The 115,343-nt window shown below is 39.8% G+C and carries 110 protein-coding genes, 21 tRNA genes and 1 pseudogene (2 of these 132 only partly in view); 38 read left to right on the top strand and 94 right to left on the bottom strand.

The annotated features are described in order from the left end of the window. Nucleotides 1-958, top strand: partial view of an adenosine deaminase gene (add, locus tag HWV03_RS07135; protein ID WP_211679091.1) — the 3' portion only. It extends 38 nt beyond the left edge of the window; only the last 958 of its 996 coding nucleotides appear in the window; its start codon lies beyond the left edge, outside the window; it ends in the stop codon at nucleotides 956-958. Between the two features lie 97 nt (nucleotides 959-1,055). Here add and HWV03_RS07130 read toward each other — a convergent pair whose 3' ends face one another. Together HWV03_RS07130 and HWV03_RS07125 are read right to left on the bottom strand one after the other, a co-directional pair. Then, nucleotides 1,056-2,000, bottom strand: coding sequence for an ornithine cyclodeaminase family protein (locus HWV03_RS07130; RefSeq protein ID WP_211679090.1), 945 nt, complete (start codon nucleotides 1,998-2,000; stop codon nucleotides 1,056-1,058). A 32-nt stretch (nucleotides 2,001-2,032) separates the two neighbouring features. Then, nucleotides 2,033-3,199 carry a DSD1 family PLP-dependent enzyme gene (locus HWV03_RS07125; RefSeq protein ID WP_211680068.1) on the bottom strand — a complete coding sequence of 389 codons (1,167 nt, stop codon included), beginning with the start codon at nucleotides 3,197-3,199 and terminating at the stop codon, nucleotides 2,033-2,035. 137 nt (nucleotides 3,200-3,336) lie between these two features. Here HWV03_RS07125 and HWV03_RS07120 point away from each other — a divergent pair, with 137 nt between their 5' ends. Together HWV03_RS07120 and HWV03_RS07115 are read left to right on the top strand one after the other, a co-directional pair. Beyond that, complete coding sequence (locus HWV03_RS07120; RefSeq protein ID WP_211679089.1) at nucleotides 3,337-4,251, top strand: LysR family transcriptional regulator; 915 nt, start codon at nucleotides 3,337-3,339, stop codon at nucleotides 4,249-4,251. Between the two features lie 39 nt (nucleotides 4,252-4,290). Beyond that, complete coding sequence (locus HWV03_RS07115; protein WP_211679088.1) at nucleotides 4,291-5,265, top strand: ribonuclease Z; 975 nt, start codon at nucleotides 4,291-4,293, stop codon at nucleotides 5,263-5,265. On the opposite strand, the gene HWV03_RS07110 is transcribed toward HWV03_RS07115, so the two are convergent. Beyond that, complete coding sequence (locus HWV03_RS07110) at nucleotides 5,262-6,662, bottom strand: MATE family efflux transporter (RefSeq protein WP_446724901.1); 1,401 nt, start codon at nucleotides 6,660-6,662, stop codon at nucleotides 5,262-5,264. The genes HWV03_RS07115 and HWV03_RS07110 overlap by 4 nt on opposite strands. A 149-nt stretch (nucleotides 6,663-6,811) precedes the next feature. On the opposite strand from HWV03_RS07110, the gene HWV03_RS07105 reads away from it, so the two are divergent. From HWV03_RS07105 to HWV03_RS07085, 5 genes are all read left to right on the top strand, one after another. Continuing rightward, a complete protein-coding gene (locus tag HWV03_RS07105; protein ID WP_211679086.1) occupies nucleotides 6,812-7,690 on the top strand; it encodes a LysR family transcriptional regulator in 879 nt (292 codons plus the stop codon). Between the two features lie 266 nt (nucleotides 7,691-7,956). After that, nucleotides 7,957-9,669, top strand: coding sequence for a dipeptide ABC transporter ATP-binding protein (locus tag HWV03_RS07100; protein WP_211679085.1), 1,713 nt, complete (start codon nucleotides 7,957-7,959; stop codon nucleotides 9,667-9,669). Nucleotides 9,670-9,764: 95 nt separating this feature from the next. Continuing rightward, on the top strand, nucleotides 9,765-11,318 hold the full coding sequence (locus tag HWV03_RS07095; protein WP_211679084.1) for an ABC transporter substrate-binding protein: 1,554 nt from the start codon (nucleotides 9,765-9,767) through the stop codon (nucleotides 11,316-11,318). Between the two features lie 119 nt (nucleotides 11,319-11,437). Then, nucleotides 11,438-12,412, top strand: coding sequence for an ABC transporter permease (locus HWV03_RS07090; protein WP_211679083.1), 975 nt, complete (start codon nucleotides 11,438-11,440; stop codon nucleotides 12,410-12,412). A gap of 5 nt (nucleotides 12,413-12,417) precedes the next feature. Continuing rightward, a complete protein-coding gene (locus HWV03_RS07085; RefSeq protein WP_211679082.1) occupies nucleotides 12,418-13,362 on the top strand; it encodes an ABC transporter permease in 945 nt (314 codons plus the stop codon). 312 nt (nucleotides 13,363-13,674) lie between these two features. Here the strand turns inward: HWV03_RS07085 and HWV03_RS07080 are convergent, their stop codons facing one another. Continuing rightward, nucleotides 13,675-14,148, bottom strand: a complete 474-nt coding sequence (locus tag HWV03_RS07080) for an Hsp20 family protein (protein WP_211679081.1) — start codon at nucleotides 14,146-14,148, stop codon at nucleotides 13,675-13,677. 671 nt (nucleotides 14,149-14,819) lie between these two features. Here HWV03_RS07080 and HWV03_RS07075 point away from each other — a divergent pair. The 3 genes and pseudogenes from HWV03_RS07075 to HWV03_RS07065 all read left to right on the top strand — a co-directional run bounded on the left by HWV03_RS07075 (nucleotide 14,820) and on the right by HWV03_RS07065 (nucleotide 16,950). Beyond that, the gene (locus HWV03_RS07075; RefSeq protein ID WP_211679080.1) at nucleotides 14,820-15,377 is read left to right on the top strand and encodes a hypothetical protein; all 558 of its coding nucleotides are present in this window, start codon (nucleotides 14,820-14,822) and stop codon (nucleotides 15,375-15,377) included. Between the two features lie 410 nt (nucleotides 15,378-15,787). After that, nucleotides 15,788-15,928: pseudogene (locus HWV03_RS07070) on the top strand (IS6 family transposase); the annotation flags it as partial. A 509-nt stretch (nucleotides 15,929-16,437) separates the two neighbouring features. Continuing rightward, the gene (locus tag HWV03_RS07065) at nucleotides 16,438-16,950 is read left to right on the top strand and encodes a hypothetical protein (protein ID WP_211679079.1); all 513 of its coding nucleotides are present in this window, start codon (nucleotides 16,438-16,440) and stop codon (nucleotides 16,948-16,950) included. Nucleotides 16,951-17,492: 542 nt separating this feature from the next. On the opposite strand, the gene HWV03_RS07060 is transcribed toward HWV03_RS07065, so the two are convergent. Together HWV03_RS07060 and HWV03_RS07055 are read right to left on the bottom strand one after the other, a co-directional pair. Then, nucleotides 17,493-17,975: a GNAT family N-acetyltransferase gene (locus tag HWV03_RS07060; RefSeq protein WP_211679078.1), complete on the bottom strand. Its 483-nt coding sequence runs from the start codon at nucleotides 17,973-17,975 to the stop codon at nucleotides 17,493-17,495. Further along, nucleotides 17,975-18,829, bottom strand: a complete 855-nt coding sequence (locus HWV03_RS07055) for an alpha/beta hydrolase family protein (RefSeq protein WP_211679077.1) — start codon at nucleotides 18,827-18,829, stop codon at nucleotides 17,975-17,977. Before HWV03_RS07055 ends, HWV03_RS07060 begins: the two co-directional genes overlap by 1 nt. Before the next feature lie 196 nt (nucleotides 18,830-19,025). Between HWV03_RS07055 and HWV03_RS07050 the strand changes: the two genes are divergently transcribed. Then, nucleotides 19,026-21,473: a helicase-related protein gene (locus HWV03_RS07050; RefSeq protein WP_211679076.1), complete on the top strand. Its 2,448-nt coding sequence runs from the start codon at nucleotides 19,026-19,028 to the stop codon at nucleotides 21,471-21,473. A gap of 413 nt (nucleotides 21,474-21,886) precedes the next feature. Here the strand turns inward: HWV03_RS07050 and HWV03_RS07045 are convergent, their stop codons facing one another. Then, nucleotides 21,887-22,381 carry a YcxB family protein gene (locus HWV03_RS07045; protein WP_211679075.1) on the bottom strand — a complete coding sequence of 165 codons (495 nt, stop codon included), beginning with the start codon at nucleotides 22,379-22,381 and terminating at the stop codon, nucleotides 21,887-21,889. A gap of 372 nt (nucleotides 22,382-22,753) precedes the next feature. After that, nucleotides 22,754-24,238, bottom strand: coding sequence for a peptide MFS transporter (locus tag HWV03_RS07040; protein ID WP_211679074.1), 1,485 nt, complete (start codon nucleotides 24,236-24,238; stop codon nucleotides 22,754-22,756). A gap of 310 nt (nucleotides 24,239-24,548) precedes the next feature. On the opposite strand from HWV03_RS07040, the gene HWV03_RS07035 reads away from it, so the two are divergent. Continuing rightward, the gene (locus HWV03_RS07035) at nucleotides 24,549-25,130 is read left to right on the top strand and encodes a pilus assembly FimT family protein (protein ID WP_211679073.1); all 582 of its coding nucleotides are present in this window, start codon (nucleotides 24,549-24,551) and stop codon (nucleotides 25,128-25,130) included. 263 nt (nucleotides 25,131-25,393) lie between these two features. On the opposite strand, the gene HWV03_RS22530 is transcribed toward HWV03_RS07035, so the two are convergent. Further along, nucleotides 25,394-25,528 (bottom strand): hypothetical protein, encoded by a 135-nt coding sequence (locus tag HWV03_RS22530; RefSeq protein WP_255547105.1) that lies wholly within the window; start codon nucleotides 25,526-25,528, stop codon nucleotides 25,394-25,396. Between the two features lie 130 nt (nucleotides 25,529-25,658). On the opposite strand from HWV03_RS22530, the gene HWV03_RS07030 reads away from it, so the two are divergent. After that, nucleotides 25,659-25,925, top strand: coding sequence for a hypothetical protein (locus HWV03_RS07030; protein WP_045111063.1), 267 nt, complete (start codon nucleotides 25,659-25,661; stop codon nucleotides 25,923-25,925). A gap of 367 nt (nucleotides 25,926-26,292) precedes the next feature. After that, nucleotides 26,293-26,949 (top strand): hypothetical protein, encoded by a 657-nt coding sequence (locus HWV03_RS07025; protein ID WP_211679072.1) that lies wholly within the window; start codon nucleotides 26,293-26,295, stop codon nucleotides 26,947-26,949. Nucleotides 26,950-27,044: 95 nt separating this feature from the next. Here the strand turns inward: HWV03_RS07025 and HWV03_RS07020 are convergent, their stop codons facing one another. The 19 genes from HWV03_RS07020 to HWV03_RS06930 form a co-directional block, all read right to left on the bottom strand. Then, nucleotides 27,045-28,280, bottom strand: a complete 1,236-nt coding sequence (locus tag HWV03_RS07020) for a quaternary amine ABC transporter ATP-binding protein (RefSeq protein ID WP_211679071.1) — start codon at nucleotides 28,278-28,280, stop codon at nucleotides 27,045-27,047. 1 nt (nucleotide 28,281) lies between these two features. Beyond that, nucleotides 28,282-29,172: an ABC transporter permease gene (locus HWV03_RS07015; protein WP_211679070.1), complete on the bottom strand. Its 891-nt coding sequence runs from the start codon at nucleotides 29,170-29,172 to the stop codon at nucleotides 28,282-28,284. Nucleotides 29,173-29,281: 109 nt separating this feature from the next. Beyond that, entirely contained in the window at nucleotides 29,282-30,286 is a 1,005-nt protein-coding gene (locus tag HWV03_RS07010) for an ABC transporter substrate-binding protein (protein WP_211679069.1), read from the bottom strand. Between the two features lie 164 nt (nucleotides 30,287-30,450). Then, nucleotides 30,451-30,927 carry a MarR family winged helix-turn-helix transcriptional regulator gene (locus HWV03_RS07005; RefSeq protein WP_211674672.1) on the bottom strand — a complete coding sequence of 159 codons (477 nt, stop codon included), beginning with the start codon at nucleotides 30,925-30,927 and terminating at the stop codon, nucleotides 30,451-30,453. Between the two features lie 171 nt (nucleotides 30,928-31,098). Beyond that, entirely contained in the window at nucleotides 31,099-32,316 is a 1,218-nt protein-coding gene (locus HWV03_RS07000; RefSeq protein WP_211680065.1) for a BCCT family transporter, read from the bottom strand. A 313-nt stretch (nucleotides 32,317-32,629) separates the two neighbouring features. Next, nucleotides 32,630-34,321: a choline dehydrogenase gene (gene betA / locus HWV03_RS06995; RefSeq protein WP_211679068.1), complete on the bottom strand. Its 1,692-nt coding sequence runs from the start codon at nucleotides 34,319-34,321 to the stop codon at nucleotides 32,630-32,632. A gap of 9 nt (nucleotides 34,322-34,330) precedes the next feature. Next, a complete protein-coding gene (gene betB / locus HWV03_RS06990; RefSeq protein ID WP_211679067.1) occupies nucleotides 34,331-35,794 on the bottom strand; it encodes a betaine-aldehyde dehydrogenase in 1,464 nt (487 codons plus the stop codon). Then, on the bottom strand, nucleotides 35,785-36,390 hold the full coding sequence (gene betI / locus HWV03_RS06985; protein ID WP_211679066.1) for a transcriptional regulator BetI: 606 nt from the start codon (nucleotides 36,388-36,390) through the stop codon (nucleotides 35,785-35,787). Before betI ends, betB begins: the two co-directional genes overlap by 10 nt. A 484-nt stretch (nucleotides 36,391-36,874) precedes the next feature. After that, nucleotides 36,875-38,350 (bottom strand): PepSY-associated TM helix domain-containing protein, encoded by a 1,476-nt coding sequence (locus HWV03_RS06980; RefSeq protein ID WP_211679065.1) that lies wholly within the window; start codon nucleotides 38,348-38,350, stop codon nucleotides 36,875-36,877. Nucleotides 38,351-38,678: 328 nt separating this feature from the next. Beyond that, nucleotides 38,679-39,029, bottom strand: coding sequence for a hypothetical protein (locus HWV03_RS06975; RefSeq protein WP_211679064.1), 351 nt, complete (start codon nucleotides 39,027-39,029; stop codon nucleotides 38,679-38,681). A gap of 156 nt (nucleotides 39,030-39,185) precedes the next feature. Next, nucleotides 39,186-41,501, bottom strand: a complete 2,316-nt coding sequence (locus HWV03_RS06970; protein ID WP_211679063.1) for an FdhF/YdeP family oxidoreductase — start codon at nucleotides 41,499-41,501, stop codon at nucleotides 39,186-39,188. After that, a complete protein-coding gene (fdhD, locus tag HWV03_RS06965; RefSeq protein ID WP_211679062.1) occupies nucleotides 41,491-42,495 on the bottom strand; it encodes a formate dehydrogenase accessory sulfurtransferase FdhD in 1,005 nt (334 codons plus the stop codon). The genes HWV03_RS06970 and fdhD overlap by 11 nt, the downstream gene beginning before the upstream one ends. Before the next feature lie 266 nt (nucleotides 42,496-42,761). After that, nucleotides 42,762-43,523, bottom strand: a complete 762-nt coding sequence (locus HWV03_RS06960) for a carbohydrate deacetylase (protein WP_211679061.1) — start codon at nucleotides 43,521-43,523, stop codon at nucleotides 42,762-42,764. Between the two features lie 11 nt (nucleotides 43,524-43,534). Then, entirely contained in the window at nucleotides 43,535-44,836 is a 1,302-nt protein-coding gene (locus HWV03_RS06955) for a 6-phospho-beta-glucosidase (protein WP_211679060.1), read from the bottom strand. 3 nt (nucleotides 44,837-44,839) lie between these two features. Further along, nucleotides 44,840-45,160 carry a PTS lactose/cellobiose transporter subunit IIA gene (locus HWV03_RS06950; protein ID WP_255547104.1) on the bottom strand — a complete coding sequence of 107 codons (321 nt, stop codon included), beginning with the start codon at nucleotides 45,158-45,160 and terminating at the stop codon, nucleotides 44,840-44,842. A gap of 166 nt (nucleotides 45,161-45,326) precedes the next feature. Then, a complete protein-coding gene (locus tag HWV03_RS06945) occupies nucleotides 45,327-46,667 on the bottom strand; it encodes a PTS sugar transporter subunit IIC (RefSeq protein ID WP_211679059.1) in 1,341 nt (446 codons plus the stop codon). 134 nt (nucleotides 46,668-46,801) lie between these two features. Next, complete coding sequence (locus HWV03_RS06940) at nucleotides 46,802-47,107, bottom strand: PTS sugar transporter subunit IIB (RefSeq protein ID WP_211674661.1); 306 nt, start codon at nucleotides 47,105-47,107, stop codon at nucleotides 46,802-46,804. Between the two features lie 606 nt (nucleotides 47,108-47,713). After that, the gene (locus HWV03_RS06935; protein WP_211679058.1) at nucleotides 47,714-47,923 is read right to left on the bottom strand and encodes a hypothetical protein; all 210 of its coding nucleotides are present in this window, start codon (nucleotides 47,921-47,923) and stop codon (nucleotides 47,714-47,716) included. A gap of 9 nt (nucleotides 47,924-47,932) precedes the next feature. After that, nucleotides 47,933-49,045, bottom strand: a complete 1,113-nt coding sequence (locus HWV03_RS06930; protein ID WP_211679057.1) for a hypothetical protein — start codon at nucleotides 49,043-49,045, stop codon at nucleotides 47,933-47,935. Between the two features lie 422 nt (nucleotides 49,046-49,467). Between HWV03_RS06930 and HWV03_RS06925 the strand changes: the two genes are divergently transcribed. Then, nucleotides 49,468-50,301 (top strand): LysR family transcriptional regulator, encoded by an 834-nt coding sequence (locus HWV03_RS06925; protein WP_211679056.1) that lies wholly within the window; start codon nucleotides 49,468-49,470, stop codon nucleotides 50,299-50,301. Between the two features lie 226 nt (nucleotides 50,302-50,527). Here the strand turns inward: HWV03_RS06925 and HWV03_RS06920 are convergent, their stop codons facing one another. From HWV03_RS06920 to HWV03_RS06890, 7 genes are all read right to left on the bottom strand, one after another. Beyond that, entirely contained in the window at nucleotides 50,528-50,863 is a 336-nt protein-coding gene (locus tag HWV03_RS06920) for a hypothetical protein (protein ID WP_211679055.1), read from the bottom strand. Between the two features lie 160 nt (nucleotides 50,864-51,023). Continuing rightward, nucleotides 51,024-51,100 (bottom strand) — tRNA-Pro (locus HWV03_RS06915). A 4-nt stretch (nucleotides 51,101-51,104) separates the two neighbouring features. After that, nucleotides 51,105-51,189 (bottom strand) — tRNA-Leu (locus HWV03_RS06910). Nucleotides 51,190-51,260: 71 nt separating this feature from the next. Continuing rightward, nucleotides 51,261-51,336, bottom strand: a tRNA-His gene (locus HWV03_RS06905). Between the two features lie 63 nt (nucleotides 51,337-51,399). Next, a tRNA-Arg gene (locus tag HWV03_RS06900) sits at nucleotides 51,400-51,476 on the bottom strand. Between the two features lies 1 nt (nucleotide 51,477). Next, nucleotides 51,478-51,554 (bottom strand) — tRNA-Pro (locus HWV03_RS06895). Between the two features lie 232 nt (nucleotides 51,555-51,786). Further along, nucleotides 51,787-52,380 (bottom strand): NUDIX domain-containing protein, encoded by a 594-nt coding sequence (locus HWV03_RS06890; protein WP_211679054.1) that lies wholly within the window; start codon nucleotides 52,378-52,380, stop codon nucleotides 51,787-51,789. Nucleotides 52,381-52,535: 155 nt separating this feature from the next. On the opposite strand from HWV03_RS06890, the gene folD reads away from it, so the two are divergent. Beyond that, on the top strand, nucleotides 52,536-53,393 hold the full coding sequence (folD, locus tag HWV03_RS06885) for a bifunctional methylenetetrahydrofolate dehydrogenase/methenyltetrahydrofolate cyclohydrolase FolD (RefSeq protein ID WP_211679053.1): 858 nt from the start codon (nucleotides 52,536-52,538) through the stop codon (nucleotides 53,391-53,393). Between the two features lie 130 nt (nucleotides 53,394-53,523). Here the strand turns inward: folD and HWV03_RS06880 are convergent, their stop codons facing one another. After that, on the bottom strand, nucleotides 53,524-53,946 hold the full coding sequence (locus HWV03_RS06880; protein WP_370629429.1) for an FKBP-type peptidyl-prolyl cis-trans isomerase: 423 nt from the start codon (nucleotides 53,944-53,946) through the stop codon (nucleotides 53,524-53,526). Nucleotides 53,947-54,099: 153 nt separating this feature from the next. Beyond that, nucleotides 54,100-55,491, bottom strand: a complete 1,392-nt coding sequence (cysS, locus tag HWV03_RS06875) for a cysteine--tRNA ligase (protein ID WP_211679052.1) — start codon at nucleotides 55,489-55,491, stop codon at nucleotides 54,100-54,102. Between the two features lie 247 nt (nucleotides 55,492-55,738). On the opposite strand from cysS, the gene HWV03_RS06870 reads away from it, so the two are divergent. Together HWV03_RS06870 and lpxH are read left to right on the top strand one after the other, a co-directional pair. Continuing rightward, a complete protein-coding gene (locus tag HWV03_RS06870; RefSeq protein ID WP_211679051.1) occupies nucleotides 55,739-56,236 on the top strand; it encodes a peptidylprolyl isomerase in 498 nt (165 codons plus the stop codon). Nucleotides 56,237-56,315: 79 nt separating this feature from the next. Further along, nucleotides 56,316-57,053: a UDP-2,3-diacylglucosamine diphosphatase gene (lpxH, locus tag HWV03_RS06865; protein WP_211679050.1), complete on the top strand. Its 738-nt coding sequence runs from the start codon at nucleotides 56,316-56,318 to the stop codon at nucleotides 57,051-57,053. A gap of 93 nt (nucleotides 57,054-57,146) precedes the next feature. On the opposite strand, the gene purF is transcribed toward lpxH, so the two are convergent. The 10 genes from purF to fabB all read right to left on the bottom strand — a co-directional run bounded on the left by purF (nucleotide 57,147) and on the right by fabB (nucleotide 69,536). Beyond that, nucleotides 57,147-58,664 carry an amidophosphoribosyltransferase gene (purF, locus tag HWV03_RS06860; RefSeq protein ID WP_211679049.1) on the bottom strand — a complete coding sequence of 506 codons (1,518 nt, stop codon included), beginning with the start codon at nucleotides 58,662-58,664 and terminating at the stop codon, nucleotides 57,147-57,149. A 59-nt stretch (nucleotides 58,665-58,723) separates the two neighbouring features. After that, entirely contained in the window at nucleotides 58,724-59,233 is a 510-nt protein-coding gene (locus tag HWV03_RS06855; protein WP_211674651.1) for a CvpA family protein, read from the bottom strand. A 103-nt stretch (nucleotides 59,234-59,336) separates the two neighbouring features. Beyond that, on the bottom strand, nucleotides 59,337-59,927 hold the full coding sequence (locus HWV03_RS06850; protein ID WP_211679048.1) for an SPOR domain-containing protein: 591 nt from the start codon (nucleotides 59,925-59,927) through the stop codon (nucleotides 59,337-59,339). A 6-nt stretch (nucleotides 59,928-59,933) separates the two neighbouring features. Next, a complete protein-coding gene (folC, locus tag HWV03_RS06845; RefSeq protein WP_211679047.1) occupies nucleotides 59,934-61,259 on the bottom strand; it encodes a bifunctional tetrahydrofolate synthase/dihydrofolate synthase in 1,326 nt (441 codons plus the stop codon). A 23-nt stretch (nucleotides 61,260-61,282) separates the two neighbouring features. Further along, nucleotides 61,283-62,239, bottom strand: coding sequence for an acetyl-CoA carboxylase, carboxyltransferase subunit beta (accD, locus tag HWV03_RS06840; RefSeq protein ID WP_211679046.1), 957 nt, complete (start codon nucleotides 62,237-62,239; stop codon nucleotides 61,283-61,285). Nucleotides 62,240-62,586: 347 nt separating this feature from the next. Then, nucleotides 62,587-63,378 (bottom strand): tRNA pseudouridine(38-40) synthase TruA, encoded by a 792-nt coding sequence (gene truA, locus HWV03_RS06835; RefSeq protein WP_211679045.1) that lies wholly within the window; start codon nucleotides 63,376-63,378, stop codon nucleotides 62,587-62,589. 183 nt (nucleotides 63,379-63,561) lie between these two features. Continuing rightward, on the bottom strand, nucleotides 63,562-65,751 hold the full coding sequence (locus HWV03_RS06830) for a FimV/HubP family polar landmark protein (protein ID WP_211679044.1): 2,190 nt from the start codon (nucleotides 65,749-65,751) through the stop codon (nucleotides 63,562-63,564). A 253-nt stretch (nucleotides 65,752-66,004) separates the two neighbouring features. Beyond that, complete coding sequence (locus HWV03_RS06825) at nucleotides 66,005-67,021, bottom strand: aspartate-semialdehyde dehydrogenase (protein ID WP_211674645.1); 1,017 nt, start codon at nucleotides 67,019-67,021, stop codon at nucleotides 66,005-66,007. A gap of 17 nt (nucleotides 67,022-67,038) precedes the next feature. Further along, entirely contained in the window at nucleotides 67,039-68,157 is a 1,119-nt protein-coding gene (locus tag HWV03_RS06820; RefSeq protein ID WP_211679043.1) for a 4-phosphoerythronate dehydrogenase, read from the bottom strand. Nucleotides 68,158-68,318: 161 nt separating this feature from the next. Then, on the bottom strand, nucleotides 68,319-69,536 hold the full coding sequence (gene fabB / locus HWV03_RS06815; protein WP_211674643.1) for a beta-ketoacyl-ACP synthase I: 1,218 nt from the start codon (nucleotides 69,534-69,536) through the stop codon (nucleotides 68,319-68,321). A 454-nt stretch (nucleotides 69,537-69,990) separates the two neighbouring features. Between fabB and HWV03_RS06810 the strand changes: the two genes are divergently transcribed. Both HWV03_RS06810 and HWV03_RS06805 read left to right on the top strand, forming a co-directional pair. Further along, nucleotides 69,991-70,890, top strand: a complete 900-nt coding sequence (locus HWV03_RS06810; RefSeq protein WP_255547103.1) for a PhnD/SsuA/transferrin family substrate-binding protein — start codon at nucleotides 69,991-69,993, stop codon at nucleotides 70,888-70,890. Beyond that, the gene (locus tag HWV03_RS06805; protein WP_211679042.1) at nucleotides 70,887-72,719 is read left to right on the top strand and encodes a response regulator; all 1,833 of its coding nucleotides are present in this window, start codon (nucleotides 70,887-70,889) and stop codon (nucleotides 72,717-72,719) included. The genes HWV03_RS06810 and HWV03_RS06805 overlap by 4 nt, the downstream gene beginning before the upstream one ends. Before the next feature lie 31 nt (nucleotides 72,720-72,750). On the opposite strand, the gene nagZ is transcribed toward HWV03_RS06805, so the two are convergent. The 10 genes from nagZ to seqA form a co-directional block, all read right to left on the bottom strand. After that, a complete protein-coding gene (gene nagZ, locus HWV03_RS06800; RefSeq protein ID WP_211679041.1) occupies nucleotides 72,751-73,764 on the bottom strand; it encodes a beta-N-acetylhexosaminidase in 1,014 nt (337 codons plus the stop codon). Beyond that, a complete protein-coding gene (locus HWV03_RS06795) occupies nucleotides 73,752-74,636 on the bottom strand; it encodes a phosphotransferase (protein WP_211679040.1) in 885 nt (294 codons plus the stop codon). The genes nagZ and HWV03_RS06795 overlap by 13 nt, the downstream gene beginning before the upstream one ends. Continuing rightward, entirely contained in the window at nucleotides 74,633-75,124 is a 492-nt protein-coding gene (locus HWV03_RS06790) for a penicillin-binding protein activator LpoB (protein ID WP_211679039.1), read from the bottom strand. Before HWV03_RS06790 ends, HWV03_RS06795 begins: the two co-directional genes overlap by 4 nt. A gap of 48 nt (nucleotides 75,125-75,172) precedes the next feature. Then, a complete protein-coding gene (locus tag HWV03_RS06785) occupies nucleotides 75,173-75,526 on the bottom strand; it encodes an HIT domain-containing protein (protein ID WP_211679038.1) in 354 nt (117 codons plus the stop codon). A 226-nt stretch (nucleotides 75,527-75,752) separates the two neighbouring features. Then, a complete protein-coding gene (locus HWV03_RS06780; RefSeq protein WP_211679037.1) occupies nucleotides 75,753-76,625 on the bottom strand; it encodes a 6-carboxytetrahydropterin synthase in 873 nt (290 codons plus the stop codon). Nucleotides 76,626-76,677: 52 nt separating this feature from the next. Beyond that, nucleotides 76,678-77,070: a DUF2750 domain-containing protein gene (locus tag HWV03_RS06775; protein ID WP_211679036.1), complete on the bottom strand. Its 393-nt coding sequence runs from the start codon at nucleotides 77,068-77,070 to the stop codon at nucleotides 76,678-76,680. A 132-nt stretch (nucleotides 77,071-77,202) separates the two neighbouring features. Next, nucleotides 77,203-78,147, bottom strand: a complete 945-nt coding sequence (locus HWV03_RS06770) for a 1-aminocyclopropane-1-carboxylate deaminase/D-cysteine desulfhydrase (protein WP_211679035.1) — start codon at nucleotides 78,145-78,147, stop codon at nucleotides 77,203-77,205. 41 nt (nucleotides 78,148-78,188) lie between these two features. Next, nucleotides 78,189-79,004, bottom strand: coding sequence for an ABC transporter ATP-binding protein (locus tag HWV03_RS06765; RefSeq protein WP_255547102.1), 816 nt, complete (start codon nucleotides 79,002-79,004; stop codon nucleotides 78,189-78,191). Between the two features lie 12 nt (nucleotides 79,005-79,016). After that, the gene (btuC, locus tag HWV03_RS06760; protein ID WP_211679034.1) at nucleotides 79,017-80,036 is read right to left on the bottom strand and encodes a vitamin B12 ABC transporter permease BtuC; all 1,020 of its coding nucleotides are present in this window, start codon (nucleotides 80,034-80,036) and stop codon (nucleotides 79,017-79,019) included. A 102-nt stretch (nucleotides 80,037-80,138) separates the two neighbouring features. Next, on the bottom strand, nucleotides 80,139-80,753 hold the full coding sequence (gene seqA / locus HWV03_RS06755; protein ID WP_211679033.1) for a replication initiation negative regulator SeqA: 615 nt from the start codon (nucleotides 80,751-80,753) through the stop codon (nucleotides 80,139-80,141). A 170-nt stretch (nucleotides 80,754-80,923) separates the two neighbouring features. Here seqA and HWV03_RS06750 point away from each other — a divergent pair, with 170 nt between their 5' ends. The 5 genes from HWV03_RS06750 (at nucleotide 80,924) to fur (ending at nucleotide 83,635) form a co-directional block, all read left to right on the top strand. Beyond that, nucleotides 80,924-81,691, top strand: coding sequence for an alpha/beta fold hydrolase (locus HWV03_RS06750; protein ID WP_211679032.1), 768 nt, complete (start codon nucleotides 80,924-80,926; stop codon nucleotides 81,689-81,691). A 70-nt stretch (nucleotides 81,692-81,761) separates the two neighbouring features. After that, on the top strand, nucleotides 81,762-81,977 hold the full coding sequence (locus tag HWV03_RS06745) for a DUF2788 domain-containing protein (protein ID WP_211674631.1): 216 nt from the start codon (nucleotides 81,762-81,764) through the stop codon (nucleotides 81,975-81,977). Nucleotides 81,978-82,013: 36 nt separating this feature from the next. Next, the gene (gene ybfE / locus HWV03_RS06740) at nucleotides 82,014-82,286 is read left to right on the top strand and encodes a LexA regulated protein (protein WP_211674630.1); all 273 of its coding nucleotides are present in this window, start codon (nucleotides 82,014-82,016) and stop codon (nucleotides 82,284-82,286) included. Nucleotides 82,287-82,318: 32 nt separating this feature from the next. Continuing rightward, the gene (gene fldA / locus HWV03_RS06735; protein WP_211679031.1) at nucleotides 82,319-82,846 is read left to right on the top strand and encodes a flavodoxin FldA; all 528 of its coding nucleotides are present in this window, start codon (nucleotides 82,319-82,321) and stop codon (nucleotides 82,844-82,846) included. Between the two features lie 363 nt (nucleotides 82,847-83,209). Continuing rightward, nucleotides 83,210-83,635 carry a ferric iron uptake transcriptional regulator gene (gene fur / locus HWV03_RS06730; protein WP_211679030.1) on the top strand — a complete coding sequence of 142 codons (426 nt, stop codon included), beginning with the start codon at nucleotides 83,210-83,212 and terminating at the stop codon, nucleotides 83,633-83,635. A gap of 128 nt (nucleotides 83,636-83,763) precedes the next feature. Here the strand turns inward: fur and glnS are convergent, their stop codons facing one another. After that, nucleotides 83,764-85,410, bottom strand: coding sequence for a glutamine--tRNA ligase (glnS, locus tag HWV03_RS06725; protein ID WP_211679029.1), 1,647 nt, complete (start codon nucleotides 85,408-85,410; stop codon nucleotides 83,764-83,766). A gap of 221 nt (nucleotides 85,411-85,631) precedes the next feature. On the opposite strand from glnS, the gene HWV03_RS06720 reads away from it, so the two are divergent. Then, entirely contained in the window at nucleotides 85,632-86,012 is a 381-nt protein-coding gene (locus HWV03_RS06720; RefSeq protein WP_211679028.1) for a type IV pilin protein, read from the top strand. A gap of 87 nt (nucleotides 86,013-86,099) precedes the next feature. On the opposite strand, the gene rfaH is transcribed toward HWV03_RS06720, so the two are convergent. Then, complete coding sequence (gene rfaH, locus HWV03_RS06715; RefSeq protein ID WP_211679027.1) at nucleotides 86,100-86,609, bottom strand: transcription/translation regulatory transformer protein RfaH; 510 nt, start codon at nucleotides 86,607-86,609, stop codon at nucleotides 86,100-86,102. Between the two features lie 329 nt (nucleotides 86,610-86,938). Here rfaH and HWV03_RS06710 point away from each other — a divergent pair, with 329 nt between their 5' ends. From HWV03_RS06710 to HWV03_RS06700, 3 genes are all read left to right on the top strand, one after another. Further along, nucleotides 86,939-88,387, top strand: a complete 1,449-nt coding sequence (locus HWV03_RS06710; RefSeq protein ID WP_211679026.1) for a peptide MFS transporter — start codon at nucleotides 86,939-86,941, stop codon at nucleotides 88,385-88,387. Nucleotides 88,388-88,503: 116 nt separating this feature from the next. Further along, nucleotides 88,504-89,049: a septation protein A gene (locus HWV03_RS06705; RefSeq protein ID WP_211679025.1), complete on the top strand. Its 546-nt coding sequence runs from the start codon at nucleotides 88,504-88,506 to the stop codon at nucleotides 89,047-89,049. 269 nt (nucleotides 89,050-89,318) lie between these two features. Continuing rightward, entirely contained in the window at nucleotides 89,319-89,705 is a 387-nt protein-coding gene (locus HWV03_RS06700) for a ComEA family DNA-binding protein (RefSeq protein WP_211679024.1), read from the top strand. Between the two features lie 84 nt (nucleotides 89,706-89,789). Here HWV03_RS06700 and nadA read toward each other — a convergent pair whose 3' ends face one another. From nadA to ruvC, 27 genes are all read right to left on the bottom strand, one after another. After that, the gene (gene nadA / locus HWV03_RS06695) at nucleotides 89,790-90,797 is read right to left on the bottom strand and encodes a quinolinate synthase NadA (protein WP_211680054.1); all 1,008 of its coding nucleotides are present in this window, start codon (nucleotides 90,795-90,797) and stop codon (nucleotides 89,790-89,792) included. 192 nt (nucleotides 90,798-90,989) lie between these two features. Then, nucleotides 90,990-91,065 (bottom strand) — tRNA-Lys (locus tag HWV03_RS06690). An 81-nt stretch (nucleotides 91,066-91,146) separates the two neighbouring features. Beyond that, nucleotides 91,147-91,222 (bottom strand) — tRNA-Val (locus HWV03_RS06685). Nucleotides 91,223-91,262: 40 nt separating this feature from the next. Then, nucleotides 91,263-91,338: transfer RNA gene (locus HWV03_RS06680), tRNA-Lys, on the bottom strand. Nucleotides 91,339-91,360: 22 nt separating this feature from the next. After that, nucleotides 91,361-91,436: transfer RNA gene (locus tag HWV03_RS06675), tRNA-Val, on the bottom strand. A 40-nt stretch (nucleotides 91,437-91,476) separates the two neighbouring features. Beyond that, a tRNA-Met gene (locus HWV03_RS06670) sits at nucleotides 91,477-91,553 on the bottom strand. Nucleotides 91,554-91,590: 37 nt separating this feature from the next. Further along, nucleotides 91,591-91,666: transfer RNA gene (locus tag HWV03_RS06665), tRNA-Lys, on the bottom strand. Nucleotides 91,667-91,688: 22 nt separating this feature from the next. Beyond that, nucleotides 91,689-91,764, bottom strand: a tRNA-Val gene (locus tag HWV03_RS06660). 40 nt (nucleotides 91,765-91,804) lie between these two features. After that, nucleotides 91,805-91,881: transfer RNA gene (locus tag HWV03_RS06655), tRNA-Met, on the bottom strand. 37 nt (nucleotides 91,882-91,918) lie between these two features. Continuing rightward, nucleotides 91,919-91,994 (bottom strand) — tRNA-Lys (locus HWV03_RS06650). Between the two features lie 22 nt (nucleotides 91,995-92,016). Continuing rightward, nucleotides 92,017-92,092, bottom strand: a tRNA-Val gene (locus tag HWV03_RS06645). Nucleotides 92,093-92,132: 40 nt separating this feature from the next. Continuing rightward, nucleotides 92,133-92,209: transfer RNA gene (locus HWV03_RS06640), tRNA-Met, on the bottom strand. A 36-nt stretch (nucleotides 92,210-92,245) separates the two neighbouring features. Next, nucleotides 92,246-92,321: transfer RNA gene (locus HWV03_RS06635), tRNA-Lys, on the bottom strand. A gap of 66 nt (nucleotides 92,322-92,387) precedes the next feature. After that, nucleotides 92,388-92,463, bottom strand: a tRNA-Val gene (locus HWV03_RS06630). Nucleotides 92,464-92,494: 31 nt separating this feature from the next. Next, a tRNA-Met gene (locus HWV03_RS06625) sits at nucleotides 92,495-92,571 on the bottom strand. Between the two features lie 44 nt (nucleotides 92,572-92,615). Then, nucleotides 92,616-92,691: transfer RNA gene (locus HWV03_RS06620), tRNA-Val, on the bottom strand. Between the two features lie 29 nt (nucleotides 92,692-92,720). Then, nucleotides 92,721-92,797: transfer RNA gene (locus tag HWV03_RS06615), tRNA-Met, on the bottom strand. A 223-nt stretch (nucleotides 92,798-93,020) separates the two neighbouring features. Continuing rightward, nucleotides 93,021-93,806: a tol-pal system protein YbgF gene (gene ybgF / locus HWV03_RS06610; RefSeq protein ID WP_255547101.1), complete on the bottom strand. Its 786-nt coding sequence runs from the start codon at nucleotides 93,804-93,806 to the stop codon at nucleotides 93,021-93,023. 12 nt (nucleotides 93,807-93,818) lie between these two features. Next, nucleotides 93,819-94,397: a peptidoglycan-associated lipoprotein Pal gene (gene pal, locus HWV03_RS06605; RefSeq protein WP_211679023.1), complete on the bottom strand. Its 579-nt coding sequence runs from the start codon at nucleotides 94,395-94,397 to the stop codon at nucleotides 93,819-93,821. 20 nt (nucleotides 94,398-94,417) lie between these two features. Continuing rightward, entirely contained in the window at nucleotides 94,418-95,788 is a 1,371-nt protein-coding gene (gene tolB, locus HWV03_RS06600) for a Tol-Pal system beta propeller repeat protein TolB (RefSeq protein WP_211679022.1), read from the bottom strand. 1 nt (nucleotide 95,789) lies between these two features. Beyond that, entirely contained in the window at nucleotides 95,790-96,887 is a 1,098-nt protein-coding gene (tolA, locus tag HWV03_RS06595; protein ID WP_211679021.1) for a cell envelope integrity protein TolA, read from the bottom strand. A gap of 59 nt (nucleotides 96,888-96,946) precedes the next feature. Next, the gene (gene tolR, locus HWV03_RS06590; protein WP_211679020.1) at nucleotides 96,947-97,372 is read right to left on the bottom strand and encodes a protein TolR; all 426 of its coding nucleotides are present in this window, start codon (nucleotides 97,370-97,372) and stop codon (nucleotides 96,947-96,949) included. Between the two features lie 3 nt (nucleotides 97,373-97,375). Continuing rightward, entirely contained in the window at nucleotides 97,376-98,068 is a 693-nt protein-coding gene (tolQ, locus tag HWV03_RS06585) for a protein TolQ (protein WP_211679019.1), read from the bottom strand. After that, nucleotides 98,055-98,333, bottom strand: a complete 279-nt coding sequence (locus HWV03_RS06580; RefSeq protein WP_255547100.1) for a hotdog domain-containing protein — start codon at nucleotides 98,331-98,333, stop codon at nucleotides 98,055-98,057. Before HWV03_RS06580 ends, tolQ begins: the two co-directional genes overlap by 14 nt. 177 nt (nucleotides 98,334-98,510) lie before the next feature. Next, a complete protein-coding gene (ruvB, locus tag HWV03_RS06575) occupies nucleotides 98,511-99,518 on the bottom strand; it encodes a Holliday junction branch migration DNA helicase RuvB (RefSeq protein ID WP_211679018.1) in 1,008 nt (335 codons plus the stop codon). A gap of 17 nt (nucleotides 99,519-99,535) precedes the next feature. Continuing rightward, a complete protein-coding gene (gene ruvA, locus HWV03_RS06570; protein WP_211679017.1) occupies nucleotides 99,536-100,156 on the bottom strand; it encodes a Holliday junction branch migration protein RuvA in 621 nt (206 codons plus the stop codon). A 100-nt stretch (nucleotides 100,157-100,256) separates the two neighbouring features. Next, on the bottom strand, nucleotides 100,257-100,778 hold the full coding sequence (ruvC, locus tag HWV03_RS06565) for a crossover junction endodeoxyribonuclease RuvC (protein WP_211674615.1): 522 nt from the start codon (nucleotides 100,776-100,778) through the stop codon (nucleotides 100,257-100,259). Nucleotides 100,779-101,035: 257 nt separating this feature from the next. Here ruvC and HWV03_RS06560 point away from each other — a divergent pair, with 257 nt between their 5' ends. The 6 genes from HWV03_RS06560 (at nucleotide 101,036) to HWV03_RS06535 (ending at nucleotide 105,405) form a co-directional block, all read left to right on the top strand. Next, nucleotides 101,036-101,263 (top strand): glutaredoxin family protein, encoded by a 228-nt coding sequence (locus HWV03_RS06560; RefSeq protein ID WP_006032893.1) that lies wholly within the window; start codon nucleotides 101,036-101,038, stop codon nucleotides 101,261-101,263. 92 nt (nucleotides 101,264-101,355) lie between these two features. Then, on the top strand, nucleotides 101,356-101,763 hold the full coding sequence (locus HWV03_RS06555; protein WP_211679016.1) for a cytochrome b562: 408 nt from the start codon (nucleotides 101,356-101,358) through the stop codon (nucleotides 101,761-101,763). 63 nt (nucleotides 101,764-101,826) lie between these two features. Continuing rightward, nucleotides 101,827-102,219, top strand: coding sequence for a DUF2750 domain-containing protein (locus HWV03_RS06550; RefSeq protein WP_211679015.1), 393 nt, complete (start codon nucleotides 101,827-101,829; stop codon nucleotides 102,217-102,219). A gap of 339 nt (nucleotides 102,220-102,558) precedes the next feature. Then, nucleotides 102,559-103,365: an alpha/beta fold hydrolase gene (locus HWV03_RS06545; protein WP_255547099.1), complete on the top strand. Its 807-nt coding sequence runs from the start codon at nucleotides 102,559-102,561 to the stop codon at nucleotides 103,363-103,365. A gap of 112 nt (nucleotides 103,366-103,477) precedes the next feature. Next, nucleotides 103,478-104,272 carry a ribonuclease H family protein gene (locus HWV03_RS06540; RefSeq protein ID WP_211679013.1) on the top strand — a complete coding sequence of 265 codons (795 nt, stop codon included), beginning with the start codon at nucleotides 103,478-103,480 and terminating at the stop codon, nucleotides 104,270-104,272. 215 nt (nucleotides 104,273-104,487) lie between these two features. Beyond that, nucleotides 104,488-105,405, top strand: coding sequence for a M15 family metallopeptidase (locus HWV03_RS06535; protein ID WP_211679012.1), 918 nt, complete (start codon nucleotides 104,488-104,490; stop codon nucleotides 105,403-105,405). A gap of 37 nt (nucleotides 105,406-105,442) precedes the next feature. Here the strand turns inward: HWV03_RS06535 and HWV03_RS06530 are convergent, their stop codons facing one another. From HWV03_RS06530 to fruB, 4 genes are all read right to left on the bottom strand, one after another. Beyond that, nucleotides 105,443-105,856, bottom strand: a complete 414-nt coding sequence (locus HWV03_RS06530; RefSeq protein WP_211679011.1) for a phosphate-starvation-inducible protein PsiE — start codon at nucleotides 105,854-105,856, stop codon at nucleotides 105,443-105,445. A gap of 143 nt (nucleotides 105,857-105,999) precedes the next feature. After that, a complete protein-coding gene (gene fruA / locus HWV03_RS06525; protein WP_211679010.1) occupies nucleotides 106,000-107,733 on the bottom strand; it encodes a PTS fructose transporter subunit IIBC in 1,734 nt (577 codons plus the stop codon). A 16-nt stretch (nucleotides 107,734-107,749) separates the two neighbouring features. Beyond that, nucleotides 107,750-108,694: a 1-phosphofructokinase gene (pfkB, locus tag HWV03_RS06520; RefSeq protein ID WP_211679009.1), complete on the bottom strand. Its 945-nt coding sequence runs from the start codon at nucleotides 108,692-108,694 to the stop codon at nucleotides 107,750-107,752. Then, entirely contained in the window at nucleotides 108,694-109,806 is a 1,113-nt protein-coding gene (gene fruB, locus HWV03_RS06515; RefSeq protein WP_211679008.1) for a fused PTS fructose transporter subunit IIA/HPr protein, read from the bottom strand. The genes pfkB and fruB overlap by 1 nt, the downstream gene beginning before the upstream one ends. A 259-nt stretch (nucleotides 109,807-110,065) precedes the next feature. Between fruB and cra the strand changes: the two genes are divergently transcribed. Then, complete coding sequence (gene cra, locus HWV03_RS06510; RefSeq protein WP_211679007.1) at nucleotides 110,066-111,049, top strand: catabolite repressor/activator; 984 nt, start codon at nucleotides 110,066-110,068, stop codon at nucleotides 111,047-111,049. 26 nt (nucleotides 111,050-111,075) lie between these two features. On the opposite strand, the gene HWV03_RS06505 is transcribed toward cra, so the two are convergent. After that, nucleotides 111,076-111,960: a LysR substrate-binding domain-containing protein gene (locus tag HWV03_RS06505; protein WP_211679006.1), complete on the bottom strand. Its 885-nt coding sequence runs from the start codon at nucleotides 111,958-111,960 to the stop codon at nucleotides 111,076-111,078. A 164-nt stretch (nucleotides 111,961-112,124) separates the two neighbouring features. Here HWV03_RS06505 and HWV03_RS06500 point away from each other — a divergent pair, with 164 nt between their 5' ends. Further along, nucleotides 112,125-112,880: a TSUP family transporter gene (locus HWV03_RS06500; RefSeq protein ID WP_211679005.1), complete on the top strand. Its 756-nt coding sequence runs from the start codon at nucleotides 112,125-112,127 to the stop codon at nucleotides 112,878-112,880. 18 nt (nucleotides 112,881-112,898) lie between these two features. On the opposite strand, the gene HWV03_RS06495 is transcribed toward HWV03_RS06500, so the two are convergent. The 3 genes from HWV03_RS06495 to HWV03_RS06485 all read right to left on the bottom strand — a co-directional run. Further along, complete coding sequence (locus HWV03_RS06495; RefSeq protein ID WP_211679004.1) at nucleotides 112,899-113,210, bottom strand: S-adenosylmethionine decarboxylase family protein; 312 nt, start codon at nucleotides 113,208-113,210, stop codon at nucleotides 112,899-112,901. Nucleotides 113,211-113,278: 68 nt separating this feature from the next. Continuing rightward, a complete protein-coding gene (locus tag HWV03_RS06490; protein WP_211679003.1) occupies nucleotides 113,279-115,027 on the bottom strand; it encodes a polyamine aminopropyltransferase in 1,749 nt (582 codons plus the stop codon). A 168-nt stretch (nucleotides 115,028-115,195) separates the two neighbouring features. Beyond that, a protein-coding gene (locus HWV03_RS06485) for a DUF350 domain-containing protein (protein WP_211674600.1) crosses the window boundary here: on the bottom strand, nucleotides 115,196-115,343 show its end. It continues 743 nt past the right edge of the window; the window shows 148 of its 891 coding nt (coding positions 744-891); its start codon lies beyond the right edge, outside the window; its stop codon occupies nucleotides 115,196-115,198.

Below are 115,343 nucleotides of genomic sequence, written 5' to 3'. Positions count from 1 at the left end.
CCACCTAGACGGCAGTGTTCGCCCAGAAACAATCATTGCGCTTGCAGCTGAACAAAACATTACCTTACCAAGTAACGACATTGAAGAAATCAGAACTTTAATGATCGCACCTGAAACATGTACAGATCTTGGTGAATATCTACAGCGTTTTGACCTGCCATTATCAGTAATGCAAACAGCGGAAGGTATTGAGCGCATCTCTTTTGAAGTCTTTGAAGATGCTGCAAAAGAAAATGTGAAATACCTAGAAGTACGTTTCGGCCCAATGCTACACCTTGAACAAGGTCTAACCCTTGAACAAGTATTTGATAATGTTGTTGCAGGAATGAAGCGTGCAGAGGCAATGTACGACATCAAAGGTAACTACATTTTATCTATCTTACGTCACATGCCAAAAGACAGAATCAAAGAAGTACTGGATACGGCAGCTAAATACTTAAACGACGGTATTGTTGCATTCGATTTAGCAGGTGGTGAAGCACCAGGCTTCTGTGCTGAGTTTGTTCCTTATGCAGAATATGCAATTAAGAAAGGTTACCGTGTAACCATCCATGCTGGTGAGCAAGGTGTGGGTCAAAACGTATTTGATGCAGTGTCATTATTAGGCGCAGAACGTGTTGGTCATGGTATTCATATTACCGGCCATGAAGATGCATACGACCTTGTTAAAACACAAAAAATTGCATTAGAAACCTGCCCAAGCAGTAATGTACAAACGAAAGCGGTTGACAACTTAGCAAGCCACCCAGTTAAAGCTTTCTATCAAGACGGTATTCAAATCACTATCAATACCGATAACCGTACTGTGTCAAATACAACAATGACAGATGAAGTACGTAAAGTAATGGAAGAGTTTAACTTAAGCCGTGAAGACTACTTCAAGATTTACAAGATCAGCATTGAACATGCGTTCGCATCTGATTCTGTAAAACAGCATTTATCGACATTTGTTGAATAAGGTAGCTTTCATACCATTAAACTATTATTAGTTACTAACAAGGCGGGGATCAACCCCGCCTTTTTAATATCGACTATTCACAACCCATATATGAAAACTAACACTCAATAGCATGCCCTGCATCTAGTGCTGCATTCAGTAAATGTTTTCCGACAAATAAATCCTGCACTGCAATACCTGAACTATCAAAAATAGTAATATCCGTATTATTTACACGCCCTTGTGCATATCCAGATAATACCTCACCAATCATGGTTAATTTGTTTGTAACCACCTCTTTATTACCGTGCTGAAATTCACCAATCACTACCGACTGTGACGTAAAATCACAATATAAATCAGCTTCATCAAACAAGCTTGGTGGTAACTCTTGCTTACCCTTCGTATCGACCCCCATTGCCGAGATATGCGTGCCCGCTTTCACCCATTCAGCAGAAAATAGTGCTTCACGCGCAGTCGTCGCAGTAATGATAATATCCGCTGCACGACATGCTTCTTCAGCCACTGAAACTTGAGCATCGATGCCGACACCCGCTAGTTTCTCAACCATAGCCTGTGCTTTATTATGATTACGGCCAACCACCAGTACACTGTGGATATCACGTACTCGACAAACGGAAACGCATTCATAAAATGCCTGATGACCAGTGCCAAAAATAGCGACACAACTCGCGTCTTCACGCGCTAATACCGAGACGGCGACCGCATCTGCTGCCGCCGTGCGGTAAGCATTAACTGCACTGCCTTCAATCACGGCATCCAAACGCCCAGTGTCTTGATCTAATAAAAAGATAGTCGATGCATGACAAGGAATATTCTTGGTGGTATTACCCGGCCAATAACTCCCAGCCTTCCAACCCACGAGTTCTGCTGTATTTGCTGATTTAAGCGAAAAAATAGTATTTTCAGGGTGACCCTCTGCAATCACAACAGGAAATAATTTGGCTTGATCACTCGCAGCAATGAACGCAGCGGATACCGCATTAAACGCTAGGTCATGACTAATTAATTGACTCGACAATACTTCACTTATGTATTTCATATTCTTTTATCTTCCTTATATGATTAGTATTACTACCAACCCTGAATTCGAGCCCAGTAATCAAGTTCAACCTGCTCTGGGTCTGCTACGTAATAACCCGCATGCATGGCTGCGGTGGCGCAAGCATGATTGGGCAAAATGCGTAACTGCGTGCCAACCACTATATCGGATAGCTTTTCGCCATCAATATCGCTACCAGCCGCAGCAATAATGCCATGTTCTTGATTGGCGCCGATGACTTGTAAACCGGGTATAATATTGCCATCGCTATCGCAAACTAATCCATAACCACAATCCTGTCGTTGCGACTGCGTACCTCGGTCTTGTGACAATGACATCCAACCCGCATCAATAAATAACCAGTCTTTCTCTTCGTTATGACCTATCACAGTGGTGACAACAGATAACGCGATATCACTTGGCTTACAAACACCAATGCCAGCCATGACTAAATCAAAAAAGGTATACACGCCTGCTCTTACTTCTGTCACACCATCCAAGTTCTCGGCAAAATGTGCAGTCGGTGTCGAACCAACACTCACCACAGAGCAAGGCAATCCACTTTCAATTAGCTGAGTGGCAGCAATAACGGCTGCATGACGCTCACCTTCAGCCGCTGCGACCAACGCCTCTTTATTAATACAGTCATAGGACTCTCCCGCATGTGTTAGTACACCTAGTAGCTCTGCGCCACCTTGATGAAGGATCCTTGCGATCTCGACCAAGCGTGTATCATCAGGCTGAATACCACCTCGATGACCATCGCAATCAATTTCCAATAGCGTCGGGATCTTGATATTTTGCGTCTGACAAAATTCAGCGACCGCTTTGGCTTGCACTGCGCTATCAAGCAAAATGCTAATATTGATTCCTTTATTAAGTAGCGCTTGAATACGCGGTAATTTTTGCGGAGCGATACCAACGGCATAGAGTAGATTGGTATAACCCGCATCTGCAAATGCTTCCGCTTCTTTAACAGTCGAGACAGTGGCTGGCGAATCAAAACCCTCTAGTACATGTTTGGCACCTGCAATGGATTTAACGGTTTTTAAATGCGGTCTTAATACCACATGATGCGGGGCTAACTTTGCTCTTAAGAAAGCCACGTTGGTATCAAATTTGACTTTATCGACCAACAAAAAAGGCGTGTCTATCTTTGCTAAGCTTGCTGTTATTAACGTAGACTTTCCAATTGACATCGTTTTTATAATTGACACAGTAATCGCTCCTTATACTCACTTTATTCAGTTACCTGCTTGGTAATACACATATTGTGATATATCGAGAATTAGAATAATATTAACGATTACTAACTATCATATTAGGCTTTAACTTAATGCTTACCAGCGAAGACTTGCGTTTTTTTTATGCTATCTCAACTCAACCCTCTTTAACTGCGGCGGCACGTAAGCTTAATGTGACGCCACCGACAGTGACTCAACGCCTGCAAGCAATTGAAGCTAAAGTGAGCGTAAAACTAGTACAACGCCAAGCGCGTGGCATAAGCCTGACCGAAGAAGGTTATTTACTGCAAAATAAAGCCCGATTCATTCTCGCAGAAATGGACCAACTACAAACATTAATGGCCAGTAAAAAGAATCTAATCAATGGCACACTCAAAATATTAGCCCCTTTAGGATTTGGTAATGATTACATTGCCCCCTTGGTTGGTGAGTTTCAGCAACAACATACAAACCTCACCGTCGAATTAGAACTCTCGGACAAGCCAAGTTGGGCAGAAAGCCATAAATGGGACATTATCATCTATATTGGTGAATTAAGGGATTCAACATTAAAGCTCGCGACACTTGCCCATAACCAACGCTTTCTGTGTGCCTCTCCGGATTATTTAAAGCGCCATGGTTCACCAGAGTCACCGCGAGAATTAAAAAACCATACCTGTATTGCGTTACGAGAAAACAGTGAAGATGTGACGTTATGGCGTTTCACCCATATTAATAGCGAAGAACAGGAATCGATACGTATTACACCAACCTTTACCAGTAATGAAGGCCGTGTTGTAAAAAATTGGGCGATAGCAGGTCATGGGATCATCATACGATCCGAATGGGATATACAACCTGAATTAAATAATGGTGCATTAGTACGGTTACTACCAGACTACAGCTTACCGAGTGCTGATATTGTGGCCTTGTTAGGGACTGACGCGCGCGCCCGTTCAGCCAGAACATCACATTTCTTACAGCTATTAAAAGCACGTTTTGCACAACAGCCTTGGCTAAAAAAATAGTCATTTGAAACCAAAAGAACAACACAAAAGTAGAGCAGCATGGAAATCGTATTTTTAGGTACATCGGCAGGTACACCAACCAAAACCCGTAATGTATCGGGCTTGGCTATTCATAGGGTTAATTCAAAACAATGGTGCTTAGTTGATTGTGGCGAAGGAACTCAACATCAATTACTGCATAGCAAATTGTCTTTAACACAATTACAGGCAATCTTTATAACTCACATCCATGGTGATCATTGTTATGGTCTACCTGGACTATTAGCCAGTGCCGCAATGCAAGGCAGGACAGACCCACTTTGGATTGTAGGGCCATCAGAAATTAAAACCTTCATCGAGTTGATGCAAACTGCTGTGCACCTCAATTTAAACTATGAATTAAAGTATAAGTGTATTGATGAGCCAAATAATACACTCGACGACCTAGCCATTGAATTTGATGTTGAGACGACTGAACTCTCTCACCGCTTGCCTTCTTGTGCCTATAGCTTCAGTGAAAATAGACTAAGTAATAAGCTCGATGTTAAGAAGTTAGAACAAGACAAAGTCACGCGCGGCAAGCTTTGGGGCGATTTGCAACAAGGGTTAGATGTGCAACTCGATGATGGTCGCATTATATGCGCACAAGACTATTTATTACCGATTCAAGAGCCTCGAAAAATTATCATCTCAGGTGATAATGATGACCCATCACTGCTCACTCAAGCAGCCAAGACCGCAAACGTATTAGTGCACGAAGCAACATATACTCAAGACATTGCCATCAAAGTAGGTAAAGGACCACAGCACAGTTACGCAAAACTCGTCGCGCAGTTTGCCAGTGATATGGAACTGGACAATTTAGTGTTAACCCACTTTAGTCCGCGCTATCAAGACGCAATAAACAGCAGCCCTTCTATCTTCGATATAGAGAACGAAGCACGTACTGTTTATAACAAAAATCTATTCTTAGCCAAAGACCTTGATCGTTATACCCTAAACAACCAAGGCGTCCTAACAAAAAGCACTAGCTAAGATTGCTGGCAAAGAGTAACTTCAGGCTCTTGCTCTCTTTGTTTTATGTCGTGCCATACCAACGGCGCGACAATAACAAACAGCACAATATTAGATAAAGGCAAAGCTAACCAGATCCCATCAACCCCTAACCATTGCGGCAAGAAATACAGAAATGGTAATTGAATTAGCATATTACCTACCGATATCGCCAAAGCTTTACCGCCCTTACCGATCGCCATAAAATACACCGATGCCAACACAATAATGCCATCTAAAAACATCGCGAATAAATGTAAATGAATACCATTTTTTGCTTCTGCAATCAGTTCTGCGCTCTCACTGGTGAATAAACTTATCATTAAGTTCGGCATAACATTTAAAATCACGATAAAGCCAATGCCTGCAATAACCGTTACTTTTATCGACATTAGTAGCATTTTCTTGATATTTTCAAACTGCTGAGCACCAAAGTAATAACTCACTGGTGGTTGCATGCCTTCCGCAATGCCCTCTGCCACCAAGTAATAAAGTGTCATGATGTAACCGACAATAGCAAACGCTCCCACAGTCACAGGCGTACCATATTGCATGAATAAACGGTTATGTAGTGCAAACACAAAACTGGTATACAAATACATCACTAATGATGAAGCACCTAAGCTAATAATCATACTCATCATACGTGGGTTAACTTTAATCAAGCTGCTATCTAATTTTAAACTTGAGTGCTTGGAAATAAAGTAAATAATGCCAATGATAGCCACTAGGAACTGAGCAATGATGGTCGCTAGTGCAGCGCCTTCAAGTTGCCATTGCCACAAGCCAATAAACACATAATCGAGCACTATGTTTAACAGCGCGCCAAAGATCATTAATGCAGTCGCCACATTTGGACTTTCATCGTTACGCACTAACATAGGGATAGCCGCAGCCATGATAGTGGCTATAGTCCCGTAGGCAAAGATATTCACATAACCAAAACCTAGGGTAAAAATAACGCCTTCACCACCTTGCGCTCGCAGTAAATCAGCACCCCATAAGAACAAACCAGCCGCGGAAATAATCGCTAATACAACCATCAAGAAAAAGCTGGCATTCAACGCTTTCTGAGCTGACGTTTGATCTTGTTCACCACGATTCATCGAAATTAAAGTGCCACCGCCCATACCAATCATGATGCCCAGTCCAGACACCACGAAGGTGATCGGCCACGCCATATTAATCGCAGCAAGTCCTTCTACACCCACATAGTGGCCGACAAAAATACCATCGATAATTTGATAAAGTCCACTCACCAACATCGCGGCAATAGATGGGATCGCATAACGCCAAAAAGAACGTTTAATCTCCGCATCCGATGCTAGCTCAGTCTTGTTTTGATCTAATGATCTTGATTGTAACGGCGATGCACTCACAAAAACCTCTATTTTATATTGAATACGTTTATTTTTATGCATTATGCTTGTTTTTGATATTGATGAAAGTTAGCATCCATCCGATTTTCGGATAGTTAGATCCATTTATGCCAAGCCCCCCAGTCACTCAAATAAAGTGAGAAAACAAGATGAATTGGACAGTTGATCAATTAGAAGCATTTGTAACCGCTGTAAAACTCGGTTCATTTTCAGCCGCAGCTCGCCATTTAGGTAAAGCACAATCGAGAATCAGTACTGCGATAGCCAATTTAGAAACCGATCTTGATATAACCTTATTTGATCGCAGTGCTCGATTACCGATACTGACACTGGCAGGTGAAGATATGTATGCAGAAGCAGAAGCGGTTCTACAACAATGCCAACGCCTACAGTCTCGTGCATTAACCGTTTCGGGTGGTGAAGAAATTTGTTTAACGATAGCCATGGATGAAGCGGCTCCGATTATGATTTTTCAGCATTTATTTGAAGACATCGCCAAGCAATTCCCCCTATTAAAAATCAACATAATCAGTGGTTCTCAAGCTGACATTCCTAAATGGGTCGATGAGAAAAAAGCCGACCTTGGCATCTTATTCCACTTAAAGACACTATTAGACTCACTCGAGTTCATGTCTATCGGTAAATTTACCCAAACTTTGATTGTGGCTCCCGAACACCCTTTAGCTAAAATCCCTGAGCCAAAAATAGAACAATTGAATCAATTTAGGGAATTAGTCATCCGTGACCGCATGGGGATTACGCAAGCCAAAGCCACCTCACCGAATCATTGGCATATCGACAGTTATTACTACATAACGGAATTAGTAATTCGTGGCATAGGTTGGGCATTAGTACCTGAACATGTCGCCAATATACACTGGTATAAAGACGCATTAATTGAATTATCCACTAAGCATATTACCGATCCATTGCTCATTGAAATGGGCATTGTAAAACGTCGAGATCAAGCATGTGGTCCCGTTATAAACTGGATATATCAAGCGCTAGATAAAGGTGTTACAAAATAGTTAAAGTATTACTTTTTGGTTATTTTTACGTAAAAAGTCTATAATTATTCAATTAAAATTTTTTTAAAAATCTAAAAAAACTATAGAATACCTGCGTTTTAGTGCAAAAAAATAACATAATCTAGATTTTTATATCATTTTTATTGATTTATCGCAGTTTATTTGTCAGATTAATAAGCACGTAACATATCAGTGACATTTACTGATAGTGAATGGAATCAATTTTTCAGACTGGGTGGGAATCATCGAGTTATAAGGGTCTGGTAATGTCTTTATTAGAAGTAAAAAATCTTCGCATCGAATATCCATCTCGACATGGTGTGCACGCAGCAGTGAAATCATTGTCTTTTTCAATCGAACGCGGTGAAATTGTTGGTGTAGTTGGCGAATCTGGTGCAGGTAAATCAACTGTGGGTAATGCCATTATTGATCTATTAAGCCCTCCAGGTGTGATCGCTAGCGGTGAAGTTTATCTTGAAGGTGAAAAAATATCGGGTTTAACGCCTGAAGAAATGCGGTCAGTACGTGGCTCAAAAATTGGTTTCATCTTCCAAGATCCAATGACATCGCTAAATCCACTTTTTACTATCGAACGTCAAATTACAGAAACGATTCTAGCCAATCTGGACGTAAGCAAAGAAGAAGCTTTCTCTCGCGCTCTAACCTTAATGGAACAAGTCGGTATTCCAGAGCCTGAATTACGTATTAAACAATATCCGCATCAATTTTCTGGTGGTATGAGACAACGCGTAGTTATCGCTATCGCATTATCATGTGAACCAGATTTAATCATTGCTGATGAACCTACAACCGCGCTTGATGTATCTATTCAAGATCAAATACTGACGTTGATCCGTGAATTGTGTATCAAGAAAAACGTAGGCTGTATGCTCGTTACGCATGACATGGGTGTGGTATCAAATGTAACAGATAAAATTGCCGTGATGTACCGTGGTGATCTTGTTGAATTCGGTCCAACCAAGCAAGTACTTAGCGATCCTTCGCATGAGTATACTCGTAGCCTTATTTCAGCGGTACCTCGCTCTGATATCAAGTTAGATCGTTTTCCGCTGGTAAGCTATATCGAAGAAGCCGAAGAAATGAAGCAAATCGATATTAAAAATCACTGGTTAGGTCAAAGTGAAGATCAACGTGAATACACGGGTCCACTACTGACAGTGAATGATGTAAGTCTTCGCTTTGTGACTAAAGATTCATTTTTTGAAAGTAAACGTGAATATGTACAAGCCTCAAACAAAGTAAGCTTCAACATCAATGAAGGTGAAACCTTTGGTCTTGTGGGTGAGTCAGGTTCGGGTAAATCAACGATTGCACGTGTAATTGCGGGTCTTTATGCACCTAATGAAGGTAACATCACGTTTGAAGGCATTGATTTAACCGCGTTAAAATCTGAAAAAGAACGTCGCCCTATTCGTCGTCAAATGCAAATGGTATTCCAAAACCCATATACATCGATGAATCCTAGAATGAAAATTTTTGATATCATTTCAGAACCAATTCGTTTCCACAAATTGGCATCATCTGAAACTGAAGTTCGTCAAATCGTACATGATCTACTGGATCACGTAGGACTAGGTAGAATGGCAGGGGTTAAATACCCACACGAATTCTCTGGCGGTCAGCGCCAACGTATTTCAATTGCTCGTGCACTGGCGACACGTCCACGTTTATTAATTTGTGATGAACCAACATCAGCACTTGATGTATCAGTACAAGCACAAATTCTAAACCTATTAAAAGATTTACAAGACGAACTTAATCTAACTATGTTGTTCATTAGCCATGATTTACCGGTTATTCGTCAAGTAAGTGACCGTGTTGGCGTAATGCAAAAAGGAAAGCTACTTGAAGTAGCGCCTACAGAAGAACTATTTACCAATCCACAGCATGAATACAGTCAGCATCTGGTTTCGTTAATGCCTGAATTTAAAGGCTTACGTGACAAACTGGCAAGCTAAATTCTATTAATTAAACGAAAAAACAACCGTTACATAATAAAAAAAACAAACACAACACATCGGGAGTCACGTCCCAGCATGAAGGAGTTATGCAAATGAAAACCTTAAAGACCAAACTAGCCATTGCCCTAATGGCCGCTGGCCTAAGCGTTAGTGCAGCAGCAGCAGATATTACTGTTGCGTATGATGCAGATCCTGTATCGCTTGACCCGCATGAGCAACTATCTGGTGGTACACTACAGATGTCGCACATGCTGTTTGATCCTCTGGTTCGTTTTACCAAAGATTTCGATTTTGAAGGCCGTATAGCTGAAAAATGGGAACGTGTAAATGATACGACTTTCCGTTTTCACCTACGTAAAGGCGTTAAATTCCACTCAGGTAACCAACTAACTGCTGATGACGTTGTATGGACATTTAATCGTTTAAAGCAGCAATCAGTTGACTTTAAAGCTATTTTTTCTCCATACGAAAAAATGACGAAGATTGATGACTACACGGTAGAAATCGTATCTTCAGAACCGTATCCACTTGTACTACAGACAGCAACTTATATCTTCCCAATGGATAAAAAGTTCTATTCTGGTAAAGAAAACGGTAAAGAAAAATCTGAAATCGTTAAACACGGTAGCTCTTATGCGTCAACACACGTATCTGGCACAGGTCCTTTCACTGTCACTTCTCGTGAGCAAGGTGTAAAAGTTGTATTCGAGCGTTTTGACGGTTACTGGGATAAGAAATCTCCAGGTAACGTTGACAAGTTAACGCTTGTGCCAATTAAAGAAGACGCGACACGTGTTGCAGCACTTCTTTCTGGCGACGTTGATATGATTTACCCTGTGTCACCAAATGATCAACGACGAGTGAAAAGCGCGAAGGATATCGATCTAGTAACCGTATCAGGTACGCGTATCATCACATTCCAAATGAACCAAAACAGCAACCCAGCGCTTAAAGATGTGCGCGTACGTCAAGCTATCGTACATGCAATCAATAACGACGCGATTGTGAAGAAGATCATGAAAGGCTTCGGCACTACAGCTGGCCAACAAGGTCCAGCCGGTTATTCTGGCTATGACGCTGACCTAGTGCCACGTTATGACTTGAAAAAAGCTAAACAGTTAATGAAAGATGCGGGTTATGAAAATGGCTTCAAACTTTCAATGATGGCGCCAAATAACCGTTATGTTAACGATGCTAAGATCGCACAAGCAACTGCGTCAATGCTATCTAAAATCGGTATTAAAGTTGATCTAAAAACAATGCCAAAAGCACAATACTGGCCTGAATTTGATCTTTGCTCAGCTGACATGATGATGGTTGGTTGGCATTCAGATACTGAAGATTCTGCGAACTTCTCTGAATTTTTAACAATGACACGTAATAAAGAAACTGGTCGTGGTGCTTATAACTGTGGCTACTACTCAAACGCTGAAGTTGATAAGTTAGTAAACAGTGCAAACGCTGAAACAGATACAGCAAAACGTGGCGTTATGCTACAACGTGTTGAAAATATCTTGTATGACGAAGCGGCTTTTGTGCCACTACATTGGCAAGATCTAGCTTGGGGTGCAAAATCAACTCTACAAGTTGCTCCGATTGTAAACGCACTAAACTTCCCGTACTTCGGTGACCTAGTCGTTAAATAACTAAGTACACCTTTACTATGCGGTGTTTTTATCAAGTAATAGCGATAAAAACACCGATTATTTTTACAAAAATATAGCTATAGCAGTTATAAATTCAATATTACTTTGGGGGACAAGGAATGTTTACATTTCTGATCAAACGCCTGTTTCAGGCCTTGGTAGTAATGTTCGTGATCAGTTTGGTAGCATTTTCCATTCAAGATAATCTAGGCGATCCATTACGCGAATTAGTTGGTCAATCTGTTTCAGATGATGAACGACAAGCACTACGTGATGAACTAGGTCTTAACGATCCGTACATAACTAAATATAGTCGCTTTCTTGTTAACGCATTACAAGGTGATTTAGGTACCTCGTATTTCTTTAAAAGACCTGCAGCAGAAGTTATCTTCGACAAACTTCAAGCAACACTAGAGCTTGTATTTGGCGCAGCCGTTATTATCGTATTCGTGTCAATTCCTTTAGGTGTCTACTCTGCGATTCATCCCAAAAGTGCACTGACAAAAATAATCATGGCAGTCAGTAGTATCGGCATTTCAGTACCGGTATTCTTAACTGCAATCATGCTGATGTATATCTTTTCAATCGAACTAGGTTGGTTACCGTCTTATGGACGTGGTGAGACTGTCAACGTCATGGGTTGGGAAACAGGTTTCCTTACTATGGATGGTTTCTTACACCTTATTTTACCAAGCATCTCACTGGCTTCTATCATGCTGCCACTTTTCATCCGCTTGGTTCGTTCAGAAATGCTCGAAGCGTTAAGCTCTGAATACATCAAATTTGCAAAAGCAAAAGGCTTAGCATTAAACAAGATTTACTACGTACACGCCCTTAAAAATACTATGTTACCTGTTATCACTGTTGGTGGTGTACAGATCGGTACTATGATTGCCTACACAATTTTGACCGAAACAGTATTCCAGTGGCCAGGTACAGGTTTCCTATTCCTAGAAGCGATTAACCGTGTTGATACACCATTAATTACTGCTTATGTGATCTTTGTAGGTTTAATCTTTGTGGTAACAAATACCCTTGTTGACCTGTTATACGGGTTCGTTAACCCAACAGTGAACATTACAGGTAAAGGATAATTAGTATGAACACAGTGACTTCTTCTCATGTTCCTACTCGTTGGGAACGCTTTAAAAACTCAGACCTTATCTATTATTTCTTAAGAGATAAGGTGGCAATGTTCAGCTTTGCGATCTTCTTAACATTCTTGATCACAGCGTTAGCTGCGCCATTAATTTCACCAACAGACCCGTATGATATTACCAGTATCGATATCATGGATTCTGAGCTACCACCTTCTTGGTTAGAAGACGGTGACGAACGCTTCCTGTTAGGTACCGATGACCAAGGTCGTGATATTTTATCAACCATGCTTTATGGTTCACGTTTATCACTAACTATTGGTTTCTTAGCCGTTGCGGTCCAGTTAGTCTTGGGTATTGTGATTGGTCTGTCTGCAGGTTACTTCGGTGGCCGTGTTGATAGCTTCCTGATGCGCTTTGCTGACGTACAATTGTCATTCTCAACGATGATGGTGGCGATCATTGTTTCGGCTATCTTTAAAGCCAGCTTTGGTGCTGAGTTCTTTAGCCAATATGCCGTCGTCATGCTCGTGGTGATCATTGGTGTGGCTGAATGGCCTCAGTATGCACGTACTATTCGAGCATCGGTATTGGCCGAGAAGCAAAAAGAATACGTTGAAGCAGCGCAAGTGATGGGCTTAAAATCAATGCGCATTATGTTTAGACACATTCTGCCAAACTGCTTGTCCCCTATCCTAGTGATTTCAACAGTTCAGATTGCCAATGCCATTATGTCAGAAGCAGCACTGTCATTCCTAGGCTTAGGTTTACCGGTTGACCAACCTTCATTAGGTGCGTTAATCAGTACAGGCTTTAAGTATATCTTCTCTGGCGCTTGGTGGATAACAGCCTTCCCAGGTGTATTACTGGTAACACTTGTACTTGTAATCAACCTACTTGGTGACTGGTTACGTGATGCATTTAACCCGAAGATTTATAAAGGTTAAGCAAATAAGCGTCATTGTTTATATGTAAGTAATAGTAATAAAAAGCACTGTTCGTGAATACGTTCAGTGCTTTTTTATATAATGAAAACAACATTCCACAGTATTGCGAACGGTTATTCTTATCTTTCTGTCAGGACAAAGTCGCGTTAGATAACTTCCTAAAGAAAAAATTTGGCTAGTAGCGTGACGGCGTCACGCTACTAGCCAATACATGTTTTTGATGGGTATATGTTCGCTAGATTTCACGTAGCGAACATATGCTTTACGAAACATCTTAGATAAACAGGGCTGCTTAGCTGCCCTTATACTAAATCAAACGGCCTTTTTAGTTTTATCATTAATAAGTTCGACCTCCTGATTGATGGCTATTTTCTTAGGCTTAATCGCTTCTGGTATCTCTTTAACCAGATTTATCGTTAATAACCCATGATTAAGAGTCGCACTGGTTACTTCTACATTTTCGGTAAGATTAAACTTACGTTTAAACATCCGATTAGCAATACCTTGATAAAGGAATTTGTGTTTATCTTTATCATTATCGTCTGTGTATCCTTTATCTCCAGAAACAGTAAGGACACCTTTTGCTACATTAATATCTAGTTCATGCTCAGAAAATCCTGCGACAGCTATAGTAATTGAATATTTATCTTCACCGTGAATTTCAATGTTATAAGGTGGATAATTTGGTACTTTGTTATCGTCACCTAATAGACTACTAAATAAAGGAGCAAATCTGTCAAAGCCAATAGTGCTGCGATAAATCGGAGTTAAATCGATAGTATTCATAATATATCCTCCAAAGAAGCAATATAAAATAAACCAGGGTGTTGAAAGAGAGACTTTCAGTGAAACATTATTCCTTTCAATGAAACGCTCTTCTTAGGAATTATTTTATATAATAAACCGATCTTTTTTCAAATATTTATTTATAGAATTTTTTTATAAGTAAATAATCATATGGAATATCTCATTAGGATGTTTGATGGTCGGCAACTACGCGCCTGAAATAATGATTGGAGGGAGGTTAGCTCGCTAGATTTCACGTAGCGAACCATTTTTTCTGTGCTTAATCTTAAACGAGCGTCATGCGCAGTGGAACGGAAGTAGAGAATGAAGTGCTCTAAACCATATTTGGACAGAATTGGCTTAGGCTCATTGCACTAACCGATAGTAATATCATTATATTTTGTAAGGATGAAGAAATCTAACTGATGCTCTCACCGCCATTAACCATGTGATGTTCTTGTTCATCCGCTCAAAAATTTGTTAGCAGCTTCCTTAAGACCAACCTTTGCGGATAAGCCCTTGCCATTCGTTAGTAGTTAGCGTTTAATAACAACATGTTATTGAACGGTTAACGTCCTACAGTGGACTTTCAGCTCATGCTGGGCGTACACAAAATATTACATGTGACGGCTACTTCGCATCTGAATATGCGTTATATTTTTGGAGTAATAATGAGGTTTTTTGTAATAATTATTTCAGCCATAATTCTAAATGGATGTGTATCAACGTTACCAATGGAAAATAATGATTTTTCTGTTGTTTTGAAAAGCGAAGATTTCCATAAATTTGGTTGTGATTCAGGCTCCGATATATTGTATGGAAGTGCAGAAAAAGAAAAGTGGGATTTGGATGGTGGTATTGAGATAAGTTACGTATTTGACTCTAGAGGTGAAAATGTCCCTTGCCCACTTTTTCTATATTCTTTTGTATATGTGGAAAAATATCTGGATGACTCATCCTCGATACTCACGGGAATGAATCTAGGGTTATATTATGGTAGATCAGAAGATTATAATTATATACCAATTGAAATTGATATTAAGAATATTTACCAGGAGGAATCTTATTCCACAGTAAGGAGAGGTACTGTAATTGGCTATTCATACTCCGGAATACTTAATGGTAAAGCCGTGGTTTATTTGATAAACGGATATACATTTGAAACAAATAAAGAATTCAAAGAATTTATCATGCGCAAATTAGACATTGTTGATGAATATCAAATCTAACAAGGCCATTAAGATTACTCGCAAAAAATTGACCACTACACATGTCGCTATGCTCCGCCTTTTATGGAGGCGTGATCAAGCAAAAAAGTATCACAAGTCCTTTAGTTGTAGAACCATTACTTTAATCCGCAATGAGGGCTGAAGCGCCTTAGCATCTAGTTAAAATACGGTAAAGCATTTAGCTCATAATTGGTTCAGTGAGCGGTTACGATATGAAAAACTACTTCGATTCCTCACATGAGTAAATCTATGGCGAATCAACATAATCATATTATGAGTGAATAACGACTCCAAGCCGGAAAGGGGCAAAATTAAGTTGGCTAAAATAAGCGACGAATGAGCAAAAGTAAACTGCATTTTATCCTTAGTTAACAAATTTTTTATGTTTAATACAACAAAGCCTGAAATAGAAAAACATTCATTTTGACCACTCAACATTAAACCGTTGGGTGATAAAATATGTACAAGAACTTGAAGGCAACTTTAGTAAAATAAAACGTAAAGTAGCCGACTCATGGCGAATGGATGAGACCTATATTAAGATATCTGGTCTGCACTCTTTTCAGGTCGAGGCTGAAGTCTGAATTAGCAATGTCAACTGGCTACAATTATAATTATATCAACGACTTACACCCATGCACTTTGTTGATTTGCAATATTTAACTACCCCTTTAGGGATTCATGGCGATATAAATCAACGAAACCACTATTCTTTACGGTACTTTACACTTTTGAATTACGGTTTATTTGACAATTTACTTTTAAAACAATTGGATATTTAGCTTGAATCACTTTATTCTTGCGCTTTTTGAAATCTAAAACGCCCCCTAGACAGTTCGATAGCATTGTTGATGAAACGAAAGTATCCAGTTTTATTAGCTGTTTACCCTGTTGCGTGTTGGGATTAATGTCTGGCAGTGGTATTCACCGGCAACACAAACAACAGCAGAGCGAAGGGATGCACAGGCAGGAAGATACCTACTTATGCCTATTATGAGTAGTTAAATTTACAGAATGTTAGTTTGAAGTGGCATAGTTAATTAAAGAGGCTCGTGAAGCAATGGATTTAATATTTACACCATCTACTTATGATGATTATACGTTTTATATAACTTTGTCGCTGACAATAATGTTATCTCTTTATGTTTACAAAAGAATGAAGAAAAAAAACGTTTCTGATAGCGCCGAAAGTGAAAGCAAGTATGACCTTTTTAAAAAGAGAACGGCAATTATAATCCTAATTCTTATCGTTTTTATTTTTCAAATAGATAGAAAAATTAAGGTGGATGATGTAGCTGAAGTTATTGAGTCAAACTGTTCAATTCGAGGTTGTATTGTAGTTACTGGAAATGTTGAGCGATTCAAAAGCTATAAAGATAAGAGAGTGAGGAATTTCCAGACAAACGAATTTTATCTGGGTAATCATCACTTTAAATTCAGTGAGAGTAACAATGGGCGCGGTTTATCGTACAGTAGAATTGTAGAATTGGGCGGGGTGTTAATTCCTAACTCTTGCACTTATAAAGCATTTATATATAAAGGGAAAATAATAAAACTATGGCGAAGCAGATAATGAACTATGTTTTTATCATCATCACAATGATAAGTTTTAATGCATTGGCATTTACAATAGATGGTAACAGGGGAGATTGGAATATCCGCAACTCAATACTTATTAAATCTTATTTTGCAATGCCAAATCTAGATTACAGAGTAGCTAAGGATAATATTTATATTCTAATAAAAAAACCGAAACTAATCCCCATTATTAATGGCGACATCACTTTTTTTGTGCCCCGTCATAATAAATAAGGTCAATTCAGTTGATAAATTTTGCATAAGAAAATCTATGGCAAATCGATATGAGCATATCTTGAGTGAGTAGCAACTCTAAATTGTTTTGGGGCAAATTCGTCTTAGGGTTATCATTCTAATCGATAATCAAACTAAGATATAAATATCCGCAAGAACAGAATAACGACACTTGTCTCAATGATACATATCAGTTTAAATCATAAGGGGGGTGATTTGTTAATTCGACTGATGAATGGCATCATTCTTTCGCCCATGAATGTACTGCTCACCGTAGAGCAACAGGTGCTCAAACCTGCGGTCTTAAAGTGCTTTTAACATCCAAACGTCACAACCATTGTGAATAGTGCCTGCTAATGACTTATCGAGATGTTTAAATCCGAGCTTTTCATAGAGTGAAATGGCCGATTGCATGCTTTTTAATGTATCCAAATAGCATTTTGTATAGCCTTTATGTTGAGCATATTTGAAGCAATCTTCGGTCAGTTTTTTATCCAGTCCTAGCCCGCGACTTTCTGGTAAAAGAAATAATTTACGTAATTCACAGACGTCATTACTGCCATTAAACGCCGCGATACCACAGCCTCCAACGATATTTCCCTTTATAGTCGCAATAAAATAACGGCTCGCATTTTCATCGGCATAGTGCTGACTCATGGCGTTGACTTCAGCATCAGAAGGACCAAAACCATCACCAATGGCGCCGTACTCTTCACCCACTTTTTTAATGATGTTGCCAATTGCTGTGTCGTCTAATGGTTTGATTTCTTGAATTTTATAACACACTAGTTATTCTCCTGTTTTAACCACAGTAGAATATCTTCCCACAAATTATGTTTAAATTTGTCGTTGAAAAAACCCACATGGCCAATTTTTGATGCGTTGACTTCTTTTGGATCAATTAATTTCACATCTGAATTCGAGTTTGGAAAAAAACTGAGTAGCTCTCGTATATTGTTTTCTGGGGCAAGGTTGTCATCAGTAAAACCAATAGAGAGTACATCTTGCGTAATTTCTTGGTAGCCAGAAAGATTGAGGTTGAATTTTTCACTGAAAAGGTAATCTGACGCTGACATCCACTTTGCCCATTGGCGTATCAATGTTGATGGAATATTTTGGTTTCCGAGTCCCAGTGATTTGGTCGGGAAATCGGATCTTATATACGATATGAAGGGAAACACAACATTTGCAGTAAGCAGTATTTTGATATTGTCAGGAAAAGCCCAACGACGCCAGTAAGGTGCTGATGACGCAATAAAAATGATTTTCTTAAGATTGACTGCAGACTTAGATAACCCTAATATTTGCCCACCGATACTGTGACCGATAAAGTATACAGGTAAACCTCTACCTTCTGAAAATTCAATGACGGCTTCTATATCCTTTTCTCCCCAATCGGATAATTGCGAACATAAAGCAACGCCATTTTTTTCACTTTGGCTTTCACCCGTTGCGCGATAATCAAAAGTGATAACATTAAAATTATTTTCGGATAAGAACACCGCCAAACGGGCGTAATAGTCTTGTTTTACCCCAATAGCGCTAGCGATAATTATGGTGCCTTTTGGGGTGGCTGAATCATATAAAGTCGTCACAATAGGTGTCTTGTCTGAACATATTACACTGTGTTTTGTAATCATAACTATTAACATCCTGTCCGATTAGCCTATGCCTAACGTAACACCCTTTTTATTACGATGAACATACATAAATAAAACTCTTTTTGACTCCTGATGGAGTGAACTGTGAAAAAAGAGCAGTGAAGTTAAAGTTATCTATTTATTGTCATTAATATTATAATTCGCAGCATATTCTTATGTGCTAAATAAAATACCTATGACCACATCTTCAGATATGCAGCGACAACTTCCGATAAATGCGATAAAAACTCAGGTCATCGACACATTACAACACAGTGACATCATCATCAGCGCGGATACCGGTAGTGGTAAATCAACGCACCTGCCACTTTGGGCACAGTCATTAGGGCGTGTATTGGTCATCGAACCAAGACGTATTGCTTGCCTTGCCCTTGCACAATACCTTGCATCACAATCAGCTAGCCCCGTGGGTAAAAAAATAGGGTATGCCATTCGGTTTGATAACCAATACACGCCACAAACTAACGTGGTATTCGCTACGCCGGGTGTAGCGCTGCGCTGGTTATTTGAAGATCAGTTGGCGCACTTTGATGTGGTGATGCTCGATGAGTTTCACGAGCGTCGCTGGGATACCGATTTATTGCTAGCGATACTCAATAAGCGAAAAAGCCATCGCCTTATATTAACATCGGCAACCTTAAACAGTGCAAGTTTAGCCAGTTATACTGGCGCACAAGAAATCACGGCTCAGGGGCGCTGTTTTCCAATTGAATCTCGCTATGTGGCCACGGATATGCGATTAATGCCGCACAGCGACAAATTAGATCTACGCGTTAAACAAGCGCTGCATTTAGCCTTGAGCTTAGCGCAATACAATCAGGGTGATATTCTGGTTTTTTTACCCGGCAAAAAAGAAATCCAACAAATAGCCCAAAGCTTAGCGCGAGATGAAGCCTGCAACAGCACGCTCATATTGCCTTTACACGCTGGTAGCGATCAAACGGTGCAACGACAAGCGTTAAACCGTCAACCGCAACGGCGCATCATTCTCGCGACTAACGTGGCAGAAACGAGTCTCACCATTCCCAATATTAGTTGTGTCATCGACTCAGGATTAGAAAGGCGTACTCACCTGCGCGGTGGTAGAACGGTATTAAGCCTTGAACCCATAGCCAGATCGAGTGCGATACAACGCCAGGGGCGTGCTGGTCGTGTCATGGATGGCCTGTGTATTCAACTCTTTGGTGAGTTTGCCCCACTCAAAGCAGAAACACCGGCCCAGATACTACGTGAAGATTTAACCGAAATGGTGCTATCGAGTGCCTGCGCGCAGGAAGATATTACCCAATTGGATTTTATCAATCCCTTGCCTAATTCCTCATTACAACTGGCATTGACCAATCTGCAGCGCATTAATGCTATAGACCCACAAAACCTAGCCACAGCACATGGCAAGCGTATCTATCCGCTGCCTTTGGATAGTCACCTTGCGCACCTGATCTTATCGATGCCAACACCAGCATTACAGCTGGCGATGATCGACTTAGCTGCGGCATTATGTGTTAATCAATCACTCTATCAACTCAGTAACAACGCCCAGCAAATTGAAGAATTAAATACCTTGTTACCGAGTTTATGCGATGCGGAGTTATTGATTGCCTGTGTTAGACCCAAGTCTTGTGAACAGCTAATCGAACGGGAACTCGTCATACTTAACAACAGCGCCATTGCCGAAGCCAGACAAAACGCAGCGCAAATCAAACAGGCATTTGACTTGAAGACTGTTGTTGGTTTGAAAACAGCGAACTCAGGACTGGTTGCTTATAATCGGCTGGAGTTGTGCGCTGCAATCGCCAACGCACAGCATGATCTGTGTTTTGTAAAGCGAGAAAAGAAACGGGGTGTGTTAGCCAACGGTTATATCGAGGTCATCCCTGCCAAAAATTCTCGACTGGGCGATGCACCAGACAATAATAGTAACCAAGCGGCGCTGATTTTAAATACCCACGCCATTCCTGGGCGCGGTACTAAAGAAACCAAGACGCTAGCTACTTGCATCATGCCGATGCCACTTGCGACACTCACCAAACTGGGATTCGGCAACATTGAGTGCACGCAACCACGTATTAAAAACAACAAGATCCTCGTCGAGAACAAGCGTATCTACGCCGGACGAACCATAGAGTCACAGCTTGCAAGTCCACCTACAGATCAAATCATCCCGATTTTAACCACGTTGATTGGAGATAATCGTTTATTAAAAGGCCTGCATGACCGACTTGAAATGGATATAAAGGCCTATCAGCTCTATCTCATGTTGAATAGCTCACCACAGAACAAAAAAGTTATTGATGCGCTCCCTACGCCTGCCGATTTTATCCATGATTCTCTGGTTGATTTAGGGGTTGAAACGCTGGCTGATTTGACGTTAATTGAAGCTCAAGACATCAGCTTTGAAGGTATACCAGAATGGGAAAGAGCCGATTTTGATCAACGTCATCCACAAGCCATTAAATTGGCGGATATAGAATTACAGGTCGAATACCTTGTTAACAGCAAACAAATAAAATTACACTACCTCAGAGGACAACGAAAAACAGAACCCAAACGCTGGGAGCTGCCGAAGTTCAATGGCTGGAAAATACGTTATCAACGAGCAAGTAAAGTTGTCGATGTGAGATAGCATTGCTGCTGAGGCCATTAGCACCTCAATATGAAGTATTAAAATACGGCTAAATTAGCTATCCCTTTAATATTTGACTCACTTCTTTATATTCCTGCTTTACTTAGATAATTAGGTCAATAAGCAGGGATGTTTAATGATAGGTCTGAATACGGTTAATCCGCGTTTACAAATAATACTAAGTTTCATGCTGACTCTTGTGGTTGGTTTTTTGACTTCCTTTTGACAAATTGAGACTGCGTTCACCGAAATACCAATAACACTGTATAAAATCATTCAGCTAGCCTATATGTGGCTAGCCAACTCCTCTCATCCACTACACCCTAAGCTAGAAACTAAACGACTTTTATCAAAAGCAAAATGAAAAGCCTGACCGTATTCGCTGTATTACCTCTATTTTGCACGCATTGACGTTAGTTCATTTTTGATACTGCGTGCTGCTCTACCATGAACGCAATCACTTCATCACTTAAGCAAGATTTACTGACGTATTGGCGCTGTTTTCCCATATGAAGGATAAACCCTAAATCGGTTTGTTGAAGTTGGTCGATTTCAGTCCATGCGATATTGCGGGTGTTTTTACCGTTTTTATAACTCACACCGTTAGCGTCCCCCTGAAATACTACTTTGCTGCCTGAGTTCAAGCTGAACTTTTGTCGCCATAACCACCAGCTTCTCTTAAAATAAATACTGAACACCTCAATGATACTCAAAACAATAAAGAAACAACCAACGTAACCGCTGGGTAATAGCTCAAACTTCACTAAAACCACACCAAAAATAAGAAAAAGTATTCCTTTAAAATAGGCTTTTGGAAATTTAGCAGGACGGTTAGTTTGATCATAACACTCAGCAAAAAAGGGCTTGTCGAGGGTGTATTCTGTGATGAAATCAAAATCTTTAGACATATGTGACTACTTTGAAGTTTTCTGTGAATGAATATCCCATGCTGCGATCTCGCAACTCGAGTATTGTATAGCTTTTCCGTGCTTTTCTTTAGCTGTTTTGATCCTCTTTTGTAAATCAATAATACCGGCAAGGTCTACTCTCGCCATAGCCGATTATATCGAATACGACAGGATCACATGTGAGAGAGTGACTACTCTAAGCTATTTAGGGGCAAATTCGGCTTAGCATTATTGCACTAGCCAGATCTGGACAATGCGAAGTTAGCGGTGAAATAATAAATAAGGCTTCTAATATCAATTAGAAGCCTTATTTTCGTAAGTAAATTCGTAGGTCTATAACTTATATCTTAGGTCATAGCCTACTCGTATAATTTAAAACAATGTGTAATTACGCTTGAGCTGGTTCATACCTTCAGCTTGTTTACTCTTCTCAAGCATCTTACGAATAACAAATGATGCCAGGAATGCGACAAATACCATCACAACTGCTAAACCTGTTAATAGGCTAAAGTAGCCACCGTAAACTGTTTGCACCACTTCTTGCGTGATCTCTTGACCCTTCTCCATCGCAATTGAAGTAGAGAATACAGCGCCAACAATTCCACTCATGGCAATTGCCACAGAAAAAAGGCTTACCGAGAAGTTTTCAATGTGTTTCGGTGCGACAGACAAAATAAATGCTACAACCATACTACCTACAATGACTTCAGCAAATGCCTGGAAGAAGTGAATAGCCATGAATACTTCAGGACGAATAATCACATCTTCTCCAACATTCAGTACAGCCATGGTAAGGATACCAAACGCAATCGCAGTTAGAATGAATGAGAAACCAACCTTCGTTGCGGTCGTGAAGTTAATATTACGTTTCTCAAGCGCCGAGAATACGTACGCAATCACTGGACCGCCAACAATACACCAGAGTGGATTCATCGCCATTGCCGCTTCAGGTGCAATTGGAATGAAACCAAACAGATCACCACGCATGGTATTAATTGTTACCATCGTCATTGATGTCATCATTTGGCCGTAATAAACAAAGAACGCCGTTGTTAATGCAGTCATGATAAGAATAGTACCCATTTTCAAAGCATCAGCACGTTCAGCTTTAAGCATCAATGAGATGAAATAAAGGATCGCAGCGGCACCAATTGCATAAACAACGTTTTGGCCGATATCCATGTTCGAGAACATGAAAAATACTAAACCAATCATACCTAACGAAATCGCAATAAATGCAATCCAATTTTTTGTGCTTACCGGCGTTTGGTCAATCTCTGCGCCAACGGTTAATAATGGTTTGCGTGAAACAATTAAGATAACAAAAGCAACTGCGGCCATCGTTGCTGACAACATGAAACTGCCATTAAAACCAACCATAAGAACTAGCATTGGGAATAAATATTGTCCTAAAAATGCACCGATATTATTCACAGAGTAATTAACAGGGTAACCGTTTTCAAAGTCTTCTTGGCTTGAAAATGTACGTTTGTACAAACTTGGGTATGAAGGTGACATCAAGCCACGCGCATAACTTGCCAGCGCAATACCAACTAGGCTCAGCGGTACATTACCTGACGATGCACCTAAAACCAGTAAGGTATAACCAACAGCAAAGCCAAGATAAGCAATCGTTAATGAACGATAAGCACCCAAGAACTTATCCGCAATAAAGCCACCAGCAATCGCAAATAGCGGTCCGATAGAAGAAAAAGCACCAACAACCATCATGGTGTCAGCTTCGCTATACCCAAGGTCTTCTAAAAAGAAGCGGGTTAAAATAACCATTACGCCGTAAAAAGATAAGCCAAAGAGCATTTGGCAACACATCATAGATTTATTCAGTCGATTCCACATAACTTAATCTCTTTTATTATGGATAAGTAAAGAAAGGTAAACTCGACGAGATGTTAACACTTAAGGAGTATCTGGTTAGAGGTTAAGATCGCAAAAATAAACACAGGAATATTACTTTTGACTACTAGAAAGCAGATGCACAGGTCGCATATAATGGAATGACATAATAATGCAGTTTAATATATCCACACAAATCGAATCAATACCATACAATAATATTGACTAACTAAGCGTAGAACTGAAGATCAATAAATGAACAAAAAACCACTAATCCGTTATAATTAAGACTTGCGGTATAAATAGGCAAACTATGACATCTCGATTAAAACCAGCACAGGGTTTTACCCTTATTGAACTTGCTATCACGATTATTATCGTGGCGACACTGGCTGTAATTGCGGTCCCAAAATTCTTGAATTTCCGTGAAGATTCAGAAATAAGCCGTGTTAAAGCCGTGGCAGCCGCTTACCAAGAAGCGGTTAGTTTTGTACAAATTCGCTACCAAATTTTAGGTTTAAGCTCGGATATGACAAATATACCAGGCTATGCCGATGGATCGATTGACGTAAACCCAAGCGGTTTTCCATTAGGGGTTGATAAGGGTAATCGCCAAGGCTTTATAAAAAATACTAAAAATATTGGGAAAGGTAATCAAGGTTGTGTTTCATTATGGAATACCTTGCTAGTAAATCCACCTTCAGTATCCCTAAATAAAAATGATGATACTGATTTTACCGCCTATCGCCATCGTGCTGATAACGGTAGTGGAAAAAGCCAGTGCAGCTATATTTTGAGAACGCTCGGAGATACGACGAATAATCCTGCGGATGCTAAAATCTTGATTAATTATGACTCAGAAACCGGACGCGTGGTTTCTGTTTTTAGGGATTAATTATATTAATCACGGGTGATGGTGTACTACCTCTTATATGTATTTAGTGTTATTCGTCAATTGTAATACAAATGTTGCCAATACTTTGCTCAACACATTAAAATAGGAATCTATTCGCACGAGACAGTTCCAATCTTAAAGTTTCTATCTTCTCTTGATCCTGAATACCAAATGAAACCACTTTGTTTTTTCATCAATATTCGGTTAAGGCGTGACGATATTAAACACATCTTCTGGTTGGTCAAACAATGAGAAGAAGCTAATTAAGCCAAGCTTATACCTTCAATACTTAAATCGTCTGATAGTAATACATCTGATACTCCTGCCACACCGATAATCAAGGTGATAAACAGACCATTGATATTGCTTAGACCACCAGCGTTTATTACCAATTGCATTAAATAAATGGTCAATTGAACAAGTCGGCTCGTTGCTAGGCCCAAGTAATTATGTTTAACACTCGAAAAGCTGTCATACTAGCGCCATAAAATTTAGTATTTTGATGACTAAGATTAAAGTGAGAACAAAATGATCAATATTTACCGTGTATCTTTTCCTGATGGTAGCGTTTATATCGCATCGAAAAAAACACCACCAGCAAACGCAGTAAAAAGCTATGAATGGGCTAAGAATCACGCAGACCCAACACGTCCGTTAGTTGCAGCTTACCTAAAAAGCAAAGGCCAAAGCACGTTAGAGCTACTTCATTCAGATCTAACACCTGATATGGCTAAAAAATTAAAAAGAAGATATATCGTCGAAGCAAGACAAGCAAAGCAATTCGTTATTACCTAATTGATGCTTAAAACCTGCTTGCTCAAGCAGGTTTTTATCTACCTTTCTTTTGCTTCCTCCCCTAAAATAGCCCATTGTAAGTATTAGAAATAATCTAATCTAATTAAAAATAAACCTCGCCATAGCATTTTGATTATGTAATCCCCCCCTGAGCATAATAATCAAGCCAGGCAAGAACACTACTTCAGTTTATTCAACCATAAATAATTTCACATACTTTTTTCAGCATTGAGTTCTATAAAATCATGGGCTAAAGTAGCTCACCAGTTTCAAGGTAATAGCTTGTTATTAAAGTGAAATTGCAATTAATTAATAGTACTTTTGTATGCTATTAACGAGATAACTCATAAAACAAGGATGTAATAAAATGAAAGCAAAATCTATCTACTCACTATTATTGTCAGGCGTTATCGCCCTCTCTGTTGCAGGCTGCAGCTCTTCATCAGTAAAACGTAATGCAGACCAAGAATTTCCCCTTGAAGTGACAGCGAGTGCACCTGCATTTATTTTCCCAATTAGCCTGCATGGCGTTCCAGGGGATAGTGCTGAAGTTGGTTTAGCTATCTCTTCAGGTGCAGTATCTGAATACGGTGCATCGGTAATCTCTGGTCAACAGCTTTATAGTGTTGTTGGTAATTTATCATGGACACTTGGCGAAAACATGCGTCGCCAAGCAAACCTAGATAAACTAGAAATGACAGGTTCCGCAGAGAAATATGCGATTGAACTTGATAAGAAAATGAAAACACTGACCAATAAGTTAAAAGCGTCTGGCGTATTGACGAACAAAGACTACAACTTCAAATATGTTGTTGTGCTACATGTGGATTCATCAGGCGGTATGAACATCCCGATGATGACTAACGTGACCGCTTTCGGTGGCGTCATGGATATGGAAACACGTAAAATCGTATCTTATATCGAAAAAGATCTGACATTATCTCAAGATGCGATTCTGGCGCAAATGCCGATCGAAATGAACAAAATTATTGCCGAACTATTAGATAAACCCGAAGACGCTTAATCACGTTCCTTAACATAATTCGTAATTAATGCCTATTACCTCCGACCTGCTGTAATAGGCATTCATCATTGCATAAGCTCACTTAAATACGATAATTAAGCGTGAGTGACTTTATCTTTATCCTTTTCCACACTCGGCTGATCACTTAATACTTCGGCAAGTGTAGAACGACACAAATGCCCCTCAACATCACCATCCACATTTAACACCGGCAGTGGCAATTGATTATCCAACATTTCAGGAATTACAGTTTCCAACAACGCATCACTTTGCACGGCTGGCACAGCTTCCAATAAAGACGCATCAAGAACATTGCTGTAATCGCTTTTTTCAACATTATCCAAGGTACCTTGTGTAATCACGCCTTGATAGCCATCCTCGTTAACAACATAACCATAATCTTGTTTTGACTTACGCATTTGCAATACAGCTTCACCGATTGTCTCGGCCGAAATACGGAAAATTTGCGGTTGCATTACCGTTTCCACCGTCAATGCGCGCGCGCGATTTACATCTTTGACAAAGGCTTCAACATAATCATCAACCGGGTTAAGTAAAATATCAACAGGTGTTCCTTGTTGTACTAATACCCCATCACGCAAAATAGCAATGCGATCACCCAGTCGTAATGCTTCATCAAGATCATGGGTAATAAAGACAATGGTTTTATGTAACTTTTCCTGCAGCTCAATCAACTGGTCTTGCATTTCGCTACGGATCAAAGGATCCAATGCTGAAAATGCTTCATCCATTAACAGAATATCGGCATCGGTACACAAAGCACGTGCTAAACCGACGCGTTGCTGTTGACCTCCAGACAGCTGTCTTGGGTATTGATTGGCATAACCATCCAAGCCCACAGTTTCCAACCACTGCGTTGCACTTTTCTTTCGTTCAGCTTTCTTGACGCCCTGCACTTGCAAGCCATAACCAATATTGTCTAACACGGTACGGTGCGGCATTAATCCAAAACGTTGAAATACCATCGACATTTTATTACGACGAAAATCTTGCAGGTCTTTGCTCTTCAATTGCATGACATCACTACCCGCGATTTCTATTTCCCCGGCAGTAGGTTCAATTAAGCGGTTAAAATGGCGGATCAAGGTTGATTTACCCGAACCAGACAACCCCATGATAACGAATATTTCTCCCGGATAAATATCTAGGTTAATATCCGACAAACCAACGGTATGACCCGTTTCAGCTAAAATAGCATCTTTTGATTTACCCGCTTTGACTAGCTCGAGCACCTTTTTCTCATTTTTACCAAAAATTTTGTATAAATTCTTAATACGAATTAACGGGCTTTTCTTATCATTCGAACTCATCTTACTGCCCTCCAAAATTTTGTAACGTACGTTTTGCGTAACCTTGCGAAATCCGATCAAAAATAATGGCGAGAACAACAATGGCTAAGCCATTCAATAAACCAAGTGTGAAATATTGGTTGGTGATAGCCTTTAATACAGGTTGACCTAAACCTTTTACGCCAATCATAGAAGCAATCACAACCATAGCGAGCGCCATCATAATAGTCTGATTAATACCGGCCATGATATTAGGCATTGCCAGTGGTAACTGCACACCAAATAAACGCTGCATAGGACTAGCACCATAAGCAGTTGCCGCCTCTAGCACTTCTTTGTCTACAAGACGGATACCTAAGTTCGTTAAGCGAATGACAGGCGGCACAGCGTAAATAATAACAGCGATAACACCTGGGATTTTACCGATACCTAATAACATCACCACAGGGATCAAATACACAAAGGCTGGCATTGTTTGCATAATATCTAAGATAGGTGTGACGACGGACTGAACACGATCAGAGCGAGCCATCGAGATCCCGATAGGAATACCAATAAGCACCGCGAGTGAGGTAGAGACCAGAATAATACTCATGGTTCGCATGGTATTGTCCCACATTCCAAAGAATCCGATGAGGAAGAAGGCTAAGACGACACCTAAGGTTAATTTCCAAGAACGACTTGCCATATAAGCAAAAACAGCTAATACAGCAATAACGAGCCACCAAGGGCTGCCAAGTAATAATTTTTCGAACCAAATAAGAAAACTAAGTAAGGGATCAAAAAACGCTTCGATACTATCACCGTATTCACGCGAAAAGCTGCGATAAGCGCCGTCCAATGTCTTTCTAATATCAAGTAATTGGCGACGATCTAGCTGCGGTATTTCCGAAAGCCATGAACTGTCTGACATATTATTTATTTCCTAAAATGAAAAAGCCCGAATAAGTCGGGCTATATATACCCAAGCTACTTCAAGGAGCACAATCAGCTAACTGAAGTGCTTTGGGTATAGTGAAAGGCTATAGTTCTGAGACTGCTTTCTTAATTTTCTTCGCGGTAGCTGAATCAACCCACTGTGACCAAGTATCTTCATAGTTTGTTAAGAAGTGCTCAACACTGTATTCGCCATCAGCTTGCTCATCTTCCATCCAAGCAAGTAGCTCATTCATCTGAGCATTCTTGAATGAGCGGGCTGTAAGGTAAGCCAGTGCTTCAGGTGCTCTTGCCGCAAATGTTTCAGTCACGACAGTATCCACAGCTGAAGGTGGGAACATAGTTACTTTAGGTTCTAAACAATCGTCTTGAGTAATGCACTCTTTAAAATGTTTTTCATCTATGCCTGAACCAAAATCAACCTTAACCATATCGTATTTACCCAATACAGCTGTCGGCGCCCAATAATAGCCAAACCAAGCTTCTTTACGCTCATAGGCTTTAGCAATAGAGCCAGATAAGCCTGCACCAGAACCTGGATCAATTAAATCGAACCCGTCATCGGCAAGATCCAGTGCCTCGTATAGATTCGTTGTTGTAATTTGACAATTCCAACCTGATGGACAAATCATAAATGCAGATTTATCCGGGTCTTCAGGGTGCTTGAATAGTTTTGCGTTGGCTTTAATGCCTGCAATCGTTGCTAAACTCGGGTCTTTTTCGACCATATAAGCAGGAACCCAAAAACCTTCTTCACCACCATCTGTCAGTGTGGCTCCAGCATAACGAATTCGCCCTTCTTCAACACCTTTATCAAGGGCTGATTTCATGGAATTACTCCAAAATTCAGGTGCAATATCAGGCTGACCTTTTTCGATCATAGCTGTTCCGGTTGCCATTGTATCGCCAGGTACGAGTTCGGCATCACACCCAAAACCATGCTCTAAAATAAAGCGATCAATATTAGCGATGATTGTTGCTGAATTCCAGCTCATGTCAGCAATGGTAACACTGCCACATTCACTTGCATTAGCGAAGGTAGAAAGAGATGAACAAGCAAGAAGTAGTGAGGTAGCGAAAGTCTTCCGCATATGAATAATATCCTTATTATTGTAATGAAGTACTACTAACACTACAGGAAATCGCGACTAAAAGCTTAAATAAGTACTAAAAACCGTTAACATGGTTAAAAAATCTCACGGTGATTAATACTAGAAACAGGTAAAAACGTCATAAAATCAGTTAAGTAAAAGAGTTACTCTTCCGCCTGAATTTGACCAACAAATAATACTGGCGCAGCATCTAATTTTTCTGCATCCATCATTGAGGCAATCCGTTCGACAGCTGACAATAGCTGACTTTGTTCCCACTCTTCAAGATTTTGATAACGTTTGATGAAATGGTCTTGAAGCGGCTTGGGTGAACTACTCAGTAATAATTTACCTGATTCACTCAGCGACAGATGCACTTTACGTTTATCGGTTTCACTTCGCTTCCGAATCACCAACGCCCGACTCTCAAGTCTGTCAATAATCGTCGTGACTGTCGCAGCACTTAAGGCTATCTCTTTCGCAATGTCTTTCGCCAATGGCGCATCAAGCATGGCAATATTTTGCATCACCATGAGCTGAGGACCTGTTAAACCAGACTGTTTATTCAGCTGGCGAGAATGTATATCAATGGCTCTGATCACTTGACGCAGTGATACTAATAATTCTTCGTACTTTTCCATAACCCTTCCATAATTCGCCCCTCATTTTTCGAAACAATAACAGAAATTAGCACCAGACTCATACTGCAAATGTGAAAAAAGCAAAATAACGCTTATACGTTATTTTGCTTTTGTTGTATTCCTAACCACTATCGAACTAATTAACATATTAAAACGAGCGTGGTGAGTATGCTAGTTCACTAACTCAATTTTATTAAAGTCAATTTCATTTTCTTCAGGTGAACGTTCAATCGCTGCAACCTGCTTGGATTTATTCGCCATAATATAACCAAAACAGCCGATGATCAGTGCGATTGCTAATGCGCCAACCCACTGAATCTGTAAGAAATCCAGTTTGAACAATAACGTCAAAGCACTCATTAATACAAGATTACCAATAATGTATTTAGCCTTACCTAAACGTTCTACTGTTAAATTTAAATTATCAGTATAAAGTCGTACTAATGAATCCAGCGAGTTAATCACAAAGGTGATGCCCACTAATACCATCGCAAGGTTATAGAAGCCTGTTGTCGCGATCTCATTCACGCTGTAGTAGTAAAGTACCGAGAACCATACTGCGATTGGAATAGACGGGAAGACCATCATTGCAATCAGTACTTGATAAGTTTTCATACCACCAACAAAGCGGGAAGTGAATTGACCAATCATGATGCTCCAAGAGAACCACCAGAATAAGTAAAATTCATGGTAATCATTCATCGGTAAAACAAATTGATGTATATTACCAAAGTAATCGCTAATCAACGCAAAAGTTGTTGTAAATTCACTCACGCTTGATTCTTCAGATAAGAACGCGCCAGCCCACATCATGACAATCAGACCTAAAAATAACCAGGTACTCGCTAAACTCAATATACGTACATAACGAATACTAGTACTTGAGTAAACAGCCGCAGCAATGACAACAAAAACAATTAGATAGAAACTACCCACTATCGTTTCGCCATCACCTAATTCAGGTAAATACCAAGGTAAATTGGTCAGTAATAAGTAAGCAGTAAAGGCACAAGTACCTATAATGATGAGGTTATTGATGAATTTAATTAATGGGATCTCGAAGAATTTAACTCTTGGTTCAATGACACAAAAATAGAAACAAGTTAAAAAGTAAAATGCCCAGATCAGAAATGCCCAGAAACCAAATTCAATCGCTAAAGGATTACTAAAGCTGTATTCAGGACTTGCCGCAAGGTTTGCATAACCAGCAAACTCGGTCAGCGGAAACATGATAAGTCCCACGTCCAGACCGGAAGTAAATAGAATAGCGATAAAGGTAAATGTACGTACAGGCGTAACACCCACACACCGCACATTGCCCCAACGAAAAATCACAAATGCAATTGCAACAAAGGTAAATATAATACCTATGCTAAGCCAAGTAGTCATCATTTAAACTCCATGTAAATTTTGTATAAAACATAAATTTAATCCTTTCTTATGTTTTAAGTAGCCTAGCTCAACGTTTGAGTCTGCAATCTAATTAAGTCTGTAATAAAGCATTAAGACTATAATAAAAATCATGATTGCATGCACCCTCAAACCTTAAATATCGAATTTCCGATATTTAAGCCCTGATGAATTGAGTTTGGCATTAAAGACCATTTAGCCAGAGTGGCTTAGGCTGGTCAGATACCTATGGTTAAGCACTGAGTTGTCACAACTAATGGTCATAACAATGCAGTCCTTAACAATGTAGTCGCTAAACAGGCTGGCGTTTTGGCGCCTGTAAGCGTTGTGTACTCTGCCATTTTGGCGCCACAGTAACACTGCTCACGTCTGCTTTGAGCAGTGTATTGCCCAAGATCAGATCTGCAGCGCGCTCTGCCAACATGATAGTCGGTGAGTTAAGGTTGCCATTGGGTATCGTTGGGAAAATAGATGAATCAACCACCCTCAATCCTTCAATACCATGAACTCTGGTTTCTGAATCAACGACAGCCATAGTGTCTTCACCCATCTTGCACGTACAAGAAGGATGGTAAGCACTTTCTACCGAGCTTCTCACAAAACGGTCGATCTCTTCATCCGTTTGAATATCGATTCCCGGTTGGATCTCTTCACCACGGAATTCATCCAACCCTGGTTGACCAATAATTTCACGTGTTAAGCGTACACAAGCCCTAAAACCTTCAATATCCTCGGCATGAGAAAGATAGTTAAACTGAATATGCGGCGCAACATGCACATCATTAGACACGACTTTTACAAAGCCACGGCTCTTCGGTTTGTTATGACCCACATGCACCTGAAAACCATGCCCAGCAAACGCTTCTTTACCGTCGTAACGCATTGCAGCAGGTAAGAAATGGTATTGTAAATCAGGCCATTCTAGTCCGGGTTTAGATCGAATAAAACCACAAGATTCAAAGTGATTCGTTGCCCCTAAACCTGACTTATCAAAGAACCAACGCGCACCAATATACAGCTTATTTAATGGGTCTAATTTGCCATTCAACGAAATCGGTTTAAGACACTTGAATTGGAAATAAAATTCGAGATGATCTTGTAAATTCTCGCCGACTCCCGGCAATTCATGTACTTGCTCAATACCGGCTTCTGCAAGTGTGCTTGCTTTACCGATACCGGATAATTGCAGGATATGCGGAGAACCAATCGAGCCAGCCGAAAGAATCACTTCTTTGTTACAATGCAGTCTGGTTAGCTTGCCTTTACGTTCAAACTCTAACCCTATTGCTTGTTTACCTTCAAACAATACCTTGTGTACCAAAGCATGGGTAATAACCGTTAAATTACTGCGTTGCATTGCAGGTCTTAAATACGCATTTGCTGTCGACCAACGCACACCCTTTTTGATAGTCATGTGCATAGGGCCAAAACCCTCTTGCTGCTTACCATTGTAGTCATTGGTTGCCATATAACCGGCATCAATACCAGCATCAACAAAGGCTTTGTACAAAGGGTTTTTCATGTTGTTGCCGTTATTCACAGCAAGGGGACCACTGTCACCACGATAGTCATCGCCGCCAAACGCCCAACTTTCAGCCTTTTTAAAGTAAGGTAAGCAATTGGCGTAATTCCAATTTTTTGCCCCGCTTTGGTGCCACTCATCAAAATCGCGAGCATGACCACGTACGTAGACCATACCGTTAATAGAAGATGATCCACCTAATACTTTGCCACGAGGGCAATGCATACGGCGATTATCCAAATGCGGTTCAGCTTGAGTTTCAAACTGCCACGCATACTTCTCGCTATTCATAGGAATAGATAATGCAGTTGGCATTTGAATAAAAATACTCTTGTCACTGCCACCTGTTTCTAATAGCAGTACCTTGTTGGCTGGATCTGCTGATAATCGGTTGGCTAAAACACAACCAGCACTACCCGCGCCAACAATAATGTAATCATACAATCCCTGTGATTGAGTCATATAGGCTCCCTAAAATGGACTTTCGAGTCGTTGCATACCAACATACACAGCTTTAATCTGGGTATACGCTTTTAACGTTTCGCTACCGTTTTCACGGCCAATACCAGACATCTTATAGCCGCCAACAGGCATTTCAGCAGGTGACGCGCCGTACGCATTGATCCAACAGATACCGGCTTGCATTTGATGAATAACACGGTGAGCACGGGTAATGTCTTGAGTGAACACACCCGCGGCTAAACCTAAGCGGGTATCATTAGCACGGCGAACGACTTCATCTTCATCTGCAAATGTGAACACTGACATAACAGGGCCAAAGATCTCTTCTTTACTTAATGTCATTTCATCAGTGCACTGAGTGAAAACGGTTGGCGCAACAAAGTAACCATTCGGCGCATTCTCTGGTTGCAGAGCATGACCACCGGTAAGAAGTTCAGCACCTTCTGATTTACCTATCTCAATAAAATTCAATACTTTGTCTTGATGCTCTTTCGAGATCAACGCACCAAAGTTAGTCTCTGGGTCCATAGGATCACCACAGATTATGTTGTTCTCGGTACGCTCACGTAGTTTTTCGATAAAGCGTGGGTAAATGGCGTCTTGCACAAATACACGTGTACCGTTGGTACACACTTCACCTTGAGTATAAAAGTTCGCTAGCATCGCCGCCGATACCGCATTATCAATGTCAGCGTCATCAAAGATGATTAGCGGTGATTTACCACCTAGTTCCATTGTGACTTCTTTCAGTGAGCCCGCTGCGGCAGCCATCACTTTTTTGCCAGTACCGACTTCACCAGTAAACGATACTTTAGCAATCTCGTCATGTGTTGTTAGCCAAGCACCAACACGACCGTCACCTTGAACAACGTTGAACACGCCATCGGGTACGCCCGCTTCAGTAAATATCTCAGCTAACTTGATTGCGCCACGTGGTGTCTCTTCTGATGGTTTAAAGATCATGACATTACCGCAAGCAAGCGCAGGTGCTGATTTCCAACACGCGATCTGTAGCGGGTAATTCCACGCACCAATGCCTGCACAAATACCTAATGGTTCACGGCGGGTATAATAAAAATCATCACCGACCTGTTGTTGATTACCTTCAATGCTTGGTGCAATACCAGCAAAAAATTCAATTGAATCGGCACCTGTGACAACATCAACGACAGAGGCTTCTTGCCAAGGTTTGCCTGTGTCTTGCACTTCGATAACAGCAAGTTCGTCATTACGTTCACGTAACAAGGTCACTGCTTTTAATAAAATACGGTTACGCTCTATCGGCGTCATTTTAGACCAGGTAGCGAAACCAATTTTTGCACTTTCAATTGTCGCTTGCTGAATACTCGCATCAGCAACTTCAACTAAATAACTTACTTCTCCGTTAGCCGGATTAATGACTTCAAAGGTTTCACCTGAGTCATTGGAGAGAGACTGTCCGTGGACATAATTTTTATAAGTAACTAACGACATTTATTTTCTCCGTGCTGCATGATCACAGCCTCGATAAAGGCTTTACATAAAATTTGGGCTTGTTCGAATTCTTTTTCAGGACAACTGCTCAAGGCACTGCGCAACCAAAAACCATCAATCATCGCTGCAGTTTGTTTCGCAGAATGGATCGCGACATCCTCAGGCATTAATTGTTTAAATGAAAATGCGAGGTTGCTATACAAACGCTGGCTGTTGATGTGTTGCAGTCTGGCTAATCCAGGATCGTGGACAGCTTGAGACCAAAAACTTAACCAGGTTTTAGTCGCTGCGGTTGAACGTTGAAATTCAGTAAAATTAGACTCGACAATCATCGACAAGCGTTCTTCTGCGGATAAGTTTTTACCTAAAATGCGGCTTAATAATGCTTGTTTTAGTTCATCGAGTAGATATTTGAGGGTTGCTTCAATGAGACCTTGCTTACCACCAAAATAATGGCTAATAAGGCCAGATGACAGTCCAGCTAAACCACTAATGGTATTAATTGTTGTGTGGTGTAAACCATGGCGTTCAACAGAGATTAACGTCGCGTCAATCAGCTGCTGTTGCCTTACCGTTTTCATTACTGGTCTGGGCATAAAAAGTAACCATCCATGTTTGGTTGTTGATAATTCAATGCTTAACTGTTGTTAAAAGTTGTTAATTGAACGTTCAATTAACAATAACTATAATAGTTAGAGCTGTAACTATCAACCCTAAAATTTGTCGTTAGCATAGTTAAAATAAAATAACACTCACATAATTCCGCGAGAAACAATAGACTAAGCCACTGTTTTGAAAGAGTATTACCACGCCGTTAAATTACAGTTAATTAGTCGTAAAATAGTCGTAAATAAATTAATAGTTTCAACCATAATCATTAGAAATGTAAGTATTAGACTTAATTCAACAAAGTACTAACACCTATATCGATAGGTCAATTTTATTTAGAAAGGAAATATACTTTATACGGCTTAGCGTTTAACTTTTGGGCATATAACATTGAGGAATTAAAACAAGATAAGCCTGCTTTAAAGCAGGTCTATCTTTATTTTAAATCAGTATCACTCTAGCGTTAAAAAGCTAATTCAACGCTAGGTTTAATTTATTCACACGACTAAAAACAAGCCAATCAACTAACAATACGAAGGCTATAGTGCCACCAGCCATTGGTAACATAAACGATAATACAACGATAGTGATTAAGCCCACTTTCCAAACCCCCTCATGTTCAAATCGTGGTGGCGCACCAAGTACCTTCTTCCCCACAGGACGACGGATCCACCACATTACAGCACCGGATATCGCAATAAAGATAAATGCTAAACAAAAGAATACATTAACGATTTTATTCACCTCACTAACATCACCCTTATGTAGTGCGATACCTGCAGCCATAAACTTGCCCATTAGGTTGTATTCGTTCCACGTTACATCCGCTAAGACTCGACCTGAATACTGATCGATATGTGTTGTTCTATCTAATCTAGGATCCGTAATATCCCCGCTCATGGTATTCGCTGCTAGCGTATAAACCCCCGTCTCACTGCGAGGAAGGTTAAGCTTAAACAGGGTAAATCCAAGCGTTTTAGCTTGCGCTAATATTTGATCGACACCAAGTTTTACCTCTGAGTACATGTTCATGCCATGATCCATCTTTGTATCATGCTGCATAGCACCCGACCCTGCTGCTAACATCGCAGCATGATCATGTGATTCAGGCATCAGTGTTTGCTCTAAATTCCACGGAATTTCTTCTTCACTGCCGTGATTCATTGACGCGTGATTTTGTGTAGACAATGGCACATTATCCCACTTTTCTGCTGGGAAACTACTCCACGCTTGCACGAATTTACCGCCCCAAATACTTGCCCACGCAAGACCTGAAACAAAGAAAAACAACAATATAAAAGACAATAAGCCACCAATATTTGCGTGTAGGTCACGCATTAAAATACGTGGTCCACTTGCCATTCTTATTTTAAGAAAACCAGCCTTACTGGCCTTGTCTCGTGGTAACCACAAATAAACGCCCGTCACTAATAAGATCACGCCTAAACTTGCTGCAATTTCAATGAGATAATCACCCCAATCCCCTAGTAATAGAGTACCGTGTATATCATTCGCCAACTCATACCAACTATCGCTACGATCTATCGTACCTAGAACCTCTCCGTTATAAGGGTTAACGGTAACAAACAGCGTCTGACCTGATTCAAGCATAATTGAGAAACGGTTCGCAAGATCACTACTTTTAGCTGGTATAAACTGAGTTACCATTGCATTCGGGTAAGCAGCTATTACGCTTGCCATTTGTTGTGAGGTTGCGACAATATCTTTCTCAGGTGTTACTTCTAGCGCTGATTGATAACGACTAAATTCAATTTCGTCATCAAACAACATCACTAAACCCGTTAGACTCAGCATCAACATAAACGGGATCACAAATAGCCCAGCATAAAAATGCCAGCGCCAAGTTAAGAAGTAACGTGATTTTGAGCGTGCAAGTGTCTCTCTGTTAGATAAAGTGTTATCTACAGGCGGATTAATTTTCGACATTCTTTGTATTTTCCTTTCTACAAAATCCCTATCGAGCTAACGACGGTCATCCATATTAATACCAATCACAATAAATAGATGATCATTATTTCTGGTTAAAACTGCCACTAACTGCGTTGTTAATTTTGCAATTAGAATAACTAGTTACGGCAATTAACGTCTTGTTATTGTCAATTTTTCCGGCGGAATAATTGATCACTTATTTAATGCAATTGGTATAGCTAAATTTTTTCGTCATTAATCACCGTTTAAACGCAAAGGTTTAACGGTATATTGATAACGTGATTTCTGTGTACTATTACAGTGAGTAGTACAGTGATAATTTAAGTTACGAAAGGGCTGCAGGCGGTGCGCGAGGAATTTGCCATTGATAACGCACGTTATGCGCTAAAAACGAATAATGCTCTTGAATTGAAATACTAACACGAGCCAATACAGGTACAGTTAATAGCTCAAGATCATGAAAAGAAGAAAAATGGCTGAATGGGCAAGGTTTTCCCTTATGGATTTGGGGTTTACCTTCTTCGATCTGAACCAGTTCCAGTCCATTAACGGTACACAACGTCGCCCACACACCAACGCTATTATTGGCATTAATCACTGGCATAAGCGTGACTAAAACCCAACTAAGCAGGCTAGCAAGCAACATTGATTTTTTAAAATAAGAACTGTATTTCATACGATACTCTATAGATTTGTATGAATTGTACATAAATCTGTAACATATCGCAAAATTAGTAACATGTGATTAACGTTTGAACACTGAGCACCCTAAGGTCAAAAAAGCAACTATCGGATGACTAATTAGTCAGCCGTTTACAGCAGTAAAATAGGATTAAGCAGTAACAATATCTATCTTACTACTCTTCAATACCGCCGTAGATAACACTACAGGGATCGCTTTAGAAATTGGAGTGTCACTCAAATCCCCTTTCCCATCAATAGATACCAATGGATTTGTTTCAGGGAAATAAGCCGCAATATTACCCTCTGGGATATCATAAGCCACCAGCTTAAAACCAAATACTTTACGCTCAATACCATCTGGCCAAAGCGATTCGATATCGACTAATTGGTTATTCTCCATGCCTAATGCAGCGATGTCATTCTCGTTAACAAAAAGGACTTTACGTTCGCCTGAAATACCGCGGTAGCGATCATTAAAACCGTAAATGGTGGTATTGTATTGATCATGTGAACGCATGGTTTGTAATACGAAGACAGGATCGCTACTGAGTTCTCGTAAGTTTGCAGGCCGTAAATGAGCGGGCAGATCATGCTGCATGAATTGTGCTTTTTTCGACGCAGTTTGCCACTGTCGCAGCGCAGCACTGTTACCAAGATAAAAGCCACCAGGTTGTTTTATCTTGCGATTAAAGTCGCTAAAACCAGGAATCGTTTTTTCAATCAAATCTCGGATCCGAGCATAGTCTTCAATGACCCAGCCCCAATCAATAGGCTGCTTGCCCAGCGTTGCTTCCGCAATACCCGCAATAATAGCAGGCTCAGATCGCATTTCGCCAATATCACCTGCCACCACGCCCGCAGAAGCATGCACCATACTAAACGAGTCCTCAACGGTGATTCTTTGTGGCCCAAATGTTTGCATATCAATATCAGTGCGCCCTAAGCAAGGTAATATGAGCGAGTCTTTACCTGGCACAAGATGCGTACGGTTTAATTTTGTCGCGATATTAACCGTCAAGCTACAGTTGGATAGCGCTTGTTGTGTTAACGCAGTATCTGGCGTTGCAGCCGCAAAGTTGCCCCCTAAGCCAATAAATATTTTACTCTCCCCTGCAAGCATCGCTTTAATCGCTTCAACCGTATTATGTCCAGGTTCTGAAGGGGCTTTAAAATCAAATTCATCCGATATGCTTTTGATGAACGCAGCACTGGGCTTTTCATCAATACCCATAGTACGATCGCCCTGTACATTACTGTGCCCACGCACTGGACACAATCCCGCACCTTGTTGCCCCAACTGCCCAAACAATAGCTGTAAGTTGGCAATTTCTTGGATGGTTTTCACCGAATGCTTATGCTGAGTGATCCCCATCGCCCACGTGATAATCACCCGTTTAGATTGACAATAAATGCGAGCAGCGTGCTCTATTTCAGATTGTAATAACCCAGCTTGCTCGGTAATTTCATGCCATGACGTCGCTTCAACGGCGGTTAAGTATTCATCGACGCCTTGGGTATGTTCAACAATAAATGCATGATCAAATATAGAGATCCGTCCGGCGGCTAATTCGGCTTTATCAATCACACCAAGCGCTTTAACCATACCACGTACAACCGCCATGTCTCCGCCAAGTTTAGGCGTAAAATAGCATTGACTAATTTGCGTCGAACCATCAGTCAGCATTTCTTTCACTGATTGTGGGTTAGTAAAACGTTCTAACCCTCTTTCTCTTAAAGTATTAAAAGTGACAATGGCCGCCCCGCGACGCGACGCCTGACGCAGTGTATCTAGCATACGCGGATGGTTTGTGCCTGGGTTTTGACCAAACACAAAAACAGCATCAGCATGTTCAAAGTCTTCCAGTGTTACTGTACCTTTACCGATACCAATCGCTTGTTTCAACCCGACACCACTTGCTTCATGGCACATATTGGAGCAATCAGGAAAGTTATTGGTACCAAATTTACGCACAAAAAGTTGATACAAAAAAGCGGCTTCATTACTCGCTCTACCCGATGTATAAAACTCTGCTTGATCAGGATGTTCAAGTGTATTTAAATGCTTCGCGATCAGCGTAAATGCCTGCTGCCAACTAACCGCTTCATAGCAACCCGTTTCACGATTGTACTGAACAGGATGACTAAGCCGCCCTTGAGACTCTAAAAAGTAATCACTTTGCTGGGTTAACCAACTTACCGGATGTTGTTCAAAAAATTCAGGTGTAACACGTCGACTTGTGGCTTCCCAATTAACGGCTTTAGCACCATTTTCACAAAATCTAAACCGAGTTTGTTCTTTGGATTCACCCCATGCACAACCCGGGCAATCGAACCCTTTATCTTGGTTTGTTTTGAGTAAGTTTCGGATATTACGTGAAACATTTTCGCTTTTCACCAGATGTTTGGTCGTACTTAATAAGGCCCCCCAACCACCAGCAGCCCCTTCATATTTTTTAATTGTCATGTTGATTCTCTATATCAGTCGCCAGGTTTAAACGAAAAGCACCATGGTAGACGTTAAACCCACCATTACGGCTAAAGCCAATCAGTGTTAGATTAAAGCGTTTCGCCATATTGATCGCAAGGTTGGATGGTGCGCCTACTGCTATCAGTACCGAAATACCAGAAACAAGTACTTTTTGAACCAACTCGAAACTAATACGGCCGCTTAGAAATACAATTTTTTCTTGTTGATCAAGTTCAGGACTTCTTGCTAATTTCCCCATCAATTTATCTAATGCATTGTGACGTCCTACATCTTCACAGCTCAGTAATAAAGCCCCTTTAGCATCAAATAAGGCGCATCCATGCACCCCGCCGGTTTGGTTAAACATCGATTGAAACTGACGTAATGTATCGCTGAAATGAGGAATCATAAGGCCCGACAACCACCCTTCTGTCGAATCTAAATCGGGGATATCGCGTAGTTCTAAAGACTGTATTGAAGATTTCCCACACACGCCACAACTGGAGAAGGATGTGGTATCTCGATTGATTAATGCCCAATCCACAACAACATCTGATGATAAACGTAGATGTATCTCATTTTGCCTCATGTCATCTAAATCAAAGTGCTCATTGATACCAACAATGTCGCTAGCGCTGTTGATAATACCTTCAGCCAACAACAGGCCCGTAACCAGATTAAGATCGTCACCCGGTGTGCGCATCGTCACTAAGTAAACACGCTCTTTCTGTTTGCCCGCGCAATCGCTATAAATGAGGTGTATCTCTAAAGGTTCTTCGACAATCACGGAATCAATTGACAAGCTGACGTCGGTACCATTTATCTGTCGGATAGAACATGCCGCAACACCAATAGTTAGCAAGCTTGATTGATGCGCTTGCTGACGATTAGTATGGTTATTTAGATGGCTATTTTGTTGATAAATGGCATTAAAAGCAGAGTATCTATCAACTAACGAATAATCTTTCGGACTTATTTTCTGTTCAGCCATGGGCATGTCTCACTCTAATAGATTGATGTTAAAAACGGGGATACTCCACAAGCATTTTTACGGAGAGCTTTAACATACTCAAGATAAGCACTTTACAATACCTTTTACAGAGCAATAAACATAACGGGAAAATTCTTTCATTTGATAAGAAAAACTTATCACCTAACTCAATATAAGGTACTTGAAGGGGTTATCAATTAATACCCATGACCTCTGACTGACGTAATGGGTATTATTTTAACTAGCTTCTTAAGTTAAAAGTTAAGTTAAATAGAATCAAAGCCTATGCATTCGATTTTATGGACTTCTAACCAATCTTTGAGTGCTTGAGAGGTTAAGATATTGAACTCATCAACACGCTTATCTGCGTAGCGAGATAGTGTTGGTAATAACGTATCACCCTCTAATGTTGTGTGGCTCATTAGCTCCAGTGTCCCATTCGGGATCTTAGCGCTAAACTCAAGAATCAACGCTTGCAGTCGTTCCAATGTTACACCATCAGCGTAGAACCTTGCACTAAACCCTTCAGTTGTTGGTACCGTTAAACCTTCACAACCCGAAACAACATGATCGACACGGCGTACAGGGATCCCAGTATCATTCGCAAAAGCAATGAATGCTTTTTTGTATGGCGGAAATACAGCAGCAAAGTGGTGACTATCAATATGCGTTAATTTAATACCCGCATTGATCGCTTTATCATATTGCGCTTTGAACTCACTATAAGCTTGATCAAAACTTAAGACCTCAGACGCGATCACTTTGTCTTGCTTTAAAAAATACCCGTCACTATCAACTAAATCTGGCACTAAACGCGGCGCTAAAATTGGTTTACCACTGGTTAGCGTTAAATGTAATCCGACATTGGGGACTAAACCTTGCTTGATTAATTCAATCGCATGCTCGGTTGCAGGTTGGTTCATCATTAATGTTGTAGACTGAACAACGCCAACTTTAAAGCACGCGACCACTGATTCATTAACTTTTTCAGTTAAACCTAAATCATCTATGTTTACGATTAGCTTCATAATGAACTCTTCTACATTTTGTTAAACTGAGGTACATATTTCGCATTCAATTCAATCATTTCATCTAAAATTTCTTTCGTTACCGTACCTTTACGCACTAATGGGTTGATTGTTAGTGCCTGTAATGCCGCGCCATAGCTACCAAAGACACCCGCTTCAACAGCCAGTTCTTCGAATGCTTTTTGTAATTGCAACGTACCGCGTATCGCAGGGTTCGTAATTGGCGCAACGTTCAATGGCTGTGGACCGCATGATGTAATAACAGATGTAGCCTCAATAGCGCAGTCATTTGGCAGTTCTGAAATTGTGCCATTATTACGAATATTGACATGCATTAAAGTACGTTTGTCATTGTGGATCGCATTGATTAACTCACATGCTGCTTCGGAATAATGTGCGCCGCCACGCTCTTCTAATTGCTTAGGCTTCACGTTTAAGTTTACATCTTCGTACAGTTTAAATAATTCTCTTTCAATATCTTGAACTTGCTCGCCACGTGTAACATAACCTTCTGACTTAACTTCTTTTTGCTCTAAGTCGTCTTGCTTGTAATAATACTGGTGGTAACCACAAGGTAATGCACCTAGGTGTTTTAATTGCTCAGGAACCCAAGTAACTTCACCTAAGTTTTTAGGCAGTGCAAAGTCCTCACCAGAACACACTTTATCGATTAATTCGCCGATACGATCTTTACCGTGATCCCAAATATGGAACGCATGGATGAAGTGATTTAGCCCTGCAAACTGAACTTGCAGATCTTTCGTTCCCATCAATTCTTCAATACCAAACTGGGTGCAAACAGGCACGTTACATAGGCCGATTACTTTGATGTTTGTATGTTTAAGCACTGTTTCTGTAATAATACCCGACGGATTAGTGAAGTTAATTAACCATGCGTCAGGGCATATTTCTTCCATGTCTTTACATAAAGAAAGTGTCACTGGAATTGTACGCATTGCCTTAGCAAAACCTGCAATACCATTAGTTTCCTGACCAATCATACCGTACTTGTTACCCAGTAATTCGTCTTGAATACGCGCAGGGATCATACCAACTCGCATTTGAGAACACACATAATTAGCGCCTGTTAACGCTTTACGGCGGTCAAACTCAATATTTAATTCAATATCAAGACCTGCATTTTTAATCATACGTTTAGCTAATGCGCCAACAGTCTCAACTTTGTAACGACCTTCTTCGATATCAAATAGATCAATGTGTGTCACTGGCAATTCGTGATGACGATTAATGAAGCCTTCAATGATTTCAGGTGTATAGCTAGAGCCACCACCGATAATTGTAATTTTTAACATACTTTAGTCCTCATTTTGGATTCGTCTTTGAAGTTCAATAATTTCGAATGCAAGGTCTTTACACAGCATTGCATTCATAATGTGATCTTGAATGTGCGTTAAGATCAGGGTCATTTTTACTTTGCCTTCACCTTCGTCAAAGCTAATGAGTTCTGTTTGTGATTTATGTACTTCAGCTAATGCTTCATCGGCGGCGTTAAGTGATGCTTTTGCTGATTCGAAATCACCTTGCCTTGCTTCTAACATTGCTTGCATCACTGCTGAACGCGCTGCACCAGCTTGGCATAAAAGTGTCATCAAAAATTCTTCTGTAATTTCCATCATCCATTCCTTAATTTTTTATTCTTAATTTTTTATTCTTAATTTTTTATTCTAAATTTTGATAAGCCATCTATTACCTTATGAATCATGTGTAAAAGATGGCTATTTTCTATCTATGAAATACCGTTATTAATGAGATATAGCGATTTGTGATCCCATACAGTATTTATTAAGCCGCTTTAGCTGATGATAACGCCCCTGCTTCATCAAGCTGTTCAGGTTCTTCTTGCGCTAATAATTCTTTTTCATACGCTTTGAAGAATGGATAGAAGATTAAACCACTCACAACAAAACAGACTGCAACAACAACTGCTGCTAGCATTGAGTTCGTGGCCATTACAGCACCGATAGGCGCAGGCATTGTCCATGGTGGTAAGGCAACAACGTTAGACACTAAATCGAGCTTGAATACACTCCAAACGATAGATGCGTTGACTAATGGTGCAAGAATCCAAGGGATAAAGAATGTTGGGTTCATTACGATTGGCGTACCAAAAATCACAGGTTCATTAATATTGAAACAACCAGGAATTAATGACATTTTACCAACAGTACGTAGGTGAGCGGATTTAGAACGAGCCATCATGCAAACTAGCGCTAATGTACCGCCTGAACCACCAACGAATACGAAGAAATCCATGGTTGGGTTGATGAAGATAGCCGGTAAGTCTTTACCTGCTTCAAGTGCTTCTTGGTTTGCACCTAAGTTGATTAGCAGTAGTGGACCAATAACACCTAAAACAACGGATGCGCCGTGAATACCTGCAAACCATAATAATTGGATTAATAAAATAGCCAACGCAAAAGCGAAGAATGTATCAGAAGCAGCTACAAGAGGGCTAAACAATGCCATGATGCCAGTTGCTATATTTAAGTCAAAGTTACCCAATACACCATTGATAACTTGCACAATTAAGATCATTGCTACAACAGGTATAAGCAAGTCAAATGACGCTGATATTTTTTCAGGCACCGCTTCTGGCATTTTAATACGAATGTTCTTTTCAACAAGAAACGTTTGTAGCGTAGGTACTAATAGACCACAAATAATGGCTGTAAATGCACCCGCACCACCTAAGTAAGCCATAGGGATAACACTACCTAACTCGCCACCAACCCAAACAGCAGGTGCAACTGCTAATAGGAAAGAGAACATAGATAGCATGCCTGAGTTCATTGGGTTAACACCTTTTGTGTTAAGCGTCTCAGCTAAGTTATATGCGATACCATAAGCAGAGTACATCGCAAAGATACCCATACTAACAAAGAATGGACCAACAATATTATCACGACCAATACCTTGAACGACTGAGTGCCAGCCATCTAAAAACCAGTTACCCGAACCAGGAGGGTTAGCAAATACAAGCAGTAAAGAACCAACGATCAGGAAAGGCATTGTTGAAATGAAACCATCTTTAATCGCGCAGATATGCTTTTGACAAGCGACCTTGCCTGCAATGGGCGCAATGACGCGCTCGACAAAATCCATAGTTGCATTTATAAGAGACATAAAACTTCCTTTTTTTATAAAATATGTATTGAATCACAGCAAAAAAATGCGCAACGATAAAACTACGCACTGATTTAATTATTTAGCTGGTCTTTAATCGAAAAGCCATTTAGCAACGCGAACAAAAAGCCTAACTATCCCTTTAAATCAATAGCTTGCTGTAGAATTTCTTTACCCTTCATCATGCCGTATTGCATCATATCAATTTGTCCACAAGCCACATTTTCTTCTTCACAACGCTTACTGAATTCAGCAAATTTGTATTTCACTTGTGGTGCGACAAGACAAACATCGTGTTTCTTAACTTCAGTCTCGAATGCAGAAATAGAATAAGCGTTAATTTCAGCTTTAACATCCGCAGATTCTGCAGCTTGTCGCATTTTTTTAACAACCATTGAAGTAGACATACCAGCTGCACAGCAAAGGAAAATCTTAATCATATCTAATAACCTCTTGATTTATAATCTTTAAATTGTTAATCGGGAGTGTGTAATCAATATCAACATCAGATTCACCCACAACTCCCCTTTGAGGTACATGTTGCGCCGGTGTATTTTTTTTTACAAATACCAAACACTTAATTTGTGATCTGAAATATGTTTCATTTTTAGTTTGTTAATTCATATTACGGACATAACGCCATGTACAATGAAACAAATAATTAACATTGAAATCTTGATAAAAAATTAACACGATTCACTTTTAACTTTAAAAACATAATGTTATAAGTAGGCCCGTATTTTGGTCGTTCATTAAAAGTCAGTATTAAATGAAGGGTTAAATCTTTAACTTGATAAATATAAATAAAAAAAAGAACTTATTTCCCGCTGTGAACTATCTCTCACTTTGAGTTTAAATCACTTTCGAGTTTAATGTTTTTTTATGTGAGCCAAGTCTCTTAGCCACAAAAGTTTAAAGGTACTTAGAAGACTTAAGCCTGACAAAAAGAGGTGGTTAATAAATATTATTGAAGATATAGAGGTGAGGTATTTTAGGTTTATTGGGAGGGTGTTAGAATCATGAATATTATGCTACGACTTGATTCATCAACGCACATATTTCATCAATTTGTTCATCTGCGGTAAATCGGCGTCCCACAAGTCAACATGATCGACTGTATATTCACCGTCTATTTGTAAATTACGGATCACCTTGTTACACACATCACTGGTGATAGACTTTTCTTTCCTTGATGAAGGCTCTACAAATAAGATCTTTTTTATAATAACTCCATTTATTTGATTACCGCTTTCCAATCTAATCACCTAAAGATTATTAATATATTTCTTAATAATATCAACAGCTTCACTATCGACAACATTTGTACCAACAAAAGGCATTTTCACGCCTGCTGTCAATGAGAAACCTGCCGAATGGTGCCACGACGGAATTTCAAAAGTATACTCCTCTTGCTCTTCTGTCATACGGTAAATCAATGCACTATTCTCAGCAGCACCGGGCTTTATCACTTTTTCAGGAGAACCCGTAGAGGTTAGATAGTCACTTATCGACTTTCCTATTGCGGTTTTATAAGTACCATTTTGTTGAATATAATTTGCTGTTGCATCATGGTTGAAATTTAAAGTCGTTGTTAACTCAGCAAAACCTGCTTCATTATGGCAGTGACCACAATTAGCATGCAAATATCCAAATACAGAGCGTTGTAATGGTGCACTAGCTACATTTTGAATACGCGGCATCACCTGTAATATCTTCGTTGTTTTCTTCAATCTTTGTAGCGCTGATAAAGTTATCATCCCAGGTTTCAATTCACTTCCATGGATAGCGTTAGGATCTCGATCATCAGATAATTGTAATGCAGAGAATCCTAATACTGGTGTTTTTTTTAGTCCACTATCGATACCTCCTTTCGAGTGACAATAACTACAATCATGTTTACTTGGAATATCGTAATATTTCCCATTAGCTAAAAGGTAATGTTCCTTAATTCCCTCCTCAGGAGCTAAAGTCGCAACGGTTTGATCCTCATTCCAAACATAAGTTTCCGCTATCCAGTCTTTATCACTAATTTTTTCTAAAAGACGAGTTTCAATTTTACGCTTTTTTCCCATTTCAATAAATGAGAACTCTTTCCACAACTTTGTCCCTCTAGGAAAGACCCAACTGTTTGGGTTTGATGTATCAATTTTTTTCCTTCTAGGTAAATAAATCCATCTGTTTTTATCTGCACCATCAGACCACAAGGGGTATTGGGGACTATATTCAGAAAAAATGGCTCTACGGAGGAAGTAAATACCAAAGTGCCCACCTGATTTTTTCTGCAAGTCATAAAAACCAGAATCACTCAACGAGTCATAAGCTGATACGGACGTAGTGATCAAGCCTGAAAGAAGAGCTATCAATATTTTAATTTTCATTTTTATTCTCATTTTAATCAGTAACACCTTATTTACGCTAAAGCACTTAACATAGGCCCAAGTAAAGCTCGAATGAGCCAGAAACAAATACGATATTGATATCTTCTCGGGGTATTTGACTAGAGCGCAATTCTTGCAACTTCAAAAGGTTATCCTGAAACCGGGAAAAGCGATCTCCTACTATATAAAACTTATTTAGCACCATAACTAACTCCTTGTTAAATAAACCATACTTCAAACTACCTAACCTTGTAGCAAGCACTATTTTAGTGAATTCACTTCCTGCGACTCGAACATTTCAAGCCACTATAACCCCGTCCTTAAACATAAAAACTTGATACTTCATCTAAGAATTAGGGATATACTACTCGAACTATCATTGATGATGGAATAGCAAAAATAGAACAATAGGATGTTATAAAATGTACAACTTAAGTTGGGGTTTGATCCGTTATGCACTTTTCACTTATCGTAGGGGATCTGCATCAGGTGCAGCAGAAGCACTTAATGTCACTCACGCCACCGTGATTAGAGGATTAAAAAAATTAGAGGATGAAAGTAATACTAAATTATTTAATAAGTCTCCTTCTGGTTATACTCCGACAGATAATGGAAAGTTGCTTATTTCAGCAGGTGAAAAAATGGAAGCTGAAATATATCAATGGAAAATAAATCTTGAGAATGAAAATAAGCACCCCAGTGGCCTGTTACAAATAACCACAACAGGAGCCATCATGAACAGCTTAATCTGCCCACATCTAAGCGCATTTTATCTACTATACCCAGACATAAAACTCGAGTTCAGCACATCATATGAATTCAGTCATATGACTAACCATGCATTTGATATTGCGATACGATCAACGTCGACACCGCCTGAAAATTTAATTGGTCGGAAAGTAAAAAACGTCCGGTGGGGTATTTATCATAATGGATCAAATCATGCCAAAAATGATGAGTGGATTGGCTTTAATAACCTCTCTGCACCCTCATCGAAATGGATGAGTACGCTTTTTCCTGACGCAAAAATAAAATGCAGCGCGTCCTCAATTTTGAGTCAACTTGAAGCCGTAAAAGCCGGTGTTGGCAAAGCGATCCTTCCTTGCTTTGTCGTTGATAACCATCCAGAGATAGAGAAAATACAATCACTATCAGACAATTATACAACTGACATTTGGTTGTTATACCACCGCGAATCTCGCGGTTGTCCGAAAATAAAGGCCTTTATTGACTGGCTAAAGACGGATGTTTTTTAGTCGTGCGAATTTCACGGCTCTTGTGATGACTAACCGAGTGTCAACCATACTATTAAATGATATCACTCACAAAGCATGCATAAAATCTTCGATTACCACGTCACCCGCATATCTATCGTTATGAAGTGAGGTTAGTATGTATGAAAAAAGCATTGATTAACGCGATGTTAATCAATGCTTTATTTGGTATTCAAGTATAGATTTTTTCAATCTAGGTAACTAATAGTTACAGTGCGGCAGCTTCAACTTCAGCTACAAGCGCGTTTAATTGCGCGATAGTGTCTTTGATTTCAGCACGGAAATCATCAGCAACTGTTGTAGCTGGAAGTGCAAGGTAAGCTTCAAGCTGTACCACTAACAATTTCAATAGCGCAGAATAAGTCGCTGTGTTTTGCTCTTCTTCTAATGCTAATAATGCAATGTTAATCGCAAAGTGTTGTGTTTCAGGTTGATCCGCTTTAGCTAAATGTTTATTTACTTTTAACTCAGCGTAATCAACGAACTGTAATTTAGTGTCGATGTCATTGTTTAGCTTTTCTAAAAATTGTGTATTGTCAGTCATAATACTTTTATCCTATGTAAATAAGCTTTGTTTTTAAATGCTACCAAATTCAAGTCTGAAGTGTATAACCAATAAGCAGCAATTTTTGAAAAACGTTATAACGAAAAAAGCCTGCTCAATGAGCAGGCTTTTTCAAATTCCAATTGCTTGGAAAAATAAGTGGTCGGTGATAGAGGATTCGAACCTCTGACCCCCTGGTCCCAAACCAGGTGCGCTACCAAGCTGCGCTAATCACCGAACATGGTGCGGAAGGAGAGACTTGAACTCTCACACCTTGCGATACTAGAACCTAAATCTAGCGCGTCTACCAATTCCGCCACTTCCGCACAAACTATCAACTTATCAGCAGGTAACTCTGACAAGGGTCGATAACTTCACCTTAGTGAGTTATCAAATATGGGGCGACTGAAGGGATTTGAACCCTCGACAACCGGAATCACAATCCGGGGCTCTACCAACTGAGCTACAACCGCCACTAACTTTTACATCAACCCGTTTTGGTAAACGAATTAATTTCTACTTTTACGTAGATAATATGGTGACCCCTATAGGATTCGAACCTATGGCCTACGGCTTAGAAGGCCGTTGCTCTATCCAACTGAGCTAAGGGGTCGTGGTCGGTGATAGAGGATTCGAACCTCTGACCCCCTGGTCCCAAACCAGGTGCGCTACCAAGCTGCGCTAATCACCGAAAGTGTTGAAGACTACGTCTGTCAACGAGGGTGGATATTACAGAGTTGCTCTGTTCTCGTCAAATAGTTTATCTAAGTGAAGAAGCAACTGCCTAATAGTTATACACCAAGCGAGATTATAACAACAATATGCATAGTTTCGATGCTAATTGCAGAATTTTTATTAAATAGTAACGCAAATCAATAACAAAGCAGGTTTCAATTAACCTGCTTATCGACGTTCTAATCTGCTTATACTAGCTCTGCTACCACAGTTTCGGACCATGACTCTAAACTTAGCTTTGCTAATTCGTCCGCCGCTAAAAAGCCCGCTAAGTTCAACGCGTCTTCTTTGCTCGTTACAACAAGGTCTGCATGTACTTCAGCAACTAATACAATACCTAGATGTACTTCATCAACCGGTGTTACGTCTTTAGAAAGATAACCTATTGTTGTCATCCCTAAGAAGTCGCTTTCTTTTAAACCTAACTCTTCATGTAATTCACGATACATACCAGTGCGTAACGTATCTGCTAGTTGGAATACACCTTTTTCATCATAAACCGCATCAACAGCATCAACGTGACCACCAATACCAATACTGAATAAGTTATGTAAGCGAGATTCACCACCTGATACAGAACGTTCGTATGCTAAGTATTTGTCACCCTGCTTTACAACCACATAAGGAATAAGCTGGCGAAATTTAGGATTTGTTTCTAACAGTGCGCGCTGCATAATAACAACATCTTTACTTTCGATATTTACAGTTGAACTGTCAATTAAACGGGTTGAGGGTGCTGCTACGTCTGCAAAAACGGAAATAATATGCTCTTGATGTTTCACTGTTATCTACCTAAGTAATTTAAAGCATCTTTATAACCAAATAGACCTTCTTTGTCACTCTAATTAGATGATTATTTATCCTAAGAATTGCTGACAAAGTCACATTTTAGTGCGAAAATGGCGCAACTTTCTAACCAAGAGATGAATATAACTCAATGACAGCTCAAATCATTAATGGAAAAAATATTTCTCAGCAAGTTCGCCAGAAAGTTGCTGAAGAAGTGGCTACGCGTACTGCACAAGGATTACGCGCCCCGGGTCTTGCTGTGATTTTAGTGGGTGCCGATCCGGCATCACAAGTATATGTTGGGAGTAAACGTCGTGCCTGTGAAGAAGTAGGCTTCGTTTCTAAATCTTACGATCTTGAAAGAGATAGCTCACAAGAAGCTTTATTAGCATTAATTGATGAGTTAAACGCAGATACCACGATTGATGGAATATTAGTGCAACTGCCTTTACCTGCGCATATTGATACAACCCTTGTGTTGGAACATATTCGCCCAGACAAAGATGTTGATGGTTTTCATCCATATAACGTAGGTCGTTTATCACAACGCATCCCTGCATTACGTCCTTGCACACCAAAAGGTATTATTACGCTACTTGAATCAACAGGTGTTGACCTACATGGTCTAGATGCTGTTGTTGTTGGTGCGTCGAATATTGTTGGTCGTCCAATGACGCTTGAATTATTACTTGCAGGTTGTACAACGACAACATGTCACCGCTTCACTAAAAACTTAGAAGAGCATGTACGCCGTGCCGATTTAGTTGTAGTAGCAGTTGGTCGTCCTAACTTTATTCCAGGTGAATGGATCAAGAAAGGCGCAATGGTGATCGATGTTGGTATTAACCGTTTAGAAAATGGTAAACTTGTTGGTGATGTTGGCTTTGAAGTAGCAAAAGAAAATGCTTCTTTCATTACCCCTGTACCAGGTGGTGTTGGTCCAATGACAGTTGCAAGCTTGATCGAGAATACTCTAATCTCTTGCCGTGATTACCATTCAAAGTAATCGATAAGCAATCAGTTACAAATAGTACGTAATAAACCATCACGTATTATAAATAATAAAAGCCGCATCACCTTTTGGTCATGCGGCTTTTTTGTAAGCTAAGCTCTGCGCTTAAACCTTAATTAGGCATTTATTTGAAACTTAACAGTTCCACTTCAAAGATCAGTGTTGAACCAGGTTGGATACTACCAGCACCTCGGTTGCCATACGCTAGATTGCTGGGAATAAAGAAGCGACGTTTCTCACCCACTACCATCAACTGTACACCTTCGGTCCAACCGGGGATCACTTGATTTAAACCAAATGTAATCGGCTCGCCGCGCTGTACAGAGCTATCAAACACAGTACCGTCTAATAATGTACCGTGATAATGAACTGTTACTTTAGAACGACCGGTTGGATGTTCAGTGCCAGTACCTTCAGTAAGTACTTTCGATTGTAGGCCTGACGCAGTTACTTCAACACCTTCTTTTTCTAAATTCGCGGCTAAGAACTCTTTACCTAATTCTATATTTTCAGCGGCTTGTTTTTTATTCCCCCCCATGCGCTGCATAAGGAAAAAAATCAACGCACAACCGATGATCACTGAAATAATTTTAAACATGATTAATCCCTATCTAGTAAAAAAACGCCGATGACGGCTTAAATTCAACACATTCAGTCATCAACATTTAAAGTTAATTCAATTTTATTTACAGCGCCAACTTTACTTACGACGCCAAGTAGTACCGTTAGCACCATCTTCCAATACAATACCCAACGCATTTAACTTGTCACGAGCATCATCCGCCATGCCCCAATCTTTACTTGCACGAGCATCGTTACGTTGTTTAATAAGCGCTTCGATTTCAGCCACTTCATCATCTTCACCTGCATCACCTTGTAAGAAGGCTTCAGGTTCTTGTGACAGTAGACCAAGTACATTACCAAATGAAATTAACTGTGCGGCTAATTCACCTGCGCGTTTCGCATCAGTATCTTTAATACGGTTAATTTCTTTTGCCAGTTCAAACAACACTGGAAATGCTTCTGGTGTATTAAAGTCATCATCCATTGCCGCTTTAAACGTTTCAACGTACGCTTCACAACCAGGAACTAGACCATCAACGTCGGCAACTGTCACACCACGTAATGCGGTATATAAACGCTCTAAGCTTGAACGTGCTTGTTTTAAATTTTCTTCTGAGTAATTTAACTGGCTGCGGTAGTGACCTGAAAGTAAGAAATAACGAACAGATTCACCGTCGTACTCTTCCAATACATCACGGATAGTAAAAAAGTTATTAAGTGACTTAGACATTTTTACTTTGTCGATTTGCACCATGCCAGAATGCATCCAAGTATTAACGTACTCGCCATTATGTGCGCAGCATGATTGTGCCACTTCATTTTCGTGGTGTGGGAACATCAAATCAGAGCCGCCACCATGAATATCAAATACTTCACCCAGTAGTTTGTTATTCATTGCTGAACATTCAATATGCCAACCTGGACGCCCTTCACCCCAAGGTGAAGCCCAGCTTGGTTCACCTGGTTTCGCCATTTTCCATAACACGAAGTCCATCGGGTTACGTTTATTTGATTCAACTTCAACGCGCGCGCCCGCTTGTAACATATCTAAGTCTTGGCCACTTAACTTACCGTAGTCAGCAAACGTCTTCACTTCAAATAATACATCGCCACTATCAGCAACATAAGCGTGGCCTTTTGCGACTAATTTTTCGATAATCTCGATAATATCTGGCATGTGGCCCGTTACCGTCGGTTCGATGTCAGGACGGATCATATGTAGTGCATCAAAATCGTCGTGCATGGCTTGGGTAAATCGCGTAGTTAACTGATCGCAAGTTTCGCCGTTTTCATTTGCACGTTTAATGATCTTGTCATCAACATCTGTAATGTTACGGATAAATTTAACCGCATAACCGCGATGGCGAAGATAACGCACCACAGTATCAAACGCCACAAAAGTACGACCGTGACCTATATGACAGTAATCATAGATAGTCACACCACATACGTACATACCGATTTCACCTTCGGTGATAGGTTTAAATTCTTCTTTTTGGCGAGTCAGTGTGTTGTAAATCTTCAGCATCGAATAGTGATCCTTGCGCAAACAGTAAAATGCAATTAATTGACTGATTTTACCATTAGCATTAATGATTACTAGCTTTGCAACAGCATAAAAGGTCGAAATTTAACTGAACAACGAAAAAAGTGTATAAATCAGCCAAATGAAAGCACAAAAATAAGCCCTTCCTACCCCTTCACTATCGAAAAGCTTTGCCATTGCTAACCTTTAGGATAGAATTTACCCGTTAACTAACTAAAGGATCATTAAAATGATAACTCTACATACAGATTTCGGTGATATCAAAATCGAACTTAACTTTGAAAGTGCACCAAAAACAGCAGCTAACTTCCTAGAGTACGCAGAAAGCGGCTTCTACGAAGGTACTATCTTTCACCGTGTAATCGATGGCTTCATGGTTCAAGGTGGCGGCATGCTTCCTGGTATGGAAGAGAAAAATTCAAATGCACCTATCGAAAATGAAGCAGACAATGGTCTGTCTAATAAACGTGGTACATTAGCAATGGCACGTACTATGGACCCGCATTCAGCAAGTTCACAGTTCTTCATCAACGTGAAAGACAACAACTTCCTAGACTTCACAAGCAAGACTTCTCAAGGTTGGGGTTACTGCGTATTCGGTGAAGTTGTTGAAGGTATGGACGTGATTGAAAAGATCAAGAAGGTACCAACCTGTAACCGCCGTGGCCATGGTGACGTACCATCAGATGACATCATCATCACAAAAGTAACGGTAGAAGAAGCATAATTGCTTACTCTATTTATTAAAATTGATACACTGCTTCGGTAGTGTATTTTTTTATTCCCCACAAGGATGAAACCATCACATGACAACGTTTTTTATTTCAGATCTGCACCTTGATGAACGCCGTCCGCAAATAACCGAATTATTTTTACACTTTCTTGCGACCGAAGCACGCGAAGCTAACGCGCTCTACATTTTAGGCGACCTATTTGAATTCTGGTCTGGTGATGATATTAGTAATCCACTTAACGACAGCGTTCAAGATGGACTTAAAGCGTTAACCGACAGTGGTGTGAAATGTTTCTTAGTGAAAGGTAATCGTGACTTCTTGGTGAGTAAGCGTTTTGCTAAACGTACAGGCATAACAATCCTCGGAGATTACACAGCGATTAATCTTGACGGCCAAAAGGTACTCATTGCACATGGCGATACCTTCTGTACGCTAGATGAAAAATACCAAGCATTTCGTGCAGCCGTTAATATCCCATGGCGTCAGAAATTATTCACCTGTTTACCTATCTTTGTCCGCGAAGCGATTGCCGATAAAATTCGAGGAAAAAGCCAACAAGGTAATCAACAAAAAAGTATGACGATCATGGATGTAACAGAATCTGAAGTTGTCGATAAAATGCAAGAATATAACTGCCAGATATTAATTCATGGTCATACCCACAAACCGAATATTCACGATGTGCTATTACCGGGTGATAAAATTGGTAAACGTATTGTGTTAGGTGATTGGTTTGATCAAGGTAGCGTACTTATTTGGCATGATGGCCAATATGATCTGCAACAGCGTGCATTTTTAAAAAATGCATAAAAATAGCGCAGCTGGAAAAATGGAAGATCTAAAAAAGGAGCATTACGCTCCTTTTTAAATCAATCGACTAAATTATTTAGCTCACATTAAAGATTACGCACCTTCATTGTGGATCTCTAAATTAGCTATTTCTTCCTTTTGTTCTTTGACTGTTTTAGCATCATCGCTACGGACATCATTAAGACGCTGTAAGTAAGCCCCATCAATATCGCCAGTAACATATTCACCACTAAACACAGATGTTTCGAACTTTTTAATCTCAGGATTACATCTTGAAACAGCAGCGACCAAATCACCTAGGTCTTGGAAGATAAGCGCATCAGCACCAATGATAGTGGCAATTTCATCAACACTGCGGTCATGAGCAATCAATTCTTCTGAACTCGGCATATCAATACCGTATACGTTTGGATAACGTACTTCAGGGGCTGCGGAAGCTAAATAAACTTTATTTGCGCCTGCTTCACGTGCCATTTCAATGATCTGTTCTGATGTTGTACCACGTACAATAGAGTCATCAACTAGTAGTACATTTTTACCTATAAACTCAGATGAAATTGCATTCAATTTACGACGTACAGACTTACGACGCAAAGTTTGTCCAGGCATGATAAACGTACGACCAATATAACGGTTTTTAACAAAACCTTGGCGATATGGTAAATCTAATACTTTTGCAATTTCTAACGCACTATCACATGACGTTTCAGGAATTGGGATCACAACATCAATGTCAATATCAGCCCATTCACGCTTAATTTTATGACCGAGTTTCTCGCCCATTGCAAGACGTGATTCGTAAACCGATACCTTATCAATGGTTGAGTCTGGACGTGCAAAGTAAACAAATTCAAAAATACATGGGTTATGCTTTGCATTTTCAGCACAGTGCGCGCTAAATAGCTCACCTTCATCAGTAATATAAACAGCTTCACCTGGTTCAATATCACGTACAAAGTTAAAACCTACTGCATCAAGTGCAACAGATTCAGAAGCTACCATATATTCTTTTCGTTCATCTTCAGTTCTCACACCTAATACTAACGGGCGAATACCGTTAGGATCACGGAAAGCAACAAGACCATGATTAATAATCAGTGATACCACAGCATAAGCACCGCGTGCTTGCTTGTGTACAGCTTTAATTGCAGTAAAAATATCTTCTGCAGTCAAATGTAAACTTGGGCATTTATCTAATTCATGCGCCATAACATTAAGTAATACTTCTGAATCAGACGTGGTATTAATGTGACGACGGGCTTTATGAAATTGCTCTTCTTTTAATTCGGCGGCGTTGGTTAGATTTCCGTTATGAGCAAGGGAAATACCGAACGGAGAGTTAACATAGAAAGGTTGAGCCTCAGCGGCGCTCGAGCTTCCTGCCGTAGGGTATCGAACATGACCGATACCAATATTACCTTTCAAACGCTGCATATGTTTAGCTTCGAATACATCGCTCACTAAACCATTTGCTTTGCGCTGCCTAAAGTTTCCATCACTTAAGGTTACAATCCCAGCAGCATCCTGTCCACGATGCTGTAATACTGTTAATGCGTCATAGATAGACTGATTAACAGGGGTTGTAGAAACAATGCCAACAATTCCACACATAACCTAAATTCCTCGTTTACTGTGCTTTCGATAAAATGCTATTTATAACGTTTCGCTTGTCATAAACCCTGCATGTTGTCCCATGCAGAAGCTTGATGTTCAAAAAACCATTTAATGAGTGGTTTTAACTCAGCTATTAGTGGCGAATCCTGCCACCAAGCCGTTTCCGGGAAACTGGTGAATAACTGTAAAAATAACAGTAATACGCACACCACTAATACTCCTCGGGCAATACCAAAGCATACACCGAGCAATCTATCCGTACCTGATAAACCAGTTTTATCCACTAATTGACCAAGTATGTAATTTAGCAAAGCCCCTAACATAAGGGTCGAAATAAATAATAGCGCTATCGCAACGCCATTTTTAACTAACTGTTCGCTGAATGCAGCACTAAATGCATCGAAATTTTCTAAGTAGGCAGCAATATCTTGATAATAATAGCGAGATATAAAGAAGGCACAAAACCAAGTGCAAAGAGAGAACGCTTCCTTGACAAAACCACGCACTAAACTTATCACTGAAGATAAACCAACAATACCTAAGATAAGGTAATCAATCCATGCCATTTTTTGTTCCACTCGTTTGAAATTCGCGTCATTGTAACAAGTTAAATACGAGATTGATAATAGTTATAAACAAAAAAAACCGACATAAATGTCGGCTTTTTAATTACTTGTCTCGAGGGTCAAATTTCTCAATTACACCTTTCAAACCGGTGATTTTTTGTAATTTTGGCAATAAACGTTTTAGCTCATTTTTATTTACGTTTGGCCCTACATATAATCGATTTAACTGGCCGGCCTGTTTATGGCGCGGTAATCGATAAGCATCAAAGCCTGCTTTTCTAATTTTTTCAACCAATTCATCAACTGCGACTGAATTCTTGAAGGTACCTAAACGAATATTCCAACTATTACCAACTGGCGGTATTACTTTTGTAGTTTCGACAGGTTTAGCTAGTGGGATAAGTTTCGGTGCTTTAGTGATAGGTTTAGGTGTGTATACTGCTGGTTCCGCTTTTTTAGCCGCCGTTAAATTAATTGTGGGGGCGGGTTCAATGAGTAATTCCGCCACTTCATTATCAAATGAATCAAAGTTAACGGGCTCAGCAAGTTCAACTAACGCAGGGCGCAAGGGAATGCTCGCAGCATTCTCACGATACGTGACCTTCTGACCATCTAGTAAGTCAGGTAAAAATATGATACCAATCGCCACTAGAATAATAGTGCCGACTAAACGATGTTGAAATGTCGATGCCACGTTTATTTAACCACTTATATGTTGGATAATTTCCGCTACCGTGAAAAACGAGCCGAAACCAATAATAATATCATTACAATCAGCACTTTGATTTGCTGATTGCCAAGCTTGCGCTATTGTATCATGACTCATAGGCTGCTGGCTAAGGCTATCACGGCTTTTCCCACTCTGTTGCATTGCATCCACTAATCCCTGCTCGATTTGCTGACAAGGTGCAGCGCGTTCGCCCTGTAATGCAGCTAAGTGCCAACAATCAATAACATCTGTTAAAGCTGCCAAACTTGCTGCAATATCTTTATCTTTGAGCATGCCAACAACAGCAATAATCTTAACTGGCAAATGAGCCTGTTGCTTGAAACGTGCGAGTTGTGTTGCGAGGTAACCCGCTGACTCAGGATTATGTGCAACATCCAAGAATTGTTGTGGCGAGGTACCTAATCGTTGCATACGACCTGGTAACATAGCATTCGCAACACCACTTCGAATGGCAGATTCAGGTACAGCCAACCCTAACGCTTGAATTGCGGCAATTGCCGTAGCGGCATTTTGCAGAGGTAACTGGGGAATAGTCAGGCCAGAAAACACAGAGCCAATATTAGCTTGTTGTTCTGTTGAACTCACTTGCCAATCCCAACTTTCAGCATGCTGCGTGTAATAATAGTCTCGATTAACAGCAACCAGTTCAGCACCGACTTCGTCAGCATACTCAGCAATGGTAGGTGGCGGATTAATCACACCACAAATAGCTTTTTTATTGGCGCGGAAAATACCCGATTTTTCACGTGCAATAACGGCTTTATCTGTACCAAGCCAATCAGCATGATCAATATCAATCGTAGTGACAACAGCAACATCAGCAGAAACAATATTTGAAGCATCTAAACGACCACCTAATCCAACTTCAAGGATCACAACATCTAATGTTGCATCTTGAAATAATTTCAATGCGGATAATGTCGTAAATTCAAAATAAGTTAATGTGGTATCACCGCGTCCTGCTTCAATAAAGGCAAATGAATCAGCATGCGCTTGTGCGCAGAGCATTTCACCGTTAACGCGAACACGCTCTCGGTAATCTTGAATATGGGGAGAACTGGTGACACCAACATTGTACCCAGCATCAAGTAGAATTCGTTCTAAAAATGCGCAGGTAGACCCCTTACCATTTGTACCTGCAACGGTAATGACTTTGGCATCAAATGTGGTTAATGCTAAATCAGCAGCAACGCGTCCTATGCGACCTAATCCCATTTCAATATTAACAGGATGAATACTTTCTAAATAGCAAAGCCAGTCTGCGAGAGACTGGCTTTTATTAATACTGTTCAACATCGGTAATAGTTACTCGTTAGTGTTTACTCGTTAATGTTTTGAGCGTCACTTGGAGTCTTAATTTCATCCGCTGCAGGTACAACTACTGGCGTTTCTTCTGTACTTGCTGGTGCAGTCGCGATGTTATCAGACGTTTCCAAGTTCATCATCTTCGCTAATAAGCCTGCAAGTTTATCACGCATTTGGCGACGATCAATAATCATATCGATCGCACCTTTCTCCAATAAGAACTCACTACGTTGGAAACCTTCAGGTAACTTCTCACGTACTGTTTGCTCAATAACACGTGGTCCAGCAAAACCAATCAACGCTTTTGGTTCAGCAACATTAATGTCACCTAGCATAGCCAAACTTGCAGACACACCACCCATTGTTGGGTCTGTAAGCACAGAAATGTAAGGTAAACCTTTTGCTGATAGCTTCGCTAACGCCGCACTCGTCTTCGCCATTTGCATTAATGAGAATAATGCTTCCTGCATACGCGCACCGCCACTTGCAGAAAAACAAATTAACGCACGATTTTCAGCCATACACTCATTTATTGCAGCAACAAAACGAGCACCAACAACGGTAGCCATTGAACCGCCCATAAATGAGAATTCAAATGCACAAACAGCAACTGGAATACCTTTAATCGTCCCTTTTTCTACGATTAGCGCATCTTTTTCGCCTGTTTTCTTTTGCGCGCTGGATAAACGATCTTTATATTTTTTGGTATCGCGAAACTTTAATTTATCACTTGGTTCGAATTCTGCACCAATTTCAATGCGGCCATCTTTATCAAGTAATTTATTAAGACGTTCACGTGCATTCACACGCATGTGGTGATCACACTTAGGACAAACGCCTAAATTACGCTCAAGTTCTGCATGATATAAAACCTGGTCACAAGAGGTACACTTAGTCCACACACCTTCAGGAATATTACGACGCGCTGTTGCGCTCTTGCTTTTTGGTAGTATTTTTTCAATCCAGCTCATGAACCCTACTTATAATTTGTTCTAATTAATTGAAGTATAAGATGTTAAATGCGTTGTTAATACGATAATGATACAAAAATTCAAAACCAATTAACAAAAATTAATGCGTTAAGTCGATATCTGTCGAACTTAACAATACTCCACATTTATCGTGTGACACAATTAAATCACAGATTATCCAATAAGTTTATCTAAAACTGGTCATACCCTTGTGACTTACCGTCAGAAATCAATAAAAAATGATAAAGCGACATAAATAATAACAGCTTATAATCGCTTCCTCACGCTCTTAGCAATGATAAGTCACCTTTCACCAATTAGTATTTTATTGTCATTAAATCAAACAATTAAAAGCTTTCAGGTAAAAATAATGGCCCGACTGCAGGTCTTGGAATATTAAATTCGCTTGGATAGTCCACTTCAATCATGTACAGACCTTCAGCTTTACTTGTTGCCGCTGCGACAGAACGATCTCTACCGGCCAATAATTCACCAATCCACGTAACGGGCTTATTACCCTTACCGACTTCCATTAATGAACCGGCTAGGTTTCTCACCATATGGTGTAAGAATGCATTCGCTTTCACATCAATAATAATATACGCATTTTGACGGATCACTTTAATATGCAGCATAGTCTTAACGGGACTTTTGGCTTGGCAATGCTTAGCTCGGAAAGAAGTGAAATCATGTTCTCCCACTAATTGCTGTGCCGCTTCATGCATTAATTCAGCATCAATATCACCATGGTAATAACTCACACCAGAACCTAAAATTGCAGGACGTAGATTATTGTTATAAATAATATAGCGATAACGTCTTGCTGTTGCACTAAAGCGAGCATGAAACTCTTCATCAACTTCCTGCGCCCAACGAACTGCTATGTCATCAGGTAAATTAGCATTGACACCCAGCGTCCATGCCACATCTTTACGGATAGAGTCAGTATCAAAATGCACAACTTGACCAGTACCATGAACACCAGAATCGGTACGTCCAGCGCAATGAACTCTCACAGGGTGATTCGCAACGCGTGACAATGCATCTTCCAGTTTCTCTTGAACACTAATCACGTCCATTTGTCGCTGCCAGCCGTAATATTTACTACCGTCATATTCTATACCGAGTGCAATTCGCATTTATCTTCCAACTTTAGACTTTCATTAATTTAAAAAACAAAAAGCGGTGACTTTCGCCACCGCTTTACTAATTATTACACAATAATTATATCGCTCAATTATACCGCTTCAGCTTACAAGTTGAAAGTAGCTAAAGTTCAATAATCCCACTAATGTTTTACACTACTAACTGTTAGTAAAGAATCATAATCGACTCAAAAGCTTATTCACTTCCGCTTGCTGCACCGCATCACCGGTACCCGTCAATGGTTCTAGAATAGATTTAGCACCATCTTTATCTTCAATTTCAAGATAGGCACGCGCAAGGTCTAATTGCGCACCAAAGCGGTTATTATCATCATCAATATCAACCGCGTTACTATCAGGTAAGCGGTTAGTGTATTCATCAAGGCCTACATCTAATTTTACTTTATCATAAGGTTCATCTTCGATATTAGCAGGCTCTGGCGATGATTCATTTAACAATTTATCGATATCAATAAACTCTTCTGCTTGTGCTGCTGCAACATCAATCGGAGGCTGTTCGCTTGGCGCAGCACTAAATGCATTAGGACTGAATTCTGCCAACATAGCTTCAATATCATCTAACGGCTCATCAGCATTATCAGATTTTTTTATAGTTTCAGGGGCTTCACTCACAGTCACATCAAGTTCAGCTAACATTTCATCAACAGTCTGACCTTGGGCTTTTGGTAAATTGACTTCAACGCCTGCTTCAGCTAAAAGACTATCGATATCGTCCATATCGACGACTTGCTGAGTTTCTATTTTCGGTGCAATATTGTCAGCTTGAGCAATATCATCTAAACCAGCTTCCGCTAAAAGCTTGTCAATATCGTCCATATCAACAACTTGGTTCACATCTGGAACAGATGATGTGTTACTTGGCACAACGTCACCCGCTTGCGCTATCGCTTCTAATTCAGCTTCAGCTAAGATACTGTCAATATCGTCCATATTCACAAATTCATCAGTTACTACTGGTGGTGATTCTGTAACGGGTTCAGAAGCTGGAGCGCCAGTAGTCTGTGAGTTACTGAGTTTAAACTGTTCTAACATTGAATCGACTTCAGCTAAATCAGCATCCAATGTATTTTTATTATTTTTCGGATCGTCTGGGATCAAACTAGGTTCGTCTAGCTCTTCACGCCAGCTTAGATCAGGTGCCACACTATCATTTTCAAAGCTTGTACTTTCGTCATCTAATGTTAGGTCAATATCACTAAAATCATTATCATTTAACTCTGGTATGACAGGCGCTTGATCTATAATTTCCGGCATAATAGGCGCTGCAGGTTTAGTAATAATAGAGTCTATTGGCAAATCATTAGGTTCATCTAAAAATACAGTATCTTCTGCGTCGAGCTCTAAATTAAAATCTGGCACTTCTAAGTTGGCCGCTTCAAATGTGCTTATCTTATCAGCAGGCTTTCCTGCGGGTGCTTTAACCTCTTCAGGCGTAGACATCGCACTATCAGATGTAAAGCTTTCAGTATTAAGGTAATCACTGAGTTCATCAACGGTATTATCCGCATCAAACATCACGCTATCTTCAATATTATTCTTCTGATCATTTCTATTTTTTAACCATAGCCCTAACCAAACTAAAAACAGTAATGAAAACACACCAGAGACACCACCAATTAACCACCAATTGTTATAGCTTTCAGCTTCCATCACCGCTTTTTTCTTGGCATCATCTATCGTAACTTGCTGTTCAGAAATACGTGTATTTTGCTGTTCGATTAATGCTTTTAAATCCGCTTTCAATGCATTATCAATCGCCATTTGCTCTTTAAGTTCCGCTAATTCCATACGAATACTTTCGAGCTGTAATTTCAGGCGTCGATTAGTTTCACTTGATAATAAAAGATGTTCATTGCTTTCTGTTAGCTCACCTTGTAATAAAGCAAGTTTATCACGTTGAATTTTATTGCTGACAATCACCTTCGTGCTTGGTTTAGCAGTATTGCCCGGTGGGGTTGATTTCGTTTTAGCAACTGATTTTTTCGTGAGCGCATTTTTTAGGGCTGAACCGTCTGTTGCTTGTATCTCAGCGGCACTGGGGATCTTAAGCAAACTACCATCAATCATTTTATTGATGTCACCACCTAAAAATGCATGAGGGTTAAGCGCAAAAATGGCGGTCATCGTTTTGTATAAACTTAAGCGGCTATCTGGCCTCGTGGCGGTTGCAACTGACCATAACGTATCAGCCTTCACAATTGGTCCGTAACTATTAGGCGAAGAAGGCGTGTACACTTCAGGGCCTTTTAATTGAAGAACAAATCCATTTGAATTCGCAGCAATACCCGCCATAGGAATCAGCAGAAATAAAACAATCCATTTTAACTTCGATAAACCCGATATCATTGTTAACCCTTACTATGAAACAACACCAACACACTTAAAATTAATATAACATATCCAAAATTTCAGTATACACATGAATTTACTGGTATCTTCTACTTAACTATTCTAATGGTTAATTTCAATAAAAAAAATTTGTGAATTGAAACTATGATATAAATCAGAAAAATAAAATACAAATAAAAAAATAGCACCCAATATTGGGTGCTAAATATGCAATTCAAATAAATTCATCGCCAAGGGCTAAAATTTACCCTTACAGGTAATCGCGAATTAATACTTCAGCAATTTGTACACTGTTTGTTGCAGCACCCTTACGGATGTTATCGCCTACAACCCACATATTAATCCCACTTGCGTGTGAGATATCTTCACGAATACGGCCAACAAACACGTCATCGTGACCAGCAGAGTCAGAAATAGGTGTTGGATAGTCTTCTTCATTTTCAATCAGTTTAACACCAGGCGCATGACGCATGAGTGAGCGTACTTCTTCGGCACTGATTGGTGTACGAGTTTCTAAATGGATCGCTTCAGAGTGACCATAAAATACAGGTACGCGTACTGCTGTTGGATTAACCATGATGTACTCATCACCAAAAATTTTCTGTGTTTCCCACACCATTTTCATTTCTTCTTTGGTGTAACCATTTTCAGTAAACACATCAATCTGTGGGATCACGTTAAATGCGATCTGCTTTGGATATACTTTTGTTTCGACTTCACGTGCATTTAATAAACTTGCCGTTTGACCAGCTAGTTCATCAATTGCGCTTTTACCAGAGCCCGATACGGCTTGGTATGTTGCAACATTAATACGTGAAATACCCACAGCATCATGGATTGGTTTTAATGCAACTAACATTTGAATTGTTGAGCAATTTGGATTCGCGATAATGCCACGGTTTGTATATTGCGCAATTGCTTCTGGGTTGACTTCTGGTACAACTAATGGAATATCTTCGTCATAACGGAAGTGTGATGTGTTATCAATAACAACGACACCCGCATCGGCTGCGATTGGCGCCCATTTTTCTGATACCGAACCACCAGCAGAGAACAAACCGATTTGAACTTGTGTCCAATCGAAATTATCAACATCTAATACTTCAACTTGTTTATTATTGAAGGTAATTTTACCACCCGCACTACGGCTACTTGCTAATGGATAAATATTACCGATTGGAAATTTACGTTCCTGTAAGATTTCCAACATCATTTGCCCTACGGCACCTGTTGCTCCTAGTACTGCAACATCATATAGTTGACTCATCAACGACTCCTAAAAAATTATTTGGCAAACCCAAGTTGATACAACGACTCTACCGCATATTGAGACTCATTTACTAGCCTCAATGAGGAAAATTCTCTTCTTTCTAGGTAATTTTTACGCATTTCATCAAAACTACCCGTTTTCATTATGTTCTTTCTAAAAATAGCGTCATCTCGGCGAACATCGTATACCAAATGAACCAGATTTTTAGCGAATGTTTGATCTGCACTTTGGTTAATATCAATGCGACTGACTGCAGGCACAGGCAAGATATCACTAATACTTCGGTCTGCTTTCTGGCCTAAGAACTGTGCGTACGCCTGATAAATCATCTCCGTACCACGCGCTTTACCTTCTAAGCTGTACCCCGCAATATGTGGTGTAGCAATAGCAACATAAGGGATCAACTCAAGTAATGGCGTTGGTTCATTTTCCCATACATCCAGTACGAGCGTCATTGCATGCCCTGCTTGTTTTAATTCCAGCAGTGCCTGATTATCAATCACATCGCCACGACCGCTATTAATCAGGATCGCGTCTGGTGCTATACCCGCCAGTAATTCAGCCGTTAATAGATGCTTGGTTTGATTATGGCCAGTTTTCACTAATGGCACGTGTAAGCAAATGATATCCGCTTGTAATGCTTGTTCTAAGCTAACAAACCCTGTCAGTCCTTCTTTCTCTACGCGAGGAGGATCGCATAGCATCACTTGAGCACCGAGAGCCGTTAGTCGACTGACCGTTTGCGAACCTGTATTACCAACACCAATAACGGCGATTTTTTTATCCGCTAATACAAAACTTTGCTGTTCAGCTAACACTAATAATGCGCTGCAAACATAATCACCAACAGATACCGCATTACAACCAGGCGCATTAGTATATTCAATATTTCGTTGCTGTAAGCATGCTTGGTCTAAATGATCGATACCAATCGTTGCTGTACCCACAAACGCTAGTTTATTGGCTTTAGCAAGTAATTCGCTGTTCACTTGCGTGACGGAACGTACCATCAAGGCATCTACATCACGTAAATCCTCAGCTTGAATTGTACGGCCAGATAAAGGAACTACTTCACCAAACTGAGAAAACAATTCGGTTGCATAAGGCATATTTTCATCAACTACGATCTTCATTTAAGTATTCCCTTAATAATACGACTAGGGTTATTTTGCGCGTTGTGAAGATAAAAAAAAAGCCCATTTATCAATAATCTGATAAATGGGCTTACATTGTCTTCATCAAGGAAGAATGAACCGTCACTTAAACGTTTTTATTTAAGCGCTTTAATACACTATTATTTAGTAAATTTACTAAATACTAGCGTCGCATTCGTACCACCGAAACCAAAGCTATTCGACATTACGTTAGTTAGCTCTGCATCAATAGCTTGACCAGAAACGATGTCCAGACCTTCTGCTTTTTCATCAAGGTCTTGAATGTTAGCACTTGCTGTAATAAAACTGTTTTCCATCATGATTAATGAATAAATGGCTTCATGTACACCCGCAGCGCCTAACGCGTGACCAGTCAATGCTTTAGTTGCACTTATTTTAGGTGACTTATGACCAAATACAGCTTGAATCGCTTCAAGTTCTTTTGTATCACCTACAGGTGTAGATGTACCGTGTGTATTTAGATAATCAATTTCGCCGTCTACTGTTTCTAGCGCTTGTTGCATACAACGCACTGCACCTTCACCCGACGGTGCTACCATGTCATAGCCATCTGATGTTGCACCGTAACCGGTAATTTCTGCATAGATAGTTGCGCCACGAGCAAGTGCATGCTCAAGTTCTTCAACAACAACCATACCGCCACCACCAGATATAACGAAACCATCACGGTTTGCGTCATATGTACGAGATGCTTGTTGTGGAGTTTCGTTATACTTAGTTGATAATGCGCCCATTGCATCGAACTCTAAAGCTAAAGTCCAATCAATTTCTTCACCGCCACCAGCGAATACAACGTCTTGTTTACCCAGTTGGATTTGCTCTACTGCATGGCCAATACAATGCGCACTTGTTGCGCATGCAGAAGTAATAGAATAGCTTGGGCCTTTAATTTTGAATGGTGTAGCAAGACAAGCAGAAATCGTGCTCGACATAGTACGAGTCACCATATATGGACCGACACGTTTCACACTTTTATTACGAGCGATATCTACAGAATCAACAACGTTCTTTGATGATGCACCACCTGAACCTGCAATAAGGCCAGTACGTACGTTAGATACTTGCTCTTCTGTTAAACCTGAATCATCAATCGCTTCTTGCATTGCAATATAACTGAAAGCGGCTGCATCACCCATGAAACGCATTGCTTTACGATCAATGATTTCCTTAGGATCAAGATTAACAGTTCCGCAGACTTGGCTACGTAAGTTTTGTTCAGCAAATTGTGGTGCAAATTCAATACCGCTGTTACCTGCTTTCAGTGACTCACATACTTCTGCTTTGTTGTTACCGATACTTGATACAATACCGATACCTGTTATAACCGCTCTTTTCATGATATTCCCTAATATAAAATTATTACGTCATTCTTACTTATTTTTTAACGTCATCTGGTCTGCTTTCCCTATAATCAGATAAAATTATGACCGTTTTATTAATTTTGAGCCTATAGACTCATTCTTTTTATATTAAAAAAAATCAGCCTTAATCTGCTAGACGCCCAGTTAGAGCCTCAGTCCTATCTACTTTCATTATAGTAAAGCGTTAACATCCAGTATCCCATTGCTATCTAAGATTGTCACCGCCTAAAAATTGCTTGGGATCAAATCATCTGCGATTGTTGTTACTTTTGCTGCTAAAACAACCATGACCGTCGCACTGCTGTTCGGATTAAATACAAAGTTGGCAATTTAAGTCAGTGTAAACAATCATTGATAGTAATCATTTTTTCTCATCACTTTTGTGACATCTATAACATCAATTTAATAGATTATGTCTAAGGAATAGGATATGACAAAGCCACCATGTGTTAATTTACAAGGTGTTTCATCCATATTTGTTCACTCACTAATATTCTTTCTTATCATGTTATTGAGTTTTTCCTGCCGAGCTGAAATCAATCTGATCTTTGGTCTATATACCTCGGATAAACCGACAACTATGGTCAGTAAATTCCGCCCTTTTATTAATACTCTCGAAGCGCAAATGACACATAAGTTAAAACAACCAGTCCATATAAAAATGCACATTTCCAGTAACTATAATGATGGTGTACATGCACTTACCACTGGCAAAGTTGATTTTTCTCGCTTAGGTCCAGCGTCATATATAACCGCTAAAAATGCCAATGCCAATTTACAACTACTTGCCATCGAAGCCAAAAAAGGAAAAAAGCTATTCTATGGCATTATTGCCGTTCAAACAGATAGTCCAATAACAAAGCCGGAGCAATTAGTCGGTAAACGATTTGCATTTGGGTCCGAGCAGTCCACAATTGGTCGTTATCTTTCACAAAGTTTCCTTGCAGACCATCATATATACGCGACAGACTTGGCCAAATTTGACTACTTAGATAGACATGATGCTGTTGGAGCGTCGGTTGCGGCTGGGCGATATGATGCAGGCGCATTAAAAGAAGGCACATTTAAAAAACTGCGCAGTAAAGGCGTATTATTACGTGAAATAGCACGATTTCCGAATGTAACTAAACCTTGGGTGGCAAAAGCAGGATTAAAAGATGACATAGCACAAGCTTTATCGGCATTGTTAATCGCCAGTGATGAGTCAAACGCATTATATAAAAATTCATTTAGTCAAAATGGGTTTTTACCCGGTGATGACAGTGACTATGACATTATTCGTCAATCAATGAAAGATACGCGTTTTTTTGATAAAAGTTCAGTTAAATGACCCTACTGATTAAGCATTTACCACTCTGGTTCAAGATCCTAATCGCTACCTTGTGCATAACCCTCATCACAAGTTTGGCCGCTGGAGAACTAGCTAGGCGTTTTGAATACAACTATCTCACCAATAATCTAACCTCACAGATACAACAAACATTCAATATTTTATCCGCAACAACCATTGATAGTCTGATCACAGAAGATATCCCGCTACTTGAAACTATCATGCTACAGATATCATCAAACTACCCTGATGTGGAATTCTTTGCCATTTATAATGAGTTGCATACAGTATTGGTCACTTGGGGAACGTTACCACCAGAAGCAAGCTTACAACACCAAGTATTTCAGCAGCCAGTTTCTTTTGGCGGTGAAACGTTTGGCTATATGAAAATAGCTGTCAGTACCGCTAGTTTACAACAAGATATAACAGAGCACGTGAACTTAATACGTCTACTCATTGCGTTAATATTATTATGTTTAGCACTAACGATTTCGCTATTACTGCATTCTTCAGTATTAAAACCAATATCAAACATTAACAACCGATTATTACAATTATCTCAATTTCATCACACGGGTGAACAGATCACGCTAGTATCAACGAATGAGTTAGACCGTTTAAATGAGTCTGTCGACCTTATTCAGGAGTTTACTCATAAGCAAACACAACGTGAACAGCAGTTACAAATAGCAAAAGAACAAGCCATTAACGCTAACACGACAAAATCAACCTTTCTCGCCACCATGAGCCATGAAATAAGAAACCCAATGCACGCCATTTTAGGCGCATTGTCGTTATTAAATAAGAGTGAAATGAGTGCAGAACAACAACACTTTATCGATACTAGCCTAAAATCTGCCAATATATTACTTGGCTTATTAAACAACATCCTCGATATGTCAAAAATCGAAGCAGGAAAGCTACAGCTTGAGCATCGCGCTTTTAATCTTCAAGAGATATTACAAAATGTAACAAGTGTTCTTGAACCATTAGCACAAAAGAAAGAGATCACACTCAATCATACCTGTAATACGGAAACGCCGTTATGGGTACTCGGTGATGATAATAGGCTAGCCCAAGTACTCATTAACTTAACCAATAATGCGATTAAGTTCACGCAACAAGGCCAAGTCGATGTGATGATGGAAGCAATACAACAGGCTAACCACACACAGCTTTGTTTCACAGTCAAAGATAATGGAATTGGTATCTCAGAGCATCAACTAAAGCATATTTTTGATGACTTCGTACAATCTGATAGCTCTTTTTCACGTGAATATGGAGGCTCGGGCTTAGGGCTTGCTATCTCAAAGCAACTCATTACACTAATGAAAGGAAGCATCACAGTCACCAGCCAATTAAATCAAGGCAGTGAATTCATCATTAAATTAAAGCTAGAAAATACGGCTGCGCCAGTCACTGAACAACCTATGCCTCAAGCACCAGTCGTCACAAAAGACACCCCTGCTCACTTGCTTCTCGTTGAGGACAATAAGGCAAACCAATTCATTACCAAGACGATTTTACAACGTGCGGGTTATACTGTGGATGTCGCAAATAATGGCCTAGTTGCAATTAAAGCCTGCGAGAAACAACGCTATGAGTTAATATTAATGGACTTACAAATGCCCGAAATGGATGGGTTTGACGCAACAAAAGGTATACGCCAAGCCTCTAATATAAATACAAACACACCGATTATAGCAATGACTGCAAACGCAACGACCGAGGACCGAGAAAATACCCTTGCAGTCGGTATGAATGATTTTTTGATGAAACCTGCGCGAGAAGACCAGTTAATAAAAAAAGTCCGACATTGGTTAAATTGAATATTAGCGGCAATCTAACCAATGACATTTATTAACTAAATTGCTGATTAAACTTGGCTACCGACGCTGCCGTATCTTGCCATAAGCGGCTATTTTTAAGCTCCGGTAATGTAAAATTGCTCGTATGCTTAAGGTTAAAATCATCGGTTGTTAAATTATTATCCAAGCCATCTAATAACGTTTCCACACCAGTGCGATCATTACACGCAAGTAATAAGTTACACCCTGCCCATATAGCCTGCTCTGCTCGTTCTAAATAATTACCCGCAACACTGGCGCCATGCATCGATAAGTCATCAGAGAAAATAGCGCCTTTAAAGCCTAACTCTTTTCTTAATATCGTTTGTAGCCAGTATTGAGAGAAACCAGCCGCTTTAGAGTCAACTTGCTGATAAATAACATGTGCAGGCATAATGGCATCAAGTTGCGCATTAGCAATAAGGGATTTAAATGGCAATAAATCCGTTGCGCTGATGTCGGCTAAGCTGCGTTCATCAATCGGTAATGCAATATGTGAATCAGCTAACACACTGCCATGTCCTGGAAAGTGTTTACCTGTCGTTTTCATACCAGCTTGGTGCATACCAACGCACAATTGCGTCGAAAGATCGGTTACCCAGCTTGGATCCGCATGGAATGAACGGTCACCAATAACTTGACTACCGCGCTCTAAATCCAGTACCGGAGCAAAGCTTAAATCTATATCAAATGCCAATAACTCTGCCGCTAACATCCAGCCACATTGTTGGGTGAACTGTTTCGCTGTTTCACGATCATCAGCATATAACGCCGCAATTTTACCCATTGCAGGTATACGTGTAAACTGCTCACGAAAACGTTGAACACGACCACCTTCATGATCAACCGCTATCACTATTTGTGAGTGAGCAGCTTTACGAATTGATTTAATTAATGCATTTAACTGAGCATGGTCACCATAATTACGGCTAAACAAGATCAAACCACCGGTTAATGGGTGCGCTAAGATCTCTTTATCTTCAGCCGTTAATTCATAACCATCAACATCTACTACTACTGGTCCCACAACAATTCCTTATTCAATCTGTTAATTTTATCGGCTATAGCACGTTCAGATTGCTGCCATAGGGTTAAATAGGTGACATCTTTATCTTGCTGGTACATAACGATACACCACAATAAAGTCATCATTTCGACCACAACAGCCATTACCGCTAATTGCTCTAATGTCACGTTCGCTTCAGGGTAATAATGATTGTAATACGTTAAAAACAACACCTGCTGTGAATGCTCCCAAGCGAATGTCTGAAATAATGTCGTAATATCAAAATCACAATGACCCGCGGCTGCAAATTCCCAATCCAGTAAATACAACTTAGCTTGTTCATCCACCATAAAATTCAATGGATTCATATCGTGATGACAAAACCCCTGTCTATTTGAAGGTAACTGATGTTCAATTAAATGTATCACAAGTGCGAGTTGCTGATCGAGTCTCACGGTTTTAAATTCGGACTTTAGTGTTTGATAATAATGCTGAAGCCGCTCAACCATATTAAGGTGATGTGCAGGTAAAGGCTGTTGATGAAGCGTGGCCGTTAATTGTGCTATTTGATCAATATTTTCATCGCGAGCTTGTTCGTCGAGATCCCAGTGTTTACCCGTGATCCAATCACAAATGATGCCTTGCTCATATTGAGCAATAATATTTGGCGACAAACCAATAGCAGCGGCCTGTATTTGCGCAGCACACTCGTGCTCGACATTATTATCCATGTCATTGTAAGTCGCTGAAAATTGTCTTACAAAATAGCGATGACGCAAACCATATAGTTGAAAATCCAAACGGTAATTATGGTTACTTAAACCTCCCACAACAGGTTGCAAAGAAAATGACTCCGGGCTAAAACGAACAACAAACTCAGGGATAATTATCATAAAAAGACGGTGCTACTCACTTGGGCTTCAACCGTATTAAAACGGTTATTGATCAATTCAATACTTAATTTATATTTATCACTAGTATTCTCAGCCTGAGAAATATAAATGACTAGCGAATAACCGGAATAAGTCCGGTCTGAGTGATACTGTGATACTTGCTCTGTTAAAATTTGTATATCAAACCAATCAGGTTTTGAGCATGTTTCGGCGCTAGCACGTTGTAATTCATTATGCGTAACAGGCAAGGTTACCGTCGTATTGGGAAGCGTAATATATAATAGCTGCCCATGCTTAAAACTACCTTGAACAAAATAGGGCTGCTGTAATAGTTTCCCGCTTAACGTTCGCACTTCCGTTATTAAAGGGTGTTCAATAATGACTTCAAGAGGAGCCGCCATAACTTGTCTGTCATTGTACGCTTGTGAGGCACAACCACTGACAACTAACGCACTCAATATATAAACCAGTGTGAGTATCCATTTCATTTAACACTCCCCCCAAAGCTATTGATAATTATGAGATGAGAATAACAACTAGTTTGTTGTTACCATCGCCCCCAATTGTTCACCTCCAACAAGATGCATATGTAAATGATACACTTCCTGTCTACCATGTTTATTACAGTTAACGATTAGACGGTAGCCATTTTCAGCAATACCCTCTTTTTCCGCAATTTTTCTCGCCACAATAAAGAGACGCCCTAATGCTAATTCATCTTCTTCACATACATCATTAGTCGTCGGGATCAGTTTATTTGGGATGATAAGCACATGTGTTGATGCTTTTGGACTAATATCACGAAATGCAGTCACTAATTCATCTTGATACAAAATGTCCGCAGGTATCTCTTTATCGATGATCTTACGAAAAATCGTTTCTTCCGCCATTTCTTTCGCTCCATTACAAAATTAAGTTATTCAATACTATGTGAAAAAAACGATAAATACACTCACTATCAGTAATAGTTCATGATCTATACCCAAACGACTTAATAATCAATACCAAAACAGACCTCAACGCGAGATAGCAGCGACAAAAAAGCCCATCACACCCTACACCTTAGTGTAGTTTGTAATGGGCTTTAATTTAGAAATTATAAATTGCTAATGCCGATTAAGCTGAAGCAATGGCACCTTTACCGACACCTTCATAAGCAAATACAGTGAGAGAATCACTGCAATCTTTTGCTAAAGTATCAGCAATATACTGGGCAATATTTTCAACTGTCGTTTCTGTTGGCATAATTTCAACAATTGATTTATTAATCGCAAGTTGGAACTCACCTTGAGGCGCTTGATATTTAAAGCAGTAATGCTCGGGCGTTAAAGCCGCCATCCCCGCACTTGAAAGTGATAGCTCTGATGCCGACACCATATCGCAATGCTCCGCCAGATAGATATCTTTCCAACGTTCAGCCCAACTCGCTTCAAGCGCAGGATCAGGTTCATCATTACGTAAGATCTCAATTGTAGAGCGGTGACCATGTGCAATACGCTGACAGTTACCAAGGTGTTTACGTAAACCATGGCTGTAGCAGTATTCTGCACCATCAATTTTTTCTTCACGTAATTTAACGTCTAACTTTTTCACGTTATTTGGTAAACGTAGCATGAGCTGCTCAGTTAAATACGTCTCTAAATTCGCTAGCGTAATTTGTTCTGCTGGAATCAATGCAAATGCTTGATCAGGGCATGCTAAATGAATTGACTCACTATGTTCACGCCATGCATCAACGTACGTAAATGCACCATCGCTCATTACATCACAAAATTTAGCATGAGCAGGTACGATCAATTTATGATCAACCAGTTCATCAACAGTCGATTTAATCAATTTTTTCACAATACCAAAATCGAGGATCATACTCTGTTCATTTAAGTCACCATGCAGAACGATATCCACTAGCCAGCTTTGGCCAATAATGCCACGTGAATAATCCAATACTGAAGAATCAATAACAGTAAGATCTTTGACGAATAATTTCATCTAAATTTGTCCTTTATGGTAACTAAATAAGTATTTATATTATTGATTATCGCTATTTTTGTGCGTCGTATTCATCTTTAAATGAAGCAATCAGCTCTTCACTATCAACAACAACTACATCTTGACCTGCTTTTGGAAATACTGAGATAACCACGCCATCAGCAGCAAGACCTGGTAACCAGTTGTTACGCCAAGCACCCATCTCAATTTTAAGCGGCTGACACTCAGACCAATCGCCTTGGATCCATTCACTTGCAAACTCGGCATGTGGCCAAACAGGGATGCTTCGTTCGCCTTCCGATTCGCTAACAACAAAACCGTTAGCATCTGCTAATGTCCACACTTCTTCAGACTTAACGGCACGAAAAACGAAATAGTTGAAACGCGCTTCAGGTGATTTTTCAACTGCTTCAGCAGTTTGCTTGTCATGAATTTTAAATGTCATAATCTTCTCTCAAGAAACCGCCATCGGCAGTTTCAAATAATGTTTATAATAAAGCAGCAGCGGATTGTACGCTGCACAATAATAAATACCAATAATAAATACCAATAATAGTAAAGTTAAACAGAGGTAATTTTATTTAGCGAATTCCAGCTTGCGCAAATAACGCGGTATCATGGTTTCATTGCCCTGCAATCCGCCTTGATGTATATAAAGAATGGGGCGTTTATCAGCACTTTCAAGTCGCGCCTCGGTATTCGCATTGTCTTCGATGAATTCACGCTGCAAACATAACCAAGCCAGGGGATCATAAAGTAAATCAAATTCAATATGAGTGATTTGCTTTAGCTCGGACCAAATACGATAAAAAGGCAGATAAAGTTTGCCAAAATGATACTTTTTATCTGCAGAGATAATCGTTGGGTGTAATGATTCATCGGCACACAATTCAAAAAATTGCTGCTGTAAATAATCATCACCGCCAACACAAGCGCAAGTTTGTACTTCAAAGGGCAAATGTTTTTGCAAAAATAACGCCGTAGTACCAGTACCAGAAGGCAAAACCACACGAATATCAGCATACGAATTTAATTTAGCCCACTCAATAATCTCATCTGCTAGTATTTTTAATCCTGTTTCCGCATATTGACAGCGACCACCTTCAGGAATAAAAACAACGCTCTGACCTTGTGTTTTTAAAGCCGGTAGTACTTGTTGCTGTATATGCTCAATAACAGACAGACTATTCGAGTCAGCAACGATAACCTTAGCGCCCTGTGCTAAGGCTGCACGATAATTACCTTGCGGATTATCAATCAAATACTGAGGCAGGTGATCAACATAATAGTGCAACTGACATTGCTTTAATTTGGCTAATACGGACAAAGAATATAACGAATTAGCTTGCGCAGAACCGTGGCCAATTAAGATATCAACCAATGATAAATCTTGTTGCAAAAAATGGTAAAACTTGCGTGCTTTATTACCACTAAAAGCCACATCTAATAAATCATCGCGTTTAACGTAAACGTGATGACCTAAAAATTCGATGTCATCGACAGGTGTATTACGTAATTCCAAAGTGGTGTCCTAGTTTATAACTTAGATTCAAGATACAAGAGTTAAACAGACGCAGGCAGTGCTGCTGAAACAATAAATTGGCGACCATTAACAGCCAGCATCTCGGTATCAACATCATAGACTTGTTTAATCGAATCTACGGTTAACACTTTACTCGCAGAGCCCTGCCCAACAAGGGTGCCAGCATTTAATAGCAGTACTTCAGAAGCATGATTAAGAGCGAGGTTAAGATCATGGATAGATGCAATAATCGTAATACCTTGCTCTGAAAATTCTTTTAACATCTGCAACACTTCAATTTGATGCTTTAAATCAAGCCCTGTTAATGGTTCATCCAATAAACATAAAATCGATTGCTGATTTAATAGCGGTGATACTTGTACTAATGTACGGGCAATAAGCACACGCTGCCATTCACCACCCGACAGTTGATCGCAATTACGCTCAACTAACTTAGCTATATCTAATCGGGATAATAATTGATTTATCACCCGACAAGCTTGTTCATCTTCAAGGCTAATACCCAGAGGATGTAAACCCAAAGCAATAAACTGATAAACCGGAATGGCAAAAGGTGGCGGAGATACTTGCGGTAACCAGGCGCGCTGGCGAGCCAACTCAGCAATAGGATAAGACGAAATAGGACGTTCAGCTAATAAGTAAGCGCCTTCGCATGCCTGTTCATGACCTGCTAAAATGGAAAGTAATGTACTTTTACCACTGCCATTAGGCCCTAATAAAAACAAACAACTCCCTTTATCTATCGATACATTCATATCATGTAATCGCTGCTGATAGTTAACATTGGTTAGCGTTAATATTGTAGATGTCCCCATCGTATTTTTTAATTTATCCATAGTGCTTTGTTGTTATGCTACTTGCTTGCGCAATAGTAAATAGATGAAAAAAGGAGCGCCTAAGCTTGCCGTGATCGCCCCTACAGGTAACTCCGCGGTTGCAAACACACTACGCGCAATTAAATCCGCAAGTAATAAAAAGATCGCGCCCAACAAGGCTGAAGCAGGTACAAGAAAGCGTAATTGGCTCGTCACTAATATCCGTAAAATATGCGGAATCACTAACCCAATAAAGCTAATTACGCCCGCCATCGATACCGACACGCCAGTGAGTACTGCCACACATAAAATAAGCTGAATACGTAATTTAGGGACATCAATACCCGATTGAAATGCCCCCTGTTCACCAAACTGTAAAAGGTTCAGCGCATCAATACGGCACATGATCCACAAAAAACTCAAACTCAAAGGAATAACGGCAATATAAATAAGTTCGGATCCATACGCTAAATTTCCCATCATCCAGTACAGCATTTGTCGCATACTGCCGTCATCAGAAAAATACAACAGCCAAGTCATAATCGCGCCAGAAAAGATACCGATCGCAACGCCAAGTAATAAGATCTTGGTGGTGGGTAAGTTATTCTTTGTCACTCGATAAAGTAAATACGTGACTAAGCTTGCCCCGATAAAAGCCGATAATGGTAAAATATAATGCTGTAATCCCGCCCACTGTGGAAACAAAGTCTCAAGAAAGACAATCGATAACACAGCAAACAAACTGGCAAACGATGAAATGCCGATAACACCAGGCTCTGCTAACGAATTAGCGAGTAACACTTGCAAGATACAACCGGCAACAGCTAACGCAGCGCCAACTAAAATTGCAGTCACAATACGTGGTAAACGTAGGTCAAATAACACTTGTTGCTGTAAAGATGATAAACCATTAAAAATATCATCAACACCAATACTGAAACGGCCTGAGACAAGCGAAATTAAAATAACGGCAACAAGACAAATAGATAAAAATATCAGAGTGCTTCGACTTTTTAGTGTACTTGCACGCTGTAACTTAAGCAGGTCGATCATAATTTAAGAAAGGATATAGAAGGATAAAATAGACAAGGTATCTCAAATAATGTCAGCGTTAAGCTTAAGCACATTTTAGATACCCTGTCAGGAGGCTGCGAATTAGATTGATTGACTTACAGCATCAATCAGCGCATGGGGATAACCCATTTCAGCCATGAGTTGTGTAATGATATTACGTTTACGACCTGTATTAGTGTTAGTAATAACCCAATATGGCGTATTCTCAATATGACGAGGTTTGGTCGTACTACCAGCACTTAACAATTCACTTTCCGATTTTGCAAAGTAAATACGTTTACGGCCTTTAATATCAGTCGCACTATCAAACTCTTTCGGGTTTTCTGCATACAAGACAGATAATATCTGTATAAACTTAGTCACCGAAACCGTCGTTTCTTTAAATTTCTTATTTTTAATAAGCTTAGCGATACTGGCTGGCAGCGTAGAATGGCTGACAATCTCAGGCTCTACAACAATCGGTGCAGATACAGGTGTCGGCGCTACTACTGCCGGTGAATTAGTTACCGTTTGCTTAGTCTCACTGTTGATGTTCTCTACAGGCTGTGGCAATACTTCAACATTTGTTAAATCTGCACAGTCACTATCAGGTACACCAAGTAAGCGACGTAAAATATCTGATGCACTTTCGCCAATATCTTTCGTTTGACTAGCAATATAACGATATAGGTCGTCTTCAAGCTCAATCGTCTTCATATTTAACTAGTAAATCCTTGCTTATAAATTTGGTTTAATTATACCTTGTGAATAGATTTCTCTCTATGCTTATAGAAAAAATATTACCTCTGTGATGCATTTATCAACGATTCATACACGACAATGACGTAATTATTGCGGTAGAATCAGCCACAATTACGGAGAAATATATGTTACTTAATCACAAAATATACGGTCAGGGTGATCCTGTTATCGTTATCCATGGCTTATTTGGCAGTGCAACAAACTTGGGCATGCTAATTAAACAATTAAAAACGGATCATCAAGTGATCGCGGTTGATGTTCGAAACCATGGTTTATCTATGCGTCATCATAGTATGCATTATGATGATATGGCAAATGATATTATTCATCTCATGGATCATTTGACGATCGAACAAGCACATCTAGTCGGTCATTCAATGGGTGGTAAGATTGCCATGCGAACAGCGCTTAATTTTCCTACCCGCGTAACCAGTTTAGCGGTAGCCGATATAGCACCTGTGAATTACCCCCCTCGACATGATAATGTCTTTGCTGGATTAAAAAACATTCCACTTAGCGATATAGCCACACGTAGTGAAGCACAATCAAAGCTTGCCGAATATGTAGAAGAAGCAGGTGTTCAGCAGTTTTTATTGAAAGGATTGTATAAAAATGAGCAAGGTAAATTTGATTTTTACTACGCGCTAGATACAATTATATCTCAATACGATGCTATTTCGGACTGGCCAGAAGTAAATAAACAGTATGATAAACCAGTATTATTCATTAAAGGCATGAATTCTGACTATATAACCAATGAGCATAAAGCAGCTATTGCTAAATATTTCCCACAAGCGAAAGCAAAGTTAATACAAGGTACTGGTCACTGGTTACATGCCGAAAAACCGACAATATTTAACAAAATAATAGTCGATTTTTTATTTAGTCATTAGACACATTGTGATATATTTGCACGTTCGTACTCTAAGTAGATACTGTTACGAACTTTAGGTGAATATTGTTATGTTGTATGAATACATTGACTTAATTGAATCTGTCGGCACTAAATTGTTCTTTGTTGCGCTGTTTTTTTTAATCGGCATGGCAATTCACGACGTACTTAAAAAAGGTAATGTACCTCAATTTGGACGTGTAGCGGTTTGGTTTGTACTCTGCTTTGGTATGGCTGGCTTTGTTTTTAAAGAAGTATTGATCACTGTCTGGGAAACCCAGATTTAATAATCTTATAGTATTAACTGCAATGGCGAATATAACGTGGCAAAGGAAAGTTTCGATAGAACGACGATTGACCTTTTTGCTGAAGAAAAGCGTGCTGGTAGACCCAAAACCAATCCGTTATCACGTAAAGAGCAGTTGAAACAGAATAAACGTAACCAATTAAGCCGAGACAAGGCTAACGGATTCAAACGTATTGAATTAAAGGTCGAACAAGACTTGTTTGATATGTTAAATATAAAAGCAAAAAGTGCTAATATGACGCGCAGTGAATATATACAACAATTACTGCAAACACATGTAGCAAAATAAGTTTAAATTAAAACTATTAGGATAATTTAAGAATGGCTAGCGTAGGCTTATTTTTTGGTAGTGACACTGGTAACACAGAAGTAGTTGCTAAGATGATCCAGAAACAACTGGGTAAAAAACTTGTTGATGTTAAAGATATTGCAAAATCAACAACGAAAGATATTAACGAGTTCAGCCTATTAATTTTAGGCATTCCGACTTGGTATTATGGCGAATCTCAATGTGATTGGGATGATTTCATGCCTTCACTAGAAGAAATTGATTTTTCTGACAAGCTAGTTGCAATCTTTGGTTGTGGTGACCAAGAAGATTACGCTGAGTACTTCCTTGATGCAATGGGCACACTACGTGACGTTGTTGAAGCAAAAGGCGGTACATTAATCGGTGAATGGCCAACTAAAGGTTATGATTTCGAAGCATCTAAAGCACTCACTGATGACAATCACTTTGTTGGTTTAGGTATTGATGAAGATCGTCAACCTGAACTAACAGCAGATCGTGTTGAAGCTTGGGTAAAGCAAATCCACAGCGAAATGTGTCTTGTAGAACTAGAAGACTAATCTTTTAGTTATAAACTATATAAATAAAAGGTAAACGACGTATACACGTTACTTTACCTTTTACTCTCCCCCCAGCTAAAGCCCCATTACACAGCCACTCTAATTAAATAACATTCATTTACCCATCCATTTAGGAATACATATCATACGCTATCTTTTTCTGCTTGCCATATACAACATATTAAGATCAGATTTAATCACTTTTGGTCACACTAGACTAAACAAAAGCTCGGTTAATACGTAAATTTTTGTATTTAAATCCCGCTTTAACAAATATGAGGTTTATTGTTTTTGCGTCTCGTCATATAATAGTGAGGAATGTAAAGAAAATATACTTTTCTCTATTTTAAAAATGAGTACGTTATGACTGATAGAAAAACCGCATTAAAAAAAGCAGGATTAAAAATAACCCTGCCAAGAATCAAAATTTTAGAATTATTACAACTCCCTAGCAGTCAGCATACCAGTGCCGAAGATCTATACAAACAATTGCTCAGTAAAGGTGAAGAAATTGGGCTTGCGACAGTATATCGAGTGCTTAACCAATTTGATGATGCAGGTATTGTTACTCGTCATTATTTTGAAGGCGGTAAATCTGTTTTTGAACTGGCTACTCAAAACCACCATGACCACCTTGTATGTCTTGACTGTGGCCACGTAATTGAATTCCATGATGACTTGATCGAAGATCGTCAACGTGAAATTGCAGCAGAAAATGATATGTCATTACAAGCCCACAGTTTATACTTGTATGGCCGTTCATTAGATGGCAAGTGTAATCATAAATAATTACACACTAAAAATAAGATAAATAAAAAGGAGCTATAGCTCCTTTTTTTATGCGTATTTTTTAACTTTAAATAACACCAAGAAACAAATATCATCCCTTGATGCTACGTGAGTCCTATAAAACAGACTTAGCCACGTAAAGACACTGTACGGTTAAACACAAGCTTATCCGCTGTTGAATCTTTACTGTCTGCACAGAAGTAACCTTCACGTTCAAACTGGTATGCGCTTGCAGGTTGAGCAGCAACAAGGCCTGGTTCAACTTTAGCTGTTTTGATAACAACTAATGATTCTTCATTCAATGCTTCTTCTAATGTTTCAACACTTGCAGGATCTTCTATTTTAAATAGGCGATCATAAACACGTACTTCCGCATCAACAGCATCAGCAGCTGATACCCAATGAATAACACCTTTAGCTTTACGACCGTCACTTGGGTTCTTACCAAGTGTTTCATCATCGTAAGTACAGTGAATTTCAATGATATTACCCGCATCATCTTTTACAACGTCATCGGCTCTAACAATGTATGCATTACGTAAGCGAACTTCTTTGCCTAATACTAAACGTTTATATTTCTTGTTCGCTTCTTCACGGAAATCCGCACGATCAATAAATAGTTCACGACTAAATGGTAACGTACGAGTACCCATATCTAGTTTAGGATGTGCAGGTGCAATTAATTGCTCGGTTTGATTTTCTGGATAATTAGTAATGACTAATTTAACCGGATCAAGAACCGCCATTGCACGTGGTGCTGAATCTTCAAGATCTTCACGGATACATGCTTCTAGCATACCCATTTCGATCGTATTGATTTGTTTAGTCACACCAATACGTTTACAAAATTCACGAATTGACGCAGCTGTATAACCACGACGACGTAAACCAGCAATTGTTGGCATACGTGGATCATCCCAACCACTTACATGCTTTTCTGTCACTAATGCATTAAGCTTACGCTTAGACATCATCGTATATTCAATATTCAAACGTGAGAATTCATACTGACGCGGACGACAATCAATTGAGATATTGTCTAATACCCAATCATAAACACGACGGTTATCTTGGAATTCTAATGTACAGATAGAGTGAGAAATACCTTCTATCGCATCAGAAATACAATGCGTGAAATCGTACATTGGATAAATGCACCATTTATCACCTGTCTGGTGATGATGTGCACGCTTAATACGATAGATAACGGGATCACGCATACACATGAACGATGACGTCATGTCAATTTTTGCACGTAGACAACATTCGCCATCAGCAAAACCAGCGTCACGCATTTTATTAAATAACGCGAGGTTTTCGTCAATGCTCGTTTCACGGTATGGGCTATTTTTACCCGGCTTATTCAGCGTACCGCGGTACTCACGTGTTTCCTCTGCATTTAAGAAGCAAACATAAGCTTTACCCGCTTGAATCAATTCAACTGCATATTCGAATAATTTATCGAAGTAATTTGATGAATAGCGAACTTCACCATCCCAGTTAAAACCTAACCACTTTACGTCTTCTTGAATTGCATGAACGTAATCAATGTCTTCTTTTTCTGGGTTCGTATCATCAAAACGTAGATTACACTGTCCCTGGTAATCGTCAGCAATACCAAAGTTCAAACAAATCGATTTGGCATGACCAATATGCAAAAAGCCATTCGGCTCTGGCGGAAAACGCGTATGCACATTAGTATGTTTGCCGGAATTTAAATCTTCATCAATAATCTGACGAATAAAGTTCGTTGGGCGTACTTCAGCCTGACTCATTCCTTACCTCAAACAGTAAATTTTTAATAAAATAGTGAACAATGATCTAACAAAATTGCCTCAGACACAACAACTAAATGCTAATGCGGGCCAGTTAGGCTTGCTCAGGAGGAATTAATCTTACTCTTAATACAATCATTATCACAACACTGTTTAAAACATCACCAGCTATAGATTTATTACCTAGACTCAGGATAACTTAATAATAGCGGAAAAATAGTATGCATAAATGGCCCATGTCACCCGGTTTTACATTAATCGAATTACTTATAACAGTGGCCATCGTGGCTATTTTAGCGAGTATAGGGATACCTAATTACCAGCACTACATGCTAGCAACACATCGTGATCAAGCCAAAATGAAATTAACAGCAATTAGCTTATTAGAAACCGATAATTATAGTCGGCATCAAGAATATATTGAATTGCGACATTTATCGATTGACCTTAGTAGTGAGACTTACCAATACAGTATAAAGATCACAACGAATAATCAGTACCAAGTGATTGCAACAGCGATAAATAATCAACGCAGTGATAGCCATTGTCGAACATTGAGTTTAGACCATAATTTAACGCGATTACCGAAAGTATGTTGGTGATAAAAGAAGGGATATAGAAAGCAGCCTTATCTAAACAATAAGGCTGGGCTTATGCTGAATTACTGCTGGTTTTCTGGTTTATTTTCCTTATTTATTTTTGATTTCAGCGTTAGCAACACTCATTGTCGTCGTTTTGTTAATTAACTTAATCAATAGCATTGAACGTTCTAATCCATCTTTGCATTGATAAATAGCCTCAATACCTTTAAAAGCACCATCCTGAATAATCACTTTTTCGCCTTCGGTAAATAAGGTGACATCAATTTCAGATTTATCTCGGCATTGTTGTTTTTCTTTTAGCTCCGCAACCAAGTTAGCAGGTACTTTGGTATAATGTTTACCGCACTTAACAAAATCAATAACCCCACGGGTAGAACGAATACTATTGAAATTAGCCGCCAGCGTGTCAATTTCAACAAATAAATAATTAGGAAAAATAACCACATCTTTATATACAAGTTTACTGCGTACTTTTTTTTCCATTTTCATCGTTGGATAAAAGCTTTCAATCCCTTGGTTTTTAAGATTAACCTGAGCTCTAACTTCTTCCTTTCCTTTACAGTACAGTAAGTACCACTCTTTTTTGATTTCCATCATTTAAACTTGATAGTCCTAATCATTATAACGCCTCTAATATTACGTCAAAAAATATTAAATTAAAGTCTAAATTAAAATCTGAATTAAATGCATATATAACAACCATAAACAACCACACCAATAACATACACTTAACACCCGCGGAACAAGTATAGAACAAACACTCAGATTATGTTGACAGACCTCTTATAATTGGTTTTTACGCTTGTTAACAACTAGTAAAAGGGATATAAAAGAATGAATAACCTGATAACGGATAGTTTATCAGCATAAAATCATAAAAATAAATATAAAAACAAATACAAAACAAATACAAAACAGGCGATATTATGAATCCTAATAATTCAGATACATTTATGGGTCACCCAAAAGGTTTATTCCTTTTATTCAGTACAGAAATGATGGAACGCTTTAGTTATTATGGCATGCGTGCAATTCTCGTTATCTTCCTTGTTTCAATAACCCAAGACCAGCAAGCGGCTGCATTATTAACCGATCCTAATTATCAAACTGGTCTTCCAGGTTTAGGTTGGAGCCAAGCAGATGCGCTTTCTCTTTATGGTACATACACAGGTTTAGTTTACATCACTCCTCTCATTGGTGGCTGGTTAGCAGATAACTTCCTAGGACAACGTAAAAGTGTCTTAATTGGTGGCGTATTAATGGCATTAGGTCAATTCGCATTATTCTTACCAGTAGAAGCGTTATCACTCAGCCCTACTGCTGGGCTTTATTTAGGCCTTGCATTCATCATCGCTGGTAATGGCCTGTTCAAGCCAAACATCTCCACTATGGTTGGTGACCTGTATGAAGAAGGCGATAATCGTCGTGATGGTGCATTCACTATCTTCTACATGGGCATTAATATTGGTGCTTTCTTGTCTGGTATCCTTGTTGGTGCTGTCGTTGTTTACACCGGAAATTACAAATATGGCTTCTTAATGTCTGGTATCGCGATGGTACTTAGCGTTGTCTTACAAAAATTATTCGCTAATAAATACTTAGGTAATATTGGTATTGAAGCGGCAGCGAAGAAAGAATTGACTGCTAATAAAGGTAAAAAGCCAACGCTAACGGCCATCGAAGTTGATCGTCTTAAAGTTATCTTAATTTTAGGACTATTTGTTATCATTTTCTGGGCTGGTTTCGAACAAGCCGGTGGTCTAATGAACCTTTACGCAAATGATTATACAGACCGTATGATTGGTGGTTTTGAAGTACCTGTTGCTTGGTTCCAATCATTAAATCCATTCTTTATTATTACCTTTGCACCTATCGTAAGTATGATCTGGATGAAAATGGGCCCGAAAGAGCCGACATCACCCGTTAAATTTGCAATGGCATTATTAATGTTAGCGATTGGTTTTATGTTCATGATCTTTGCAACATTAGAGCAAGGTGGCGACTTAACCGTTAAAACAAGCATGTACTGGTTGGTTGGTGCGTACTTCTTCCATACTATGGGTGAATTATGTCTTTCTCCAATCGGTCTATCTATGATCACTAAATTAGCACCATTACGCTTAGCATCACTGATGATGGGCGCATGGTTTGGCTTTAACGCCATTGCAAATAAAGTGGCCGGTATGATTGGCGCGCAAATTGGTGAAGCAGGTCCAATGGCTATCTTTGGCGGTATTGCAATAGCAGCTGTGATTTCATCTCTGATCCTATTTGCATCAGCACGCAAGCTAATTTACTGGATGCACGGCGCAGAAGGTCAAGTTATTACGCAAGAAGAAACGACGAATCAAAAACCAGTTGCAGCAACAGCTTAATACTGAAAATCTAATTTAAATAAATGTAAAAACAGCCTCATCATGAGGCTGTTTTTTTATATCTACGATTTTCGTGATAAACTGGATTAAATCGTTAGCCGTGAGCCAAAAATTTTATGAAACAATTTAATGAATTCATTCCTCTGATCGTCTTTTTCGTTATTTATAAAATGTACGATATTTATTCCGCAACTGCAGCATTAATCGCAGTAACGGCATGTACATTACTCTTTAGCTGGTATAAATATCGTAAAGTTGAAAAAATGCAATTAATCACGTTTGCTATGGTGACCGTGTTTGGTGGTATTACCTTATTTACACAAGATTCGAGTTTTATTAAATGGAAAGTAACTATTATTTACTGCCTATTTTCAATTGTTTTATTGGTTAGCCAATATGGCTTCAAACAAAACTTACTTAAAAAGATGTTAGGTAAAGAAATGGTTTTACCTGAGTTTGTGTGGTCACGCGTGAACGCAGCATGGTCAATATTCTTCCTCTCGCTTGCTGGTTTAAATCATTACATTGCGTTTAACATGTCAGAAGAGTTATGGGTTGATTTTAAAGTCTTTGGCGTACTGGGCATCATGTTAGCTTTTACGATATTGACCGTCATTTATCTCTACCGTTATATGCCTAAAGAAAACAGCAATAACAAATAAGCTTAAGTAAGAAAAATAGTTATATCTGGCACCGTATTTAATTAAAAACTGACTAAAAACGTATTAATTAAATACTGTGCTTCTTCTTAATATCCCCCTTTCAGATCCCTACTACTTTCCTAATACTGACAATTTGAGCACCCGTATAACTTCCTCTATAAGCATGTGATAGCTCGCACAACAAGCTACTTAGCGGGTAACAACAATGTAAAATCACACTACAATTTATTCTGAACATACAATATCATCATGACTATGAAGGAATATCAATGTTGAAAAAAATTACTCGCTTAGCGCTATATGTCGCAGTTACTGCACCCTTATTTATTTTACCGCAAGCAAATGCAGAACAAGTCAAAACGGTTTCTAATATGAATAATGAGCATGCAGTCATCACCCCAACAGAAACGACCGCTTTTGATCTCAGCCATTCATCAATTTCACGTGACGCATCATTAATGCCATTAAATATTAATACCGCGAATGAGCTAGAGCTTACTGCTTTACCTGGCATAGGAAAATATAAGGCGGTGCAAATAATCCAATGGCGTGAGCGTAACGGGGAATTTAGCGCAATAACAGACTTAGTGAGTGTCAATGGGATAGGAAACGTAACAGTGGCAAAGTTAGCGGGAAAAATTAGTGTAACAGACTGATAGACAATTCTCAGTACGATTTTTAGCGATAAAAAAGCCTGAAGCAAAAGCATTCAGGCTTAATTCGTTAATGTTTATTAACGCTTAGTTTGATACGTTAAAGCTCAACATACGTTCTAATGGAATAAGCGCTTTAACACGAATGTCTTCATCAACAAAAATTTCATGCCCTTCATCATTAACCAATGAATCTTCAATCGTTTGCAGGCCATTCATGCCCATCCAAGGACACATTGCACAACTACGACAACTCGCGCCATTGCCACCAGTTGGAGCAGCAATCATTTCTTTTTCAGGACACGCTTGCTGCATCTTAAAGAAGATGCCTTTATCCGTAGCAACAATCAGTTTTTGTTGTGGTAGTTCTTTTGCCGCTTTAATCAATTGGCTCGTTGAACCAACCGCATCTGCAAGATCGATTACATCGGCAGGTGACTCAGGGTGAACTAGGATCGCTGCGTCTGGGTTTTCTTCTTTCAAACGTTTTAACGCTGATGCTTTAAATTCATCATGGACGATACAAGCCCCCTGCCAGCGAACCATTTTTGCGCCAGTTTGTTTTTCAATCCAAGCACCCAAATGACGATCAGGACCCCAAATTAATTTTTGGCCATCACTATCAAGGTGATCGACTACATCCAGCGCAATACTTGATGTGACAATCCAGTCAGCGCGCGCTTTAACGGCTGCAGATGTATTTGCATATACCACAACGGTATGATCAGGATACGCATCACAGAATGCCGAGAACTCTTCAACAGGACAGCCTAGGTCTAATGAACAAGTTGCTTCCAGTGCAGGCATGATGATACGTTTGCTTGGAGCTAAGATCTTTGCCGTTTCCCCCATGAAACGAACTCCGGCAATGATTAGCGTTTTAGCTGGGTGATTGTTCCCAAAGCGAGCCATTTCCAAAGAGTCAGCAACACAACCGCCAGTCTCTTCTGCAAGCGCTTGAATTTCAGGATCTGTATAATAGTGTGCAATTAATACTGCATCTTTTTCTTTTAAAAGCTGTTTAATACGTGCTTTATAATCCAGTTTTTCTTGTGCCGATAACGGAACTGGTTTTTTTGGGAATGGATATTCCATTTCTACTACATTGGGAGTCATAGCTAATTACTCAGAGCTCAAAAAATTTATCTTCGCGTATTATACATGGCATTGTCATGAAAACGTAATTTAGCGTGATTTTTTTTCGACTCATACAAAAAAGCCTCGCTAATAGCGAGGCTTTTTTGTTTTATTCTTATTATACTCTTTATATTATAAAGAGAAGTAAAGTGGTGGGCTGTGAAGGATTTGAACCTTCGACCAATTGATTAAAAGTCAACTGCTCTACCAACTGAGCTAACAGCCCTTTACTTTTACTGCTTCTATTAAGGATTCCTTAAATAGAAGTTTTGTTGTTTATGTTAGGACATATCACAACGATAATAAGTGGTGGGTCCTACTGGGCTTGAACCAGTGACCCTCGCCTTGTAAGGGCGATGCTCTCCCAACTGAGCTAAGGACCCGCGACAATGCTGTGTGTTCTTTTATCAGAACTAAAGAAAGTGGTGGGCTGTGAAGGATTTGAACCTTCGACCAATTGATTAAAAGTCAACTGCTCTACCAACTGAGCTAACAGCCCCAAATTCTTTCTTTAAAAATAGTGGTGGGTCCTACTGGGCTTGAACCAGTGACCCTCGCCTTGTAAGGGCGATGCTCTCCCAACTGAGCTAAGGACCCACGATATTTATTTAGCGATAGTTGTATCTATCGTTATAACTGGTTGCGGGAGCCGGATTTGAACCAACGACCTTCGGGTTATGAGCCCGACGAGCTACCAAACTGCTCCATCCCGCGACAATGCTGTGTGTTCTTTTATCAGAACTAAAGAAAGTGGTGGGCTGTGAAGGATTTGAACCTTCGACCAATTGATTAAAAGTCAACTGCTCTACCAACTGAGCTAACAGCCCCAAATTCTTTCTTTAAAAATAGTGGTGGGTCCTACTGGGCTTGAACCAGTGACCCTCGCCTTGTAAGGGCGATGCTCTCCCAACTGAGCTAAGGACCCACGATATTTATTTAGCGATAGTTGTATCTATCGTTATAACTGGTTGCGGGAGCCGGATTTGAACCAACGACCTTCGGGTTATGAGCCCGACGAGCTACCAAACTGCTCCATCCCGCGACAATGCTGTGTGTTCTTTTATCAGAACTAAAGAAAGTGGTGGGCTGTGAAGGATTTGAACCTTCGACCAATTGATTAAAAGTCAACTGCTCTACCAACTGAGCTAACAGCCCCAAATTCTTTCTTTAAAAATAGTGGTGGGTCCTACTGGGCTTGAACCAGTGACCCTCGCCTTGTAAGGGCGATGCTCTCCCAACTGAGCTAAGGACCCACGATATTTATTTAGCGATAGTTGTATCTATCGTTATAACTGGTTGCGGGAGCCGGATTTGAACCAACGACCTTCGGGTTATGAGCCCGACGAGCTACCAAACTGCTCCATCCCGCGACAATGCTGTGTGTTCTTTATCAGAACTAAAGAAAGTGGTGGGCTGTGAAGGATTTGAACCTTCGACCAATTGATTAAAAGTCAACTGCTCTACCAACTGAGCTAACAGCCCCAAATACTTTCTTTATGAAGTCTCGTTATTTATTTAAAAATATATATAACCAAACTTAATAATTTGTGGTGGGTCCTACTGGGCTTGAACCAGTGACCCTCGCCTTGTAAGGGCGATGCTCTCCCAACTGAGCTAAGGACCCACAATTTTTGCTATTTATATAGCGAACAAATTGGTTGCGGGAGCCGGATTTGAACCAACGACCTTCGGGTTATGAGCCCGACGAGCTACCAAACTGCTCCATCCCGCGACAATATGTTTTCATTTAGCTTACGTAGGGTTCGTAATTAAATGTGGTGGGTCCTACTGGGCTTGAACCAGTGACCCTCGCCTTGTAAGGGCGATGCTCTCCCAACTGAGCTAAGGACCCACATATACCAAATTAATTGGTAATAGAAATGGTTGCGGGAGCCGGATTTGAACCAACGACCTTCGGGTTATGAGCCCGACGAGCTACCAAACTGCTCCATCCCGCGACAATTCTATAATCAAGACATCAATGAACTAAACGACTTACGTTGTTTTCGCTAACCCCTGTCTCGATGGCGGCTATAATACTTTTTTCAGAAAACTCTGCAAGTAAAATCTGCTCAGAATCACAATTCAATGATAAAACTCTGAATTCCGTTCAGTTTAACGCCAATAAGATGACAAATAGCACAAACCAATAGTTCGTTAATGTTGTTCAATCTTAAAATATTACTTCAGTGCTGCTAGCTCTTTTTTTGCTAACTTAGCAACAGCATCATTTGGATAATCTTTAATCACGAGTTCAAAATAACGCTTCGCTTCACTCTTAGAGCCCGATAGCTTAGCGAGTTGACCAAGTTTTTGTAAAGAGTCTGCTCGTTTATTTGATGTAGGATACTTAGTTACGATCGTCTCAAATTCAGCTTTAGCATCATCATTCTTATTATCTTTACGCAAAAGCAGACCTAACCAATAATGTGCATTAGCGGCTAACTCAGATTCTGGATACGTAGAAATGAAACTTTGTAACGCAGGTATTGCTTCATCGTATTTACGTTCATTTTTGATTAATTTGATCGCGTAGTTATAAGCATCTTTACCGGTCAAATTTACCGGCTGATTTGTTGCATTTAGAATATTTGCATCAATTGCAGCAGGAACAGCAGGTTTTGCGACGAGAGTTGTACGAATACGCTCAATATCATTGAGAATATCACGCTGACGTTGCGTAATTTTGCCTTGCTCTAGTTCGTTTTCTTCGATAGCACCCTGTAAATTCATTAATTCAATTGATAATTGATCAAGTCTCTGCTGGGTTTCTAATTGTGCTCTCGTTCGAGCGTGGAGGATATTCTCTATACGGGTCAAGCGTTGCTCAACAGAACGAGTCTGTTTTTTCGTTATCATCGGTTCAGTACTTGCATTTACATCAAATACTGTTGCTGGTGCGGCATGCCCGAAACCACTATAAAGAACGGCCATGATCATGGCCGTTTTAGTATTAATTCGAATCAAGGTGACTAATCCTTAGTAAACTAGCACTGCACGTCGATTTTTAGAGAATGCAGCTTGAGTATGAGAAGTATCTACAGGCTTCTCTTCACCATAACTAACTGTCGAGATTTGGCTTGAAGAAACACCTAAGTTAGTTAGGTATTTAACCACAGCATCAGCACGGCGATCGCCTAGTGCAATGTTGTAACCTGGCGTACCACGCTCATCGGCATGACCTTCAACTAACACTTTAACTTCAGGGTTATCAATTAAGAAATTAGCATGATCTTGTAATAACTCACCGTACTCTGCAGTAACGGCTTGTTGATCAAAACCAAAGTAAACAACGTGGCGTTTACGTAACTCGTCAATTACTTGTTTTTTAACTTCTTCAGGTGTTAAATTTTCAACTGGGTCAATACTTATGTCAGTATCACTACCACTAACAACAGTTGGATCTGATTCAGCATTAGCCGTTGAGTCATTTGTTGTTTGTTGTGCAGAACTTTCAACTGCATCATTTTCAGTTGTATCCGTTGTTGAGCTACATGCAGCCAATGTCAGCATTGGTAACGCAATTACTAAACTTTTTAAGATTTTATTTAGTTGCATTTTCATTTTCCTATCAATAATTAATTCTTTTTAGATGTCAAGAAAGGTGACCACGCTGGTGATTTTACTTCTCCATCACTTGCTGGTAAAACCGCTTTAAAGCGCCCATCCATTGAGACTAACGATAATACCTGTTTTCCCTTAACAACCGTGCTGTAAATAACCATGCTGCCATTAGGCGCAATGCTTGGCGACTTATCAAGACGACCGTTAGTCAGTTTTTGAACATATCCATCTGACAAATCCTGCTTCGTTACACTATACTTACCTTTTTGCAAACTAACCATCACTAAATTTTCACCATCTGGAGTAATTGAAGGATTTAAGTTTGCGTTACCTTCAAAGGTCAGTCGTTTAATTTTCTTACTTGCTAAATTAACCTGATAAATTTGCGGACGCCCGCCACGTTCAGAGGTGAAAACAATCGACTTACCATCAGGCGTCCAGGTTGCTTCGGTATCAATACCACGATTTTTCGTCAACCTTTCCAAGTTTTTGGTTTTCAAATCGTAAGCATATACATCTGCTTGCCCAGATTTAGACAATATCATCGACAATTTCGAGCCATCAGGTGAAAAGACCGGGAAAATATTACTCCCTTTATATGGTTTGATTAGCTCACGTTTCTGTGTGACCAGATCATAAATCCAGATTTCATGTTTTTTGTCTTCCATACTCATATAAGCCAGTTTTTTACCAGTAGGGTCCCACGACGGTGACATAACTGGTTCTTTTGAGCGGAATAATATATGTTGATTCATACCATCATAATCAGAAATTAATAATTTAAATGGATATTTATCATCATAATTAATAGCGACATAAGCAATACGCGTTAAGAATGCGCCACGGGTACCGGTCAGACTTTCAAAAATATAATCGCTTAAACGATGTGAGATATGACGAGGACGACGAGTCGAGAAATTACCTTTCAAATTAAGCTTAATATGATCGGTATTTTTAACTAACTGATCATCAATTTTTTGTGGCGTTTGATTTTTAAAACCAGATAACACATTAATGAGTTGGAAATGGATCTGTAAACGGCCGTCTTGTAGTGGTTTTATTGTACCGATCACGATTGCTTCGACACCTGCTTCTTTCCAGGCTGCATAATCAACGGCACTTTCTGTTGCTGGTGTTTGTGGCATTAAGCGGCGTTCCAGTGGAGAAAAACGACCACTATTACGTAAATCATCCGCGATAATACTAGCGAAATCAGTCATGTCTTTTGGTTTAGGCTGTGCACCTAACCACTTAAACGGAACGACTGCGACAGGTCTGGCACTGTTTGTGCCTTCTGTAATGACAATTTCTAATGCCGCATGCGCGATTTGTATCTGCATTAGACACACAATAAAGAAAGATAAAAATCGTTTAGTTATACTCATATTAAATCTCTGGTCTAAAAATCAAATTAATTTTTTTAAGTTCTTTCGCAACATCTGGATCCGGTGACATAGGCAGCGAACCAGCCTTATTCACGGCACTAACCCCAGCTCTACACACAGCAGTGTCTCCACCACCACTTGTAACACTTAATACCAAGCCAGAATTGGATAAAATAATTTTCAATAAACAAGACTTACCTTTCATCGTATCACTGGTTAACATATTGCGTTGGATCGAATTTTTAATTCGCGCTGTATATTTATCAACTTCACTTAATACTTCTTGCTGACGTACTGCATCGAGTTGTTGTATTTCACTATCTAACTCAGATGCAAATTCAGCTTCGATCTGCTCTTGCATCAAACGCTCTTGCCTTTCTCGTTCGATTTTAGCTAAACGTTGACGCTCTTTTTCTGCCGCTTTACGTTTTTGTTCTGCGACACGCTTACGTTCTTGTTCAGCTTTAAGCTTGGCTTCTTCTGCTTTTTTACGTTTCTTTTCGGCAACAATAGCAGCCTGACGTTTACGTTCTTTTTCTTCGGCTGCTTTACGTTTTTTATCTGCGGCGGCAGCGGCTTGTTCAGACTTTTTACGCTCTAACTCTTTCTTAGCACGTTGTTGCTCTGCTTTCTTCGTTGCTGCTTCGGCACGTTTACGTTCTTCAACTTTCTTCAAACGTTGTTTCTCAGCTTTAAGTGCAGCAACTTCAGCTCGTTTACGTTCAACTTCTTTTTCGGCGCGCTTGGTCTCAGCTCGTCTTGCTGCTTGTTCTGCTTTTCGCTGATCATTTTTTGCTTTTACAATTGCAGCTTCTTTTTGTCGACGTTCTTCATTAAGCTTTTTAATACGCTCTTCCGCTTGCTGCACACGTTGCTGTTCTTTTCTGCGTTTGTCTTGCTCGGCACGTTTAATCCGGTCAGCATGTTGCTTTATCGCTTGCTCACTTACAACGACAGCTTGGATAGCTTGCACTTTTGGCTTTGCCTGTTGTTTTAATGGTGTCGAGGTTGCATTTAGACCCAGTAACACGAGAAGTACAACATGCAGTGCGACCGAAATAATAATAGCCACAGAGTACTTAGACTGATTATCCTTCATCTTTATTTATACCCTACCCTTAACTCTTAACTACTCTTAATTACTTTTAAATACTTACGCTACTCGACTGGATCTGTCATTAATCCAACAGAAGGTGCGCCAGCCTGTTGTAACACAACCATTAAACTGATCACTTGTGCATACGCCACAGAGCCATCACCTTTAACGACAACAGGTGTGTCCGGCTGTAATTTTAAATGAGCTGCAACTAACGTCGCTAAATCATCGGGCGACATTGGTGACTTATCACCATCCCCCACATCAAGGTAATATAAACCATCTTTATCAACAGAAGCGACAATGGGTGGCTTACTGTCTTGTGATAACGCTTCAGCTTGTGCTTGTGGTAGATCCACAAGCACACCTTGAGTCACTAACGGGGCTGTCACCATAAAAATAATAAGTAGTACCAACATGACATCGATATACGGTACTACGTTAATTTCCGCTACAGGTCGTCTGCGCTTACGTTGATAAGGCTGCATCGCTTAATCCTGTGTTTTTTTAGCCAAAGTCTGGCGATGTAAAATACTCGAAAACTCTTCCATGAAATTAGCGTAATTATTTTCAATTTTCATCACTTGATCAGAAAATCGATTATAGGCAATAACAGCTGGAATCGCTGCGAACAGGCCCATCGCAGTTGCAATCAGCGCTTCGGCAATACCCGGTGCAACCATCGCCAATGTTGCTTGCTGCACAGCGCCTAATGCAATAAATGAACTCATAATACCCCAAACCGTACCAAACAGACCGATATAAGGACTAATTGAGCCTATTGTAGCGAGATTATTTAAGTTAGTTTCAAGGTCGTCAACTTCACGGGATAAAGCAACCCGCATCGTACGATAACTGCCATCCATGATTGCATCGGTATTTTCTTGAACAGTATTATGAATACGCACATATTCTTTAAAACCAGAGTGGAAAATTAACTCCATACCCTGAATATTATTCTTTCGCGATTCGCTTTCTTTATACAATTTAGATAAATCGATACCAGACCAAAATCTATCTTCAAATCGTTTCGACGCTTCATTGGCTTGCTTCAATGCTTTTGAGCGATGAAGAATCATTGCCCATGATGCTACGGACATGGAAAGCAGTAATAACATCACTGCTTTTACCAATAGGCTAGCTTCCCAAAAAAGTTCAAAAAATGAAATATCAGCAGCTTCCACTGGTTAGTTTCCTTATAATTTCTGTAGACATCGCACACGGTTTCTTATGTGATAATTGAATGCATGCCACTTTAACGGTTAATTCTGACAGTAACTTACCATTTTCATGATAGATACACTGAGAAAAGACCAACGATGCGCGTTTTAGTTCCTTAATATGTGACTTTATAATTAATAAATCATCAAGAAATACCGGATAACGGTAATCGATGTCTATTTTACGTACGACAAAGACTATCAGTATTTGTATCTTCGAAATAAACACGCACGTTGAATGCACTTTCTACTATATCATTTTGCATTATTCTAAAACCCATATCTTTAAACACTATTACTCTAACTTATAACGCTACAATCTAAGATTTGACGCTATAAGTTCAATAATATACCTGACAAAAATAAGATATGAAATTGATTTAATGTGAAGAGTACATTTCAGCCGTTATTTTTCTGGATAATCAAAGCCTAAATGCAGATAAGCACGTGGTGTCGCAATACGTCCACGCGGAGTGCGCTGTAAAAAGCCTTGCTGTATAAGATATGGTTCAAGTACGTCCTCAATGGTTTCGCGCTCTTCACCAATAGCCGCAGCAACGTTATCCAAGCCAACAGGACCGCCTGAGAAAGTATCGACAATGGCAATAAGTAACTTACGGTCCATGTAGTCGAATCCACAAGTATCAACATCTAACATGCTTAACGCCGCAGACGAGATTTCGGCATCAATATCACCATTGTGTTTTACTTCAGCATAATCACGTACACGACGTAATAAGCGATTAGCAATACGAGGTGTACCACGTGAACGTCTCGCTATTTCTAACGCGCCCGCACTATCCATATTCAGCCCTAAGCAATTTGCCGAGCGTAATACGATATCTTGTAAATCTTCAACCTTATAAAATTCAAGGCGCTGAACAATACCAAAACGATCACGTAACGGTGATGTTAGTGAACCAGCTCGAGTCGTCGCTCCGATAAGCGTAAACGGGGGTAAATCAAGCTTGATCGAACGTGCTGACGGGCCTTCACCAATCATAATATCTAATTGGTAATCTTCCATTGCAGGATATAAAATTTCTTCAATCGACGGGTTTAAACGATGAATTTCGTCAATAAATAGTACGTCATGGGGTTCTAAGTTAGTCAGTAATGCAGCAAGATCACCTGCTTTCTCGAGCACTGGTCCAGAGGTAGTTTTAATACTCACCCCCATTTCGTTTGCCACAATATTTGCTAATGTGGTTTTTCCGAGTCCTGGAGGACCGAAAATTAATAAATGGTCCAGTGCATCATCACGACGTTTACTGGCTTCAATAAAAATTTCCATTTGATTACGTACATGGTCCTGGCCTTGGTAATCTAACAACATTTTTGGTCGGATAGCACGGTCTATCACTTCTTCTTCACGGACGGTACCGCTAGAAATTAATCGATCAGCTTCAATCACTAAAGTAACTTCCTAAATTAATTCTGTAAGGTTGCACGCAATGACAAACGAATGATATCTTCACAACTCATACTTGGCTGTGCAACTTGCTTGATCATCTTCGCTACTTGCGCAGGTTTATACCCTAAACCAATCAAGGCGTCTTCCGCTTCTTCAATCGCATTCGATGACGTATTACCATAACCTTGTAATTGTGCTTTATCTGCTTCAGGGGTAAACAAATCTTGAGTCACCCAGTTTTTTAGACGGTCACGCATTTCGACCAATAAACGTTCCGCAGTCTTTTTACCCACACCCGGTAATTTAATTAGACTGTTAATATCATCATGTTCAACACAGTGTGCAAATTGATTTGCTGTCATACCCGATAAGATAGCCAACGCCAGCTTAGGGCCAACACCATTCACTTTAATTAACTCTCGGAACATCAAGCGTTCCATTTTATTATTAAAGCCGTAGAGTAATTGTGCATCTTCTCGAACCACAAAGTGAGTGTAAACGATCACTTCGTTATCAACATCGCCAAGCTCATAAAAGCAGCTCATCGGCAGTTGAACTTCATAACCAACCCCATTCACTTCAAGTAAAATTTCTGGTGGTTGCTTTTCTAATAGAGTGCCACGTAAACGTCCAATCACAATTATTTTCCAACATTTTTTTTAAAATATAATGTTCACAAGGATAATAAAATACTGGTTAAATATCCAGATCATTTATTATTTCGGTTCACTTAATAGGTTAATTATAACGTCCGCGGGCTGTACCTTTGACTTTACCAGCCATATTAATCAAGGTGCGTAAACTCTGGGCATGACATAATGCGACAGCGAGCCCATCAGCAGCATCGGCTTGTGGCGTGCCTGGCAGTTTAAGTAGATTGACAACCATTTGCTGTACTTGTTCTTTATCAGCACCACCGTTACCCACTACCGCTTGTTTGATCTGACGGGCAGTATATTCCCCGACTTCTAAGTCATTCGACACCGCAGCGACAATAGCTGCGCCACGGGCTTGGCCCAACTTTAATGCTGAGGCCGCATTTTTACCCATGAACACATCTTCAATAGCAAATTTATCTGGTTGAAATTGAATGATAATTTCACTGACTCCCGCATGGATCTGCTTTAAGCGCTCAGGTAATGTATCACCTGATGTACGAATACAACCACTGCCTAAATATTGGAACTTACCGTGTATATGTTGGATCACACCGTATCCAGTTATCCGGGAGCCCGGATCAATGCCAAGAATAATACTCATACTTTATTATCTTCAATTATCATGTTTATAATTACAGTATACCTGTACATAAGCCTGAAACCTAAACCCTGTACCTTATCCATACTCCATTAAAATAACGCGTATAAATTAAACAGTTAAAACCGCACATCATCACCTTATTATTCCATCATGTTGTAAAGAAGTGTATTTCAAATCATTTGCTCATATTGATACATTGTGAATCAGTGTTAGCTTGGTATAATGCGCCTTTTTATAATCAACCTTGTGGGGCTAAAATGAAAAGAGTCGTATTATATACGCAAAAGAAGTGTCCAAATTGCGATACGGCAAAGCGCTACCTAGATGAAAAGAAAATACCTTACCGTTTATGCAGCGTAAATGAACCACGTGGCAGTAAAGAATTAGCCGCTATTGGTGGCCGAGGCGTACCAACACTTAAAATTGGTGACCAAATTCTGCGTGGTTTCTCAATTAAATCATTCGAAAATATGTATCGCGGTTAATCCCCCATACAAACCTGACTGTTATTACACTCGTAATTATACGCTAGGTGTTATTAACAGCAGCATTTAATCATTATCTATGGATATAAATCATGAAGAATCGTTTTGCTCAGCTAAGCCTTATCATCAGCTTATTATTTTCTACATTGGTCAACAGTGCCGAAATAGACAGTATCGATCTTAAAGTTACCATGAAACAAATGAGATTAGCGTATACTCAAGCAATGAAAACAACATCTGCTGATGAGTTTTCTACTCGCATTGATGAAATGAGTAAAATGCTTGCCGTAGCACAGAGCTATAACTTTTCACCTGACCGTGCAGAGATGTCAAATCAAGGTTTAGATAAAGTAGAATCAATACTGAATAGCATTCAACAATCCGATATAACAGACGAAAATCTCGCCGTTGCGAAAGCTAAATTAGAAGACGTTGATAGCTTAAGAAAAGAATACCACAAGAAAAGTAAGCCAAGTATTTGGCAGCTCATCTTTGGTTAATAAACAATTACATGTTGGTGATGACTATTACCGTCATATTAGTAAAAATTAGGAACAGATTACATGTCAAACACGCTCGACGAGAACCAAATAGCAACAATTCAAGCTTACGATGAAGAAAAACGCCTTAGCTATTTATTAAAAGAAGTAACAAGCGAACGTAAAATCTGGATCTTAACGGATGAACACGGTTGTGTAATGCTAAATAACGATGACGAAGATTGTGTGCCAGTATGGCCTAACGCAGAGTTTGCACAATCTTGGGCGACTGGTGAATGGGAAAACTGTAAAACAGAATCTATTTCATTAGCTAAATGGCAAAGCCGTTGGACATCGGGTTTAATGGATGATGACCTAGCTATCGTTATCTTCCCAAATCTTGATGACGAAGGTCTTATTATGTTCCCTGACGAATTTGATATGGCATTACAGAAACAAGCGAAAAAAAAGCGTTAATAACAGTTTATTAAAAAGCATGCCAACATTAAATGGCTGGTATGCTTTTTGATTTCTGCCATTCATTCATTCTAATCGCCGTCTACTCTTTCCTACCGACCACTTAAATATTATTATTTTTGATAGCACTAAGTTAAATTAATGTTATTTTATTTACCTCCAATCTAAGGTATTGTTTTATATTCCCTCTGCAATCGGCCAAACGATATGATTTCCAACAAGCTAAAATTATTCATTATTTACATATGTTTTTCATTATTAACAGGCTGCTCGATTGTTCGCTGGAAAATAGACTCAGATGAAGATAGCTTAAAATCTGTAGGCTTTGAGCAGCACCAGATGAGTTTAAAAGAAGGTGGTTCACTGAGTTATTGGCGTGGAGGAGAAGGACAGCCACTATTACTGCTTCATGGATTTGGTGGCAATGCCGTCACGACATGGCAAAAAGAAATGCTGGCACTCAGCAAAGATTATGATGTTATCGCACCAGACCTCGCTTGGTTTGGTGACTCTTTTAGCGCAGGTGAAGCTAACCTCACAACAGAAACACAAGCAATATGGCAGTTAGTCAATCAATTACAGCTTGATAATGTCAATATTGCTAGTATCTCTTATGGCGGCTTTATCACCTTCAACATGCTCAATAACACTCAAGATAGCCGAATTAGCAAAGCCATCATCATCGCTAGTCCAGGTCCCTACTTCAGTGATGATGATCTTGCCGCGTTAAACAAACGCTTTGCAGTCGATAAACCAGAGGACTTCTTTATACCAAAGAACAGCTATGAGTTGCGCCGTTTATTTGGTGGTATTTTTGTTGAACCTAAAATGATGCCCGACTTTATTGCAGACCAAATCTATCAAACTTACTTTGCGACTTGGCATAAACAGAAAATAGCCATGATCCAATCATTACCTGCCGATCGAGATGCTTTACTCGAGGCGCCAGTATCATCAACACCAACATTGCTCATTTGGGGTGAAAAAGATCGTATCTTTCCTGTTGAACATGGCATCTACCTGAGTAAAAAGATACAAGCGCCCCTTATTGTTATACCCGACACGGGTCATGGGGTCACGAATGAACAACCCGACTTGGTCGTACGCCTAATTAAAACATTTATCGAAAATGAAAAAAAACAATAAATAGCCCGCTTAATAACGCATAAATTGTGTACAAGGCTATGGTTATAGTTGGTAATTTGGCTTAAGGCATTTATTATTTAGGCATTAAACTTTAAGAGTATTAAATTAAGTTATGAGTAAAAAACATTACGTAGTATGGAAAGGTGTGAAGACTGGTGTATTTGATAATTGGTCTGAAACTAAAGCACAGATTGATGGCCGCAGTGATGCACAATATATGGGCTTCCCGTCAAGAGAAGAAGCAGACCAAGCATTCTCCTCAACCTATACTCGCGCATTAATGAAACGCTCATTAGCAAAAGAAGGTGCGACAGGTTCAGGAGTTAAACCAAAAGCAGCACGCCCTTCAGGTGCATCTAAGTCCATTCTATCAACACCACCACAAGTTGCAGATCTCAACATTTACTGTGATGGAGCTTGCTCTCCTAACCCAGGTAAATCGGGTACAGGCATGGCTGTTTATGAAAAAGATAAGCTGGCACAATTATGGTACGGCTTATACGAAGCTAACGGAACGAACAACTCAGCAGAATTAAATGGCTTATTAGTTGCCTTCCGCTTTGCAGCCTCACACATAGAAAAAGGTAAAACAGTACAGGTATTATCTGACTCTAGATACTCAATTGATTGCATCACTAAGTGGGCGAAAGGTTGGAAAAATAAAGGCTGGAAACGTGGTAAGAATGAAGAAATTAAAAACCTAGCCATTATTCAACAATGCTTTAGTTTGTACGAACAATTAAAATCCAATTTAATTATTTCCCATGTTAAAGGCCATGCAAATATCGAAGGTAATGAACTATCAGACCGTATGGCGGTATTAGCACGTACCCAACAAGAACCTAAGTTTGTGCAATATACGACCAGTATTAACATTGCCGAAATCCTTGCAATGCCATCAGGCTAGTAGCCCAACTAAGACTAAGTTATATCTACATCTTAGCTAATGATAGAGAAACAAGCTGACGATATACCTCAGCTTATTTCTCTCATTCTTCCCTATTTTTATAAGTACGTGACATACCCAACAGAGTAATTAATCATGAATAAAATCATAACGTATTTACATTTACACGATACACGTTAAGATGATAAAAAACATGACTAAATGGATGGAAACGTATGTCAACATATTGGTTTAAAACATTAATCCCAGCGCTAATCTGCAATTCTCTATTACCAGTCTCGGCTGCAAATATAACGGAAATCTCAGGCAAAGACTGCCGCGCAATGACAGATGCGGGCGTTATGTCCTCAGCTGCTCCTGTACAGTGCGATCGTTTAAGACAAGTACAATTCAAGTATATCGATTTTCAGGGTCAGCAGCATAATAACGGTTCAATTGTCGTCATGGATGCTGTATCGCCTTACGTCGCGGCTATTTTTGAACGTTTATATGAATTAGAATTTCCCATCAATAAAGCACAACCAATACGTCATTACCAAGGTGATGATGACCTATCAATGGCGGATAATAATACATCTGCATTCAATTACCGACCTATCGCAGGTAAGCGTTCACTATCGATTCATGCATATGGTTTAGCTATTGATATTAACCCAAAACAAAACCCGTTCGTTGAGTTTGATGAACAAGGTAGCGCAAGCTTTAAGCCAAAAGATGGATCTCAATACACTAACAGAATGAAATTTAGATACGGTAAAGATGAGCGCCGAGGCTTCGCTGAAGATGTCATCACTACCTTTGCTGATAATGGTTTTTTCTATTGGGGTGGTTTTTGGAATACACCAATTGACTATCAGCATTTTCAAGTCAGCCGTAATATGGCCAACTTGATGTCGGTTATGCCAGCGGATAATGCCAGCCAGTTTTTTGATAATTATGTAACCTGGTATCAATCATGTAAGGCGAGCTACCCTAAAGCTTATACGCAGCATAAAGTGAACGACTATGTACATTATTTAGAAACCAAGCTAAATAGTGAATCACTCAGTAAAACTTTTAATCAGTCACCAGAAAAAGTGATCGCGGCAATAAAACTACCGCTACAAGTTTCACCTATTTGCGTAAAAGATTAGAGCGCTAAGAAATTAAAGACCCCTACTAAGGCTGTTGTTATTCGTCACCTAATGCTTTATAAGGCCAATAGAAGTGGCCAGCACGGATAATAACGGTCGATAAAGCTAATATTAATGCAGCAACCGATAACCAAACGACATCCACACTCTGTAGTTCTTTCATTCCTAACGTAATATAGCGAGCAATTGCCATGATTGCGATATAGATAGGATAGCGAACTGGGATCTTACCATTAACAACAAATTGCTGGACCATGGCGAGTACTTCTAGATAGATAAACATTAACAAAATATCCGTTAATTTTACCGTTTGTTCTTCATAAACATGATAAAAATCATTTGCCATCGCGTAAATTGTCGCCATAGTAATTAAAACAAGCAACACAGCTTCGATATAACTAAACATTTTTAAAAATACGTGACTAAACTTTTTTGGTAAATGTGATGGCATATTAACTCCGAGTCCAAATGCACTAATACTGGATGTAAACAGTCGCCACTAATATACTCGCTATTACAGATAAATCATATGCCTCTATCGTTTATGTAAAAAGCCAGCTTAAGCTGGCTTTTAATTAACATAAAGGCAATGAACTATGCTGTCGCAGCTTCAGTGTTATCTGATTTTTTAAGTACCGCATAGCTAATGCCTGTCACAAGTGTACCCGCCACAATCGCGACTAAATACATAAATACAGGTGTAATCGCGTTTGGAATTAACAGAACAAATAAACCGCCATGTGGTGCCATTAATTCAGCGCCAAACAGCATAGATAATGCCCCCGTTAACGCACCTCCAGCAATACAGCTAGGGATAACACGCATTGGATCGCGCGCCGCAAACGGAATCGCACCTTCAGAAATAAAGCATAAGCCTAAGACGAACGATGCTTTACCCGCTTCCTGCTCACTGTTATTGAATTTACGTTTTGCAAGGAAAGTTGCCAGACCCATACCTAACGCAGGCACCATACCCGCAGCCATCACAGCGGCCATCGGCGCATAGGTTTGCGATGCTAATAAACCTACACCAAAGGTATACGCGGTCTTGTTTACTGGACCACCAAGGTCGAAGCACATCATACCACCAAGAATAATACCCAGTAGCACGGCGTTAGCCGAACCCATATTATTCAAAAACTCCGTTAATGCGTTCATTGCAGCTGAAACCGGCCCACCGACAACATAAATCATCACTAAACCAGTGATTAACGACGCTGCTAATGGAATGATTAAGATAGGTTTCAGTGCTTCCATTGATTGTGGCAACTGTACCTTTTCTGCGATTAACTTAGCCGTATAACCAGCAAGGAAACCTGCAACAATACCACCTAAGAAGCCAGCGCCCGTTGAACTTGCTAACATACCACCAATCAAACCTGGCGCAAGGCCCGGGCGATCCGCAATAGAAAAGGCAATAAAGCCCGCAAGTACTGGGATCATAAGCGCAAAAGCCGAACCACCACCAATCGTCATTAACGCGGCCGCTAGTGTACCCTCTTCTTTAAATGCTTCGATACCAAATACAAATGACAACGCGATAGCCAAACCACCCGCAACAACTAACGGTAGCATGTGTGAAACACCTGTCATTAAGTGTTTATAAACACCTGTTTTTTCGGTGCTGGCTTGTTCATTTTCTGCCGACTTGCCGTGACGATATACTTGTACGTCATTAAACGCATTATCCATTGTTTGGGTGGTTTTCTTCAATGCTAAACCGGTACTGGTTTTATACACTTTTTTACCATCAAAACGGGCCAAGTCGATATCAATATCTGCAGCAATAATAACGATATCCGCAGCAGCAATCTCAGCACTGCTCAGTTGATTTTTAGCGCCAACAGAGCCACGCGTTTCAACTTTAATCGTATGCCCTAGACGTTTGCCTTCTTGTTCTAACGCTTCAGCAGCCATAAAGGTATGTGCAACACCAGTTGGACAAGCCGTGATCGCCACAATTTTTTTACTTGCAATAACCGTTTCCGTGCTGATAGCAACCACTTCATTACTACTTACAAGCTCAACAGCATTTTTAACGGCCTGATCTAAATATGTTTTAGTATCAGTAAATACTGCATCAACTTCAGAACGGTATACTTTTTTACCAATAAAACGTGCATCATCAATGTTCTTACTCGCAGCAACAATAATGCAATCAGCCTCAGCAATCTGCTTATCAGTTAAAAGCGTTACAGGGGCGACAGATGAATGACATTCGATATTCGCTTGCCACTTTAATTCTGTTGCTACTTTTTCTAATAAACCCGCAGCAATAAGGCTGCTTGCTATACCACTTGGGCAAGCCGTTACAATTGCAATTTTCATTATTAATGTCCTTTAATTAGCAAATAGCGATGTGTTCACTCATAGCCTGTACCGAATTTATGTCTTTCACGCCAACACCAACCTGCGTTACTGCTAGCGCTGATAATGCCGTTGCAAAACGTAATGTTTGCTCTTTATCCCAGTTATTAAGATGGCCCCAGCACATACCAGCAACTAAGGTATCACCCGCTCCAACCGTACTAACAACATCCATCGTAGGTGGTTTTGCCTGTAACCACCCTTCTTTGTTTAACCACATAACCCCTTCAGCACCGAGTGATACCACCACATTGGCAATACCCGTGTTTGATAATTGCAGGGCAATTTCGGTTAACGATTTATCCGCTAGTGCCGAACTTTCCGCCCAATGCGCTAACTCTTCATCATTCGGTTTTATTAGCCAAGGTTGTACCGCTAGCCCAGCACTTAATGCAGCATTACTACTATCAAAAAATACCTTTTTACCTGACTGTTGTAATTTTTCAATCCAGTTAGCACACACTTCTGGACTAACACCGATAGGTAAACTACCCGCAATAATGAATACGTCATGGCTTAACGATAAATTAAACAGCATGGTTTCAAATTCTACGAGTGCCGCAGCAGTAACGCTTACGCCCGGAAAATTAATATCACTAACCTGGCAGTTCGCTTCGACTAACTTAACGTTGATACGTGTTGCACCTTGTACGCGGATAAATTTATCCGTGATCTTGGTGCGCTCAAATAACTGACAAAAAGGGGCTTCATTTTCAACACCTAAAAAACCTGTCGCAGTCACATCAGCCCCGAGTTCAGCCAGCACTTTGGCCACATTCACACCTTTACCTGCTGGCTCTAATGCGCAGTGCTTAACTTGGTTTACCATGCCCTTAGTCAATGTTTGCAAATGACCCGTTAAATCCAATGCTGGATTTAGCGTCACTGTTACTACTTTTAATGTTGTTAATTGCATGGTCATTATTTACCTTCACCTAATCCAGCATCGATACCTTCACCAATCGCTTTTAACGCCATTTCAGCGTCATCGCCTTGGGCTGTAAACGTAAGTACTTCGTCGCAACTTACGCCTAAAGACATTAATTTCATCAAGCTTTTCGCATTGGTTGATTTACCCGCCATATTTGTAACTTGAATATCAGCCTGATATTTCTTGGCGATATTCACTAACATGGCACTTGGTCTTGCATGTAGACCATGGCTGTTATGAATCGTAAATATGGCCGTTACACCACTCGGTTTAACGTTCGTCAATAAACCGATAACAATGTCAGCATCTGTATTAAATAACTGATTAACTTGTTGCTGGTAAATTAAATCAGCTACGCATTGCATGTTATTGAAATGCAGATCGTTAGCACTCGCTAGCATGAGCACGCCTTGAACAGGTAAGCTATCTTGCAGCAAAGGTTCTGCAGGTGTTACAAACGAGATAGCTGTTGTCACTACCGACTTCGTTGTTTTCGCTAACCATAAACCCTGACCCAGATAAGTCGCAGGTGTAGTGATCGCATCAGCAACCCCGGTATTATCAATACAGTGATGATGCTTAAGTAAACCCGCCGCAACAGCGGTGAGTTGTGACAGGTCTTTCGCAGGGAAAGCAAGTTGTACTAAATCAGCTGTTAATAGTGTTTCTGACTGCTGGCGACCTTCAAGCAAGGTAATAATAGATTCCGTGCTATCACATTGCTGTAGCTGTTGCTCTATGCCATCAGCACTTAATACATGCGTCAGCTGTTTTAAAATGGCTAAATGCTCATCCGACTTAGCTGCAATCGCAATAGCTAAATAAACCGTTTTTCCCTCACCCCAATCAACGCCTTGAGGATAATGATGTAATTGCACACCTGTTTTATTAACCAAGTCACGCGTATCAACCGTGCCATGTGGGATAGCAATGCCATTGCCTAAATACGTAGAGTGCTGCGCTTCACGGGCTAACATACCCTCGACATAATTTGCTTCCACATAATTTTTATTTACCAAATTTTGCGCAAGCGTTTTAATCGCGAGCTGTTTGTTCGGCGCCGATTGGTTTAACTTAATGTCATTAGAAGACAGTGACAACATAACTTTACTCCGTAATACCAAGGTAATAATGCAATGACTCTTTGCTTAAGCACTTGCTTTTTCTTTGTTTTTCAACCTTGCTGAATCGTTTCAGCAAATGATCAATTAAAAAGGCTTCAGTCATGACAAAATGATAATACATGGCATTGCTGAAACCTTTCAGCTAATATACTGAAGTGTTTCTAGACTGATTACAATTTTCAACAACAAATCATGTAAAAAACTATGAGCGAGCGCACAAATTAGGGATAAAACAACCATGACATTAGATGAAATAGCCAAACTAGCGGGTGTATCACGTACCACTGCCAGTTATGTGATTAACGGGAAAGCCAGTAAATACCGCATTAGTGAAAAAACCCAAATAAAAGTAATGGCTGTCGTTAATGAACATAATTACCGACCTGATCATGCCGCACAATCATTACGTGCAGGCAGTAACCGTTCGCTTGGTTTAATCATTCCAGATTTAGAAAACAGCAGTTATGCTAAATTAGCCAAATTACTCGAGCGTGATGCGCGTAAAGCGGGATACCAACTCATCATTTCTTGCTCTGATGATGATGCGGATACCGAGATAAAAGTCGCGGATACCTTATTAAGTCGTCGTATTGATGCCTTATTAGTGGCGAGTGCACTTCCAGCTGATCACAACTATTACCGTACTGTTCAAGCCAATGGCGTACCAGTTATCGGGTTAGATCGCGCTATGGATGATGAAATTTTTTCTTGTGTTATCAGTGAAGATTTAGACGGGGCTTATGAGCTTACCCAAGCCTTATTACAACAAGATATTCGTTCTATCGGCTTAGTTGGCGCAGTACCAGATCTTGGTATATCGAAAGAGCGTGAACAAGGGTTCCTATCTGCAATTAAGCACCATGGTATCCCAGTCAAAAAGTTAACCGCTTATGGTGATCATTTTAGTCAAGATCAAGGTCAAGCCCAAGTGCAACAATGGATAGATAACGATACATTCCCTGATGCTATCTTAGCGACCTCGTATACACTATTTGAAGGCGTACTTGATTGCTTGATACTCAACCCAAGCTTAATGGCAACAACGAAGCTGGCTACTTTTGGTGATAACCGATTACTGGATTTCCTACCTAGCAAAATTCAATCATTACCGCAGCAATTTGAATTAATTGCTGAACACGCGCTTAAAATGGCGTTAAATGCCGTGAATGGCTCCAATAAACCCAGTGTTGAAGTCGTCTCTCGAAAAATAATCCGCCGCTAATACAAACTCAGCAATAACAAATACTGTTATCTATAAGGTGCAAATAAAGGCAATAGCCAGTCAACGAACGCTTGCACTTTCAACGGTAATGGGCTGGCGGTTGGCGTCAGTAAATAATAGCTATATGGACTGACAAAACCAGCTGAAAATGGCACCACTAAACTGCCATCAGCAAGTTGCTTACTCACAAAAAATCGCGGGATCAGTGCCACCCCCATACTACTTACGGCTGCCTGACTGAGCATGTAGAAATGCTCCATACCAAACTTGTCATCCATGGTTAACTCTATTCCTATATCAGCTGACCAATAGCGCCATAAGCCCGGTCTAGAAATATGCTCAAGCAACGTCATATTGTTAATATCATGCAGTGATGTCATCTGCTGCGCTAATTGCGGCGAGCACACAAGACATAAATCCTCATCCATCAACTTAATGACATTACAACCCTGTGGTCGTGTCGTAGCACTGCGTATCGCAATATCATACTGATGTTGAGTAAAATCAATCGTAAAATCACCAATTGATAAATCAACGAATAAATTAGGATTACTGAGCTTGAAGCTTTCCAGACTCGGGATTAACCAATTAATCGTCAAACTCGGTAATACATTGATAGCGATACGCTGTGCTAATTGAGGCTGGAATATGAGTTCTTGCGTGGCACTATTAATTGTTTGCAACGCATTCTGCACCTTCAGAAAATAAGGCTTCGCCTCCTCAGTAAGTACTAACTTTCTATGTTGGCGAATAAATAGACTAACACCAAGGTATTGCTCCAATATCTTCACCTGTTTACTCACGGCTCCATGCGTCACAAACAACTCCTTAGCTGCTAGCGTAAAACTCACATTTCTTGCGGCTGACTCAAAAGCTCGCATGGCATTTAATGGTGGTAAATTAGGATACATAGCAATACTCACTTTAAATGACGAATACATACTGCGTGAGTTTAACTCACACTATAAAGAAGATAACTCCTTTGCGTTAATCGTGCAAATAAGATTATATAGCCAGATTATTTCAAGATATTGCAATTAAAATTACGCAGGAGTACAACACCATGGGTTTGGATATGTCTTTTCAGTTATCAGCAGAAATTGTTGGACTATTGTTTTTAGTGGCTGTCGTCGCTGGTTTTATTGATTCTATCGCAGGCGGTGGTGGTCTACTGACTATTCCAGCATTATTATGGGTTGGTCTTCCTCCTGCAACAGCCCTCGCAACCAACAAACTGCAAGCCTGTGGCGGTAGTTTCTTTGCCAGTTTTTACTTTATACGCAAAGGCATGATCGATGTAAGAAAAATGAAACTGGCGATTGCCTGTACTTTCGTCGGCTCAGCCCTCGGCAGTATTGCGATCCAATCCATTGACCCAAGCATATTGGAAGTAATTTTACCTTTTCTCATTCTTGCCATTGGTGGTTATTTTTTATTTTCGAAACAAATTAGCGATGAAGATAAACATCAGGTACTTACTCCAACATTATTTGCAGTAACAGCTGCTTTCGGTGTTGGTTTATATGATGGCTTTTTTGGTCCAGGCACTGGCAGCTTCTTTGCAATGGCATTTGTCTCGCTAGCAGGCTTCGGCTTGGCTAAAGCAACTGCACACGCCAAAGTGCTAAACTTCGCAACTAATATCGCGTCGTTGATATTCTTTGCACTCGGCGGGAAGGTATTATGGGCGTTGGGTGGTATTATGTTAGTTGGCCAAGCGCTAGGGGCTACACTTGGCTCACGTTTAGTATTGTCAAAAGGCGTTAAAATCATTAAACCATTAATGGTCACCATGTCTATCGCAATGAGCTTGAAACTGCTTTATTCGTAACGGTTTACACTCAAGCCACTACGACGTCGTTACTTTCCATTGCTGTTTAGCCGCCGACTCTTGCAAGTAACGATCAAAATTATCTAATAAAGAGGCAGCACAACTGGATAACTCAACATACGATTTTCCCTCTTCAGGAAACGTATGTACCGCAGCATGGCTTTCAGCTAACAGCCACAACGCGGTATAACCCTGAGGTTGAAAATAATGCTCAACAAAGTTCAATACCATAAAGCCAGCACGGTGAAGCTCAGCTGAAATCATACTTTTAAGCTCTTCGGTATCACAGCTACTTAACCACCAACGTTGATTATATATTTTTGCTTCCATCGTTATTTTCACTTACCAATATTACAATAAAACAACACAGTTACAGGGTATTATACTATGCACCGCAACTAATTCTTATACAACTCAGACTCAGTTTGCCACGCTTCACGGTTATAATCATACAATACCCCTGAGCCGAGTCGATTAATTTCAATAGTGTCCATTTTGTCATAAAAATTACCAGGGAACACAAACGACGCTAATAAAAACTCTTTGTTTAGCCAGTTCGACGGTACAGGTAAAGTATTAATATCCTTTATACGTCTGCTTGCCGATTTACCACGTGTTGTCGCAATCGTCCATCCCCACTGACCAAATGACGGAATATTACGTTGATACTGCTCAACATGTAAAAAGCCCGCTTCTTTCACTGTTTTACCAATACTCAAAAATGCATTACGGGCATGATAAGGCGATGTTGATTGTATTGCTAATGCACCGTCTGCAGCGAGCAATTGACGCACCTGATTATAAAAATAATCACTATAAAGTTTATTTAAATCAGGGTGATTTGGATCTGGCAAGTCAATGATAATAGTATCAAACTTAGCGCCTTTATCGAGTAGCGCCTCGATTTTTAAAAATGCATCAGTCGTATACAATGTTAAGCGAGGATCTTGTAATGAACCTTTATTTAATTTTAACATACGCTTTTTGATAGCTTCAGGCGCAGCATAGTCAACTGTATTGGCACCAAACAGAGACAATAGTTCAGCATCGAGATCCACTAAAGTCACCGCTTCGACTGGCCAACGTAATACATTACGCAGTGCTAATCCATCACCACCACCAATAATAAGTACCTTATCGTGACGATTAGATGCAAGCATTGCCGGATAGACTAATAAATCATGATATAGCTGCTCATCCGCACTAGAGAATTGTAAGTGACCGTTAATGAACAAGTCAGTCACTGGTTCAGCTTTGTTTTTCAAATAACGTTCAGTCACGACCACATGCTGATATTTCGTCGACTGAGAGTAAATTACTTTATCTTTATATAACACACTGCTTAGTTGCGCTAACCATCCTGTTCCCAAGGTTAAGATTACCGAAAACAATACAATTAATAACAAGTGACAAAGGAACAATAACTTCGCCCAACGGATCTTATCTTGATAACGCCATAAAAATGCCAGTCCCGCAATAACATTGAATAATGCCGTCCACGCCGCAGCTTCCATAATAGGCAACGACAACATGATAGAAACCCAAATTGCAGCGCCAATACCAGCACCAATATAGTCTGCACCATAGATAGTACCGGCATTATTTTCTAAGAATCGCCCATATACTTGCTGGCGAACCCTTGCGATCAGCGGGATCTCCATACCAATATAAATACCGAGAATTAAACCGAACACATACGGCATAAATTTAGCAATTTTTTCTAGCTGTTGAGGTAAGTAACCATCAAGCACAACATTACTGGGTAAATTAAACGTCGCCGATAATAGATGAGGTAAGCTATAACTCACGGCTATCATCGCCGAAATAATCAAAATGCAACTCATACCGATTAATGCAATTAACGCTTCTAACCAGGCAAATGCAGTAAAGGCATCTTTAAACCAACGAGCCATAAACGCACCAATCCCCATTGCTACAATCATGGTCCCTATCATGGCATAAATAGCACTTTCAACCGAACCTAATACCCTACCAGCATAATGCGAAAGCAAGTATTCATAAATCAAACCACAGCCAGCAAGTATGATCATGACCGAGATTAATAACGTATCGTGAAACCATAATGTACGTTTACGCTGCTGTGCCTGTTTTGCTTTATTATCACTATTTACAACTGACTGTTCCACACGATGCCTTACTGTATTTTAATTGATGTTGAGAGAATTAAGTCGTAATTTAAAACTTAAAAAGCTCAAACTCAACAACTGTACAGCCCTCATGACGACTGAACTGCATTATTGAATTTGAGCCATATCTATTATTTAAATTAAGCAAACCTATTACTAAATAAGCAATTAGCTACCGAGCAAGGTTGCCATCGTTAAACCAACCGAAAACGATACTGTTGCCGAGATAACCGCAACACCAATGTTCTTTTGGCGAATAACCTCATCGGCAATGCTTACGCCCGACAAGATAACTTTAATGGTAATTAATTGTAAA

This window comes from Moritella sp. 36 (assembly GCF_018219415.1).
Taxonomy (GTDB): Bacteria; Pseudomonadota; Gammaproteobacteria; order Enterobacterales; family Moritellaceae; genus Moritella.
Note: the sequence above shows the minus strand (reverse complement) of the source record. Positions and strands in the feature narration are given on the sequence as shown.

Coding starts and splice junctions, on each gene's coding strand:
- seqA (WP_211679033.1), bottom strand. CDS start 80,753: ATGAAGACGATTGAGCTTGAAGACGACCTATATCGTTATATTGCTAGT.
- HWV03_RS06495 (WP_211679004.1), bottom strand. CDS start 113,210: ATGGAAGCAAAAATATATAATCAACGTTGGTGGTTAAGTAGCTGTGAT.
- HWV03_RS06945 (WP_211679059.1), bottom strand. CDS start 46,667: ATGTCTCTTATAAATGCAACTATGGATTTTGTCGAGCGCGTCATTGCG.
- HWV03_RS06750 (WP_211679032.1), top strand. CDS start 80,924: ATGTTACTTAATCACAAAATATACGGTCAGGGTGATCCTGTTATCGTT.
- folD (WP_211679053.1), top strand. CDS start 52,536: ATGACAGCTCAAATCATTAATGGAAAAAATATTTCTCAGCAAGTTCGC.
- folC (WP_211679047.1), bottom strand. CDS start 61,259: ATGTTGAACAGTATTAATAAAAGCCAGTCTCTCGCAGACTGGCTTTGC.
- tolR (WP_211679020.1), bottom strand. CDS start 97,372: ATGCAGCCTTATCAACGTAAGCGCAGACGACCTGTAGCGGAAATTAAC.
- purF (WP_211679049.1), bottom strand. CDS start 58,664: ATGTGTGGAATTGTTGGCATTGTTTCTACAACCCCTGTTAATCAGTCT.
- HWV03_RS07130 (WP_211679090.1), bottom strand. CDS start 2,000: ATGAAATACATAAGTGAAGTATTGTCGAGTCAATTAATTAGTCATGAC.
- HWV03_RS06955 (WP_211679060.1), bottom strand. CDS start 44,836: ATGTTAAAAATTACAATTATCGGTGGTGGCTCTAGCTATACACCTGAA.
- HWV03_RS06540 (WP_211679013.1), top strand. CDS start 103,478: ATGAGTAAAAAACATTACGTAGTATGGAAAGGTGTGAAGACTGGTGTA.
- betA (WP_211679068.1), bottom strand. CDS start 34,321: ATGACTCAATCACAGGGATTGTATGATTACATTATTGTTGGCGCGGGT.
- HWV03_RS06785 (WP_211679038.1), bottom strand. CDS start 75,526: ATGGCGGAAGAAACGATTTTTCGTAAGATCATCGATAAAGAGATACCT.
- HWV03_RS07025 (WP_211679072.1), top strand. CDS start 26,293: ATGAAAGCAAAATCTATCTACTCACTATTATTGTCAGGCGTTATCGCC.
- HWV03_RS06930 (WP_211679057.1), bottom strand. CDS start 49,045: ATGAAAATTAAAATATTGATAGCTCTTCTTTCAGGCTTGATCACTACG.
- HWV03_RS06970 (WP_211679063.1), bottom strand. CDS start 41,501: ATGACAATTAAAAAATATGAAGGGGCTGCTGGTGGTTGGGGGGCCTTA.
- HWV03_RS06830 (WP_211679044.1), bottom strand. CDS start 65,751: ATGATATCGGGTTTATCGAAGTTAAAATGGATTGTTTTATTTCTGCTG.
- HWV03_RS06720 (WP_211679028.1), top strand. CDS start 85,632: ATGCATAAATGGCCCATGTCACCCGGTTTTACATTAATCGAATTACTT.
- HWV03_RS06975 (WP_211679064.1), bottom strand. CDS start 39,029: ATGAAATACAGTTCTTATTTTAAAAAATCAATGTTGCTTGCTAGCCTG.
- HWV03_RS07040 (WP_211679074.1), bottom strand. CDS start 24,238: ATGTGGAATCGACTGAATAAATCTATGATGTGTTGCCAAATGCTCTTT.
- truA (WP_211679045.1), bottom strand. CDS start 63,378: ATGCGAATTGCACTCGGTATAGAATATGACGGTAGTAAATATTACGGC.
- HWV03_RS06795 (WP_211679040.1), bottom strand. CDS start 74,636: ATGATAATTATCCCTGAGTTTGTTGTTCGTTTTAGCCCGGAGTCATTT.
- HWV03_RS06820 (WP_211679043.1), bottom strand. CDS start 68,157: ATGAAGATCGTAGTTGATGAAAATATGCCTTATGCAACCGAATTGTTT.
- HWV03_RS06805 (WP_211679042.1), top strand. CDS start 70,887: ATGACCCTACTGATTAAGCATTTACCACTCTGGTTCAAGATCCTAATC.
- HWV03_RS06530 (WP_211679011.1), bottom strand. CDS start 105,856: ATGCCATCACATTTACCAAAAAAGTTTAGTCACGTATTTTTAAAAATG.
- HWV03_RS07080 (WP_211679081.1), bottom strand. CDS start 14,148: ATGAATACTATCGATTTAACTCCGATTTATCGCAGCACTATTGGCTTT.
- cra (WP_211679007.1), top strand. CDS start 110,066: ATGACATTAGATGAAATAGCCAAACTAGCGGGTGTATCACGTACCACT.
- HWV03_RS07015 (WP_211679070.1), bottom strand. CDS start 29,172: ATGTCAGACAGTTCATGGCTTTCGGAAATACCGCAGCTAGATCGTCGC.
- cysS (WP_211679052.1), bottom strand. CDS start 55,491: ATGCTGAAGATTTACAACACACTGACTCGCCAAAAAGAAGAATTTAAA.
- HWV03_RS06880 (WP_370629429.1), bottom strand. CDS start 53,946: ATGCAGCGCATGGGGGGGAATAAAAAACAAGCCGCTGAAAATATAGAA.
- HWV03_RS06545 (WP_255547099.1), top strand. CDS start 102,559: ATGAGTTTAAAAGAAGGTGGTTCACTGAGTTATTGGCGTGGAGGAGAA.
- fabB (WP_211674643.1), bottom strand. CDS start 69,536: ATGAAAAGAGCGGTTATAACAGGTATCGGTATTGTATCAAGTATCGGT.
- HWV03_RS07120 (WP_211679089.1), top strand. CDS start 3,337: ATGCTTACCAGCGAAGACTTGCGTTTTTTTTATGCTATCTCAACTCAA.
- HWV03_RS06810 (WP_255547103.1), top strand. CDS start 69,991: ATGACAAAGCCACCATGTGTTAATTTACAAGGTGTTTCATCCATATTT.
- HWV03_RS22530 (WP_255547105.1), bottom strand. CDS start 25,528: ATGCAATTGGTAATAAACGCTGGTGGTCTAAGCAATATCAATGGTCTG.
- HWV03_RS07005 (WP_211674672.1), bottom strand. CDS start 30,927: ATGGAAAAGTACGAAGAATTATTAGTATCACTGCGTCAAGTGATCAGA.
- tolB (WP_211679022.1), bottom strand. CDS start 95,788: ATGAGTATAACTAAACGATTTTTATCTTTCTTTATTGTGTGTCTAATG.
- HWV03_RS06555 (WP_211679016.1), top strand. CDS start 101,356: ATGAAGAATCGTTTTGCTCAGCTAAGCCTTATCATCAGCTTATTATTT.
- HWV03_RS07090 (WP_211679083.1), top strand. CDS start 11,438: ATGTTTACATTTCTGATCAAACGCCTGTTTCAGGCCTTGGTAGTAATG.
- HWV03_RS06940 (WP_211674661.1), bottom strand. CDS start 47,107: ATGATTAAGATTTTCCTTTGCTGTGCAGCTGGTATGTCTACTTCAATG.
- HWV03_RS07050 (WP_211679076.1), top strand. CDS start 19,026: ATGACCACATCTTCAGATATGCAGCGACAACTTCCGATAAATGCGATA.
- HWV03_RS06710 (WP_211679026.1), top strand. CDS start 86,939: ATGAATCCTAATAATTCAGATACATTTATGGGTCACCCAAAAGGTTTA.
- HWV03_RS07105 (WP_211679086.1), top strand. CDS start 6,812: ATGAATTGGACAGTTGATCAATTAGAAGCATTTGTAACCGCTGTAAAA.
- btuC (WP_211679034.1), bottom strand. CDS start 80,036: ATGATCGACCTGCTTAAGTTACAGCGTGCAAGTACACTAAAAAGTCGA.
- HWV03_RS07085 (WP_211679082.1), top strand. CDS start 12,418: ATGAACACAGTGACTTCTTCTCATGTTCCTACTCGTTGGGAACGCTTT.
- HWV03_RS07075 (WP_211679080.1), top strand. CDS start 14,820: ATGAGGTTTTTTGTAATAATTATTTCAGCCATAATTCTAAATGGATGT.
- HWV03_RS07010 (WP_211679069.1), bottom strand. CDS start 30,286: ATGCGGAAGACTTTCGCTACCTCACTACTTCTTGCTTGTTCATCTCTT.
- tolA (WP_211679021.1), bottom strand. CDS start 96,887: ATGAAGGATAATCAGTCTAAGTACTCTGTGGCTATTATTATTTCGGTC.
- HWV03_RS07095 (WP_211679084.1), top strand. CDS start 9,765: ATGAAAACCTTAAAGACCAAACTAGCCATTGCCCTAATGGCCGCTGGC.
- ruvC (WP_211674615.1), bottom strand. CDS start 100,778: ATGAGTATTATTCTTGGCATTGATCCGGGCTCCCGGATAACTGGATAC.
- HWV03_RS07065 (WP_211679079.1), top strand. CDS start 16,438: ATGGATTTAATATTTACACCATCTACTTATGATGATTATACGTTTTAT.
- glnS (WP_211679029.1), bottom strand. CDS start 85,410: ATGAGTCAGGCTGAAGTACGCCCAACGAACTTTATTCGTCAGATTATT.
- HWV03_RS07035 (WP_211679073.1), top strand. CDS start 24,549: ATGACATCTCGATTAAAACCAGCACAGGGTTTTACCCTTATTGAACTT.
- pfkB (WP_211679009.1), bottom strand. CDS start 108,694: ATGACCATGCAATTAACAACATTAAAAGTAGTAACAGTGACGCTAAAT.
- HWV03_RS06505 (WP_211679006.1), bottom strand. CDS start 111,960: ATGTATCCTAATTTACCACCATTAAATGCCATGCGAGCTTTTGAGTCA.
- betB (WP_211679067.1), bottom strand. CDS start 35,794: ATGTCGTTAGTTACTTATAAAAATTATGTCCACGGACAGTCTCTCTCC.
- HWV03_RS06500 (WP_211679005.1), top strand. CDS start 112,125: ATGTCTTTTCAGTTATCAGCAGAAATTGTTGGACTATTGTTTTTAGTG.
- HWV03_RS06780 (WP_211679037.1), bottom strand. CDS start 76,625: ATGAAATTATTCGTCAAAGATCTTACTGTTATTGATTCTTCAGTATTG.
- HWV03_RS07115 (WP_211679088.1), top strand. CDS start 4,291: ATGGAAATCGTATTTTTAGGTACATCGGCAGGTACACCAACCAAAACC.
- HWV03_RS06745 (WP_211674631.1), top strand. CDS start 81,762: ATGTTGTATGAATACATTGACTTAATTGAATCTGTCGGCACTAAATTG.
- HWV03_RS06550 (WP_211679015.1), top strand. CDS start 101,827: ATGTCAAACACGCTCGACGAGAACCAAATAGCAACAATTCAAGCTTAC.
- fruB (WP_211679008.1), bottom strand. CDS start 109,806: ATGTTGTCACTGTCTTCTAATGACATTAAGTTAAACCAATCGGCGCCG.
- HWV03_RS06560 (WP_006032893.1), top strand. CDS start 101,036: ATGAAAAGAGTCGTATTATATACGCAAAAGAAGTGTCCAAATTGCGAT.
- fdhD (WP_211679062.1), bottom strand. CDS start 42,495: ATGGCTGAACAGAAAATAAGTCCGAAAGATTATTCGTTAGTTGATAGA.
- HWV03_RS06980 (WP_211679065.1), bottom strand. CDS start 38,350: ATGTCGAAAATTAATCCGCCTGTAGATAACACTTTATCTAACAGAGAG.
- HWV03_RS07045 (WP_211679075.1), bottom strand. CDS start 22,381: ATGTCTAAAGATTTTGATTTCATCACAGAATACACCCTCGACAAGCCC.
- HWV03_RS07055 (WP_211679077.1), bottom strand. CDS start 18,829: ATGATTACAAAACACAGTGTAATATGTTCAGACAAGACACCTATTGTG.
- pal (WP_211679023.1), bottom strand. CDS start 94,397: ATGCAACTAAATAAAATCTTAAAAAGTTTAGTAATTGCGTTACCAATG.
- HWV03_RS06925 (WP_211679056.1), top strand. CDS start 49,468: ATGTACAACTTAAGTTGGGGTTTGATCCGTTATGCACTTTTCACTTAT.
- fruA (WP_211679010.1), bottom strand. CDS start 107,733: ATGAAAATTGCAATTGTAACGGCTTGCCCAAGTGGTATAGCAAGCAGC.
- fldA (WP_211679031.1), top strand. CDS start 82,319: ATGGCTAGCGTAGGCTTATTTTTTGGTAGTGACACTGGTAACACAGAA.
- HWV03_RS06790 (WP_211679039.1), bottom strand. CDS start 75,124: ATGAAATGGATACTCACACTGGTTTATATATTGAGTGCGTTAGTTGTC.
- HWV03_RS06705 (WP_211679025.1), top strand. CDS start 88,504: ATGAAACAATTTAATGAATTCATTCCTCTGATCGTCTTTTTCGTTATT.
- HWV03_RS06700 (WP_211679024.1), top strand. CDS start 89,319: ATGTTGAAAAAAATTACTCGCTTAGCGCTATATGTCGCAGTTACTGCA.
- rfaH (WP_211679027.1), bottom strand. CDS start 86,609: ATGATGGAAATCAAAAAAGAGTGGTACTTACTGTACTGTAAAGGAAAG.
- HWV03_RS06765 (WP_255547102.1), bottom strand. CDS start 79,004: ATGGATAAATTAAAAAATACGATGGGGACATCTACAATATTAACGCTA.
- HWV03_RS06950 (WP_255547104.1), bottom strand. CDS start 45,160: ATGATGGAAATTACAGAAGAATTTTTGATGACACTTTTATGCCAAGCT.
- HWV03_RS06775 (WP_211679036.1), bottom strand. CDS start 77,070: ATGACATTTAAAATTCATGACAAGCAAACTGCTGAAGCAGTTGAAAAA.
- HWV03_RS06870 (WP_211679051.1), top strand. CDS start 55,739: ATGATAACTCTACATACAGATTTCGGTGATATCAAAATCGAACTTAAC.
- HWV03_RS07100 (WP_211679085.1), top strand. CDS start 7,957: ATGTCTTTATTAGAAGTAAAAAATCTTCGCATCGAATATCCATCTCGA.
- lpxH (WP_211679050.1), top strand. CDS start 56,316: ATGACAACGTTTTTTATTTCAGATCTGCACCTTGATGAACGCCGTCCG.
- HWV03_RS06960 (WP_211679061.1), bottom strand. CDS start 43,523: ATGAAGCTAATCGTAAACATAGATGATTTAGGTTTAACTGAAAAAGTT.
- HWV03_RS06535 (WP_211679012.1), top strand. CDS start 104,488: ATGTCAACATATTGGTTTAAAACATTAATCCCAGCGCTAATCTGCAAT.
- HWV03_RS07030 (WP_045111063.1), top strand. CDS start 25,659: ATGATCAATATTTACCGTGTATCTTTTCCTGATGGTAGCGTTTATATC.
- HWV03_RS07000 (WP_211680065.1), bottom strand. CDS start 32,316: ATGACTACTTGGCTTAGCATAGGTATTATATTTACCTTTGTTGCAATT.
- betI (WP_211679066.1), bottom strand. CDS start 36,390: ATGCCCAGACCAGTAATGAAAACGGTAAGGCAACAGCAGCTGATTGAC.
- nadA (WP_211680054.1), bottom strand. CDS start 90,797: ATGGAATATCCATTCCCAAAAAAACCAGTTCCGTTATCGGCACAAGAA.
- accD (WP_211679046.1), bottom strand. CDS start 62,239: ATGAGCTGGATTGAAAAAATACTACCAAAAAGCAAGAGCGCAACAGCG.
- HWV03_RS06825 (WP_211674645.1), bottom strand. CDS start 67,021: ATGAGTCAACTATATGATGTTGCAGTACTAGGAGCAACAGGTGCCGTA.
- HWV03_RS06920 (WP_211679055.1), bottom strand. CDS start 50,863: ATGACTGACAATACACAATTTTTAGAAAAGCTAAACAATGACATCGAC.
- HWV03_RS07020 (WP_211679071.1), bottom strand. CDS start 28,280: ATGAGTTCGAATGATAAGAAAAGCCCGTTAATTCGTATTAAGAATTTA.
- fur (WP_211679030.1), top strand. CDS start 83,210: ATGACTGATAGAAAAACCGCATTAAAAAAAGCAGGATTAAAAATAACC.
- HWV03_RS07125 (WP_211680068.1), bottom strand. CDS start 3,199: ATGTCAATTGGAAAGTCTACGTTAATAACAGCAAGCTTAGCAAAGATA.
- HWV03_RS06855 (WP_211674651.1), bottom strand. CDS start 59,233: ATGGCATGGATTGATTACCTTATCTTAGGTATTGTTGGTTTATCTTCA.